This is a genomic window from Crossiella sp. S99.2 (genome assembly GCF_023094165.1).
In the GTDB taxonomy this organism is placed as follows: domain Bacteria; phylum Actinomycetota; class Actinomycetes; order Mycobacteriales; family Pseudonocardiaceae; genus Crossiella.
This window is the reverse complement of record NZ_JALMDK010000007.1, coordinates 289184-404526: the sequence shown is the minus strand read 5'-3', so window position 1 is coordinate 404526 and position 115343 is coordinate 289184. Positions and strand designations below refer to the sequence as shown.

Sequence of the window (115343 nt, the reverse complement as noted above, 5' to 3'; positions counted from 1 at the left end):
CGGCCGGTAGATGTCCAGCCAGGTGGCGACGTCGATGGCGCGGTCGAGGTTCTCCCGCACCACCTCCGGCATGCCCACCGGATCCAGCGCCACCGTCTCCTCCAGCCACTTCCGGTTCATGATCGAGAACACCGGGTGGTTGTCGGCGGCGAGGAACTCCTTGGCCATCCGCTGCAACTCCGCGGCGTAGCGCGGGTCCTGGGTGGCCGGGTACGGGCTCTTGACCCGCTCGGCCACGCTGGCGGGCAGCAGCGGGCCGGTGGCCGCGCGCAGCAGGCTCTTCTCCCGGCCGTCGAAGGTCATCATCTCCCACGGCACGTTGTAGACGTACTCGACCAGCCGGTGGTCGCAGAAGGGCACCCGCACCTCCAGCCCGGTCGCCATGCTGATCCGGTCCTTGCGGTCCAGCAGCAGCGGCAGGAACCGGGTCAGGTGCAGGTACTTGAGCACCCGGGTGGCGTGCTCCTCGTCGGACTCGCCGTCGAGCCGGTCCACCTCGGCGACCGCGACCTGGTACTGGTCCTGGATGTAGGTCTCCATGTCCAGCGCCGCGGAGAGATCGTCGTTGAGGACCTCGTCGACCTCGGCCTCCTCCAGCATCTCCACCAGCGGCACCATCCACGGGAAGATCTCGGCCTCGCGGATGGCGGGCACGTGGAACCACGGGTAGCCGGCGAAGACCTCGTCCGCGCCCTCACCGGAGAGCGCGACCGTGGAGCGTTCCTTGATCGCCTTGAACAGCAGGTACAGCGAGACGTCCACATCGGCGATGCCGATCGGGAAACCGCGGGCGGCCACCACCGAGGAGCGGGTCTCCGGGTCGAGCATGGCGTCCGGGGACAGCACGATGGCCTGGTGCTCGGCGTTGACGTGCTCGGCCACCGCCTGGGCATAGGGCGCGTCCGGGGTGCCGCGCATGGTGTCGGCCTGGAAGTTCTCGGTCAGCCCGGTGAAGTCCACGGTGAAGCTGCGGGCCCGCTCGCCCTGCCCGGCCAGCTCACGCGCGGCCACCGCGGTCAGCGAGCTGGAGTCCAGGCCGCCGGAGAGCAGCACGCACCGCGGCACGTCGGCGACCAGCTGGTCCCTGGTGATCTCGCTGATCAGGTCGTGGATCTCGGCGATGGTGGTCTCGAGGTCGGCGGTGTGCTCGCGCGGGGTGAGCCGCCAGTAGATCCGGTCCCGCTGCCCGTCCCGGTCGAACTCGACCAGCCCGCCCGGCCGGACCTCGTGCATGCCGGTCCACACGCCGTGCCCCGGTGTCTTGCAGGCGCCGAACATCTCCCGCAGGCCCACCAGGTTGAGCACCGCCTCGGCCTCGGGGTGGGCCAGGATCGCCCTGGGCTCGGAGCCGAAGAGCACCCCGTCCTCGGTCGGGTAGAAGTACAGCGGCTTGATGCCCAGCCGGTCGCGGAACAGGACCAGCTTGTCCACCCGGCCGTCCCAGATCGCGAAGGCGTACATGCCGTGCAGCTTCTCGGCGAAGTCGGCGCCCCACTCCAGGTAGCCGCGCAGCACCACCTCGGTGTCGCTGGTGGTGCCGAACTCGTGGCCGAGCGCGCGTAACTCCTCGCGCAGCACGGCGAAGTTGTAGACCTCGCCGCTGTAGGTCAGCGCGATCTCGCCCTCGGGGGTGTCCAGGGTCATCGGCTGCACGCCGCCGGCCAGGTCGATGATCGCCAGCCTGCGATGGCCGAGGGCGATGTGCTCGCGCACCCACACGCCACCGTCATCGGGTCCGCGACACCACATCGTGTCGGTCATCGCGTCCAGGACCGCCCGGTCCTGATTCAGGTCACGGTTGAACGCGAGCCAACCGGTAATTCCGCACATGTGGGGGCCTCCACCACGCTCGAAATCAAGAAAACCATTCAGTTGAAATGGCATCGGCGGTGATTCCGGTTAGGACGGCGGGCCCACACCGGCACAACACCGCTCAATGAGCATCCGGGCGGCGTTCCGGCAGCTCAGAGAGCGCTCACAGCACAGCCCCAACCGGATGCTGGCGGCTGCATCAGCTGCGTTGTTACCCGGACCGAGGTAGGGACTTCACCAGTGTTGGCGTAGTGGTTCTGACCGGAGGAACTGCGTGCCGCGCAAGGCATCCGCCCGGCCGGTGGGTCGGCAGGGCGGTGCGGATCAGACTGATCGACTGCCGGAAACCGCGGCGGGCGGGCGCAGCGCCTCGGCCAGCTGGACCCGGCGCTCGATGCCCAGTTTGCGGTATGAGCTGGTCAAATGCTTCTCCACGGCCCGCCTGCTGATCTCCAGCCGACCGGCGATCTCGTGGTTGCCCAGACCCCGCGCGGCCAGCTCGGCCACGGTGGCCTCGGTGGGGGTCAACCGGGTGGCCGGGGCCGGAACCGACGGGCTGTCAAGGGAAACGGCACTCTGGCCGGTACTCGCCATCATGCCCTCCTCGGCCCCGCCGCGGCCCTCCATCAACTGCTCGGCGAGCTGCCCGGCCTGCGCCAGCACCCGCTCCCCCTCGGCGGGCGAGATTTTCTGAAGGCGCTTTCCCAGCCGCTTCAGCGTCCAGGCCAATTCCGTCTTGTTGCCCGCCTGCCGGAACAATTCCACGGCCTGCCGGAGGTGTTCGAGACCGCGGGCGCCGGGGGTGATGATGCCGAGCAGGTAGCTGCCGCGGGCAATTCCGTTGGGCGATCCCCAGGCCAGTGCCCGGCGCTGGTGTTCCTCGGCCAGCGCGACGGCCTCGGCCTGCTGGCCGACCCGGTGGTGCAGCGCGGCGGCCATGCACTGCCAGGGCAGCACGGCCTGGTTGCGCCAGCCCGCCCGGTCGAGGAGGTTGCCGCCGTCGAGGATCTGGGCCAGCGCGGCCTCGTGGTCCCCGGCGGCTTCGGCCAGCAGCGCGCGCATGGTGCGGCGCAGCGCGTACATCCGCAGGTCGGTCTCGGAGCCGGTGATCTCCAGCGCCCGCCGGGCCAGGTCCACATCGCGGGCCACCATGGCCACCGCGCCCAGCGCCAGCGCGGAGGAGACGATCATCTCCTGGGTGTCCCCGCCGACCAGGTCCACCGCGTGCAGCGCGGCTTCCTTGGCCCTGGCCACCTGGCCGCGGCCGAGCAGGGTCATGCTGCACTGGGCCTGCACCAGGGACTGGAAGGCGGCAGGCGAGGGCTGGCGGGCGTGCGCGAGCACCGCGTCCAGCCAGGAGGCGGCGGCATCGCCCTGGTCGGCGGCCAGCAGCACCGCGGGCAGGATCTGCATGAAGGAGCCGATCTGCACCGAGTTGGCGGGCACCCTGGCCACGATCTGGCGGGCCATCCTGGCCACCTCGGTGCTGGGCACCTCCCCGGTCAGCGTGACCGCCTCCAGCAGCACCACCCGCAGTTCCTGTTCGGCGGGGCAGGCGCGACCGGCGTCGAAACCCAGTTCGCGCAACCGTTCCCCCGCGGTGGCCACCAGTGTGCGGTCGGGCATGCCTGCCTGCCGCCAGCGGGCTTCCAGCCGCAGCGCGATGTCCAGGTCGTGCCCGCTGAGCCCGTCGGTCGGGCCGATCTTGTCCCGGACGTCCTTGAGCAGCGCGGCCAGCTGCGGGTCGTAGCCGGAGACCCGCAGCGGCATCCAGGACAGCGCCTCGGCCCGGCTGCGGTGATCCGGTAGCAGCCGGGCGGCCTGCACCAGATGCTGTTTGGCCGCGGCGGGCCAGGCGTCGAGTTCGGTGGCGGCCAGTTCGACCAGCAGTTCAGCCCGGCGGCCGTCCTCGGGCGGGGAGTCCAGCAGCGCGCGCCGGAAGTAGCGCACCGCGATCTCCGGGGCGCCGCGTCTGCGCGCGGAGACCGCGGCGGCCTTGAGCAGGTCCAGGCCGCGCCGGTCGTGCATGCCGTCGACCTGCACCAGCTGGGCGGCGACCTCCTCCGGTCCGGCCCCGCATTCGGCCAGGTGCTCGGCCGCGGCGCGGTGCAGCCGGGAACTCTCCGCGGAGCCGATGAACTCCGAGACCACCTTGGTCAGCGCCGCGGTGGGCACCACCCGGCCGTCGATCTCGTCCAGCGCGCCGCCGACCCGGCGCAGCACGCTTTTGGCGGTGCGGCATTCGGCCGGGGTCAGTTCGCTGAGCCGGGCCAGCAGCAGCTCGGTGGCCTGTTCGGCCAGGATCACGGTGGCGGTGGCGAAGGCGGAGACCACCCGGTCCCGGCGCAGCAACGCCCGCAACTGCTCCCGCCGCAACGCCCCGGCCAGTTCGCGCACCCGGGGCACCTCGGTGAACTGCCCGCGCAGCCGCTGGTGCACGGCCCGGTCCAGCAGGGCCAGCAACGCCTTGGGCGAACCACCGGTGACCTCGTGGCAGACCTCGGCGAAGGCCGGATCGTTGTCCGGGCCGAACCGTTGTGCCACCAGGTCCGCGGTGGTGCCGGGGGTGAAGGCCGCCGCTTCCAGGCGGTAACCGGTGACGTCCAGGATCTCCTGGATCAGCAGCGCGCGTTCGCTCACCGCGTCCGGGGTGGTCACCGCGATCAGCAGCCGGGCGCCGTGCAGCCGGGAGGCCAGGAAGGCCAGCGCGCGCAGCGAGGCCTCGTCCACCCAGTGCAGGTCGTCGATCACGACCACCACGGTCTGGGTGGCGCTGAGCCGTTTGAGGGTGGCGTGCAGGCCGTGCACGAAACAGCCGAGCGAACCGGGTCCGAACTCGCTGGTCTGGTCCAGGCCGCCGCCTTCCAGGATCGCGGCCAGCATGCCGCGCGGGGTGTCCCGCGCCTCGATCCCGCCGTAGACCAGCGGGGTGACCAGCTGCCGGACCACGCCGATGGGCAGGTCCCGTTCGGACTCCGCACCGCTGGCCCGCAGCACCAGCGCGCCCTCGGCCGCGGCCAGCTCGACCAGTGCCCTGGCCAGTGCGGTCCGCCCGGCGCCTGCCGGGCCGCCGATGTGCAGCAGCGCGCCGCGCCCGGAGGCCACCTCGCGCACTGCCTCGCGCATCTGCCGGAGTTCGGGGCCGCGCTCCCGCAACGTCATTCAGCACCCGCCCGCGGTCGGTCCCACCCTGGCGAGCAGTTCGTCCCGCCCGCGCACACCGAGCTTGCGGTAGACCTTGGTCAGCCGCAGCTCGATCGTTCGCCTGGTGACGCCGAGGCGCGCCGCGGCCTCGCCGTTGGCCGCGCCACCGACCACCAGGCCGACCACCTCGCGTTCCACCGGGGTCAGCGCGGCGAGCAGGTCCAGCGGCAGCCCGATCGGCACCGACACGGCCACCGGCTCGGTCCGGCGCGGCGGCGGCTGGTCCGGCAGGTCGGGGATTTCCACGCCGATGGCCCGGAATCCGGCCAGCGAACGCTCCTCCGGGATGTCCAGTGCTTCCCCGCAGCCCCACCGCTCCAGCACCGCGTCCTCCTCGGCCCGCAGCGCCATCGCGCGCTCGGTGTCGCCGAGCAGCTGGTGGGCCAGGGAGGCGCCGAAACGCCAGGGCAGCAGCACCGGGTTGCGCCAGCCGCGGCTGAGCAGCACCCGCCCGCATTCCTCGAAGAGCACCAGGGCCCGCTCGGGCTGCCCGGCGACCAGGCGGACCTCGGCGCGGGCGTAGAGCAGCAGGCTCCAGCCCACGCCCCGGTCGGCCAGCTGCGCGTCCGGCCGCCCGGCCAGTTTCCGCGCCTCGTCCAGGCGCCCGCCGCGGATCAGCGCCATGATCTCGGCCGAGGCGACCCGGGAGGCCAGCGCCGGATGCCAGGAGGGCAGCGGCAGTTCGCGTTTGGCCGCCTCGATCACCGCGAGGGCCTGTTCGGGGTCGCCGCGGCGCAGGATGATGCCGGACTGGCCGAGCATGGCCTGGGCCGCCGCCGCCCGCGCACCCCGCCTGCGGGCGTCGTGGGCGAGGGTCTCGTAGCCCGCGGCGGACTCCTCCACCGCGTCGGCGCACAGCAGTGCCCGCGCGGCGGCGAAGCGGCACATCAGCGGCGCGCCGTCGCCCTCGGCCAGCACCAGCCGGGCCAGTTCGAGGACCCGCGGCCGGTCCTCGGCCCTGGTGGCCAGCTGCCAGGCCAGCACCGCGGCCTCGGCCGCGTCCACCGGGGTGCGGGCGGGCGAGGGCAGCACGGTGGCCGGGGTCTCCAGGTCCGGGCCTGCCTCGTCCTGGGCCAGCCAGCCGAGTGCGCCCAGCGGGGAGAGTTCGGTGGCGGTGCGGGTGCGCGCGGACTCGCGGTAGGCGTCGGAGACCAGTCGCCGGGTGGTTTCCGCGTCGCCGCGGGAAAGCAGCAGGTCGGCGGCCTCGACCACCGAGTCCCCGGAGTCGGCGCCGTTGTGCAGCACCAGGACCTCGCGCAGCCTGCCGTCACTGGCCTCGGGCTGGTCCACCACTTCCAGGCAGGCCAGCCGGATGAGCAGCCGGGAGCGCACCAGGTCGGTCATCGGCTCGCGCAGGGCCCGGCGCAACGCGGTGATCGCCGCGTCCCGCTTGCCCTCACGCAGCAGACAGGTGGCCGCGGCGGCGAAGACCTCGCCGGCCCACTGCTGCCCGGCGACCGGCACGCCACCGAGCAACTCGGCGACTGTGAGCGCTCCCATTTCGAGTACACGACCAAGTTCGGCCGCCCGCATGCTCAGCGCGGCCCGGTCCGCGGCGTCCCGGCCGGCGAAGGCGTCCACCGCGAAGCCGGGGCAGGCCAGCCGGGGTGCGGTGCTGCCGACCACCAGCCCGGCCTCGGCCAGCGCGCCGAGCGCGGCCAGCTCGCCGGCCCGCTCCAGCGCGGTGACCATGGCCAGGCCGAACCGCCCGCCACCGGCGGCCATGGTGCGCAGCAACGCGGCCGCCTCCAGGGGTAGCGTGCGCACCACCCTGGCGACCCGCTCGGTCCAGTCCGCCCGCGCGACCTCGTACACCTCGGTCAGCTTCGCCGGAATCAGTGGCAGATCAGCGGAGTTGAAGTGCCGGGCCACCGCGGCGAGCACCGCGGGCCTGCCCATGGATGCCTGGGTGGCCGCCCTGGCCACCTCTTCCTCCACCGGCCTGCCGGTCAGCTCCGCCAGCAGCTCCTGGGCTTCCGGCACGGCCAGCGCGCGCAACCGCAGCTGGGTGGGCACGCCGGCGGGGGTGGCCGAGCAGTCCGCGCCCACCACCCGCACCAGCGGGCCGTGCGCGGAGCCCAGCAGCATGATCGGGTGCTCGCGCACCTGCTGGGCCATCTCGGCGAACCAGCGCAACGACCAGCGGTCGGCCCAGTGCAGGTCGTCCACGGCGATCAGCAGTGGCCGCCGGGCCGCCAGCGCGGTGAACTCCCGGCACAGCAACGCGTTGAGGTCGGTCGGATTGGGCGCCTGCTCGCAGGAGACCGCCAGGTCCGCGATCCGTCCCGGGGGGAGCAGATCGGAGAGCAGCCGGGTCACCACCGAGTACGGAATGGCCGATTCGGAGGGGGCGCACGGCGCGAAGGACACGCCGAGGCCCAGCGACTGCGCCCGCGACACGGTGTGCCGCAACACGAACGACCGGCCCGAACCTACCGGGCCGCTGACACCCACGATCTGGGACTGACCCTCACCCAACCCCTCGACCAACTCATCCAGCACACCGACTACCGATGTGTCACGTGCTGACTCGTCCCCGACGACGAGGTGGACAAGGCTCATGACGACCCCTATCCGGGTTCTCCAACCGACAGAAGGCAAGCCCCACCCAGCTCCAGCCACAATTCGTGACCAGCGGCCGACACATCCGCATCCCTTGAACCCGCTGCCCTTACTACGGTTTGGAGTTCGCACTCTCCATCACTGCTCACGGCCAGCAAAGCCCCATATCAAGTATGTTGAAGGGGTTCCTGGGGTTCTGCACAAAATTTGAGCTTAACTTGATCCTGATGACTGGTCGTTTCACGGTCGGCATGCCCGTGTAACCCACTCGAGAACTGAGTTACTGGCCAGTTCTCGCCATCCCCAGGACCATCTTCCCCCGCGACGCACAGCCCGGTGACAACCCGACGCCGGGCTGTGCGTCGCCCAGCGGGAACTGCTCGTTCAAGATCGACAACACCCCATCATCTAGACGTTTCCTTGTGCTGAGCCGGTTTCACTGGGGCGAAGAGCGGGTGAGTCATCCTGTAGTTGGTCCACTCGCGACACCGCACTTGCACCGGCATCAAGGAGACCATGTGCGTAGGCGAGCGCTGATCACTGGAATCACGGGACAGGATGGCTCCTACCTGGCCGAACACCTGCTTGAGCAGGGGTACCAGGTCTGGGGGCTCATCCGCGGGCAAGCCAACCCACGCAAGTCGCGGGTGAGCAGGCTGGTCAAGGATCTGTCCTTTGTGGACGGAGACCTGCTGGATCAGGGCAGTCTGATCTCGGCGGTGGACCTGGTCCAGCCGGACGAGGTCTACAACCTGGGCGCGATCTCCTTCGTGCCGCTGTCCTGGCAGCAGGCGGAACTGACCACCGAGGTCAACGGCATGGGCGTGCTGCGCATGCTGGAGGCCATCCGGCTGGTCTGCGGCCTGGACAAGTCGCGGGCCGGCGGCAACGACACGATCCGCTTCTACCAGGCATCCTCCTCGGAGATGTTCGGCATGGTGGCCGAGACCCCGCAGCGGGAGACCACCATCTTCCACCCGCGCAGCCCCTACGGCGTGGCCAAGACCTACGGCCACTTCATCACCAAGAACTACCGCGAGTCCTTCGGCATGTACGGGGTCTCCGGCATCCTGTTCAACCACGAGTCCCCGCGCCGCGGCGCCGAGTTCGTGACCCGCAAGATCTCCCTCGCGGTCGCCCAGATCAAGCTGGGCCTGCAGAAGGAACTGCGCCTGGGCAACCTGGACGCGGTGCGCGACTGGGGCTTCGCCGGGGACTACGTGCGGGCCATGCACCTGATGCTGCAGCAGGAGGAGCCCACCGACTACGTCATCGGCACCGGCCGGATGCACTCGGTGCGCGATGCCGTGCGGATCGCCTTCGAGGCCGTGGATCTGGACTGGCGGGACTACGTGGTGATCGACCCGGAGCTGGTGCGCCCGGCCGAGGTCGAGACGCTGTGCGCGGACGCGAGCCGGGCCAAGCTGGAGCTGGGCTGGACGCCGAACGTGGACTTCACCGAGCTGATGAACATGATGGTGGAGTCGGACCTGCGCGAGGTCACCCGCACCAACCAGATCGAGGAACTGCTGCCCGCGGGCGGCTGGTAGGCGCTACCCAGACGGCCACGCGCCGGTCCGCGATCCCGCGGCCGGCGCGTTTCCACGTCCGGACCCGCTCGGCGAACGGGCGCACGAAAAGGCCGGTACGACGGGAGGTCGTACCGGCCAGGGGAAGCGCGAGGGTCACTCGGCGATCTTCGTCCGTCCGCACCAGTTGTAAACGGGGAGGTTCTCCTCGCCCACGCTCTGGTTCTGCCCGTGATAGGCGAAGTGCTCGTAGCCGGCGCCAAAGGCGACCTTGATTTTCTGATCGAGCCGGTCCACATTGCGGACCGGTTCGATGAGGGACAGTTCGGCCGGTCCACCGGACAAGAAGATTCGGGTGCTCATCTCGTTTCCTCCTCTGGGCTGGCTCAACTATGCGACCTACATCACCAGGAAAACCGTTGAAGGATCCGGAGCCGGGCTCCGTGGCGACATTCCGCCGCGATCAAACCCTGCCGGAGTCAGACCGTGCTGCGGCTGGCGCCCAGGGCCCGGCTGATCTCCGCCTGCACCGCGGCCTGGTGCTCGGTGAGGAAGAAGTGCCCGCCCGGATACACCTGGATCCGGCATTCGCCGTCGGTGTGCCCGCGCCAGGCCTCGGCCTCGGCGATCGTCGTCTTGGGATCGTTGTCCCCGGTGAGCACTGTGATCGGACAGCTCACCCTGCGCCCGGGTTGTGCCCGGTAGGTCTCGATGGCGCGATAGTCGTTGCGCAGCGCGGGCAGGCTCATCCGGAGGATCTCCTCATCGGCGAGCACGGCGCCGTCAGTGCCGTTCAGGGTGGCCATCTCGGCGATGATCGCGTCGTCCCCGCGCCGGTGGGTGCTCTCCTCGCGAACCGAGGACGGCGCCCGGCGCCCGGAGGCGATCAGTTCGAGCGGGGGTTGCCCGCCGTCCTGCTCCAGCCGCCAGGCGAGTTCGAAGCCGATAGTGGCGCCCATGCTGTGCCCGAACAGCACGGTCGGCTTCGGAGTGAGTGCGGCCAGTTCGGCCGCGATGTGTTCGGCGAGCTTCTCGATATCGGCGATTCCCGGATCACGGAGCCGATCCTGCCTGCCGGGGTACTGAATCGCGACCACATCCACCGCCGGCGCGAGGTTTCGCGAAACCGGGTAGTAGAAGCTGGCCGATCCGCCGGCGTGCGGCAAGCACACCAGCCTGGTGGCGCTCGCCGCCGAGGGATGGAAGCGCCTAATCCACTGCGTTGTCTCGGTGTCGGCTATCGCCACGGGCGTAGTTCCCTTCCTCAGACCCCACCATGACGATGACGTTCCCGGCTGCCCGCCGGGTGTCATCGCCGTACGCATTCATTGCTGAACTACGCAGAGCTGTTAATGCCACGCACACTCGGAGTGACTTGAGTTTTACTTGACATAGGCGGGGAGCACCCGGGGCGGCCACGAGCCGACGCCGAAGAGTCCCATTGAATACGCTTTCGAAACGAGCGCCGGACGGTTCTTCGCCTTCAACCGGCGCAACAGCGTCGTAACGTGGTATTCAACTCCGCCGCGGCTCAGGTGCAGCATCGAAGCCAGCTGCACGGTGGAAACACCGGCCGCGACACCCTCCAGAATCCGGGCGTCCATGTCGGTCAGGAGCTTGCGCCCCGATGACAGCATGTGACCAGTGCGGTCGGTCTGCTCCGGCCGCACGATGACCATGATGCGCTGCACCTTGCCGGCCTCGCCGACCACCGCCACCCCGGTCAGCTCACCGCTGAAGTCCGGCTCGCCACTGCGCAGACCAGCGATTTGGCTGGAAAAGCGCCCCTTCTGCCCGTCCAGGAGCCGGCCCAGCCCCTGCGTGACACTGTCCCGCACGCTGGGGTGAAGCAGCTCCGCGAACGTTCGCCCGCAGGCATCGGCAGCAGACCTGCCGAAGAGCCTAAGAAGCCTCGAATTTGCCTCAGTCACTCGCAGTGACGAATCCAGTGTCGCCACACAGATGCCCGACTGGTCGAAGAGAGATCGAACCAGTTCCTGTGCGTCATCCACCTTCCGTACCACGCTAACCGAATCATGCATTGCCGCCGCTGCTACGTCCACACTCATCGGATGACCAGTCCTCCCGTTTAGAGATTGTGATCGAGCCCCCCCAAGGCACGTTCACCCAGTTGGGTTCCTCAACGGAATTGATCGTCTGGGTATGCCCCAAGACCTGTCAACGCGAGACTAACAGCCTGTCTTAAGACTGTGGTCCTCCGCACCTTCAGGTTCGGACCGTGCGGACCCCCGCGCTGACCGGCGGAAATGCGGCACGGTGACCGCACACTGACACCCGCAACCACCTCATTCAGGCGAAACTGTCACCGTAGGCAATTGGCGATTACTGGGAGTCACCATCAAATCAATCTCAAGTTTGGCAGATGACGGCCATTGTTATACGGAGAACTACATTTCTTGTCATCCAGCCCGAGAGCAGCGCCATCAACACGTGTAGACGAAGCATGGCGTACTCCGATCCGACTAAATCCCGGGGTAGTGCCATGACATCGAGCCTCTTGATTCAACGCTTGCCCGCCGGACTTCGTGGGTAGGTTCGAGGCGATTTCCCGTCGAGACTCCGGGAGCGGTTATGGACCTGCGGAACCACACGGCGAACCCCCTCCGGTGCGCCCACCAGGCAGGTGTCCTCCCTGCGAGCGGCCCGGCTGTCCTCCGGGAGGACTACGCCGCGACGGAGCCTGACCGGGGAGACAGCTCGGCCGCCGCGACGGGTTCTCGTCACGGCGGCCGAGGTCCGGGCTGGTTCAGCGTCCCCGCACCACCACTTCGGCCAGCGACAACGGATCGGTGGCCGAGGCCAGCTGCACTCGCACGTGCTGCCCGGCCCGGCCCGCCAGGCCGATCGCGCTAGGCCGCCCGGCCATCCCGGGCTGGTGCACCGCGAAAACCCCCGGCGTGGCGAGGGCATCGCGCAGCGAATCCGCGGTGATCGGCGCGTCCGAGACCAACACCCAGTAGTCGGCGAGCCGCCGCGCACAGCAATCAGTGCGGTTCCAGATCTCGATGGTCTCGATCGCCACCGGCCGGCCGAGGTCCACCTGCCACCACGCCTGGTTCGACGGTTCGGCGGTGTGCGAGGTGGAGTTGTCCCGGCTGAAGTCGCCGCCGGTGTTGCCGTCCACCGCCCGCTCCGGCACCCCGCCCCAGCCCAGACTGACCTGGCTGGCGGCCTTGCCCCTGGCCTGGTTCGGCAGCACCACCCGCACCTGGCTGGCCAGCTCCAGCTCCCTGGCCACCCCGGTCACCACCGCCCGCACCTCTTCTATGGCAGGTGTGGCGTCCGCGGGCACGGTCACCGGCACCAGCACGGTCCGCGTCTGCCCCGGCGCCAGCCCGGCGAAGGGCACCGCCGCCCCGACCGTCCAGTCGGCAGGGGCCCGCAGCGCGACCGCACCGCTGACCTCCCGGGACCGCAGGTTGGTCACCCGCACCGGGATCTCGACCCGGCTGCCGGTCTCCACCTGCGCGGGCGGTGCAGCCCAACCGACCACCCGGTCGGTAGGCGCGACCAATCCGCTCAACCGCGCCCCCAGCTCCTGGCCCTGGTGCGCGGGTTCGGCCCTGGCGATGGTCACCGGCGTGACCTGGCGCGCCCGCACGGTGAACGGGCCGATCGCGCCGCCGAGCAGCTGGGCCCCGGTCAGCACCCGGCTCTGCTCCCCCACGCTGACCCGGTACCGGGTGTCCGGCTCGGCGCTCCCGCGCAAGGTCAGCGACACCGCGCCGGACCGCTCGCCACTGAGGTAGGCGGTCTGCCGCACGCTCGTCTGCCGGGTGCTGGGGTAACTGCCCTGGTCGGCATAGCTGTTGCCGCGCTCAAAATCGTCCTCGCCCAGCACCCACGCACCGTCCCGGCCCGCGGTCACCGTGTTCGCCGGGATGATCCGCAACTCCCCCGCCAGCTCCACCTTCAGCACCGGCAACACCAGATCCCGCGGCGTGGCGGGCAACCGCACCACCAGATCGGCGCCGTCCTGCCGCCAGTCCAGCCGGCCGGCACCGTCCTCGCCGACCCGGCGCACCCGGGTGGCCAGTCCGGGCAGCCGCAGCTCACCGGTCGTTGGCCACTGCGTGACATGCAGGAACAGCTCGTTCCCGTTGGCGGTGACCTCACCCCACGGCTGCCCGCCGAACCGGGTCGCCGACGCGCCCAGCACCGCCCCCGGATGCCTGCTCAGCCAGGACCCGATGCCGCGCAACACCTCCGCCTCGAACTCCACCACCGAACCGTCCCCGCGCGGACCGATGTTGAGCAGGTAGTTCCCGCCCCTGGCCCGCACGCTGGTCAGCCCGACCACCAGATCGCGGATCTTGCCGGGCAGATCCTCCCGCTTCTGCCAGCTCCGGTAGCCCCAGGTCTCGTGGTAGATCGAGGCCGGCGTCTGCCAGGTGCCATCCAGGGGCACGGTCGGGATCTCGTTGTCCCCCAGCGTGCGGAAGTCCCCGGCGTTGTTCCAGACCCGGCTGTTGATCACCGCCCGCGGCCGCAGTTCCCGCACGATCCCGGCGAACCGCTGGCTCTGCCGCACGGTTGGTGCCGACATGTCGAACCAGACCTCGGCGATCTCGCCGTAGTTGGTCATCAGCTCGCGCAGCTGGGCCTCGATCACCGGCTCCATCGAGGCCGGGATCGGGTTGTTGTTGCCGCCGTCGAAGCTGTGCCCCTGGTGCCAGTCGACCAGCGAGAAGTACACCCCGAACCCGAGTCCCTGGGCCCGGCAGGCATCGCCGAGCAGCTTGAGCGGGTCCTTCTTATAGGGGGTCGCGTCGACCACGTTGTAGCCGGTGTTGGCGGTGCCGAACATGGAGAAGCCGTCATGGTGCTTGCTGGTGATCACCACGTACTTCATGCCCGCCTGCTTGGCGAGTGAGCAGATCGCCGCCGGATCGAACTTCGCCGGCTGGAACCGGGCGGCCACCTCGCGGTACTCGGCCTCGGAGATGTTGGCCCACATCTGGATCTGCTCGCTGTAGCCGCTGGTCACTGGCTGCCCGCGCCACACCCCGCCGAGTTCGGAGTACACGCCCCAGTGGATGAACATGCCGAACTGCAACCGCTGCCAGGCAGCGAGTTCCGGGTCCGGACTCAGCCCCACCACGCCGGGCACACCCCGCACCGGCCGCTGCTGCTCTGCCGCCCCCGCCGCCCCGGTCAGGCTCAGGCCCAGTAACAGGGCGAGCAGCAGGCAGCACGATCTCCGCATCATCGGGTTCTCCTCGTTGAGCACCGACGGAACGTCAATACATCCGACCAAAGCAGTCCGAAAGTTACATCTGAGCCCCCAGTGGTCACAACGGCCGAAGGATTCATTGGATGTCTGTGCTCCGCGCGAACCCGAACCCCGCCAACCGGGTTCCCCGGCATCTCCCTGGTACGCGGTGTCCGCGGCCGCACGCCGTCCCTAGCATCACCGCAGGCGCGGGAGTGGGGCCCGCCGGCGAGGGGGATGCCGTGCACCGGGACGTCCACAACCAGGCGACCAACAGCCAGAACGTGGTCATGGCAGGCGCCATCCACGACGGCGTGCACTTCTACCAGGGTTATCTGGACCGCCGGACCAGCCGGCTGGCGATCGGCGCGCTGGTGCTCGGGCTGTGCGGATTCCTGCCGGTGTTCATCCCGATCGCGTTCACCTTCGCGATCATCGTGCTCACCCGGCTGGCCAGACTGGGCAACAGCACCGGCGACCAGTCCGGAAGCACGGCCTTCAGTCCACCCCACCCGGACACGCAGACACCGACCGCGCCGCACTCCGGCAGCTCGCCGGTCGCCACACCAGGCTCAACGCACCCCGGCGGACCACCGATCGCCGCGCCGGGCGCAACAAACCCCGCCGCACCACCAATCCCCGCACCAGGCACCACCCACCCCGGCGGCCCCGCGACCCCCGTCCACTTCAGCCAACCCACGCCACCCCAACCAAATCCGGCTCCCTCGCCCTTCCCCAGCAGCCCCGCCGCAACCCAGCCGGCGGACCTCTCGGCACCCATCGCCGGGCCGCCCGCCTTTCCCGCGGGAATGCCGGGGCCGGTCACCGGATTCGGCACCGGCGCGACGGCTGCGACCGGCACGGCGGGCGCGGCGGCGGGCCTCGTCGGCATGGTCGCGGCGAGCAAGACCATCGCGCTGGCCATGGCGCTCCTGGGGCTGCTGTTCTCCCTGGTCTGGGGCGGGGTCTGGACCGCGGGCATCATCCAGGTGACCAGCACCGCCGACGGCTGCGTGACCCCACCAGCCGGTCACGCCAACGCCTGCACGCTCACACCGGGCGACTGCCTCATCCGGCCGTCACTCTCGACCGAAGCTGTTGCCGTCCGGCTGACCAGCTGCACCGAACCGCACGACGCCCAGGCGTTCGGCGCGTACAGCGGGGGCTCCGGCCCGTGGCCGGGCTGGAACGGATTCCTCGCGGGCACAAAGGCCAACTGCCCCGCCATCGCGCAGCGGAACGTGAACCTGGCCGCCCTGACCGAATCCGACCAGATCGGCTACCTGGCGCCGAACGAGGCGTCCTGGAACGCGGGCTACCGCAACGTGATCTGCATGGCCTACCACAGCGGCGGGAGCTGGACCAGTTCGATCCTGCAGCCCGGCGCTGACCTGTCCCTGCCGACCAGATGAGGCGACCTACCGGGGCAGCAGCACCTCAGTCACCCTGCGCCCAGGCCGCCACCGGCAGCGACAGGTACACGCCGAAGTCGTCCAGCCCGGTGGCGGCCGCGAGGTCGGCGTGCAGCCGGTCCACCCGCTGCTGGCGGTCGGTGGCCCGGCTCTCGAACCACTTGGACCGCACCTCGATCACCACCGGCAGTCCACCGCGGTCCAGCGGACCCAGCGGCCGGAACCGGATGTCCACATCCCCCGGCTGCAGATCCCCGTCGTAGGGCTCCTCCGGGCAGGCCACGGCCAGCGACACCAGGTGCGGCAGCACCGAGCCGAGTTCCCGCAACTTCGGTTCGCCGATCTCCGGCGCGTAAGTGACTTCCACCAGCGGCACCCGTCCACCCTAGCCGCGACCGTGCCGGCGTCAGATCGCCCACAGCGCGGTGGCAAGCTCCTCGGCCTTCGTCACCGCGATCCCCGGGGTGTCGACCAGCGCCGCGTCGAGCACCGCAGCCAGCCCGGCCGGGATCGTGCGGTCCCGGTCGCGGATCGGCACCACCGGATCGGTCAGCACCACCAGCACCGGGTCCTCGCCCGGTGGGAAGGTGCGCGGGGAGGCGCCGGTCAGCATCCAGTACAGGCTGGCCGCGGCGGCCCACACGTCGACCTCGGGTTTGGCGTACTTGTAGTCGATGATCTGCGGGCGGGGCATGAACGCGACGCTGCCGCCGAGGGCGCCGGTGCGGGTGTGGCCGGACAGCCCGGCCCGGTCGAATGCCTTGGCCAGGCCGAAATCGGCGAGTTTGGCGATCGGGTCGTCGGGTGGTCCGGTGAGGAAGATGTTGTGCGGCTTGACATCCCGGTGCACCAGGCCCACCCCCGGCGCACTGCCGCCGTCGGCGAGGCTGACCCACGGGATGGGCGCCTGGTGCGCGTAGGCCAGGGCGTCCAGCACCTGCAACGTGATCGAGACGGCCTCCGCGACCGGCAGCGGGCCGCGGCGGGCCACCAGTTCGGCCACACTGCCACCCTCGCAGTAGCCGCTGGCCAGCACGAACGCCGAGCCGCCCGCACCGGCGCCGCGGAACTCCAGCACGTTGGGGTGGTTGAGCGCGCGGGTGTTCTCGATCTCGCGCAGGAAGGCGTTGCGGGCCTTGCGGTCCACCGCGTCCTCGCCCCACAGGGTCTTGATCGCGACCAGGGTGCCGTCGGCCAGGTCCTTGGCCAGGTGCACCACACCCTGGCTGCCCTGGCCCAGTTTGCGCACCAGCTCGTAGCCGCTGAGCCCGACCGAGAACCGCAGCACCGTGGCGCCGACGCTGATCTCATCGCCGTGCAGCAGCCGCGTTTCCCCGGTGACCGGCTCGCCGTTGACCCGGGTTCCGTTGCGGCTGCCCAGATCCCGCAGCCGCGCCTCGGGCGGGTCGATCTCCAGCACGCAGTGCCTGCGGGAGACCCGTTTGTCGCCGGTGCCCAGGCGCAGGTCGCAGTCCAGCGAACGGCCGATCACGCAGCTGGCGGGTTCGCGGAAAACCTTGTCCCGCACCAGATCGTCCGCGGAGAGGGTGACGGTGGTGCGCATGTCAGCCGCGGTCCCGGACGTCCTCGTACACCCGGTAGGCCAGGCTGGCCTCCTCGGTGCGGCCCAGTTCCTTCAACGCGTGCGCCCGGTTGTAGTAGTTCTCCGGCACATCCGGGCCGTCGCTGAGCGCGATCTCGATCGCGGCCAGCGCCTCGGCGGGCCGGCCCAGCCGGATCAGCGCCGCGCCGAGCGCGCCGTGGGCGTGCGCGCGCAGGTGTTCGGTGTGGTCGGCGCCCTGCCCGGCCGCGTCCAGCCGGATGGCCTGTTCGCAGCAGGCCAGCGCCGCCTCGGCCTGGTCCAGATCGATCAGCGTGTACGCCTTGTCGACCAGGGCGGCCAGGTAGTGCGGCTGGATCCGCAGCGCGCGGTCGTACCCGCGCACGGCCCGTTCGGGCTGGTTGGACAGCCGGCAGACGTTGGCCTGATCGAACAGGGCCTGCACGTTGTGCGGGTCGAGCCGGGCCACCTGCTCCAGCGCGGCCACCGCATCGCCGTAGCGACCCAGCTCCCGCAGCACCAGTCCACGCTGGAAGTGCGCGTCGAGGTGACCGGAGCGCTGTCCCAGCACCCGGTCGAACACGGCCAGTGCCTCGGCGAACCGCCCGCTCTCGGCCAGGGTCACGCCCTCGGCGTGCAGTTCGGCCACGGCGGCCTTGGGCCTGCTCCAGATCTCCGGCCGCCGCGCGCCGTCGGCGAGCTTGCCGCCGCAGCCGGTGCAGCGCGGTCCGCGGAACAGCCCGCCCCGCCCGGCCAGGCAGCGGTCGCAGTAGTTCTGGTGGCAGTCCTGGCAGATCCGGAAGCTGATCGCGAAGTGCTCGGGGTCGGCGCGGGCCACCGGGTTGCCGCCGGGCGCCTTGGACACCGAGATCATCCGCCGGCAGCCCCAGCCAGAACACACCAGCAGCACAAGCAGTCCCTTCGTTCAGCCCTCCGCGGGAAAGTCATAGTCCCAGTCCAGTTCCCACACCCGCAGCGTTTTCCGCCGACTGGCAGAGATCACGATCCGCCCGTCCGCGCTCACCTGCACCGATCCCACTGGTTCGGGCTGCCCCGCCAGCTCCCACAGGCAACGCCCCGCCACCGGATCCCACACTCGCACAGTGTGATCGGCCGCCACGGAGAACAGGAACCGGCCGTGCGCGAGCAGTCCGGTGATCGCCCCACTGTGCCCATCCAATGACCGGATCCCTCGCTGCGCGGCCACATCCCACACCCACAGCGACCCGTCCTCGGCGCCGGAGTAACCGGCATGTCCGTCCGCGCTGATCGCCAACGCGGTCAACGGAGCCTCGTGCCCGGCCAGCACGCCCAGGTACTCCCCTGTTGGCGGCTCCCACACGAACGCCGTCCGGGTCGGCCCACTCAACAGTCCAATCCGCCCGTCCGCACTCACCGCGACCAGGCTGCTCCGCCCCACCGCACCACCAAGCACCTTGACCAGCCGCCCGGCCGCGTCCCAGATCGACAGCATTCCCTTGCCGTCCTGGGCGAACACCCGGCGTCCGTCCGGACTGAACCGCAGCCGCCCCACGCGGTGGGACTGCCGCCCCAGCACCCGCCCCCGCCGCCACCGGCCCAGCCCCCAGACCCGCAGCGTCAGATCCTCCCCCGCCGACACCACCTGCCGACCGTCCGGACTCACCGCCACCGCGAGCACTTCACCCCGATGCCCGGCAAACTCCCGAATCCGTTCCCCGGTAACGAGATCCCACACCCGGACCTTCCCGTCCGCGCAGCCGGTGACCACACACCGCCCGGCCGGATCCAGCGCGAGCCCCGTCACCGCGTCCCCATGCCCGGCCAGCCGATGCACCCGCTCGCCACTCGCCGGCTCCCACACCTCCACCACGCGCGACACCACGGACACCACCAGCCCACCATCGGCCCGCAACACACTCCGCTCCCCCACGAACTCCCGCACCAGCCGCGCCCCCAGCAACCCAGTCGCCCGGCCCTGCCGCCCCAACCGCGCCCACCGCGTCAGCAGCTCCGGATTCCGTTGGTAGCCAGGCACATCCAGCGCCGCCCGCAACTCCGCCGCCGCGCCCGCCCACCGCTGTTCCCCCACCAGCCGATCCGCCCGCGCCAGCGCCGAGGCGACCACGTCCGCCGCATCGGTCAACGCCACCGCGGGCAACGGCCGCGGATAACTCCACGGTGCCAGAGGCCCACCGGGCGGCAATTCCCAGCGCCGCACCAACCGTTTCGCGCTCCCGGTAAACGCCACCCGCCCGTCCGCGCTCAACACCAGCGCCGAGGTCCATCCCGCGGTGTCCTCGTAGGTCCGCACACACCGCCCACCCACCAGGTCGAACACCCGCAACCCCACCGAATCCGCCACCGCCGCCCGAGCCCCGTCCGCGCTGACCGCAGCCGTCTCGGCCCACCCGACCCCCCGTTCCAGCGTGCGCACCCGCTCCCCGGTTCCCGTCCGCCACACCGAAACGGCACTGCCCCCGACCACCAACGCGATCCGTCCATCCACGCTGAACGACACCTGCCCGCCGCCCACCCCGAATGACCGCACCAATCGCCCACTGTCCAACTCCCACAACCGGATCCGCCGGGTCTGCCGATGCCAGCGCACCACCAGCCCATCCAGGCTGATCACCACCGCCACGCCATAGTGATCACCAGGACTGGCCTGCTCCAGAACGTGCAGCAGCTCCCCGGCGGCCGACCACAGCAGAACCGCCCCATCCACCCCCGCGGTGACCACTCGCCGTCCATCCGGACTCACCGCGATCCCGTTCACCCGCCCCGAATGCGCCGCCCACTGCCAAGACTTCTCCAGTGCCCGGACCAGCACCGACCCGTCAACACCACCCGCCGCCAGCACGCCGCCGTCGGCGCTCAACCCGATCGCCGCAACGCCCCGTGCCAGCCCCGCCAACCGATGCCGCAACGCACCGGTGCGCGCGTCCCACACCCGCACCGACCCGCCGTCCGCGGCCTCCCGTTCCCGCCCACCGGAAGCCAGCACCAGCCCATCCGCGCTCAACGCGACCGCACTGACGTCATCGTCCTGCCCGGCCAGCCCCAGCGGTTCTCCCGACGACGCCAACTTCTCCGCCCGCCCCAGCGCGGCAACCACCTCAGCCGCACCAGGCTGCCGCCGCACCGCCTCGGCCAGCAATTCCCGCGCCCGCCCGGCATCCCCCCGTTCCAGCTGCACCAGCCCCAGCAAATACTCCACCCGATGACTGGCCGCCACCTCCGCCAGCAACCCGCTATCCGTCAGCCGCCCCGCCCGCCACCGGTGCAGCCCCCAGTTGTACACCGCGTGCGGATGCCGCGGATCGGCCCGCAAAGCCTTCTCCCACAACGTCTCCGCCCGCTCAGCCAGCCCAAGGTCCACCATGGACAGCGCCTGGTTGGACAACCCATCCGCCAGCAACGTCGCCGCACTCGGCGTCACCCGCGGATAGACGCCGACCTCATCCCCATAAACCCCAACAAGTTCCTCGGCGATCTCCGCCATCCCAGTCGGCCGGTCACCAGGCTCGACCTGAAAACACCGCCGCAGCAACCGCACCAAACCCGTTGGCATGACCGGAAACTCCGCGGTCCCACCCGCCAGGTAAGCCGCGAACGCCTCCCCCGCCGCCTGCCCGAACCGGGTCGGCGGCCTCCCGGTGAACAGTTCCAGCACGGTCACCGCCCAGGACCACACATCCGTCGCCCCGGTCAGCCGCACCTGCGCACCCGCCGCCGCCCGCGCCTGCTCCGGGGAGCAGTAGGCGGGCGTCAGCCCACCACAACTGACCAGCCCGCTCTCAGCAGCGGCAACCTCTCCCGCCGCCACCCGAGCCTTGGCCAGTCCGAAATCGGTGACCTTGACCGTGCCGTCCAGCCCGAGCAACACGTTGGCGGGCTTGACATCCTGGTGCACCAGACCGGAATCGTGCGCGTGCGCCAACCCCCAGGCCGTCTGGATCGCGATGTCCAGCAACCGCCCCAGCCCGTCCCGGTAGATCGACCGCTCGCGCACCGCGGTGGCCAGATCCCCACCATCCACCCACTCCGCGAACACCCGGGGCACCCCGCCCAGCCGCCGCACGTACACACAGCCCACGGTGTTCGGATGCGCCCCCAGCCCCACCCAGGACTCGGCCTCCGCCTCGAACCCACGCACCCCCGACGCCGAGGCCACCAGCTCCCGCCGCGGCGCCTTCACCGCCAGGTCGACCTCCCAGCCGAGGTGCCGCACCCGGTGGACCAGGCCCATGCCGCCGGTGCGGATCACCGCCAGAACCTCATACAAGTCAAGGACAATCTGCCCCGGCCGCCACAGCTCATCCCCCATGCCGGGGACGCTACACCCGCACCGCCGCCCGGAACCCGGCCGGATCCTCCACACCCAGTTCAATCACCCGCACCAGCCCGCCGCTCCGGCCCAGCCGTGCGGTCGCCGGCTCCGGCAGGTGCAGGGTCAGGTTGGTGAGGCCACGCCCGTTCGGCAGCACCAGCACGTCGTCGGTGATCGCCGCCCGCCCCGGCCGCGTTTCCCGTTCGGCCACCACGGTTCCCGGCCAGGGCACCGTCACCACCACATCATGTCCGGCGCGCAACTCCAGCCGGTCGGGCAGCAGCCGGTGCGGGTGGGTGCGCGGCACCGCCCAGTAACCCACCACGATGACCAGCGAGTACAGCCCGACCAGGTCATGCGCCAGCCGCACCCCCGGCCACGGGATCAGCTGGTGCAGCACCACCAGCTCGACCACGATGACCACCAGCAGCACCGCGAACACCCGGCCCCGCCCCGCGCTGTACCCGCCGATCCCCGGCCGCGGCCGCCGCAGGAGCGTGCCGACCGCGACCAGACTGGCCAGCTCCCTGGTGACCGCCCAGGCCAGTGGCGTGGGCAGCACCTGGTAGTAGGACCGCCGGAACGCGGTCCATCGCGGCTCCCCCGCCCGCCTGCGCCGGATCGCGAGCACCGTGGCGTAGCCCATCGACCCGAGCACCAGCGCGATGTGCGGAATCTCCAGCACTACCAGCAGTAGCAGTGCGTCCCGCCAACTGACCAGCCCGGTCAGCAGTGCCACGGCCTCCCCGCCGAGCACCACCGCCGGGATGATCACCAACAGCCGTCGCCACCCCGTCGACCAGTTCCCGCTCATGCCGCCATGCTCGAACCCGGTCCCTGGGGCAGGGTCAAGCCGCGGTGGTCAGTACGGCCGGTCCCCCGCGATCGCCACCCGCTCGGCCACCCTGGCATGCGGGTGGTAGTCGTTGACCGCGTAGTGCTGGGTCGCCCGGTTGTCCCAGAACGCCACCGAATCCGGCTGCCAGCGGAAGCGGACCTGGTACTCGGGGACGTGCGCCTGGGTGAACAGGTAGTGCAGCAGGCGGTCGCTCTCCGCGCGGGGCAGGCCAACGATGTGGGTGGTGAAGGCCTGGTTGACGAACAGAGTGCGGCGGCCGGTTTCCGGGTGACGGCGGACCACGGGGTGCGTCACCGGCGGGAACTGTTCCTGGTGGCGGGCAAGGAGTTCCGGGTCGGTGAAGCGGTCGAACCCGGGCAGGTAGTCGTGCACGGCCCGCAGTCCCTCGATCCGTTCCCGGACCGACTCGGGCAGGTTGTCGTAGGCGGCGGCCATGTCCGCCCACAGCGTGTCCCCGCCGATCGGCGGCACAGTGAGCAGCCGCAACACCGAACCCAGCGCCGGATTGGGCCGGAAGGTGACGTCGGTGTGCCAGATGTTCTCCAGCCCCGGCATCGCCGCGCTGCGCTCGAACCGGGTCACCTCCGCGGTATCGCCCTGCGGGATGAACGGATTGGTCTCCAGCTCCCCCCAGTGCGCGGCAAAGGCCCGCTGCTGCCCCGGCGTGATCCGCTGCTCCCGGAAGAACAGCACCTTCCACTCCAGCAACGCCCGGTTCACCTCGTCACGCAGCAACGGAGTCAGTGGTTCGGCCAGGTCGACGCCGTGGATCTGGGCGCCGATCACCCGGCCCAGCGGGCGCAGGGTGAACAGTTCGTAGGGTCGCTCCGCAATGCCCTCGGGCAGGCGGCGGAGTTGCCGGGAGCCTTCGAGAATGCCGTCATCGGGGGTGCTGGCGGCGCGCAGGATCGGCACATGTGTGGTCATGACAGGAGTCCTTGGGATCGAGCGGCTGCGGACGCGAGGTGACGCGCTACGCGGGCGGCGATCCCAGCCGGCCATGGCGAACCAGCAGCGCGGCGGTCCGGACGCCACACCAGCGGGACCACGCGCAGGGCGCGCCCACGTTCCGCTCGATTGCCATGCCCTGATGATCCGGCCTGGCCACGGATTGGGCAAGGGCTCCCAGCATCCGGGAGCCGCCGGGCTACCTGTCGATGCCGGCGGCGTACTGCGCCACCCCGTTGCCGAAGGACCAGTCCAGCAGCTCGTTCTCGACCAGGTTCACCAGCACGTTGCGCGGTTCGGTGCCCGCGTACTCCTGGGCCAGCTCGGCGATCCGCCGGTACAGCGCCTGTTTCAACTCCGCCGACCGCCCGGCCCGCAACGTGATCGCGATGAACACGATCCCGTCATCCTTGTGTATACCAAGGAAATTGTCGTACCGCAGCGTGCTGCTGACCCCGTCGTGGCTCACCAGCACCTGGAACCGGTCATCCGGTGGGACACCGATGGTCTCGACCAGGGCGTCCTGCACGGCGTTGCCGAGGGCTTCCAGGCGGGACTGGTCGGCGTGCAGGGCGTCGATGCGAACGAAGGGCATTGTCAGGACTTTCCTTCCGGGTTCTTGGCGGCGGCGAGCAGGGCGAGGATGCCGTCCATGGCGCGGGCGTGGACCTCGGCCGAACCCTCGGCGCGGGCCAGCACGTAGCCGCCCTGCACCACGGCGACCAGCGCGGTGGCGGTGGCGGCCGGGTCCGGGATGCTGAGTTCGCCGCTCTGCACGCCCTCGGCGAGCAGCGTGGTCAGGCGGGTGGTGACCCAGGCGAAGGTCTCCTCCACCGGGCGGCGCAGGTCCGGGTCGGCCATCACCTCCGGGTCCTGGGTGAGGCGGCCGACCGGGCAGCCCTTGAGCACCTCGCGTTCGCGGCGCAGGTAGGCGGTGATGCGGGCGAGCACGGTGCCGCGCGCGGTGAACTCGGCGTCGGCGCGCTCGCGCATCTCCTCGGCGCTGCGGGTGATCGCGGCCAGCGCCAGCTCGGGTTTGCCGGAGAAGTGGTGGTACATACTGCCCTGGCCCGCGCCGGAACGTTCCTGGATGGCCTTGGGGCTGGTGCCGACGTACCCGCGCTCCCACAGCAGTTCGCGCGTGCTCTCGATGAGCTTCTCCCTGGTGTCCACGAGCTGACCATACATACTAGTAGGTACAGACACAAGCTCCGGCGCGCACTCCCGGGCAGCCGGGGCACTGGCGTTGACTTGCCGGAAACTTGCGCTTTACGCTCGAAGAGAGCGCTCTCTCACCGTCTGCGTCCCCCGACCTCAGGTGGATCGATGAGCCCTGCGTCAGCTCTCCGGCTGCGCCGAATCGCCGTGCTCGCCGCGGCCCTCGGCCTGGCCCCCCTGCTCAGTCCGATCGCCGCTCCGGCTGCCAGCGCGGCCGCCTGCGGCACCGAGAACCTCGCGCTGCACCGCCCGGCGACCAGCTCCTCCACCGAGAACGGCGGCACCCAACCCGCCGCGGCGGTGGACGGCGATGCCGGCACCCGCTGGTCCAGCGCGTTCAGCGATCCCCAGTGGCTCCAGCTCGACCTGGGCGGCCCGAAGCAGCTCTGCCGGGTCACCCTGAACTGGGAAACCGCGCACGCCAAGGCATTCCAGGTCCAGGTCTCCGATGACGCGGCCACCTGGCGGAGCGTGCACACCGCCACCGACAGCGCGGGCGGCCTGCAGCAGCTCGACGTGGCCGGGACCGGGCGATACCTGCGGGTGCACGGCACCCAGCGGGCCACCGGGTACGGCTATTCGCTGTGGGAGGTCGGCGCGTACGCGGTGACCGACGGCAGTGATCCGGTGCTGCCGCCGACCGATCCGCGCAACCCGGACTTCGGCCCGAACGTGCTCGTGGTCGACCCGCGTTCGTCCACTGTGGACACCCAGAACCGATTGAACGCCATCGCCAGGGAACAGCGGACCAACCAGTTCGGGCCACAGCGGCACGCGGTGTTGTTCAAGCCGGGCAACTACAACGCCGATGTGGATCTCCGCTTCTACACCCAGGTCGCCGGACTCGGCCTACACCCGGACGATGTGAACATCAACGGGCACGTGCGGGTGGAGGCGGACTGGTTGCAGCAGGGCGAGGACCCGAACAACCTGGGCAACGCCACCCAGAACTTCTGGCGGTCCGCGGAGAACATGTCGGTGACCTTGCCGCCCAACACCATTGAGCGCTGGGCGGTGGCGCAGGCCGCGCCGTACCGGCGGATGCACGTGCGCGGGCAGCTGCACCTGTGGAACGGGCACGACGGCTGGGCCAGCGGCGGCTGGATCTCGGACAGCAAGATCGACGGCGTGGTGGTTTCCGGTTCGCAGCAACAGTTCATGACCCGCAACACCCAACTCGTGGACGGCTGGGCCGGGTCGGTGTGGAACATGGTCTTCGTCGGTTCCACCGGCACTCCACCGCCGAACTTCCCCAACCCCTCGCACACCGTGCTGCCCACCACCCCGGTGATCCGGGAGAAGCCGTTCCTGCACGTGAACGCCGCGGGTGACTACGGCGTGTTCGTGCCCTCGTTGCGGCACAACGCTTCCGGCACCAGCTGGGCCAGTGGCAGCACGGCGGGGTCCTCGATCTCGTTGAGCCAGTTCTACCTGGTCAAGCCGGGCACCCCGGCGGCCACCATCAACGCCGCGCTCAACCAGGGCAGGCACCTGCTGTTCACCCCTGGCGTGCACCGGATCGACGACACCATCCGGGTCACCCGCCCGGACACCGTGGTGCTCGGATTGGGGCTGGCCACCGTCATTCCCACCACCGGCAAGGCGGCCATCTCGGTGTCCGATGTGGACGGTGTGAAGCTGGCCGGGCTGCTGGTGGACGCGGGCCCGGTGAACTCGCCGGTGCTGGTCGAACTCGGTGAGCCCGGATCGAGCCGGGACCACGCGGCCAATCCGGTGTCCGTGCACGACCTGTTCCTGCGGGTCGGCGGCGCGGGCCCTGGGAAGGCGACGGTGAGCCTGCGGGTCAACAGCCACGACACGATCATCGATCACGTCTGGGCCTGGCGCGGCGACCACGGCGACGGCGTGGGCTGGACGGTGAACACCGGCGCGAACGGCGTGGTGGTCAACGGCGCCGACGTCACCGCCTATGGCCTCTTCGCCGAGCACTACCAGCAGCACAACGTGCTGTGGAACGGCGAGAACGGCCGCACCTACATGTTCCAGAACGAACTGCCCTACGACCCGCCGGACCAGGCGTCCTGGATGAACGGCGGCACCCAGGGCTGGGCGGCGTACAAGGTGGCCGATTCGGTGAACCGGCACGAGGGCTGGGGCCTGGGCAGCTACTGCTACAACAACGTCAACCCGAGCGTGGTCACCGCGAACTCCTTCGAGGTACCCCGAAAACCAGGCGTGCGCATGCACAACCTGGCCGCGGTCTCCCTGGGCGGAGTAGGCACAATCAGCAACATCATCAACGGCGTCGGCGGCCCCGCCAACACCACCACCCAGGTCCGCTACCTCACCGAATACCCCTAACCCCCCGCCGTGTTGGCCGTTGTCGTACCCAGTCTTGGCCGAACTGGTACGACTTGGGCCAACTGGTACGCCCACTTTGGCCAACTCGGCGTACCAGTTGGGCCAACTCGGCGTCCAGAACGGCCAACACGGGGCGGGGTGGGTTAGGCGGGGAGGGCGGCTTCGATGGCGGTGATCACCGTGTTGTCCTCGGGGGTGGTGGTTGGGCGGAAGCGGGCCACTACCTTGCCTGCCGGGTCGAGCAGGAACTTCTCGAAGTTCCACTGGATGTCGCCGGCCTCGCCCGCGGCGTCGGCGGTGGTGACCAGCTCGGCGTAGAGCGGGTGCCGGTCCGGCCCGTTGACGTCGATCTTGGCCATCATCGGGAAGGTGACGCCGTAACTGGTCGAGCAGAAGGTCTGGATCTCCGCCGCGCTGCCCGGCTCCTGGCCGCCGAACTGGTTGCACGGGAAGCCGACCACGGCGAACCCGCGTTCGGCGTAGCGCTCGTGGATGGCCTCCAGGCCGAGGTACTGATTGGTCAGGCCGCACTTGGAGGCGACGTTGACGATCAGCACGGCCTTGCCGCTCAGCTCGCCCAGGGTGGTGGGTTCGCCGGTGAGGGTCTGCAGCGGGATGTCGTACAGGGTCACGCACTCACGCTAGCCGCCCGGTCCGCCGCCACCCGGTTCGGGGGTGGCGGACCGGGCGCGCGGGTCACTTACGGCAGTCGGTCAGCTTCTGCTTGGCCTCGGTGAGCGCCTTGGCGGTCTCGTTGGCCTTGGTGCGGCCGGCCTCCGCCTTCTCGCGGGCCTCCATGGCCTCCACGATCAGCCCGGTGGCCTTGGCCATCAGGTCGGCCGACTTGGCCGCGGCCTCCGCGGAGTCGGCGGCCTGCGCGGCGCCGCCCTTCTTGGCCTTCTCGTGCAGTTCCTTGGCCTTCTCGCTGGCCTTGTCGGCCTCGGCGTTGGCCGTGTCCTTGGTCTTGTTGACCTCGGCGAGCTTGCCCTCGGCGGTCTTGGCCGCGGTGTCGGCTTCGGTGTTGGCCTTCTCCGCGGCGGCGACCGCGGACTGCTGCTGATCGCAGTTGGCCGGAGCCGCGGGTGCGCCGCCACCGCAACCGGCGGCGAGCAACGCGCCACCCAGGGTGAGGGCGAGCAGGGCGAGGCGGGTGGAAGACATCATGTTCACTCTGTTTCTGCTTCGGTGCGCGCCGGAACTACTCCCCCAGGGTCAATCGCGCGCCGACCGCCCCTGACCTGCGCACCCTAACCGGGATCAGCGCAGGCCAGGCACCTGATTTTCGAGTTGTGCGGATGTTGTGGAGGTGATGTGTACGGCCCGGTGTGCTCCGTCACTTCGGTAACGGCGCCACGGCGTGCAGCTGGCGGGCGCCGCGGGCGGTGTCCAGGTACTCGCGCACCCGGTGGATCAGTCCATTGTGGACCTCGAAGACCAGGCAGTAGTCGTTGGCGTAGTGGCTGCCGTCGGCCAGGGTGGCGGTCATGGTCTCCTCGACGATCACCGTGTCACCCACGGCGTGGAAGCCGCGGAAGGTGACCCCGATATCGCTGGTGAACAGGCGGGGGAAGTCCACGGCCAGGAAGTGCGCGATCTGCTCGCGGCCCACCATGTGGTTGGTGATGTCCAGGGCGCGGGCGGTGGCATTCCCTGCCGGGGCAAGCCATTCCGCGTCGGGGGTGAAGACGGCGGCGATCCGGTCCCGGTCGCGGGTGCTGAAGGTCTGCCAGGCTTGTCGGACGATCTCGGCGCTCATGCCGCCGAGGTTAGGGATGTCCGACGGGGGCTGGCTGGCGAGATTCCGGCGTGATCACCTGGGCCAGGAGGTCGGTGAGATCGCGCAGGGCGGCGTCGCGGTCCTCGGTCATCCGGACCCCCGCTGTGTTGAGCACGATCTCGTCGACCCCGGCCTCCCGATAGCGTTGCAGCCCAGTCGCGATCTCCCGGGCCGAGCCGGTGAGGACCACGTCCGCGTCGACCAGGGCGCGGGCGCTGAGGCCGGGTTGGGCGGGGTGCACGCGCAGGCCGGCGCGGCGGAGCATGTCGATGTAGTGCGGGGCGGACAGGTGTTCGCGGGCCGCGTTCAGGGCCACCAGGTGTGGATCGCGGCCGTAGCGGCGGATCGCGACGTGCACCACCGCCACGATCCGGGGCACAGGGCGGCCGGCTTTGGCGGCGCCAGCTTCGAGTTCCGGGCGCAGGACGGTGCGGAGGTAGTCCGGCGGGGTCATCCAGGTGATCGCGGCGTCGGCGAGTTCCCCGGCCAGGCGGGCCGCGGCGGGGCGCAGGACGCCGAGGCCGAGTTCGACCGGTGGGTGGTCGAGTGGGGGCAGGGCGCCGTGCATGCGGTACTCGCGGCCCTGGTGGTTGACGACCTCGCCGGCGAGCAGGCCGCGCAGGATGGTGAGGTAGTCGGCGATCGCGGTGAGTGGGCTGGGATAGGGCTTGCCGTGCAAGGATTCCACGAGTTCCGGGGCGCCCGCGCCGATGCCCAGCACCGGGCTGTGGCCGGTGAGCGCGGCCAGGGAGCGGGCGTGCAGGGCGGCCTCGTAGGGGTGGCGCAGCGCGGTCAGGGTGACGCTGGTGCCCACCGGCACGGTCAGGCCAGCGCCGGCCAGGTAGGCGAAGCCCTGGTGGGTTTCCAGGCCGAGGGACTGGCCCTGCCACAGGCGGTGGGCGGCGGTGTCGCGGACCAACTCGGCGTACGGGGTGAGGTCGGCCGGGCTGGCGGGCATCACCGGGACGAAGATCGAGGTTTTCACGTGTGCTCCGGCTGGTATCCGGCGGCCTGCAGGTTGAACAGGTAGGCGTAGTGGCCGCCGAGGCGCATCAGTTCGGCGTGCGTGCCCTGTTCGACCAGTCGGCCGCCCTCGATGACGATGATCTTGTCGGCGATCCGGACGGTGGAGAACCGGTGTGCCACCAGCAGGCTGGTGGAGCGGTCCGCGATGCTGCGGAAGCGTTGGAAGATCTCGGTTTCGGCCTCTGCGTCGATGGAGGCGGTGGGCTCGTCCAGCACCACGATCGGCGCGGCCCGCATGAACGCCCGAGCCAGGGCGACCTTCTGCCACTGGCCGCCGGAGAGCTGGCTGCCGTTCTCGAAGTGGCGGCCCAGCATGGCGTCGTAGCCGTCCGACAGAGTGTCCACAATGGAATCCGCGCCACTGGCCTCGGCGGCGCGGCGGACCCGGGCGGTGTCGGCGCGGTGTTCGATCTGGCCGAAGCCGATGTTGTCCCGCACCGGCAGTTCGTACTTGATGTAGTCCTGGAAGATCACTCCCAGGTTGCGGCGCAGCTCCTCCAGGTCGTATTCCTCGATCGGCACGCCTTCGAGGAGGATCTGGCCGCCGGTGGGTTCGTAGAGCCTGGTGAGCAGTTTGACCAGGGTGGTCTTGCCGGCGCCGTTCTGCCCGACCAGGGCCACGCAGTTCCCTGCGGGCAGGGTGAAGCTGACCCGGTCGAGAACCTGGTCCTCGGTGCCCGGGTAGGTGAAGCTGACCTCCCGGAATTCGATGCCCTGACGCAGTTTCGCCGGGAATTTCCGGTTGCCGCCGCGGATCTGCCGTTCGGGCAGGTCGAACAGCTCGAACAGGTTGCTCACGAACAGCTTGTTCTCGAACAGGTTGGCCACACCCACCAGCAGGCTGTGCCCGGATGCCTGCACGATCCCGATGGCTTGCAGGTACCCGGCCAGCTCGCCGAGCCGACCAGTCTCCATTGTGGACAGCATCGCGAACACCAGTGCACCGGCCGAGATCAGTACGCTGAGCAGACCGAACACGCCGAGCGAGACCGACTGGCGGCGGGTCAGATCGCGGTCCACCTTGAGGAAGCGGCGCACCTGGTCCCGGTAGGCGCCGATAAGATGGTCGCCGAGCTGGAAGAGCCGGACCTCCTTGAACGAGTGGTCCGTGGTGGTCAGGTACTGGAGATAGAACAGCCTGCGGCGATCGGCGGCCCGGCCGTACTCGATCTCGTACATCTTCTTGCCGTACCACATCTGCGCGATGGCGGACGGGATCGGCGAGAGCAGGATCAGCACCGCGACCCAGAAGTTCCAGGAGAACAGCACCGCGGACACGGACAGGATGGTGATCAGTTCGCGGGCGAAGCCGAGGGTGTCGGTGAACAGCTGGTGGATGCGCGATCCGCTGCTCTCCTGGAAGGCCCGCTGCAACTTGTCGTAGGAGTCGGCGCTCTCGTAGTCCTGCAGGTCCATCCGGGTGCCCTTGCGCATCACCTCCTCGCCCACCGCGGTGGACAGGTGCAGCCGCAGCACCGAGTCCAGATAGCCGTGCCACACCCCGAGCAGGTGCGCCATTACGGACACGGCCAGGATCAGCAGGCCCACCGCGAGCACCGCCGAGCCGTGCTCGCCCACGCCGCCGGCGGTGATCGCGTCGGCCACGGTCTGCACCGCGCTGGCGGTGAGTTGCAGCTGCACCGCGGGCACCACCGACACCGCGACGGTGACCAGGATCAGCGCCAGCACCCGCAAGGGACTGAGGTCCCACAGCATCTTGGCGATCCGCAGCCAGTGGTTCTTGGTGGTCATGCCCGTGCCTCCGGTGCGGGTCGGCCGCCGATGGCGCGCAAAGTGTGCCGCCACACGGCGTAGAGGTGCGATTCCCGGCGCAGGTCGATCGGCAGCAGCCGGTTGATCTGCATGTGCGCCAGGCTGCCCAGCACGCTGGACTCGGCGCCCCACAGCACGCCCTCGGCCGCGGCCACCCGCACCGCGTGCGCGGCGGCTTCGACCGATTCCTGTTGCGGGGCCAGGATTTCGCTGATCAGCCGATGGTGGTCGCGGCCCAGTTCGTGCGGCCGGTAGTCCCAGGGCACGAGCAGTTCGGTGAGGTAGGCCCGCTGCTGCTGGAACTCGGTGCGCGCGGCCTCGGCGTCCGCGCCGCCGCTGCCGGGCAGCAACTCCATGCGTTCGCGCGGGGTCAGACCCCATTGCCGGTACAGGGTGTCCACCGCGGCGATGGCGGCGAACTCCGGCCGGATGCCGTCCTTGTCGTTGTGCAGCAACGCGACCAGCTCGGCGGTGACCTCGCTGTTGGCGGCGAAGAGCGGCTCCACGGTGTCGAAGACGGGCGGGCCGCCGTAGCGTTCGATCTCCGGGGTGTAGCCCGCGATGGCGGTGTCGAAGGCCAGGCCCTCCTCGGCCAGCTGTCCACTCCAGATGGTCAGGTACCAGAGAAGTTGCGGCGCCACTTCGAGATCGGCCGCGCGGAAGCGCAGGCGCAGGTGCGGACGCGGGTCCATGTAGCGGATGTAGAACCAGCGGTCGATGAGCCCCTGTTCGCGCAGCATCGCGACCAGTTCGCGCAGCCGGGTGGCGATGACCTCGTCCTGCTGGGTGATGCCCGCGTACAGCTTGAGGAAGGTCCACTGTCCGCCGGGCAGGTGCTGCCGGATGATCTCGGGTGCGTTGCCGGTCGGTGCGGTGAGGGTGACCTCGCTGCGCGCGGTGTCCGCGCTGTTCTTCGCGATCAACGGGACGACGATCTCCTCCAGGTAGGCCGCGCCGTCGGCATCGCGCAGCCACTGCTGGTCGAAGGCGGGCAGCATTTCGTGCAGGGTCACCGGTTCCGGGCCGCGGTTGCATTCGGTGGCCAGCTCGTCCAGGCACATCGGGTGCTCCAGGTCGAGCAGCAGCCGGTTGTCCGCCTCCACCAGGTACACGTGCCGCGGCACCTTCCAGCGGTCCCGCCAGGCCCGCACCTCGGCGGGGAAGTCCTTGCCCGGCAAGGCGTTCAGGGTCCACTGGGCGGGGCGCAGCACGACCTTGCCGCGGGTGACCCTGGGCAGGAACGGCATGGTTTCCAGTGGGCCCCAGCGGAATCCGCAGGGCATGGCGTAGCCGTCGTTGGAGACCTCCAGCACGAACCTGGCCACGTTGGGCGCCACGTGCGGGCTGAGCATGTGGTTCTGCGAGACCACCACCTGCTTGCCCAACCGCTTGGACCACAGGAAAAACCGGTCCTCGTTCGCGCCGACGCATAGGTCGGCCAGGTCGATCACCCGGTCCGGCGGCACCGAGGGCGTGGTGTTCACCGGCACCTCGTACCCGCGCAGCAACGGGCGCAGCGCCACGTTGGCCGCGCGGCCATGGTTGGGCAGGTAGCACAGTTCGGCGTAGACGACCTCGGGGCTCAGCTCCTCCTCGCGCCGGGCGTAGCCGCGCAGCCGGTCCACCGCGTCCTCGCCGAGCAGGTCGAAGAACCGCCCGGAGGTCCGGCCGCCGAAGGCCAGGCCCTCCTGCCGCAGCACCGCCCGCCACGCACCGCTGTCTACCGACCGGTCGGTAGAGATCTGCGCGAAGACGTCCAGGGCCGGGTACAGCGCGAGCGGCGGGGCGTCCTCCAGTGGGGCGAAGCGGTGCAGCCACTCGTCGGTCAGCTCGATCTCGTGCTCGCCCGCGCACCAGGCCTGCACGGCGAACTCGGTGAGCACCCGGTCGAAGTCCTGCTGCCAGGGTTCTTGGACGTTGTGCGGCAACGGATAGCCGCGCGGCGGCTCGGTGTAGGTGGGCGGCGCGTCCAGGCCGTGTTCGGGGCTGAGCAGTTCCAGCACCGGCACCAGGGCGAGCAGCCCGTACCGTTCGGTGAAGGCGTCCCGGTACTGGGCCAGATGATGGTTGTGCCCTGGCAGCGCGGCGGACAGGCGCATCAGGCAGTCCACCGCCTCGGCCACCGCCTCGCCGACCGCGCCGGAGAGCCGGGTGCGCGGCAGGTCCAGGGTGGCGTCGAGCTGGTAGGTCGGGCCGGTGTGCTCGGGAGTCAGGGCACGCTGGGCGGCGGTCAGCTCGGCGAGTGCGGCCGGCTCGGGCTCGGTGGCGGCGCGGTGGGCGAGGTTGATCACCTCGCGCAGGGACTCGGCGATCTCGCCCGCGGCCTCGATCCCGGCGAGTTGCTTGGCCAGCTGGGCTTCGGGCTGGGCCACGGTCAGCGGCGGGCGCAGGTCGCTGGTGAGGAAGTTGAGCGTGCGCAGTTCCTCGACCAGCCCGCTCACTCTGGCCGGGTCGACGCCGGGGAACTCCTCGGCCAGTCCGGCGAGCAGCTGGGCCAGTGGGATCGGGGTGGCGGCCAGCCTGGTCACCGCCAGCGCCGCGGTGGTGGCCCGCACCCGGACCGCGCGATTGTCATTGTGGCCGTAGATATCGGCGTAGGGCAGCACGAGGCGGTCGCCGCTGCGGTGCACGCTGGAGTTGAGCACCACCCGCAGATGCGGGCGCAGCTGCTCATCGGACTCCAGCTGTTTGATCAGGGTGAGCAGCCAGGCCATGTCGGCGCGGATCCGGTTGTCCCGCAACGCTGATTCGCCCAGGCAGGCAGTGGTCTCCGGGCCGAACTCGCCGACGGCCACGCCAGAAAACGCACCGAAGGGGGTGGGCCGGGTGGTCATCCGGATCAGGTAGCGCAGCAGCCGGGAGTGCAGCCGCCGGGTGCGTTTGTCCGTGGTGGCCGAGCTTTCCGCCCGGTCCAGCGCGTCCACCAGGTCGCCGCTGGCCACGGTCAGCGCGCGGCGCACCGCGGGCTGAGCGGCCAAAGCATACAACCGTTGCCTTACCTCGGCGCGTGCCTGGTCCGGGTTGTCGGTGGTGGTGGCGAGCAGGTCCTGGTAGACCCCGGCGGGCAGCGCGGGGGCGCGCAGCAGGAAGAAGTCGGCGGGTTCGTAGCGTGGCCCGGCCATGGTCACCGCACCAGGAAGGCGGTCAGCCAGGACGGCCGGACTGGGCTGACCGCGGCGAGCAGGGTCAGCGCCACCCCGGTCGACCCGGTGAGCAGCGCGGGGCTGTCCACGAACACGCCCGGCTCCTCCTCATCCCGGAACACCAGGGGGTTGGCCGGATCGGCGTGTCCGAGCAGTTCGGTCAGCAGCCGCGGCGTGTGCTCGCGGGCCAAGTCGCTGCCCGCGGTGGCGAATTCGAGGCAGATCGCCAGCAATCCGGCCACGCCGTGGCAGAAGGTCGGCGAGAGCACGGGTTCGGCCACGCTGCGCCGCAGCACGCCCTCGAACGCCTCGATCGCGGCGGTGCGCAGCTGGTCATCGCCCAGCGCGTCGGCCACCGCGAGCAGGGACACGGCCACACCGGCGGTGCCGTAGCACCAGGCGATCTGGTCGTGCGGCTGGTTCGGACGGACCTCCTCGCCGGTGGCGGCCACCGGGATCTCGGTGGCCCACACCGGTCCGTGCGGATCGGCGCGGCGCACCGCCAGCAGCCAGTCGGTCATCCGCCGGATGGCCTCCTCCTGCCCTGGCCTGCGCAGTCCGCGCTGCCAGGCCACGGCCAGCGCGGCGACCGCGCCGGGGATGCCGTGCGCCATGCCGAGGTTGAGGTAGCCGCCGGGGAACTCGCGTGGATCGCGGCCCAGCGGCGCGCACAGTTCGGGGGCGATCAGCCAGCGCCGGGTCAGGGTGAGGTCGCGGGGCGGGGCGCTGAGCCAGATCAGGTAGTCCAGGAGCTTGTCCGCGGCGGGGTGCAGGGCCTGGTCCGGTTCGGCGATCGAGCACAGGTAGGCCAGCGTGCCGGCCGCGCCGCTGATCATGTCGTAGTCGGAGTCGCTGACCGCGCGCTCAACCATCGGCAGGTCCAGATCGGCGATCTGGGCGGCGAACTGGTCGTGCAGCCTGCCCAGACTCGGCGCGAACCGGGGCTCGGCCTCGGCGCAGCCCGCCACGCACAGCGCGAGGCCACCGGTGCCGGAGAACACCCCCGGCGCGAGCAGCGGCTGGGCCTGGGTGCCGGCCACCGCCTCCCGGATGAAGGCAAAACCGGCGCTGAGCGAACGCGCGCTCTCTACCGCATTGGGGGCGGCCGCCGAAGCGTGCACATGGAGTAATGCGATTCCGGCGTGGCCATACCCGAAGCTGGGGAAGTACCATTCCATCGGATGCTTCGTCTGCTCGGTGAATCGCATTACATGATCGATGACGGTGGCGGAATCCGCCGTTCTCCGCGCGACCTCGCAGGCGACTTCCCGGGCTTTGGCGGCAAGCGCGCCCGGAACAACTCCATGCCAGGCGGCGACGGATTCATCGGCCACCAATACCCGGTTGGGAGCGGAACCTCGCTCCGATTCTGCGCGCATGACAACCCCTGTTCGTCGGCTTTCCAACCGCCCGGCGCACGGGCAGGATGCGGTAGGTTGAGCGGCGGGTGCTGCCGGGTCGTCGACACCCGGCAGCACCCGCCTTCAGCCCGTTGAGCTGCGCTTTTTTAGCGCTTGGGGCAACCGGCGGTGCAGGCGCCCTGGGTGCACTGGCAGGTGAACCTCGAGCAGAGCGGGGTCCGGGTGCAGGCCAGTCGGGTGATCACACTGGTAATCGACAGCGGCTGGGCCTGGCCATTGGCCGCGGCCGGAGTGCTGACCCTGGCATCCAGATCAAAGGCATCCATGGGACACTTCACCTTTCCATCAGTTCTCCGGTCAGTCGACCGGATGACATTCCGGCGCGAATGTCTCGCGCTCACTTCGGACCCTAGGTGCGGCCGCGTACACAGCGCTGTCACAGGATTGCGGTGACCCGATGACCACGTCTTACTGTGAGTAGTGCCTTCCCCAGTAGCAGCGCGCTATGGTGTCCTCCTCCTGTGCTAATTGGGGGTTTGACGTGCCCGAACGCGACAACAGGCTGTACTGCGAGGTACTCGGCGCGCTGGCCGCGCGCCGCGGTCCGGTGGACATCGAGCTGGGCTGGTCCCGGCAACAGGCGGTTCTCGCGGTTCTGCTCACCCGGATGAACCAGCCGGTGCCGGTGGAGGCATTGGTGGAGGCGGTGTGGGCGGACTCGCCGCCGCAGGGCGCGCGCAACACGGTGCAGACCAACATCAGCCGGTTGCGCCGCGCGCTGCGGCCGGCCGGCGCCACGCACGACCGGGATTCGGTGGTGCTGCGCACCGACGCGGGTTATCTGTTGCGCGGTGCGCCCGATCAGCTGGACGCGCTGGTCTTCGAGCAGGAACTGGATGCCGCCCAGGAGCATCAGCGGGCCGGGCGGCTGGCCGCGGCCACCGAGTCGGTCAGTTCGGCGCTGGGCCGCTGGCGCGGTGAGCCGTTCAGCGGATTGGACAGCCCCTACCTGCACGCGCATCGGCTGCGATTACGGGAGTCCCGTCTGCTGGCCCAGGAACTGTCCGCGGCGCTGTCGCTGGACCGTGGTGAACACCGCTCGGTGGTGGCCGAGCTGACCGCGCTGGTGACCCGCAACCCGCTGCGGGAACGGTTGCGGGAGTTGCTGATGCTCGCGCTGTACCGCTCGGGCAGGCAGGCCGAGGCCCTGGGGGTGTTCCAGGAGGCCCGCACCGCACTGGCCGACCAGCTCGGCATCGACCCCGGCCCCGCGTTGCGCGGCCTGCACCAGCGCATCCTGACCCGGGATCCGGAACTGTCCGCGCCGCCGCGCCGGGCCTGCCCACCGGTGGTGATCACCCCGGCGGTGGCGGTGGAACAGCTGCCCGCCGATCCGCTCTCCTTCACCGGCCGGGACGCCGAACTGCGGCGACTGACCGGGTCCGCGGCCGCGGCGGAAATCCACGTGCTGGACGGAATGCCCGGGATCGGCAAGACCACCCTGGCCGTACGCGCCGCCCGGCTGCTCGCCCCCGACTACCCGGACGGCACGATCTTCCTGCGGCTCAACGCCTTCGCCGCCGGTCAGGAACCGTTGTCCGCGCACGCCGCGCTGGGCGGCCTGCTGGACGCGGCCGGGTTGCCCGCCGCGGCGATGCCGGACACCGAGCACGGGCGGGCCGCGCTGTGGCGGGAGTCCTTGCGGGACAAGCGAATGCTGCTGGTGCTGGATGACGCGGCCGGGCATGAGCAGGTCCGGCCGCTGTTGCCGGGTCCTGGCCGCTGCCGGGTGCTGATCACCAGCAGGCGGCGGCTGAGCGCGCTGGAGGGGGTGCGGTCGCTGGAGCTGAACCCGCTGCCGCTGGAACAGGCCGCCCGGCTGTTCCAGCACCTGACGGGTCCGCGCGAGCAACCGGCCGATCCGGCCGCGACCCGGCAGCTGGTGTCACTGTGCGGCGGGCTGCCACTGGCGATCACCCTGCTGGCCGGGCGGGTGCGCCACCACCCGCGCTGGACCGACCGCTACCTGGCCGATCTGCTGTCCTCGGCGCGAACCCGGCTCAGCGAGCTGCACGCGGAAAACGTCACGCTCACCGCCGCGTTCGACCGCTCCTACCGCGGCCTGCCCGCCGAAGGACGGCGGCTGTTCCGCTGCCTGGGCCTGTCCGCTGGCGTCGAGGTGGACCTGCCGACCACCTCGGTCCTGGCCGGACTGACCGCGGCGGAAACCCGGCACGGCCTGGAACGCCTGTACGACAACCATTTGCTCACCGAGTCCGCCCCCGGCCGCTACCTACTCCACGACCTGATCAAGGAGTACGCCCGCACCCTCGCCGAACTGGAAGACCCCACCCTCGAAGCCGAATTCCACCGCTCCCCCGGCCTAACCCAACGCGCCGGCTAACCCACCCACCCCGTGTTGGCCGTTCTCGTACGGCGTGTTGGCCGTTCTGGACGTCGAGTTGGCCCAAGTCGTACGTCGAGTTGGCCCAAGTGGGCGTACCACTTGGGCCAACTCGACGGCGGAGGCGGAACTTCAGGCGTCCCGACGTTGGTCCAGGCGCTCGGGCAGCGGCTGAAAGCCCGCTGACCGATAGGTGGCGACCGCGCCGGCGTTGGTGGTCGGGGTGCACACGAGCGCGCTGCTGGAACCCAGTTCCCGGAGCGCGGCCGCCGCGGCGAGGCTGATCGCGGTGCCGTGGCCGTGACCGCGGTGGTCCCGGTGCACCCCCATCGGCTCCAGCACCCCCGGCTTGCCCGGACCGGCTGACCACACGGTCACCGCCGCCACCGCGTTGCCCTGCTCGTCGTGGGCGACCAGGCACCGGGCGTCGGCGTAGGGCAGGCCGGCGGCCATCGCGTGCCAGCGTTCGTCGGTGAACTTCGAGGTGCCGAAGGCGGACCGGAGCACGGCGGCCTGCACGTGCGCCCGCTCCGGTCCGATCACCTCGATCCGCACGCCCGGATCCGGCACCGGCTCGGTGAGGTCGCGGCGCAGCGGCGTCCACGGCTCGTCGGCGCGCCAGCCATCGGCGGCGAGCAGGTCCTTGACCAGTGGGGCGGTTGGCGCTTCGAGGCAGACCGCGCCCGCGGGCAGCACGCCGCGGGCTGGGTCGGTCAGGTCGGCGACCAGTTGCCGGGCCAGCTCCTCGTCCTGTCGCGCCGCGGGTTCGATGGTCAGCCGCAACAGGTCCGGGCCATCGAGGAGTCCGACGGCGAGCAGTCGTCCGGCCCGGCGCCAGGTGCGGACCGCCGCGGCGGTGGCCTCGGCGCCGAGCCGCCAGTACCAGCCCACATCGCCCGGGTGCAGTTGCATGGGCGCGCCGTCGTACTGCCAGTCCTGCAGCGCGTGCACGGCCGCGCTCAGCCCGTCGACGTCCGGTGTGCCCATCACGATCGCCATCACCGGATCAGACACCACCGCGTCGGCTGTCCGCACCCGATTTCCGGTCGGCGGCGTCGGTGCGCGGCCGGGCGCGGGTGGTGCGGTCCAGGTAGGCGATGCCGTCGAACTCCGCGCCCAGCCGCACGGACACGGTCTCCTTCTTCAGCGCGGGCCAGAACCCGATCACCGAGCCGTAGGCGCGCATCCGCTGTTTGCCGTCCAGCCACGCGCGCAGCACCGGATCCGCGCCCGCGGCCCGCAGGTCCAGGAGGTGATCACCCCCGGCCTGGGCGAGCTGCCATTCCAGGGTGCCGGACTCGGCCGGGTCCAGCTCGAACTCAGCCAGCTCGCTGGTGCCCAGTTTCATTGCCTGGAACCCGCCCTGGTTGGTCACCAGCGCGAGCGCGTAGTAGCCGTCGCCGAGCCAGTCCCGCAGTTCGGCGCCGAGCGCGGCCTCCTTGCTGGAGCGGGTGGCGGCGGCCAGATGTCCGTTGTGCGCCCACACCATCGCCCGCGCGCCGGGTTCGGCCAGGATCCGCCGCAACGCCTCGGCCATGGTCCGGTCCCGCAGGTGTCCCCCGGCCTGTCCCAGTGTAGGCAAGGTCCGGATCTCCGCGGCCCGATCCACCGCCCAGGCATGCCATTCGGCCTCCCGCCACCCGTCGTTGTCGGCGGGGTGCGCGGCCAGCCAGGCCACCGTGTCGGCCACCACCGCGCGCGCCGCGAGCACCTCGGACTGGGCCGCGCCCGGCCGCACTCCGGGGATCTTCCGCCAGAGCTGCCGGAACGCTTCGCTGATGATCCGGCCGACGCTGAGTTTGCTGAACTCCGCCCGCAACGCCTTGACCGCGCCCCGGAAGGTGGTGGCCCGCGCACTGTCCACTGTGTCCAGATACCCGGCGATCGCCTCGGTGCCGGCGCGTTCCAGCACCGGGTCGACACCGCGGAAGCGCACGCGTTGGTCGAGGGGCAGGTCCGCGTTGTGCGCACGCAGCCATTCGATCAGCGCGAGGACCTCCTCGGTGTCCCAGGTCCAGTAGCCGAGCTTGGCCAGCACCTCGGCGGCGGATCCGGTGCCGTGCACCACGTAGTCGTCCACGGCCCGGCAGGAGGACCAGCCCGCCTCGATGGCGAAGACGGTGAAGGACAGCCGGGTCACCAGGAATTCGACCAGGCGGTGCTTGAGGGTGAAGAACTCCCTGGTGCCGTGGGTGGCCTCGCCGAGTCCGACGACCCGGACGCCGTCGAGCGCGGCGGTCAGGGGAGTCAGGTCGTCGAGGGCGTGGCCGGGGTTGGTGCTGTGCAAGGGGATGGTGTGGTTGGCCAGGGTGGTGCGGAGCTGGTCGGCCTGGGGCTCACGTGACATTCGGTGACCTCATGACATCGGAGGGTACCGAAGATCAGCAACGCGGTGCGCTCGCCGGAACGGCGCTGGTGGCTGGGGCGGCCTGCGGGACTGCGGTTCAGCCGCTGGGCAATGGGACTGCGCCCGTGACCACCGAGCCGAACAGTCCCAGTACCAGGCAGTGCCCGAACGCTCAGGAGGTCCGGCGGCGACCGGTGCTCGCCAGCCGGCGCCAGAGCGGTTCTGCCCATCTACCGACCGTTCGGTAGATACGCGTGCAGCAGCACCTGCCGACATCACCAAGCCCGCGCTCGCTCCAGCCCCGCCGGGATTCTGCGTGCATCTACCGACCGTTCGGTAGATGCACGCGAAGCATGCCTTGACCCCAGCACCCCAACCGTGCTCACACGTCCCGAGCCGCAGCCAACTCCAACGCCGTGCGGACGAACCGGGCGACCCACGGCGACCGGCTGCCCTCCGGCCAGAGCAGCAGGGTCCGATACGGGGCCGCGTCCAGCACCGGGCGGTAGATCACATCCGGCCGGACGTTGCGCGCCGCCAGCGAGGCCGGCACCAGCGCCACCGCCTGCCCCAGGGCGATCACCTCCAGCAACTGCGCGCTGTCCCGGACCAGCGGGCCGTCGACCGGACGGTCGGGGTTGCCCAGCCAGTAGTCGCGGTCGATGGTGGCCGAGTCACGCCAGCGGGGTGCTGGTTCGGTGGCCAGGTCGGCGGTGGTCAGGGTGGCGCGCTGGGCCAGGGGGTGACTGGCGGGCAGGGCGGCGACGCGGGGTTCGGTGTGCAGGGGTTCGGTGTCCAAACCTCGGGTGTTGACGCAGGAGGCGATCGCCACGTCCGCGCGGCCGTCCCGGATCAGGTCGGCCTGGGCGCCGAACTCGCTGAGCAGGATCTCGATCTCCGGGGCGGCCGGGTCGGCGTGGAACCGGGCCTTGAGCTGGTGCAGCAACTCGGTGGCCACACCCGGGTACACAGTGACCACCAGGCCGCGGCCGGACTGGGCCGCGCGCCGGGTCCGGCGGACCGCGGCGTCCAGGGCGCCGAGCACCACGGTGGCTTCTTTGAGCAGGGTCTCGCCGGCTTCGGTCAGGGTCAGGCGGGGGCCGGTGCGGTCGAAGAGCGCGACGCCGAGCCGGCGTTCCAGTTGGCGCATGGCCCGGGACAGCGGGGGCTGGGCGATGCCGAGTCGGGCGGCGGCGCGGGTGATGTTGCGGTCCTCGGCGACCGCGTGGAAGTAGCGCAGTTCGCGGATTTCCGGGTCGGGCATACCGCCAGGGTATGGCGCGGCACCGGATCGGTCTTGGTCTTCCGGTGACTGGGCGGCTGGAGTGGGCGGTATGCAGGCGAATGACGTAGCGCTGGTGACCGGCGCCAACAAGGGCATCGGCCGGGAGATCGTCCGGCAGCTCGCGCTCCAGGGTTACACCGTGTACCTCGGCGCCCGGGATGCGGAACGCGGGCAGGCTGCGGTGGCGGAACTGGTGGCACAGCAGGGGGAATCGGGCGGGGACATCCGGGTCGTGCGGCTCGATGTGACCGACGCGGACTCGGTCCGGGCGGCCGTGGACCGGATCGAGGACCAGGTGGGGCGGCTGGATGTGCTGGTCAACAATGCCGGGATCGTGGTCGAGTGGGGTGTCCGGACCGAGCAGGTCACGGCCGCGCAGCTGCGCGAGGTGTTCGAGGTCAACGTGTTCGGCGTGGTCACCGTGACCGCGGCCTGCGTGCCGCTGCTGCGCCGCTCCGGCAACCCGCGGATCGTCAACATGTCCAGCGGACTCGGCTCGCTCGGCCTGCTCAGCGACCCGGCGAGCCCGTTCTCCGCCAAGGACCTACTCGCCTACAGCGCCTCCAAGGCCGCGCTCAACGCGCTGACCCTGGGCTACGCCGACGCCCTGCGCGCCGACGGTTTCAAGGTCAACGCGACCAGCCCCGGCCTGGTGCGGACCGACGGCAACGCCGCCGCGACCTTCCCCCGCGGCGACCGCGGTCCGGCCGAGGGCGCCGTTGTCCCGGTTGGGCTCGCCACCCTCCCCGCGGACGGTCCCACCGGCGTCTTCCGCGGCCCGGAAGCCTTGGACCAGACCATCCCGTGGTGAACGCGTCCAGCGTCCAGCGGGCTGACCGGGCTGTTCCTTGACGTGAACCCGCAGCTCATTTATGGTCTAGACCACGTCACACTGAGTGACGCACGGACCCGCCGCCGCCGTCCGTGTCCCGGCAATCGGCCTTGGCCGTCGCCGCGGACGCGAGAGCGGAGCGAGTGGCGTGTGTGTCCGCGTTCCCCGTTCCGCGGTGCCGGTTTGACCGGCGCAGGCACCTGTTGACCGCGCGCGACGGGACACGGCGTTGTGCGCACCGGCGGCCTGATCACCCCTGTAGGTCGGGCCGCGACGCTGGGAGCTGACCCAATGAAGCTCAGACGTTTCCTCGCGATGGCCACGGCCGCCATCGGCATCACCCCGTTCCTGCTCGTGGTCCTGCCCGCGAGTTCGGCCTTCGCGCACGGCTACATCTCCTCCCCGCCGAGCCGGCAGGCCCAGTGCGCGCAGGGCACCGTGCCCTGTGGGCCGATCAAGTACGAACCGCAGAGCGTGGAGGGGCCCAAGGGACTGCGCAGTTGCAGTGGTGGCAACGCGCCGTTCGCCGACCTCGACGATGACGGCAAGGGCTGGAAGGCGACCTCGGTCGGCAACACGGTGAACTTCACCTGGACCTTCACCGCCCGGCACCGCACCCGCGACTACGAGTACTACCTCAACGGCCAGCGGATCGCGCTGGTCGACGGCGGCAACGTACAACCACCGCCGACCGTCTCGCACACGGTGAACCTGGGTGGCGCGACCGGCAGGCAGAAGCTGCTGGCGATCTGGAACATCGGCGACACGCCCATGGCCTTCTACGCCTGTGTCGACCTGCAGATCGGCGGCGGTGGCACGCCCACCACCAGTCCGACCACCAAGACCACCACTCCCACCACGACCGCGACACCGCCGCCCGGCGGGACCTGGGCGGCGAACACCGCCTACCAGGTGGGCAGCCAGGTCACCTACAACGGCTCGACCTACCGCTGCACGCTGGCGCACACCGCGCTGCCCGGCTGGGAACCGCCGAACACCCCTGCCCTGTGGCAACAGGTCTGATCACGGCACGCAGGCTCGCGCCCCAGCCGCCGGGGGCGCGGGCCCGCCAGGAAAGGCAGTCATCGTGAACCGTGCCACGCTCGTCCCGATCCTGTTGGGCGCGTTGGTGTTCGCCGGGTGCGCGAGCCCCGGGCCCGGCCCGACCGCACCGCCGTCGTCGTCGAACCGGGTCGCCGCATCCACCACCGCTGGCGCGGACTTCAACGACGCCGACGTGATGTTCCTGCAGATGATGATCCCGCACCACGGGCAGGCGGTGGAGATCGCGCGGCTGGCCAAGACCAAGGCCACCCGCAAGGAGATCCGGGACCTGGCCGCGGCGGTGGAGGCGACCCAGGTCAGCGAGGCGGAGAGCATGACCGCCTGGCTGCGGGCCTGGGGCAAGCCGACCGAGGCGGACACCGACCCGAACGCGCACGCCCACCACGGCGGCATGCCCGCCACTTCCAAGGACGTCATCAACGCCCTGGCCAAGGGCGGTCCGACCTTCGACCGGGACGCGGTCAACGTGCTGACCGGACATCAGCACGGCGCGGTGGAGATGGCCCGCACCGAGCTCAAGGACGGGCGCAATCCCCAGGCCAAACAACTGGCGGACCGGATCGTGCAGTCCCGCACCGCCCAGATCCAGCAGCTGCTAACCCTGCTCGGCCAGTCCTAACCCCCCGGCGTGTTGGCCGTTGTCGTACCCAGTCTTGGCCGAACTGGTACGCCTGTGCTGGCCCTGGCGTACCAGTTCAGCCAAGACACCGTCCAGAACGGCCAACACACCGTACGACAACGGCCAACACGATGTGCTTAGGTGGAGAGCTTGGCCAGCAAGGAGAAGCCGGGGCGGTCGACTGGGGCTGTGGTTGCTGACAGGAGGACTGCGCCGGTGGACGCGGCTCGGTCGAGGCCGAGCCAGGTGCGGAAGCCGCCGGTGCCGCCGTTGTGCCAGGTGATCTCGCGGCCTTGGTGGAGCTGGGTGAGCCAGGCGGCGCCGATGCGGACCCGGGGGCCGGCCAGGTCGGTCACCGGGTCCAGCGCGGCGATGCCGGGCGCGGAACCGTCCAGCAGCGCGGCGGTCAGCGTTGCCATGTCCTGGATCGAGGCGCGGATGCCGCCGGCGGGGCCGACCGCCTCGCCGGTCCACGGCTCCCGTGGACGACCGGATTTACTGCGGCCCGGCACGGCTCCCGACCGGATCTGGTAGGGCGTCTCGGGCAGGTAGAAGTGGTGCAGGCCAAGGGGTTCGGTGATGCGCTGGCGGAGCAGGTCCGGGTAGCTGGTCCGGGCCGCGCGGGCCAGGGCGTGGCCGAGCAGTTCGTAGCCGAGGTTGGAGTAGCGGAAGCGCGGCTTGCCCGGTTGGACGCGGTCGAGGCAGGTGAGCAGCTCGGCCAGGGTTTCGCCGTAGGGGTTGGCACCGTGCCGCCACAGCGCGATCGTCTTGCGCAGCAGGGAACCGGTGGGCGCCAGCCGGGGCAGGCCGGAGTGGTGCGTGCTGACCGCGGCGAGGGTCAGCGCGGCGGCCGGGGCCTGGCCGAGCGGCAACAGGTCACCGAGGGTGGTGGCGGAGGCGATCTGCTCGCGGGCCAGGGCGTCGGCGTAGAGCAGGCCGGTGACGCCCTTGCTGATCGAGCCGATCTCGAAGTCCGCGGTCAGCTCCGCGCCGACACCGGCCACGCTGATCTCGCCGGATTTGACAGTGGCCACCGCGAAGACTGGGTGTCGCTTGCCCAGTCGCTCCTGCACTCGCTGTGCCAGTTCCCGGTCACCGTTGATCACACGCCTCGACCTCCCCAGGTGCCCCCCAGTCTAGGGCCGGGCGCACTCGAAGCTGCGGGCGGCATCGGGGTCGCCGCCGCGATACCGTGGCCAGGCCGGGGATTCGCACAGCGGGCGGGTGCGCCCGGCGTTGGCCGGATTCTTGTCGCTGACCACCGGATGCCGCGGCGGCCGGTGGCCTTCCACCCAGTTCTCCAGGGCGGTCAGCGAATCCCAGCCCGCCGCGAACGCGGGCGTGACGTTGGCGTGGTTGGCGCCCGGCACCAGGTAGAACCGGGCGAAGCGGCGTACGTCGTGCTCGCCCACGACCCGTTGCACGCGGCTGAAATAGTCCACTGTGGACCGATGGCTGACCAGCTCGTCGGCCGTGCCGTGTACCAGGATCAGCTTGCCGCCGGCGCGGGCGAACGGTCGCAGGTCGGGATTGTTGATGTCCTGCAACGCGGACAGCTCGCTGATCCGGTGCCGCCACGGGCCGGGCTGGCGGGGGTCGATGGCGAGTGGGTTGTGCGCGGGGTCCCTGGTGAGGAAGTGCCGGACCCACTGGTCCCAGAACTGCACGCCGTACCCACTGGTCTTGGGCATCGGGTTGGCCGGGGCCTGACTGCCCAGGCCGAGCAGGGCGGTGGACATGGCCGCGCCGGAGCGGAACGGGAATCCGGGGTAGCCGGTCTCCCCGCTGGCGATCCGGTAGTGCCACCGCAGTGGCGCGGACATCGCCGTCACGGACTGGATCTGCTTGTCGGACAAGCAGAAATCTCCATGATCGGCACCTTCGGGGCAACGCAGCGCACGCGGGTCGAAGTGGCACCCCGCTTCGTTGGACACCACCCCGTCGCGCAGCCCGTCCTCGCCGTCGCAGGCGTTGATCACCGCGCGGTGCAGCAGCGATTGCTTGGCCGGACTGGGAAACGCGCCCGGCTGGGACAGAATGTGGGCCTGGTAACCGAAGAACAGGTCCAGACTGGCGGCGTTCCAGGCCGGGTAGGCCGAGAGCACGCCGTCAAAATCGGCGGGCCAGCGCTGGGCGACGGCCAGGGCCTCGCGGCCGCCGGTGGAGCCGCCGGCGAAGTAGCTGTGCACCGGCCGCGCGCCGGAATAGTGCTGGGCGATAACGGATCTGGCCGCGTCGCGGGTCTTCTTGAGCGCGTCGCCGGCGAAGTTGCGTAGTGCTTCGTCGTTGCGGCCGAAGGAACCGTCCAGGGACCGGGTCGGCTGGAAGTCGGGCGCGGCTTGGTGGCCGGAGTCGCTGGCGAAGGTGGCGTAGCCGCGGGCCAGTGGGCCGGGCTGGTCGGCGGGTCCGAACGGCAGGTTGCCCGCGATGTCGGGGATGGTGCCGTTGTACCCGCCGCCGCCGAACATCATCGCCTTGTGGTTCCACCGGGTCGGCAGGCCGAGCCGGAACTGGATGTCCGGGGCCGCGGGGTCCACCGGGTGGATCGCGGCCTCGACCCGGCAGTACTCGCCGACCGGCCCGGCGGGCGGGATCAGTTGTGCGGCGGTGACTTCGCCGCCCGAGCTGGGCAGGCCGATCGCCCGCGCCGGGATGGTGGTGCCAACCAGTCCGGCACAGTTGGCGGATTGCGCGTGCGCGAGTGGGAATGCGGTCGCGGTCAGTGCCAGGGTCAGCACCGCAACGGCGAGGTTCCTTCGCATGGCCACCCTCCATCAACGCGGGAACCCACGGTAAGCACCCGATCTCCACCGCGCCATGTGGTCGCGCCACACTTCCGGCGCACGCAGGCTGTGCCGCGACCACATCCGCGAAGCCCGAACAGTGTTGTGCCGCACCAGCGACAACCCGGTCCCGGTCTTCCTACCATCACAGCACGCCGCACCGTGGAGGAGTGCCATGTCGAACCGCCGTCCCGTCACCCAGGTGCTCGCGGCACTGGCCGCCATCGCGCTGTTCCTGGTCACCGTGCCCAGCCCGGCTGCTGCGGCAACACTGCCCGAGGTCACCGGATTCGGCAGCAATCCCGGGAATCTACAGATGTTCCGCTACGTGCCCGCAGGGTTGCCGCCGGGCCGTCCGGTGGTGGTGGCACTGCACGGCTGCACCCAGAACGCCGCCGCCTACGCGAACACCGGCTGGCCGCAGCTGGCCGAGCGGGCGAGGTTCACCGTGGTGTTCCCGCAGCAGCGCTCGGCGAACAACCTCAACCTGTGCTTCAACTGGTTCGAGCCGGGTGACACCCGCCGGGACGCCGGGGAAGCCTTGTCCGTCAAGCAAATGGTGGACAAGGCCAAGCAGGACAACGGTTCCAGCACCGCCTACGTCACCGGCCTGTCCGCGGGTGGCGCGATGACCGCGGCCATGCTCGCCAGCTACCCCGAGGTGTTCGCCGGTGGCGGCATCATCGCCGGAATCCCTTACCAGTGCGCCACTTCGGTGCTCACCGCGTTCGGCTGCATGAACCCCGGCCGCGACCTCACCCCGGCGCAGTGGGGTGACAAGGTGCGCGCGACCAGTCCGCACACCGGTCCGCGGCCGAAGGTGTCGATCTGGCAGGGCAGCGCGGACTTCACCGTGGCCCCGCGCAACGCCACCGAGCTGGTGGAGCAATGGACTGATGTCCATGGCACCGACCAGATCCCCGACCGCACCGACACCGTCGCGGGCTACCCGCACCGGGTGTACGGCGAGACCGTGGAGCAGTTCACCATCACCGGCATGGGCCACGGCCAGCCCGTCGACCCGGGCACCGGCCCGGCCCAGTGCGGCACGGCGGGCGCCTACCTCCTGGACGTCAACATCTGCGCCGCCCACCACCTGATCCGCTTCTGGGGCCTCTAGCCGCGCGGCGGTGAGGCGACCGCGTTCAGCAGGTCCAGTGCGATCATTTCCACCGGCACCCAGCCGTTGATGCCCGCGCCTTTCGGCCCGTAGACGGTCAGCCGCACGCCGTCCTCGTGGAAGAAGCGCCGGGCCTGCCAATCGGTGCCCCAGGGCAGGAATCCGTCGGGCGCGTGCACCCCGTCGCGAGCGAAGCGGAACTGGCCGTAGGCCACCTCGCCGTCGTGTTCGAACCTGGCGCGCAGCGCTCGCAGGACGGGCTCCCGGCACTGATCGATGATCAGCCTGGACAGCGCGGCCTGCCTGCGCACGCCGTGGATGACCAGGAAGCCCTCGGCCGGAGCGGCCAGGTGGACCTCGATATAGTCGTGGTAAGTCGTCATGGTGCCGAAACCCTGGCTGGTGGCCACCGGCCGGTGCATCAGGTGCCCGATCGCGGGCCACGGGATGGCGAGCTGATCCTCCGGGGTGCGGATGATCAGTTGCTCGGCGCTGACCTGGTAGCCGCGCCAGCCGCCCTTGGGCGGCACCCAGATGATGAACGCCAGCCTGCCCAGCAGGGCGCCACCAGCGAAGAGGCCACCGGCCCACGGGCCCGCCAGCGCGAAGACCGCGCCGCCCGCGATCCCGAACAGGCCGGCCATGGCCAGGATAAGGGTGGTGAAGTAGTGGCGCTGGTTGCGGAACTGGCGGACCACGCCGGGCGCCAGGGCCCGCGCCGGTCTGCTCCTGGCCGGTGCCGTCCAGCCCACCAACACCCCGACCAGCAGGAACACGAAGCCGATCAGGCCGGGCAGGATCGCCACCGGTCCGCTGTCGGTCAGCACCAGGACCAGCGTGAGCACCAGCAGCACGACGCCGGCCGCGAGGCAGCCGACGACCACCACCCGCAGCCTGCGCGCCGTGTTCACCATCGCCGCTCCCCCACTCCTCGATCCCGGGACCGGCAATTCAGCCACGCCACTTCCGGGACCCCTCCCGAGGCCGAGCAAGCGGCCCTCGTCGCCGTGTTGGCCGAGTTGGCGAATCGGTGTCACGTAACCACTTGGGCCAACTGGTACGCCCGCTTGGGCAAAACCGGCGTACCAGTTGGCCCAACTCGCCGGTGGGGTGCGGCGTGCTCAGAGCCGGAACACCAGGTCCAGGGCGGCTTTGCGTGGGTGCAGGCGGTACTGCGGCAGCACGCCGGGTCCGCAGGAGTTGGTGCCGAGGCCGTGCTGGGCCAGGTCCAGGTTGAGGTGGATCTGGTCGGTGGGCGCCAGATCGGTGGTGTGGCGGGCGGCTTCCAGGGTTTCGGTGGTCCAGCGGCGGGCGGTGAGGTCGAAGGTGGGCGAACCCTCGATGCGCAGGACTTGTCCGTCTACTGTGGACAGTTTGGCCCAGCGGACGTCGATCCGGTTCCCGTTCTCCTGGGGGAAGACGTACGGGGTCTGGAGTTCGTCGACGGTGGCGGTGTGGCGGCCGATGCGGGCGGCCTGGCGGCTGTCGGCGTAGGCCTCGCCGGGGCCGCCGCCGAACCAGGTCACCCGGTCGAACGTGCCGGGGATGGCCAGGCGCAGGCCGAGGCGGGGCAGCGTGCACGGCCATTCGCCGTCGGGGGCCAGGTCGACGCGCAGGCGCAGGGAATCGGCGTCTGCGGTCCAGAGGTAGTCGGCGAGCAGGCCGAAGGCCAGGCCGGGTGGGGCGACCCTGGTGCGGACCAGGAGCTGGGTGTCGCCGGTGTGGATTTCCGCGATGCGGTGCTGGACACGGTGCAGTCCGGCCGCGCGCCAGGCGGTGGCGTCCGGGTGGTGTTCGCCGCGGTCGTTGTCGGTGGTGGCCCGCCACAGGTCGACTCGCGGGCCGGTGACCTGGTGGCCGCCGAGGCTGGTCAGCCTGCCGGTGTGCGGGTCGAAACCGCCGAGGCCCAGGCGTAGTTCCGTTGGCGCGTGCAGGATCCGGACCGCGCCGGTGCGCACGGGCGGACTGGCCGGGGTGATGGGGAGCTGACCCCAGCCGATCAGGTGCCCGGCCTTGGCCCAGCGGGTGTCGGCGGCCAGGGTGGCGTGGACGGTGAGCCAGGTTTCGCCTTGGGTAACCGGGAGTTCGGGCAGGGGCAGGTCGATGGACTGTCCGGAGTGGACGGTGTCGACGGGCAGTTCGCCGTGGGCTACCGGGGCGCCTTCGGTTTCCAGGGTCCAGTGGAAGGACAGGTGGTCCAGGGTGCGGTAGTCGTGGTGGTTCTCGACGCGAATTCCGTTGGCGGTGGCGATGATCCGCACTGGTTCGTAGATTTTGGCGAGTTCGGTCAGGCCGGGTGAAGGGGTGCGGTCGGGGAAGAGCAGGCCGTCGATGACGAAGTTGCCGTCGTGGATGGTTTCGCCGAAGTCGCCGCCGTAGGCGAAGTACTCGCGGCCGTCCGGGGTGTGCTGGCGGATACCGTGGTCGATCCACTCCCAGATGAAGCCGCCCTGGCAGCGCGGGTGCCGCTCGAAGAGTTCGCGGTACTCCAGGAGGCCGCCGGGGCCGTTGCCCATGGCGTGGGCGTATTCGCAGAGCAGGAACGGGAGTTCGCGGTGGCGTGGGTTGTCTGCCTCGCCGCGGCCGATCTTGTCGACCTCCCGGGTGTCGGCGTACATCCGGCTGTACACGTCGACGTAGGCGCAGTCGCGGTCGCCTTCGTAGTGGATCGGACGGCCGGGGTCGCGATCGCGAGTCCACTGGGCCATGCGGGCGAAGTTGGCGCCGGTGTGGCCTTCGTTGCCCAGGGACCACAGGATGATGCTGGGATGGTTCTTGTCGCGTTCCACCATGCGGCGCATGCGATCCAGGTAGGCGTCGCTCCACTGTGGATCGTCGCCGGGGTTGCGGTCCCAGCCGAATCGGTCGAACCCGTGGGTTTCCAGGTCACATTCGTCGATCACCCAGAGGCCGTACTCGTCGCAGAGTTCCAGGAAGGCCGGGTCGGGCGGGTAGTGGCTGGTGCGGACGGCGTTGATGTTGTGCCGCTTCATCAGTTCGATGTCGGCGCGGGCGGTCTCCAGGGGCACGGCGCGGCCGTGGTCGGGGTGGTGCTCGTGCCAGTTGACGCCACGGAAGAACACCCGCCTGCCGTTGACCTTGACCTGACCGTCCGCAATGGACACTGTCCGGAAGCCGATGCGAACCTGGACGCGTTCGGCGTCGGTGGCCAGTTCACCTTGGTACAGGCGGGGTTCCTCAGCACTCCACGGGTCAACGGCGGCGAAGCTGATCGGCTGGGTGGCCGGGTGGTCGTGCAGGCCGAGTTCGGGGATGCTCAGGCGCACGGCCGGATCGGTGTCCACCGACAGCGTGCCGCGGCCGGTGTGGCGGTCGTAGCCGGCGTGGATCCAGTAGTCCGGGATGCCACCAGCCGGGCGGGCCAGCAGGGTGACGGCGCGGAAGATGCCGGAGAGCCACCACATGTCCTGGTCTTCCAGGTAGCTGGCCGCCGACCACTGGTGCACCCGCACGACGAGGAGGTTCTCCCCCGCGCGCAGCAGCGGGCCAACCTCGAACTCGCTGGGCAGCCTGCTGCCCTTGGTGACGCCGAGTTCGTTGCCGTTGAGCCAGATCCGGGCGCAGGAGTCGATGCCGTCGAAGCGCAGCACGGCGGGCTGGGTGAGCCAGTCGCCGTCCAGGGTGAAGCGCCGCCGGTAGTCGCCGGTCGGGTTGTCCGAGGGGACGCGGGGCGGGTCGACCGGGAACGGGTAGTTGACGTTGGTGTAGGCGGGTTTGCCGTGGCCGTGCAGTTGCCAGTGCGCGGGCACCGGCAGGTCGGCCCAGCCGGAGTCGTCGAATTCCGGGTACTCGATGCCCTCGGGAGCCGAGGGGATGTTGGGGGACAACAGGAAACGCCAGTCGCCGACCAGCTCCAGCGAACGCGCGTCCGAGCGGAAGTGCGCGCGCGGACGCAGGCTGCCGTGACCGGGGGCGGGGTCCTCGACGTAGGACGACGACATGGTTTCCTTTCCTGGTATGGGTTTACTCAGCCCTTGAGGGCGCCGGCGGCGATGTTCTTGATGAAGTGCCGGGCGCCGAAGAGAAAGACGATGATCAGCGGCACGATCGCCACCAGGGTGCCCGCCATGACCACGCTGTAGTCCTGCACGTAGACGCCCTTGAGCTGGGACAGCGCCACCTGCAGGGTGACGTTGCCGGCGTCGACGAGGACCACCAGCGGCCACAGGTAGTCGTTCCAGGCGTTGACGAAGGTGAAGATGCCCAGGAAGGCCATGGCCGGGCGCAGCAGTGGCAGTGCGATGGTCCAGTAGATCCGGAAGAACCCGGCGCCGTCCATCCGCGCGGCCTCCAGGAGTTCATCCGGCAGGGCCTGGCGGCAGTACTGGCGCATCCAGAAGATGCCGAAGGCGTTGGCCGCGGCCGGGATGATCAGCGCCTTGAGGTCGCCGACCCAGCCGATCCCGGCCATGATGCTGAACTGCGGGATGGCCGCCAGCTGGGTGGGCACCACGAAGGTGGCCAGCAGCAGTCCAAAAAGGACAGAGCTGCCCGGGAACTGGTACTTGGCGAAGGTGAAGGCGGCCAGCGAGTCGAAGAACAGCACCAGCAGCGTGGTCGCGATGGCCACGATCAGCGTGTTCAGCAGGGAGCCGAAGAAGTCGATCCGGGCGAAGACCTCGCCGATGTTGGCGAACAGCTTGCCGCCGAAGGTCAGCGTGGGCGGGGTGGAGTAGATGTCGCCGGTGCTGTTGGAGGCCATCACGGCCAGCCAGTAGTACGGGAAGACCAGCACCAGCGCGCCGATGGTGAGCGCGAGATAAGTCAGGATCCGGCCGGAGCGGGTCATCGAATGCCTCCCGGGGCGCTCTCCGGGCGCTGGATCAGCCGCCAGTTGATGATCGAGAAGATCACCACGACCAGGAACACGCCCCAGGCGATGGCCGAGCCGTAGCCGAAGTCGCTGTGCACGAACGCCTCGTTGTACAGGTAGAGCACCATGGTCATGCCCGCGCCCTCGGTGCCGCCGCGGTCGCCGAGCAGCACCTGGGACTCGGTGAAGACCTGCATGCCACCGATGGCCGACATCACCACCGAGAACAGCAATACCGGGCGCAGCAACGGAAGCGTCACCGAGAAGAAGGTGCGCAGCCTGCCCGCACCGTCCACTTTGGCCGCTTCCAGCACGTCGTTCGGGATGGCCTGCAGGCCGGCCAGGAAGATGATCGCGTTGTACCCGGTCCAGCGCCAGATGATCATCAGCGAGATGGCCACCCGGATGCCCCACGGGCTGGTCAGCCATTCCACCTGGCCAACGCCGAGCAGGCCGAGCAGCCAGTTGAGGATGCCGAACTCGCTGCTGAAAATCGAGCCGAACACCAGCGACATGGCCACCACCGAGGTGACATTCGGCAGGAAGTAGGCCACCTGGAACATGCCGCGCAGCCGGATCGAGGAGTTCAGGCCGAGCGCGACCAGCAGGGCCAGCGCGGTCATCGGGATCGTGGACATCACCCAGATCAGCAGGGTGTTGTAGATGGAGTGCCAGAAGATGGGGTCGGTGAACAGGAAGGCGAAGTTGTCCAGCCCGACCCACTCCATCGGGCCGACGCCGTTCCAGCGTTGCAGCGCGAGGTAGAAGGAGTAGAGCACCGGGTAGGCGCCGAACACCGCGAAGAGGATGAAGAACGGCGAGATGGCCAGGTAGTAGGGCAGGTAGCGGCGCGCGCGGCGGCTCCTGCTCAGCGTGGCGGCCGGCATCAGAGCGCCCCCTTCCTGCGCAGCAGAGTGTCCACTGTGGACTGTGCGTCGTCCCAGGCTCGTTCCGGGTCCTTGCCGCCGAGTTCGATGTTGGTCAGCTCGTCGGTGTAGATATCGCTGAGCTGGATGTCGTAGGCGCTGAAGTAGGCGGGCTGGACCTCGGTGGCGGCCTTGCCGAACACGCTCATGGTGGCCTGGCCGCCGAAGAACGGCTCGGGTTCCAGCAGCCGCGGATCGGTGTAGGCGGCCAGGCTGGACGGGAACAGCCCGGCCTCCAGGTAGGCGCGCACCTGGTTCTCCGGCGACATCAGCCAGCGCACCACCTCAAATGCCTGCTCCGGTCGCGGGCACTGCCGGGTGATACACAGGTAGGAGCCGCCCTGATTGCCCGCGCCGCCGGGACTGCGGCAGACCCGCCATTTGCCAGCGGTGTTCGGCGCGGACTTCTTCAGGTCGCTGGTCACCCAGGAGGCGTTGACGAAGCTGACCTCCTTGCCGCCGGTCCAGGCGGCGTGCCGGTCCACCGATTTGCCGGGGTCCTGCGAGCCGGAGTACCCGGCGGTCAGGCCACGCCGGAACGCGGTCAGCGCCCGGTCCCAGGCCTGGCGCACCTGCGGCTGGTCACCGACGAAGCGGCCCTGCTTGTCGAAGTACTTCTGCGGCAGCTGGGCCAGGACGTAGGTGAAGACCATCTTGGTGTCGGTGATCAGGTACCGGCCGGGGAGTTTGCGTTGCACGCGTTCGGCGAAGTCGAAGTAGTCCTCCCAGGTGGACACCGCGGCGGCCACCTCCTCCGGTTCGCTGGGCATGCCGGCCTCGGCGAAGACGTCCTGGCGGTAGTAGAGCGCGGCCGGGCCGATGTCGATCGGGAAGCCCAGTTGCCTGCCGCTCGCGGTGGCCCCGGACTGCCACTTCCAGCCCAGGTACTCCGGCTCCACCGCCTGCGCGCCCACGGTGCGCAGGTCGGCGAACTGGTCGGCGTCCGGGAAGTAGGTGGCGATGTCGTCGCCAACCATGGTGATGTCGGGCAGGTATGCCTGCCCGGACAGCGTGGCGAACAGGCGTTGCCGCAGGTCGGTGGTTGGCGAGAGGTTGAGCGCATCCGCGCCGAAGTGCCGCACGGCGTCCGCGAGCACCCCGTCGGCCAGGCCGTTCTTGGTGTAGAGCACGGTCAGCCTGCCCGGACTGGCCGTGGTCGGGCTGGCGCAGGCCGTGGCGCCCAGGGCGAGTGCGGCGGCCAGAAAACTTCTCCGAGTCAGCGTCATCGAGGACCCTTCGAGCCGGGCCGTGAACGTTCACGTGAACGTTCACGGACTGCGCGGAAGTGTCGCTCGGCCACTCCGGGCTGTCAAGCAGCGTCGCAGGTCAGGCCGAGCCGCGCAGCCGCAACTCGCCCCGGACGACCAGGTCTTCGGGGGCGGCGGCGCGCTCACCGGCGAGCAGCCGGGCCACGTCCTCGATGGCGAGGGTGCCCAGGCGGGTGGTGTCGATGGCCACGCTGGTCAGCGGCGGTTCGATCAGCGCGCCGAGTTCCAGGCCGTCGAAGCCGATCAGGGCCAGGTCCGCCGGGATGCGCAGGCCGAGCTGGCGGGCCCGGCGCAGCGCGCCGATGGCGATGATGTCGTTGAAGGTGAGCAGCGCGGTGATCTCCGGGTGGGCGGCATGCAGGGCCTCGAAGGCCAGTGCTCCCCCGTCGATGGACTGGTTGGCGCCGAGGATCCAGCCCGGGTCCAGGACCAGTCCGGCGCTGGTGGCGGCGGCGCGGAACCAGCGTTGCCGGATGCTGGGTTCGGCGCGGCGGTTGTGGTCGAGCATGCCGATCCGGGTGTGCCCGCCCGCGACCAGGTGGTCCACCGCGGCGGCGATGCCGGCTTCGCCGTCGATGCGGATCGAGCTGAACCGGGGGTTGTGGTGCTCGCGGCCGAGGAAGACCACCGGCAGCCCGGCGACGTGCCGTTCGATCTCCTCCTCGGGCTGGCTGAAGTAGCCGACCACGGCGTCCACCTGGGAGCCGATCACCCGCAGGGTGCCGATCTCCTGCTCCGGGCTGTCCGCGGTGTCGTGCACGACCACGTGCCAGTCCCTGGCCCTGGCCGCTTCCAGGGCGCTGGCGGCGATCTCGGTGAAGAAGGGGTTGCGCAGGTCGGGGATGACCAGGCCGATGGTGACGGTGTCCTGCCGCACCAGTCCCCTGGCGAACCGGCTGGGCCGGTAGCCGAGGGTGCGGGCGGCGTCCAGGACGCGTTGTTTGGTGCCGCCGTCGATCTCGCCCTTGTCGTTGAGCGCGCGGGACACGGTCTGCCGGGACACCCCGGCCGACCGCGCCACGTCGTGAATCGTCACCCGCTTCATCGCCGAGGAGTATGCCCGCTCCGGCGCAGCCACCACTCGGCGACGAGCACGCAGGTCAGGAAACTCGCCCAGGTGGTGATGGCGTGCGCCGTCCTGGGTTCCAGCACCTGCAACAGCGGCACGGCGAGCACCCGGTCCAGCATGATCGAGACGGTTAGCGCGAAGCTGCGGATCATCCAGCGCCGGTGCACCCGGAACTGCCGCCGCCGCGCGGCCAGGTAGGCGGTCCAGGTCGTGGCCAGCCAGGCGATCCCGCCGAGCAGGTTGCCCGCCATGGTCAGCGGCCCGCGTTCGCTGAGCGCCCCCACCACCAGCGCGGTCAGTCCCGCCGGCAGCACCCCGCCGAAGACGTAGACCCGCCCCAGCCAGCGGTGCACCGGCAGGGACCAGGCGCGCATCGCGGGCCAGATCTGGAAGCACACGGTCAGCAGCGCGATGGCGCCGAAGATCACGTGCACGGCCAGCAGCGGGAAGTGCCAGTCCACGCCGGGCCGCAGCGGCGTGCGCGACTGGGCGGGGTCGGGTTGCAGGTACGGCGGCAGTGAGACCAGCACGAACAACACCGAGACCGCGAGCAGCGGGACGGTCCAGGGACGCCGCCACCACGGCTTCCGGGTCGCGCGGGCGCGCTCAGTCGTGGTCACGGTGACTTCCCCCCAGTCGGACCGGCCGCGTGCTCGCGGCCTCGGCACCAGGAACCCTGCCGGGATAACTGCCCCCGGACCTCAGTCGATTCGACTGCACCTAAGGTCGGCTGGGTGATCCACGGCAGGCAGGCCGAACGCGCGGCCCTCACCGGACTGCTCCAGGACGCCCGCGAGGGCCGGGCCAGGGCGCTGGTGCTGCGCGGGGAAGCCGGCATCGGCAAGAGCACCCTGCTGCGGGACACCGGATCGGCCGCCGCGGACTTCACCGTGCTGCGCTGCGCCGGGGTGGAAACCGAGGTGCGGCAACCCTTCAGTGGCCTGCACCAGCTCCTGCACCCCGTCTCGCTGCCGCTGTCCGCGCTCTCCCCCGCCGCCGCGACCGCGGTGCGGCACGCGCTGAGCCAGGAGGACGGGCCGCCGGGTTCGGAACTGCTGGTGTGCACCGCGGTGCTCGATCTGCTCGGCGCGCTCGCCGCGGCCCGCCCGTTGCTGGTGCTTGTCGACGACCTGCACTGGCTGGACCGGTCCTCGGCGACCGCGCTGGTCTTCGCCGCGCGCAGGCTCAGCACGGAGAACCTGGCCCTGCTGCTGGCCGTCCGGTCGCCGGATGAGTCCACTGTGGACATCGCGGATCTGGCGGAGCTGCCGCTGTCCGGCCTGTCCGCGGGCGCGGCCGCGGAGCTGCTGGCCGAACTGGACTGGCCCGCGCCGGAGCCAGTGCGGGCGGCGGTGCTCGGCCACACCGGCGGCAACCCGCTGGCCCTGGTCGAACTGGCCGCGCTGGGCAGTCCGGGCGAGGTCGCCGGGGAACTGGCGCTGCACGGCACGGTGCCGGTCGGCGCGCGCATCCGGGCCGCCTTCCAGCGCCGCCTGCACGCCCTGCCCGAACCGTCCCGGTCGGCGCTGCTGCTGGCCGCCGCCGAGGATTCCGGCCACACCGCCGTGGTGCTCGGCGCGTTGCCCCGGCTCGGGCTGCCCGCCGACGCGCTGGACGCGGCCTGCGCGGCCGGACTGGTCGATCTCACCGGGCCGGAGCTGCGGTTCCGGCATCCGCTGGTGCGCTCGGTCGCCTACGCCCAAGCCACCTTCCCGGCACGGGCCGCCGCGCACCGGGCGCTGGCCGAGCAGGCCGCGGCGCGCGGTGACCGGCAGCGCGCGGTGTGGCACCGCGCGGTCGCGGCCACCGAACCGGATGAGGAACTGGCCGGTGAGCTGGAACGGATCGCGGAATCGGTGCGCGGCCGGGGCGGGGAGGCCGCGGTCACCGCGGTGCTGCGGCACGCCGCCCGCCTGAGCAGCACCGCCGAGGGCCGCCGGGACCGGCTGCTGGCCGCCGCGTTCGTCGCGCTGGACTCCGGTCAGCCCGAACTGGCCCGCGAACTGACCGCCGAGATCATGGCCGAGCCCGCGCCGGTCGCGGTGCTGGCCCGGCTCACCGCGACCGTCGAGGCCTACAGCGGCGACCCGGACCTGGCCTGGCGGCAGCTCCAGCGCTGCGCCGACCTGCTCAAGGACCCCCTGGAAGCGGCCTGGACCCTGGTGTTGGCCGCCAACTGCGCCTACCACGCCGACGACGTGTTCGCCGCGCATGACGCCGCCGCCCGGATCGCCGGGCTGGACGTGCCGCCCGCGGTGCGGCGGGCCGGCGAGGCGCTCGCTCAGGCCCCGCACGCCGAATGCGACCTGTGGGGACTGCTCGCCGAGCTGGCCCCGGCCCAGCCCGCCGTGGGCGGCCGGGCCTGGATGTGGGTGCTGGCCATCGGCTGGCTCGGCCCGGACCCCCGGCAGGCACTGGCCGTGGCCGAGGCGGCCCGCACCCAGCTCCGGGCGGTCGGCTCGGCGGCCTCCCTGGTGGAACTGCTGTTCTGGCAGGCCGACCTGGCCTATCGGGCCGGGGACTGGGACGCGGGCGTGGCCGCCGCCGAGGAGGGTCTGCGCCTGACCCACGAGACCGGGCAACGCGGCCAGCAGGCCAACCTGCACGCGCTGCTGGCCCGCTACGCCGCCGCCAGGGGCGAGGCCGCGGCCTGCCGCGAGCACGCCGAACGCGCGCTGGCCCTGGCGGTGCCGATGCGGCAGCGGGCCGCGGCGGCGGTGGCCACGCACGCGCTGGCCTTGCTGGCGCTGGCCGAGGGGGATCCGGCGACGGCGCTGGACCGGCTCATCGAGGTGGTCGCGCCGGACGGGCCGCGGGCGCACCGGCTGATCGCGCTGCACGCGCTGCCGGACCTGGCCGAGGCGGCGAACCGGCTGGATCGCGCGGAACTACTCAACGGCCTGGTCGGGAACCGGGAGTCAGCGGGGGTGGGCGCGGAGCTGCGCCACGTGCCGTGGGTGCGCGCGACCGTGCAGCGCGTGCGCGCGCTGGCCACCGGCGAGGTCGCCGACCACGAGCTGGCGCTGACCTTGGCCGAGTCCGCCGACCGCCCGTTCGAGCTGGCCAGGGCCGCGCTCCAGCTGGGCGCCCGGTTGCGCCGGGACGGTCAGCCGGTGCGCGCCCGGCAACCGCTGAGCACCGCCGTGGACGCCTTCACCCGCCTCGGCGCCCGCCCGTGGGCCGAGGCGGCCGCCGCGGAATTGCGCGCGGCGGGCGCAGGCAGCCCGGCCCGGGGCGCCGCGGGCGAGGTGCTCAGTCCGCAGGAGTTGGCGGTGGCGCGGCTGGCCGCCCGCGGGCTGAGCAACCGGGAGATCGGCGATCGCCTGTTCCTGAGCCCGCGCACGGTCGGCTCGCACCTGTACCGGCTGTTCCCGAAGCTGGGCATCATCAGCCGCGCCCAGCTCCGAGACCTACCGCTCTAACCAAGCCGCCCCGCCACCGTGTTGGCCGTTCTGGACGCCGAGTTGGCCCAACTGGTACGCCGAGTTGGCCCAAGTGGGCGTACCAGTTGGCCCAAGTCGTACCAGTTCGGCCAAGACTGGGTACGACAACGGCCAACACGCCGGCGGGGTGCGGAGCTGGCTAGCTGCGGGTGGCGCGTGGGGTGGTTGGGTCGCCTGCGTTGATGTGCAGGACCAGGTCGGCGCCGTCCAGGGTGGGCTGGTCGAGGGGGAAGTAGCCCTGGCGTGGGTTTGTTTCGGCGCGGCAGCGGGCCGGGTCGACCGTGGTGGCCTTGGTCAGGCCCCAGTCGGCGAACTGGCGTTGCAGCTGGCCCTCGTAGCTCTCCGGTTCGGGTTCGCCCAGCCCGAGCGCGGCGCTGCGGCCGAGGCTGCCCACGATCACGGTGTACCGCTCGCCCAGCAGCGAGCTGACGATGGCGCCCGCGGTCACCCAGCTGAGGTCCATCTCGCCCAGTCGCCAGCTCGCCCGGTTGCGTTGCAGATGCGCGTTGGAGGAGAAGACCAGGGTCGGGCCGCGGGTGGCCTCGATCTCGCGGATGTGCAGCAGGTTGCGGGCCATGTGCGCGTCCCGGTTCTCCAGCAGGGCGGAGACTCGGGCGTTCTGTGCCATCGGTTTGGCGCACTGCCGGTGGTAGCTGAGCAGGGCGAGTCCGGCGGAGAGCTGGGTCCTGGCCCGGTGCCAGCGCGCCTGGGAGGTGGTCGCGATGAGTTCCGGGGCGCGGGAGTAGAGCGCGGTGTGCAGATCGTCGCCGAGCGCGTGCAGCCGGTCGGCGGTGGGGGTGGCGCCGGGGGAACTGGCCGGGTCCAGCACGGCCTCGGTGCGGCTCCACTGCTCGTCCGGACCGGCCAGGCTCGCCAGGTCGAGGTCCAGTCCCAGGTAGTCGCGGGCGTGTTCGAGGTAACCCAGCGGGCTGGGCGCGTTCATCGTCTCGGTCGGGAGATCGAAGCCGTGGAAGGCGATCCGGTCGGCGGGCGCCCGGTCCTGGTTGTACTCGCGCAGCCAGGCGACCAGGTCCCGGTTGGGCGCGAGTTCGCCGAAACTGTGCGAGAAGCCCTCGGACAGCGCCGCGTCCAGGGTGCCGGCGCCGTCCTGGACGTAGTCGTCGACGGCAAGCGCGGCCACCCGGTCGGTCTCCAGTGCGATGGACCGGACGCCGAGGTCGGCCAGCTGGACGAGCAGTTCGTTGCGGATCTGTCCGAAGGCCGGTTCCTGGTGGGTGGGCTCGCCGAAGCCCAGCAGCTCGACGGTGGCGGTGTCGAAGTCGCGAATGTCCTGACTCATGAGGTTCAAGCGTATCGTTGAAAGACCTATTGAGACTTATCCCGCGCTGACCGTTGTATGCTGCGGAAAAGTCTCCAAACGGCGGTAACCCTTGCGACCACATGACCTCGCGCGTGAGCACGGCATCTCGACCCAGGCGGTCCGCAACTACGAGCAGGACGGCTTCCTGCCGCCTGCCGACCGCACCGCCAGCGGCTACCGGGTCTACACCGAGGCGCACGCGGCCGCACTGCGTGCCTTCCTCGCCCTGATCCCGGCCTACGGGCACGCGACCGCGGGCCAGCTGATGAACGCGGTCAACCGGGGCGAGATCGACCAGGTGCTCAAGATCATCGACCGCGGGCACGCCCAGCTGCTCCGCGACCGGGAAACCCTGGCCGCGGTGCGGACCGCGGTGGACCACCTGACCGCCGAGACCGCCCCCGCCGAGTCGGCCGACCCCGAACCACGGACCGTCGGCGAACTCGCGCACCAGCTCCAGGTGACGCCGGCGACCCTGCGCAACTGGGAGGACGCGGGCATCCTGACTCCCGCGCGCGACCCGATGACCGGCTACCGGATCTTCCACGCCAGTGACGTCCGGGATGCCGAACTGGCCCACCTGCTGCGGCGCGGCGGCTATCCGCTGGACCGGATTTCCACTGTGGTGCACCAGATCCGGACCGCGGGTGGCACCGACACGCTGGCCCGCGCGCTGGCGGACTGGCAGCGCAAACTCACCGAGCGCGGCCTGGCCATGCTGCACTCGGCGACTCGACTGAGCCAGTGCCTGGACCTGTGACAGGGAACCCGGCCGCGCGGCCCGACGTTGGGTCCGGTGTGGAGAACGCGATGCTGTGGACCATCCCGGGCGGGGTGCTGCTGATGGTCGCGGTGGGGGTCTACGAGCTGATCCGGCACCGGCGGCGCAGGCGCGGTGGCACGCCGCTGACCGCGACCTATGTCAACGAGCTGACCGCGATGTTCTACGGCACCAAGCGAGACGAACTGGACCACCGGCAGTCCATGTCGATGATGCGCGAGGACCAGGTACAGGGCGCGCCGCCGCCATTGGGCATCGACCTGGACCGGGGCACCGCGGTGCTGCGACCGGAAGATCGCCGCCAGACCTGAGCTGCCCCGTGTTGTCACGCAGCGTTAGCATGTCACCACGGGGAGGGGGCCGGGGTGGACAACGCACCGTCGATCGTGCGGATCCTGGACGCCGAGGGAGCAGTGGCCGGGACCGGGTTCCTGGTCACCAGCGAACTGGCGCTGACCTGCGCGCACGTCCTGGGCGAGCAGGATTCGATCACGCTGGATTTCCCGCTGCTGGACGGCGATTCCACCGTGTCCGCGCGGGTGGTCGCCGCCGTGGCCGAGGCGGATATCGCGGTGCTGCGGCTGGACGTCACGCCGCCGGGTGCGGTGCCCTCCCGGTTGTCGCGCGAGCCGGTGCGCTGGGGCGAGCAGGTCCGGGTGTTCGGGTTCCCGCCGGAACTGGAACACGGGGTGTGGGTGGCTGCGGAGTTGCGCGCGGCCACCGCGGCGGGCTGGGTGCAGATCGAGTCCGCGCCAGGGCGGCGGCGGGTCGGTCCGGGGTTCAGCGGCTCGCCGGTGTACTCCCCCGCGGCCGGCGGCGTAGTCGGCATGGTGGTGGCGGCCGAGCGCGGCGCCGGGACCACCACCGCGTATGTGCTGCCGGTGGCGGCGTTGCTGGCCGCGGATCCCGGAATCGCGGCGCCGGATCCGGCGGAGGTGTGCCCGTACCGGGGTCTGGAGCCTTTTGGCGAGGAGCACGCCGACGGGTTCCGCGGGCGGGCGGAGCTGACCGGTCAGGTGCTGGATGTTGTTGCGGCGCAACCGGTTGTGGTGGTGGCCGGGCCGTCGGGCAGCGGCAAGTCCTCGCTGGTGCGGGCCGGGGTGGTGCCCGGGGTGCGGCGGCGCGGGATGGACGTGGTGCTGTTCCGGGTACTGGCCGGGGATCCGCTGACCGCGTTCGCGCTGGCGTTGCTGGGTCCGGACGCCGGGTTGGCGGCGGCGGAGGAGCTGGGGAAACGGCTCGATTCGCCGGAGAAAGCGTTGCCCTGGTTGCTGGAGCGGGCCGGGCCGGGTGGACTGCTGATCGGGATCGACCAGTTCGAGGAGATCCCGCCGGAGCAGGCCCGCGAGCTGTTTGCCGCGTTGTTCAACCTGGTCAGCGCCGCACCCCGGCAACGGGATGGCTCGCCGACCTTGGTGCTGGTGCTGACCCTGCGCTCGGGCACCCTGGACGAACTGGTCACCAGCCAGAGCGCGGACGCGGTGCGCGACGGCGTGGTGTTCGTGCCGCCGATGACCCGCGCCCAGCTCGCCGAGGCGGTCCGCGCGGACGGTGTGAGCTTCGAAAACGGCCTGGTGGACCGGATCCTGCACGACGCGGGCACCGAACCGGGCACCTTGCCGCTGGTGGAGTTCACCCTGGCCCGGCTGTGGGAACAGCGCGAGGCCGGTCAACTCACCAACAGGGCCTACGGCGAGCTGGACGGGGTGGCGGGCGCGCTCGCCGGGTACGCCGAGGGGCTCTATGGGCGGCTGAGTCCGGAGGAACAGCAGGCGGCGCGACGGTTGCTGACCGGATTGGCCCGCCCGGACGACAGCGGGTTCCAGCGCCGCCAGATGCCACTGTCCGATGTGGACTATGAGCTGCTTCCGGTGCTGGGCAAGCTTTCCACCGGCCGGTTGGTCGTGGTGGACGGCCAGGCCAAGATCGTCGAACTGGCCCACCAGGCTCTGCTGCACCGGTGGCCGCGATTGAAGGGGTGGCTGGCGGAGGAGCGGGAATTCCTGTCCTGGCGGCAACAACTGCGGGACAGCCTGACGCGGTGGCAGCTGGATGGCCGGGAGGAGGACGGGTTGCTGCGCGGGCTGGCGTTGGCCAGAGCCGAGCAGTGGCAACCGAAACTGACCGCCGACGAACGCGAGTACGTTGGGGCGAGCCGAATCCGGGCGCAGCGGAGGCGACGGAGGCGGCGGGTGTTGGTCGGGGTGATCACCGCGCTGGCACTGGTGGCCAGTGGGCTGGCGGTGACGACCTACTGGGCCAACCTGGAGACTCAGGAGCAGTTGCAGACGGCTCAGTCCCGGGCGCTGGCGGCCGAGTCGGACGCGTTGCAGAGCAGCGATCCACGCTCCGCGCTGCAACTGGCCCAGACTGCCTGGCACCTCGCGCCGACCACCGAGGCGTGGGGTGCGCTGTTCAAGCAGTACGTGCGGTACCAGGAGGTGGACAAGCTTTTCCAGGGACTGTGGCCGGGCAAGCTGCGCCAGGTGCTGAGCAGTACCGACGGGGGCACCACGGTACTGGTCAACGAGGAGGGTCAGCCCTCGTGGTGGACTGGGCTCAACGGCGACCACCCGGTCCAGGCCCGCGCCCTGGATCGCCCGCCGACCGACGGGATGTTCCAGCTCAGCCCGTCCGGCAAGGCCCTGGCCTTCACCAGCGCGGACGGCACGGTCCTGTTGTGGCGGCGGGACAGTCCGGACGTGGTCATGCTGCGGGCGAAACTGCCGGTGCCCCCCGGCGTGGGGGTGCGCTCGGTCAGCTTCTCACCTGATGAGGACCGGCTGCTGATCAGCCGAACCGGGAAGCCAGCGGCCTTGGAGCTGTGGGATCTTCCTCAGCGAAAGCAACTACCGATCCCTGACACGCTCAACCCGATCGGGTACGTGGCCTACCTGGGGACCGCGCCGAACACGATGGTGTATCAGGCCGACGGTGCGACCAGCTTCGACCTGAACACCGGTCGGGCGCTCCGGCAGTCGCACGTGGCCAACTCGCTGGGTTTGATTGGGGAGAACGGCGCTGCGCTGGTCGAGTGCGCGGACGACACGAAGCTGCGGGTGCGCGAGATCGCCACCGGCGCGCTGCGCGGCGAGTTCCCGGTGCCCAGCTGCTTTGATCTCACCCTCAAACTGGACAGCACCACGAACTATGCGCTGTTCCCAGGCAACGCCGAGACGGACGAGTCGCATCAGGGTCTCGGGGTCGCCAACCTGCGCACCGGCGCCTACCACCGGCTCACCATCCCGGCACTGAGTCTGTCCAACGACATCGAGGTGATGGAGAGGCTCCTGCACAAGGTCTCGGTGTTCCCCGGTGCGGACGGGCGTCCCACGGTGCTGTTCGGCGCGCGAAACCTGCTGTACCGGCAACCCGGCCAGGATCCGGCGCCCCCCGTGCCCTCGGTGAACACCGTCCGCAGCCACGACGGGGAATTCGCCGTCAGCTACGACCTCTCCGGCCGGGTCTTCCTGCGTGCCCGGACCGGGACCGTCCTCAGCAGCACCGCAGGGTCGGCCAAGCGGGACTTCGCCATCCAGGGCAACTCGATCGAGTTCACCGCCGACAACAAGCGGCTGCTGACCATCGAGGACAACACGCTGGTGATCTACTCGGTACCCACGCTCGCGGTGGAACGGCGGATCGAACTGCCCAAGCCCCCGGACAGTACCCGGCTCCTGCCGTGGGAGAGCAGCCTGCGCGACCTGGGGAACGGGCAGGTTGTCGTCCTGCACGCGGACAAGCTCAGCCGGTGGGTGCTGGCCGACGGCAAACAGGTCGGCGAGCCCATCTCCCCACAGCCCCACCGCACCGAACCGCCACACGCCAATTCCGGGGCGATGCTGGCGGCTCAGCCGGGCAATCCGGCCGAGGTGGCGGTGATCCAACGCAGCGGCGACGTCGAGCTGTGGCACTTGGACCAGCGCAAACGGATCGGCATCCTCGGCCAGACCAGTGCCAGGTCCGAGATGGTCCACTTCACCGCCGATCCGCCAGGGGTGCTAGTGCTCACCGCGGACAACACGATCCGGTCCTGGGAGCTGAATCCGCTACGCGAACGGGGCAGACCGATCGCGGTCGGATCATCGGTCCGCCTGCTCGGCCCGGCCCCCGGCGGCAAGGTGATCACCGCCGGGGGCGGGATCCACGGCCACACCGCCAAGCTCTGGGATGTGGCCACGGCCAAGCTGATGGGCACCTTCACCAGTGACCGCGACAGTGACCCCTGGCTACTGACCGGCGATGAGCTGATCGATCTCACCGCGGCCGGGCGGCGGTCGGTGCGACTGGAGCCGGAGTTGTGGCGAACAGTGTTGTGCGCGCACAACAACAGGGACTTCACCGAGCCTGAACGCGCCATGCTGACCCACCTGAACGTCCCCGCCGAGCGGCCCTGCACCGCCCCCTGAACCGTCCGCAATGGACCGAGTGACCCAGCTGGTCTAGACCTAGGACTTTCGTCCCTGTCCGGGCACCCGCGACCCTGGCAGCGTGGAGGGGATGCCACCGTTCCCGGCCGCCACGGAGCGCTTGATGAGCACGGAGTTCCCGCGTACGTCCGCCCTGCTCAACGCGGTCGAACTGGCCAACAGCGCGCCCTCGCCCGGACGCCGTAGCTGGCAGTGGCGGGTCAGTGATTCCGCCCTGCACCTGCACGCCGAGAGCAACCTGATCGGCTGTGGCGCGGGTCTGCACTACGCGCAGATCTCCCTCGCCGCGCAGGGCTGGGTCACCGTGGTCACCCGGTTCCCGGATCCGTTGGCGCCCAACCGGGTGGCCACCGTCGAGATCCTGGACCAGCGGGAGCCGACCACCGACGCGGTGGTGCTGGCCACGGCTGCGCTGACCCGGCTGGCCGCCAGGGACGGGAGTACACGGGCGATGTCGCCGACGTTGCTGCACACGCTGATCACCATCGCGGGCCGGTATGGGGTGGCGTTGCATTCGTTGACCGACCTCGACGTCGGGCTGGACACGCTGCTGGCGCTGACCACGGTGAACCCGGATCGGCGGGCGGCGCGGCTGGCCACCGGTGAAGCCGTGGCTGCGGTGTTGCTGGCGGCGGAGACCAGTGGGGTGCGGGCCGAACTGCTCGGGTCCGGGCGGATGGTCTGGCGGGCCAGGGCATTGCTGGCGCGGGCGATGGCGCTGGGCGGGGGCACGCCGCAGGCGGTGCTGCGGGCCGCGCACTGAGCCGCTCAGCCGGGCTCGGCCGGGCGGAGGACCACTGTCGGGCAGGGTGCGTGCAGCAGCAGTGATCGGCTGGTGGAGCCGAGCAGCAGTCCGGCGAATCCGCCCAGGCCGCGGGCGCCGACCACCAGCAGTTGCGCGTCCGCGGCTGCCCGCAGCAACGCCCGCACCGGCCGGTCCCGGACCACTACCCGCTGCACCCGCACCTCCGGGTAGCGCTCCGTCCAGTCCGTCAGCCGCTGGCCCAGCAGTGCGTGGTGTTCCTCGGCCAGTCCGGTCCAGTCCGCGGGCATCGGATCCTGGTCCAGCACCGCGTCCGCCCAGGCCAGCACTGCCACCACCGGCGCACCCCGGCGGGCGGCCGCGGCGAAGGCGAAACCGATGGCCCGCTCACCGGGCAGCGAGCCGTCCGCGCCGACCACCACCCGCCCGTGCTCCGGCACGCAGCCGCGGACCACCACCACCGGCGAGCGCGCGTGCGTGCTCAACGCCAGTGCCGTGGATCCCAGCAACAGCCCGGCGAACCCGCCCAGCCCGCGCGAACCCACCACCAGCAGCCGGGCCCGGCCGGACTCCTCGATCAGCGCCGCCGCCGCGCTCTGCTCCCGCACCCGCTGTTCCACCGGCACCTCCGCGGACACCGTCCTGGCCACCTCTGCTGCCTCGGCCAGGCAGTCGGCGGCGTGTCTGCGCAGGCTGGCCCGCACCTCGGCCACTGTGCCGTCGAGTTCCGGCAGACCCCAGTCGGGCAGGTGGAAGGCGAAGACCAGGCGCAGCACCCCGTCCTGGCGCAGGCATTCCCTGGCCGCCCACAGCACCGCGTTGAGCGCGGACTCGGAGCCGTCGATCCCGACGACAATCCGTGCGGCAGGCCCGGACATTTGATCTCCTTCCAGCGGGACGATCCAGCCTGCCGGGCCGGCGGCGGGCTGGGCAGAGTCGAAGGGCCCTCTCCGTTTGGTCTCGGTTCGGGGCCGGGGCTAACCGCCGCCGGCCGGCTGACGACGAGCAGGCGTGGGCAACTCAGGGAAGCCGCGCCGCCGGGTGGCCGGACTGCGCAGACCCGCGCCGCGCGGGTGGCGCCGAGCGGTCGGGATGTTCAGCTGGGACGGGTGGCTGAAGGTGACCGCGCTGCTCACCTCGCTGGCCACGGTGGCGGCGCTGTGGTTCACCGCCGAGTCGTTGCGCGCGACCAGGGGACAACTCGGGCTGATCGAGCAGGGGCAGTACACCGACCGGTTCGGCAAGGCGGTCGAACAGCTCGGCTCGGACAAGCCCGCGATCCGGATGGGCGGCCTCTACGCGCTGGAACGGCTGGCCCGGGATTCGGCGCGGGATCACGCGACGATCGTGGAGGTGCTCTCGGCCTACGTCCGCGAGCACGCCCCGCGCGACACCTGCCGTGGCCCACGGCCCGCCGCCGATGTGCAGACCGCGCTCACCGTGCTCGGCCGCCGGGACGCCGGGCGCGACCAGTACGCCCGGATCGACTGGCGTGGGGCCTGCCTGGCCGGGGCGGAACTGTCCCAGGCCCACCTCGGGCAGGCCCGGCTGGACGGGGTCAACCTGCGCGATGCCGTGCTGCGCGGCGCGAATCTCACCGGTGCCCAGCTGCGGGACGCCGATCTCACCAACGCCTACCTGGTGGGCACGAACCTCCGCGGCGCGGACCTGCACCAGAGCAGGCTGGCCGGGGCCTTCGTCGGCGTCCGGGGCCCGATCGGCAACGCCGACAATACGGTGCGTCTACACGAGATCCGGACCCAGAGTCCGCCGGTCGCCGAGCAGCGCACGGTCGGGCTCGCGGCCCTGCCCACCGAGGACTCGGTGTGGATGGACTACTGGCGGCAGCAACACGACCGCTCCGGCGATCTGAACATGGACCAGACCGGAATCTCCGCCGCGCTGGGGGCGCAATTCGCGGTCATGCCGGGCACCGACCCGCCGGACTGGGAACGCTGCCGGCTCGCCCAGAACTGGGTGACCCGGGTCGAGTTCGCCGAACTGCGGACGGGCAGCAACCTGTGCGCCAGAACCCGCGAGGGCAGGCTCGCCCGGTTGACGGTGGTCAAGGTGCCGCCATCCCCGATCACCGGGGGCACTTTCCTGTTCAGCGGGCTGACCTGGCAGCGGGACTGACCGGCCCGGGACCTTCGACCCTGCTGTGCGGCCCGGGTTGCTGTCAGCCTGTCCGCCCATGACCGCCGCGGCCTTTCACCTCGATGACAACGACCCCAGGCACTCGATCCCGGCCGACCTGGCGCCCTGCCGGGACTGCCTGCGCGAACTGTTCGACCCGGCCGACCGGCGCCACCGCTACCCGTTCATCAGCTGCGCGGACTGCGGGCCACGGGCCGCCATCGCCGAACGGGTGCCCGGCGACCGCGACCACGCCACCACCGCGCGGTTCGTGCTGTGCCCGGCCTGCGCCGGGGAGTACACCGATCCGGACAGTCGCAGGCGCCGCTGTCCCTCGCTCGGCTGCCCGGACTGCGGGCCGCGATTGTCCTGGCATGGCAACGAGACTGGCGATCCGCTGGCCACCGCGGTGCGGGTGCTGCGGCGCGGCGGGATCGTGGCGGTCAAGGGCGTGGCCGGATATCAGCTGCTGTGCGTGGCCGACCGGGAAGAACCGGTGCGCGCGTTGCGGATGGCGAAAGGGCGGCCCGCCAAGCCGTTCGCGGTGCTGGTGGCCGATCTGGCGGCGGCGCGGCGCAGTGCGATCGTGCCGCCGGAGGCCGCGTTGCTGCTGTACTCGCCGCGCCGGCCGACGGTGTTGCTGCGGCGCGGCGCGGAGGACGGGTTCGCCGCGGCCGTGGCGCCGGAGCTGCCGGAGATCGGGCTGACCCTGCCGCAAAGTCCGTTGCAGCACCTGTTGCTGGCCGAGTTGGGGCGGCCGCTGGTGCTCACCGCGGGCCGGCGGGAGGGGCAGGGCGCGATCACCGAGGAGGAGACCGCGGTGCGGGAGCTGGGGCCGCGGTGCGCCGGGGTGCTCAGCCACGACCTGCCGATCGCGCTGGGCCAGGACGATTCGGTGCTGCGGCTGGTGCGGCGGCGGCCAATGCTGTTGCGGCGCGGGCGCGGGCACACCCCGGAGCCGTTGCCACTGCCCTATCTCGCGCCGGAACCGGTGCTCGCGCTCGGCTCGCGCTCCGACCACACCGTGTGCCTGGGGCTGGGCGAGTCGGCGGTGCTCGGCCCGCATCACGGGGCCCTGGAAGCGATGCCGCCGTTCACCGCGCTGCACCGTTCGGCCGAGCTGCTCTGCCACCAGTTCGGCGTGGCGCCCAAGGTGTTCGCGCACGATCTGCACCCCCGGCACCCCTCCACCCTGCACGCCCTGCGCCGCCCGTCTGCCCGCCGGATCGCGGTGCAGCACCACCACGCGCACCTGGCCGCCACCGCCGCCGAACACCGGGTCCGCGCGCCGTTCCTCGGCCTGGCCTACGACGAGCTGGCGCTGGGCGATGACGGCACACTGTGGGGCGGCGAACTGCTGCTGTGCGACTACACCGGCTACCGGCGGCTGGGCCGCTTCGGCCACGCGCCACTGCCCGGCGGGCCCAGCGCGGTGCGCTACCCGGCGCAGATGGCCCTGGGCTACCTCACCGGCAGCGAGGCACTCGGTTCCGCCCGGCCGAGCATGCCGCTGACCAAGAACTTCCTATCCCGGTTCCCGCCCGGACGGCTGGCCGCGGTGCGCCGGATGGTGCGGGAACGACCGGGTCCGGTGACCTCCAGCGTGGCCCGGCTCTTCGACGCGGTGGCCAGCCTGCTCGGCATCCGGGACGAGAACGGCTACCCCGGCGAGGCGATGCTGCACCTGGAACACGCCGCCGCCCGCTACGGCCGGGCCCCCGCCCTGCCCTGGCGGCTGGTCCGCCGGGACGAGCTGCACGTGGTCGATCCGGTGCCGACCCTGCGCGCGGTGCTCGCCCAGGCCCAGCACTGCTCGCCCGGCGAGGTCGCCGCCCGCTTCCACAGCACGATCGCCGAGGTCAGCGCGGCCATGCTGGCCAAGGCCGCCCGCCGCACCGGGGTGTGGCGGATCTGCCTCAGCGGCTCGGTGTTCCAGAACCGGCTGCTCACCGAAACCCTGCTGGACCTGCTCGCCGAGGGTGGCTACCAGGCGTGCGTCGGGTCGCTGGCGCCGGTCAACGACGGCGGGCTCAGCTATGGACAAGCCGTGGTCGCCACGGCCCGGCTGGCCGCCGAATAAGGCCGGATGCCTTGCCGCACCGGGTCTTTCGGCGGTCCGGCCGGGACCTTAGGCCCTGCTGGGCGGGCCGGGGCGCGCCGCAGGCTGGCTGGCGGGGTCGCGCGGCGAGACGAGGTGTGATGTTCGAGGCCAGCAGGCTGTGGGAGCTGTCCGAGCGGGAATGCCTGCACCTGCTGGGTATCGCGCGGATCGGCCGGATCGTGTTCACCGAGCAGGCGCTGCCGGCGATCCTGCCGGTGCGTTTTGTGCTGTGCGACGGCGGAATCATCCTGCGCACCGCCCCGGAAGGCAGGCTGGCCAAGGCGGTGCGGGGTGCGGTGGTGGCCTTCGAGGCCGACCACTTCACCGGCACGCACTGCGCAGGCTGGAGCGTGGTGGCGCTGGGCCGGGTGCGGGTAGTGCGGGATCCGTTGCCCGGCACCGCGGTGACCGCGCTGGACCGGTGCGCGGAACCGTCCGGGGCGCGCCCGCACTACCTGCGGATCGGCATCGAACTGCTCTCCGGCCACCGGCACAGCGCGTGAGTCCTTGGCGGCCAGGGTCTTTCGGCACTGATCCGGCCCGGACGCGGTGGTCACGCTGTACGCCTGCCGACCAGTGGAGGCCCTTGTGAACCCGCCAGAAACAACCCCCCGGATCATGCTCGACCAGGACGGCGGACTCGCGCTGGCCCGGCTGCTGGACGAGACGGTGCGCGCCGAGCCGGGCCTGCCCAAACCACCGCAGGACGCCGCGGTGTTCCCGGTGAGCGCCGGGCCGGTGGCGCTGAGCGTGGACGCCTACGTGGCCGCGCCCCGGTTCTTCCCCGGCGGCGACCTGGGTTCGCTCGCGGTGCACGGCACCATCAACAACCTGGCCATGCGCGGGGCCGAACCCGTCGCGCTGGGCCTGGCCTACGTGGTCGAGGAGGGCCTGCCCGAACCGGAACTGCACCGGGTGAGCGTCTCGGCGGCCAAGGCCGCGCAGGATGCCGGGGTGCCGGTGGTCACCGGCGACACCAAGATCGTGCCCAGGGGCGCGGTGGACGGACTCCAGCTCACCGCGACCGGTCTCGGCGTGACCCTGACCAACGCGCCGCCCACCGCGGGCCGAGGGCTGCCCGGCGATGTGGTGGTGCTGTCCGGGCCGATCGGCCTGCACGGGGCGGCCATGCTGGACGCCCGCGATGAACTGGGCCTGGCCGTCTCCATCCGCTCCGACACCCGTCCCCTGCACCGCCTGGTGGCCGCGATGACCGCGGCCGGCGGCGGCGGGGTGCACGCGCTGCGCGATCCCGCCCGCGGCGGACTCGCCGGCGCGCTCACCGGGCTGGCCGGCGCGGCGGGGGTGGGCATCGAGTTGTTCGAGGCGGCGGTGCCGGTGCCGGTGGAGGTCGTCGCGGCGGGCAAGGTCTTCGAGGCCGACCCGTGGGAACTGCCCTGCGCGGGCTGCCTGGTCGCGTTGCTGCGCCCGGCCGCGGCCGAGCGGGTGCTCGCGGCCATGCGCGCCGAACCCGGCGGCGCCCAGGCCACCGTCATCGGCGAGGTCACCCCCGGCCCGGCGGGGCAGGTCACCGCGTGGACGGTGGGCGGGGTCGCCCGTCAGGTGGAACCCCCGGCGGCGGCCCGGTTCGCCCGGCTGTTCTGACCCGCTCGCGGTGGTAGGTTGCCCGGATTTCACTGGTATAACTGCCGACTGCTGCATGACACCTTGGCAAGTGTCAGCCCCGTAGGAGGCACATCGAGGTCAGAGCCCAGCTCGAACGGGTGACGGCGCAAGTCGCACCGGAATCTGTCTCCCTCCGCCACTACCGTGATCGTTGTGGAACGCGGTAGGCGGGGTAGCTGAATGACTTTGACGGTCATCCATGCCTACCGTTTTGCCCTGGACCCGACTCCGCGTCAGGTCGGTGCGCTGGTACGGCATTGCGGGGCAGCCCGAGTCGCGTTCAACTGGGGCCTCGCGCTGGTCAAGGCCAACCTCGCGCAGCGTGCTGCTGAGCGTTCCTACGCCATCACCGAAGAGGCATTGACGCCGCCGGTGAGCTGGTCGATGTACTCGCTGCGCAAGAGGTGGAACACCGTCAAGGCCGAGGTCGCCCCGTGGTGGGCTGAATGCTCGAAAGAGGCCTACGCGACCGGCTTCGACCAGCTCGCCCACGCGCTGCGGACCTGGTCGGACTCCAAGCGCGGCAAGCGGAGGGGACCACGTGTGGGTTTCCCGCGCTTCAAGTCGAAACGGAAGGCCAATTCGTCGTGCCGGTTCACCACCGGGGCGATCCGGCTGGAACCCGACCGCAAGCACGTCACACTGCCCATGCTTGGCACGATCAAAACCCACGAGTCCACCCGTAAACTGCACCGCCGGATCACCGACGGCACCGCCAGAATCATCTCTGCGAGGGTTCGCCGGGAGGCCGGCCGCTGGTTCTGCTCCTTCACCGTCGAGGTCCAGCGCAGTGTGAGCGCCCCGAGGCGGCCGAAGACGGTGATCGGGGTGGATCTCGGTGTGAAGACCCTCGCGGTGTTCTCCGACGGCCGCGCTCCGGTGGAGAACCCGAGGCACTACGACACCGCTCGACGCAGGCTCGCTCGCCTGTCCCGCACGGTTTCGCGACGTCACGGCCCAGATCGGCGTACCGGGACGCGACCGTCGAAGCGATGGGAGCGAGCGAATCTCCGGCGCAATCGTGTCCACCACCGCATCGGGAATCTGCGCCGGGATGCGATTCACAAGCTCACGACCAGCTTGGCTCGTGAGTACGGCATAGTTGTGGTGGAAGACCTCAACGTGGCGGGAATGGTGGGCAACCGCAGGCTTGCCCGCGCGCTTGCCGATGCCGGGTTTGGTGAGATCCGCCGCCAGCTCGTCTACAAGACGATCTGGCACGGCGGGTGCTTGACTGTGGCGGATCGGTGGTTTCCCAGTTCCAAGACGTGTTCCGGTTGTCAGGCAGTGAAACCCAAACTGCCGCTTCGGGTGCGTACCTACCTCTGTGAGCATTGCGGTCTGGTCCTCGACCGGGATGTCAATGCCGCACGCAACCTCGCCGCGCTGGTGAAGCGGCACGTCGCCGGGAGTGGCCCGGAGACGCGAAACGGATGTGGAGCCGACCGTCAGACCAAGCCTGGCTTGGCAGGTGGCTGTGAAGCGTCCACCCCGCTCCGGGCGGTCCCCGCCTGGGCAAGACGGGGACCTTCGCCCAGCAATGGGCGAATCATGGAAAGTCACTGACACTTCGATGAACGGATCATGCGATGAAGCGGATGTTCGGGGCTTGCTGGCGGCTGCTGCTGGCGCTCACGCTGGTGTTCACCGCGACCGCGGCGACCGCGCCAGGGACGGCACAGGCGGTGGACTACCCCGGTGGCAAGCGGATCTACGCGGTCACCATCGGCGGTATCCACCCGGACAGCACCGGGAAGCAGTCCTTCGCCCGGCTGGCCATGTACTACTTCAACGGCAACGGCACGGTGACCGAGTCGTTCTGGTTCTGGGACTGGGGCACCGGCTACCCGCACGCCAACATCAAGCCGACCTCGGCGGGCTGCGTGGGCAAGGCCTGCGAGATCCACACCTCCGGCGGGTTCCAGGCCGGTGCGCTGACCAAGTCGCTCAACGGCACCTACACCAACGACGGCACCCAGGTGGTGATCACCTGGGATGGCGGGATGACCGAGACCTGGGCGGTGGGCAAGCCGACCGCGAAGCTCAGCTCGATCGGCCTGCGGAGTTCCAGCTACGGCGCCACCGTCGGCCAGGGCTACGGCAGCAACGCCCCGCACGACACCTTTGTGCCGCTGAACAAGGTCCCGCGGCACAAGTACCTGGGCCGGCAGAACTCCATCACCTACGTGGTGAAGACCGGCAAGATCGAGACCGACACCGGCACCTCGATCATGGACCTGACCTCGACGGCCTGGAAGCAGTGCAACGGCGACTGCCTCAGCGCGGGCCTGCCTGTCGGCTCCCCGGAAGCCTGCTCCGCCTGCAAACCCGGTGAGACCAGGGCGATCCGGTACTACCTGGCCTCGGAGGGCGGGCGGAAGAACTACTACGAGCACCACTGCACCTGCCTGCGCGCCACCGGCTCCGACTGCTACGACGGGGGATCGCACGTCAAGCCGCAGTTGCAGATCATCGACGACGACGGGGTGCTGCACGGCTGGGTCGGCGTGGAGGCGTCCAACCGGGAAGCCAAGCGCGGCACCCTGGGCGTGCACTGGCACGCGGACGTCTGAGGGTCAGCGCAGCCGCCGGGTCAGCGCGGTCCCGGCCAGCGCCAGCAGGCCGGTGAGCAGCACCAGGCCCAGGCCGTCCAGGCCGATCCAGGTGAGTCCGACGGCGGTCCGCAGTACCGGGACCGCCGTCAGGGCAAGGGAAACTCCCAGGGTGCCGACCAGCAGCAGCGGGGTGCGGCGGGCGCCGGTCCAGCCGGATTCCAGCGGCCAGCGTTCGCCGCGGCACACCAGGGCCAGGGCGAGCTGACCGGCGAGCAGAGCCAGCACCAGCCGGGTCCGGGCGTCGGCCGGATCGCCGAGAGTCGCGCACAGCAAGGACAACGCTGCCAGCAGGATGGCGTCGGGCAGCGCGGGCAGTAGCCGGAACCGTTGCGGGGCTTGGTACAGCGGGTCGCCGGGCGGGTGGTCCACGGCCAATGCGGTCGCGGGCAGCACCCCGGCGGCCAGGGCCAGCCAGGCCAGGTGCACCGGGTGCACCGGCGGGGCCGGCAGCAGCAGGGTCGCGCCGAGCACGGTGAGCAGCAGGCCGAGTCCGGCGGCGGCCAGGTAGCTCAGGGCGGCGTGCCGGTTGCGGGCCGCCCGGCGGCTGTGCCTGATCGCGGCGGGCAGCGCGCCCGGCCGATCCCCCGGCACCAGCACATTCGCCGCCCGGCCACCGGTGGCGATGCCCAGGTCGGCGGCCAGCAAGGCGCGGGCGAAGGTGAGCCGGTCGCTGACCACGGCGACCACCTCGCCCGCCGCGCGGTGCGTCGCGACAAGATCGACGGCCGCGGACGCTGCGCCGACCGGCACCACCCGCACGCCGCTGCGGCGCAGTTCGGCCGTCGGCCAGGCCGGCCGGGCCGGGTTGGTGATGCCCAGCAGTCCCACCACTTCCAGCCCCGGCGGCGGCCCTTCGCCCTCGATGTCCACTGTGGACTGTGACCTGGCCTGGGCGAGCACCAGCACCCGGTGCCCGCCCTTGGTCAGCTCGGCCACGGCCAGCGCGAACCGCTCGTCCGGGGCACAGTGCGGCAGCATCGCGTCCGGGTCGCCGAGCACGGTGACCACGGTGGCCCGGCCCAGCCGGTGTGCGGCGATCTGCCCGTAGTCCGCCTGCCGCCGGTGCAGCAAGAAGCCCACCGGCGGCAACGTCTGCTCGACCGCACCCGCCGCTGTCCGCAGCACCGCGTGCTCGGCCGGGCCCTCCTCCTCGGCGCCGAGGACGCGCAGCACCGCCAGCCACAGCCCGGTCAGCTCGTGTCCCGGCGCCGGGATCACCGCGGACAACTTGGGCGTGCCGGCGCAGGCCAGGCCGTCGCCGTCCAAGCAGAGCACGGACAACCGGGCCAGGGCGTCCACCGCCAGGGGATCCCGCACCACCGCACCGGCGGTCGCCATCCGCCGGGCCGCCGCGGTCCGGGCCAGCGCGGTCACCGTGGCCGGGCGGACCGCGCACACGGCGGCGAGCAGCACCGCGCCCAGCACCAGCCAGTGCGGCCACTCCCCCGGCGCGCGCAGGCTGAGCAACGCGGTGAGCAGGACCGCGGTCAGCGCGGCAGCCACCGCCAGCAGCCGCAACGCCGCCGGTAACGGGTCCACCAGAGTTTGGCTGGTTGGCAGCGCACGCACCCGTCCCAGCCCCGATCCGGCCAGCACCACCGCCCCGGCCACCGGTCCGCCGTCGAGCACCAGACCTTGATCGTCCACAATGGACAGATCGGCTGACAGGATGTCTCCGGGCGCCAGCACCAGCAAATCCCCGCGTACCAGGTCCTCCACCGCAACCGGTTGCGCCCGGCCGTCCCGCATCGCGGTCGCCTGCCGCGCCGGCGCGGCCAGGGCGTGCGCGGCAACCCCGGCCGACCAGCCGGCCAGCAGCACCGCGGCGGCCAGGGTGAGCAGGCCGCTGCCGGTCTGCCGCCAGCCCAGCAGGTCGAACAGCCCGGACAGCACCAGCATCAGCGCGGGCGGACCACACAGCACCCCCAGGAATCGCGCCACCAGCGACGGTTCCCGCGGCCGGTGCCCGGCCCGCAGCAACGCCACCTCGGCCGAACTGAGCCCGGCCGGTCTCGCCGGATCCGCCATCGCCACCCGCCTCCCGCTGTGCACCGGGCCCCCACGGTGCCGCGCCGGTCGGGCCGCCAACACGGTCCAAGGTCCCTGGTGCTGTCTGTGTCACAAAAGAACGGCACTACGGTTAGGGGTGATCTCCCCGATTCCTCCGCGTGACAAGCCGTGACACTCTGTCAGACTGACCACTGACCGCCACACCGCCACGGAGCCCCCAAGATGCGTCCGCAGCACGGCAATCCACGGCCGGCCGGCAGCACGCCGGTGACCGCGGGCCTACGGCTCGACGAGCTGCTCAGCGAGGTGCAGGACCGGCTCACCGAGATCGTCAAAACCCGGGATCGATTACAGGGCCTGCTGGATGCCGTGATGGCGGTGGGTTCGGGACTGGAACTGGACTCCACGCTGCGCCGCATCGTGCTGGCCGCCACCGAACTGGTCGACGCCCAGTACGGCGCCCTCGGCGTGCTCGGCACCACCGACGAACTCAGCCAGTTCATCTACATCGGCATCGACGAGGACACCCGCGCCGCCATGGGCCACCTGCCCGAAGGCAAGGGTTTGCTCGGCTCGCTCAGCGAGGACCCGCACGTACTGCGCCTGGCCGACCTGACCGCCCACCCCTCCTGCGTGGGTTTTCCGCTCAACCACCCGCCGATGCGCCGGTTCCTGGGCGCGCCGATCCGGGTCCGCGACGAGGTCTTCGGCAACCTGTACCTGACCGAGAAACGCGACGGCGCCGAGTTCACCGCCGAGGACGAGGTGGTGCTGCAGGCCCTAGCCGCGGCGGCGGGCGTGGCGGTGGACAACGCCCGGCTGTTCGAACAGGCCCGCAGGCGGCAGCGCTGGCTGGAGGCCACCAGCGAGATCACCACCGCGCTGCTGTCCGGCTGTTCGGCCCAGGACGCGCTGCGCCTGATCGCCCAGCGCACCCTGGAACTCTCCGCCGCCGACCTGGCCCTGATCCTGCTCACCCCCGACGAGCCCGCCGAGGGCTACGTGGTCGCCGCCGCGATGGGCACCGGCGCCGCGGACATCCTGGACCGGTCCGTGTCCAGCCCGATCGCCCGGTACACCGCCACCACCCCGGTGCTCATCCCCGACCTGTCCGCGGCCACGGATCCAGTGCTGGAAGGCATCGCCCGCACCCACGACCTCACGTCGTCTCTAGCCGTCCCACTGGGCGCCGAGGGCGGGGCCACCGGCCTGTTGCTGGCCGCCCGCCACCGCGAGCGCGCCGCCTTCCTGCCCGACCAGGTCCCGGTCCTGGCCTCCTTCGCCAACCAGGCATCCCTGGCCCTGGAGTTGGCGGAAAAACACCGCACCCAACGCCAGCTGGACATCTTCGCCGACCGCGACCGCATCGCCAGAGACCTGCACGACCACGTCATCCAGCGCCTGTACTCCACCGGGCTGACCCTGCAGGGCACCATGCACCTGGCAGGCGACGACCTGGCCCGCGCCCGCCTGCAGGAAGCGGTCGAACAACTCGACCAGACCGTCCGCGAGATCCGCACCTCCATCTTCGACCTGCACACCCCACCCACCGCCACCCCCACCAGCCTGCGCCGCCGCCTGCTGGACACCGTCGCCGAGGTCACCGGCCAAACCCCCCTCGCCGCCGCCGTCCGCCTCTCCGGCGCCATCGACACCCTGGTCCCACCGGACCTGGCGCCCGAGGTGGACGCGGTGCTGCGCGAGGCGCTGAGCAACACCGTCCGGCACGCGGGCGCGACCGAGGTGCTGGTGCGGGTGGAGGCGGGGGCGGAGCTGGTCGTGGAGGTCACCGACAACGGGGTGGGCATCCCGGCCGACGCGGTGCACAGCGGGCTGGCGAACCTGCGGGAACGAGCCGAATGCCGCGGCGGCACAGTCACACTGACCCACGCCGAACCCCGGGGCACCCGCCTGCATTGGACGGTCCCGCTGGACTAACCAGGTGACCTGAACTGGGGCCGCTTACTCGTTCCGGCCCGCCTCCGCCGTCGAGTTGGCCAAAGTGGTACGCCCACTTGGGCCAACTATGCGTACGACTTTGGCCAACTCGGCGTTGGGGGTTGCTGTGCCCGCCGTGCTACTCCGTCCGGCGCAGCTTGGTCGCGTACACCGCCACCTGTGTCCGCCGCTCCATCCCCAGCTTGGCCAGCAAATGCGACACGTAGTTCTTCACCGTCTTCTCCGCCAGGAACATCCGATCGCCGATCTGCCGATTCGTCAGCCCCTCGCCAATCAACTCCAGCACCGTGCGTTCCTGATGCGTCAGCACCTTCAACGGATCGTCCTGCTCCCGCTCCCGCCGCACCCTGGCCAGCAACGCCGAGGTGGTCCGCGCGTCCAGCAACGACCCGCCGGCCCCCACCGTGCGAATAGCCCCCACCAGGTCATGCCCCAGCACCTGCTTGAGCACAAAACCCGCCGCCCCGGCCAGCACCGCGTCCATCAACGCCTCGTCATCGCCGAACGAGGTCAGCATCAGCACCCGCAACTCCGGCGTGCCCGACCGCAACTCCCGGCACAACTCGATCCCGTTGCCATCCGGCAGCCGCACATCCAGCACCGCCACCGCCGGCCCCACCGCGGGCACCCTGGCCAGCGCCTCGGCACAGGAGGACGCCTCACCGACCACCTCGATATCGGGATGCGCGGCCAGCAGGTGCATCACCCCACGCCGCACGATCTCGTGGTCGTCAACCAGGAACACCCGGGTCACCATGCCGCCAGCCTTACCGCAGTAACGCGAGCCGGGCAATGCTCCTTCGGCCCAACTCGGCGATAACGCCGCTATGTCACTAACGCCGCCCTGTTGCCTGGCTAACGCACCCCCGCCCAGCGCGGTTAGCTGGTCACGAACCCCCACGGATTCCTGCTAAGAACCAACAAATGGGGACGATCACGGACTTACGACTGCTCGGCGAACTGGAGGTGCACTCGACCGCTGGTCCGGTCAATGTCAGCGCCGGGAAGCTCCAGGTGTTGCTGGCCGCCTTGCTGCTGCATGCCAATCAGACCGTGCCGGCCGATCGGTTGGTCGCGGTGTTGTGGGAGCAGCCGACGGTCGGCGCGCGGGCGACGCTGCACGTCTACATCGGACGGTTGCGGCGGGTGCTCGGTGGCGGGGCGGAAGGGCTGCTGCGGACCCGGGCGGACGGGTACTCGCTGGTGATCGAGCCGGAACTGCTTGACCTGTACCGGTTTCGGCGGCTGGTCGAACAGGCGGCGGGCGTGGGAGACGTGCGGCGGGAGAACGAGTTGTTGCGGCGGGCGCTGGAGTTGTGGCGTGGGCCCGCGCTGGCGGGAGTGCCTTCGGTGGCGTTGCGGCGCACCCTGGCCGCGGGGCTGGAGGAAGAGCGGCTGCGGGCCCTGGAACGGCGGATCGAAACCGATCTGGAGTTGGGGCGGCATGGGGATCTGGTCGCGGAGTTGTTCGGGCTGACCAGGGATCAGCCGTTGCGGGAGGCGTTTCACCAGCAGCTGATGCTCGCGTTGTACCGCTCCGGCAGGCAGACCGAGGCGCTGGCCGCCTACCGGGTCGCGCGCGACCTGCTCGTCCGCGAACTCGGGCTGGAGCCGGGGGCGGGGCTGAGCGCGTTGCACCAGGCCATCCTGCGTGGTGATCCGCTGCTCGCCCGGCCGATGGTGGTCGCGGTGCCGGTGCCGAGGGAGTTACCCAGGGACAACGCCGCGCTGTGCGGGCGGGCCGCCGAACTCGCCGAGCTGACCGCAGCTCTACCTACCGATCGGTCGGCTGGGCTGCCGGTGGTGGCGATCACCGGGCCGCCGGGTTGTGGCAAGACCGCGCTGGCTGTGCGGTGGGCGCACCGGGTCGGGCACCGGTTCCCGGACGGGCACCTGTTCCTGGACCTGCACGGCTACAGCCAGGACCCGCCGCTGACCGCCGCCGCGGCGCTGGCCCGGCTGCTGCGGGCGTTCGGGATTCCACTGGACGGGCTGCCCGCGGACGTGGCGGAGCTGGCCGCGCGGTACCGGTCGGTGCTGCACGACCGGCGGGTGTTGCTGGTGCTGGACAACGCCCGCGACGCCGAGCACATCCGGCCGTTGCTGCCCGGCGCGGCCGGCTGCCTGGTGGTGGTGACCAGCCGGGACCGGCTGCGCGGGCTGCCGGTGGCCGACGCGGCGGCGGTGTTGCCGCTCGGGCCGCTGACCGCCGAGGCCGGTCGCGAGCTGCTGGGCGAGGTGCTCGGGGCGGCGCGGCTGGCAGACGAACCGCAGGCGGTGGCCGATCTGGTGGACCTGTGCGGTCAGCTGCCGCTGGCCCTGCGCATCGCCGCGGTGGACCTGGCGGGGCGGCCGGGCAGCCCGATCGGCGCGCACGTGGCCGCGTTGCGCGGCGGGGACCGGCTCGGCGGGCTCGCGCTGGACGGTGATCCGCGGTCCTCGGTGCGCGCCGCCTTCGACCTGTCCTACACCCGGCTCGCGCCCCCGGCGCGCCGCCTGTTCCGGCTGACCGCGATCGCGCCCGTACGCGACCTGACCGCCACCACCGCGGCCGCCATCGCCGGTCTGCCGATCGCGGAAACCCAGCGGCTGCTGGACATCCTGGTCGCCGCGCACCTGGTAGAGCCGGACGGTCCGCACCGCTTTGGCCTGCCCGATCTGCTGCGCGAGTACGCCGCCGGGCGCGCGCTGGCCGAGGACACCGCCGCGCAACGCAAGGCCGCCGCGCACCGGTTGCTCGACTGCCAACTGCACAGTGCCCGGATCGCGGCCCGGCTGCTGTTCCCGGACCGCCCGCACGCCCCGGTGCCCGACCCGCTGCCAGGGGTCAGTCCGGCGGAGCTGACCGGGGCGGCATCGGCCACACGGTGGCTGGCCGCCGAATGTGGCAATCTGGTCACGGCGATCGCCGAGGCGGACGGGCACGGGCTGCCCGAGTACGCCGGACTGCTGGCCGGGGCCCTGCGCGACTGCGATGTCAAGGCGGCTAACGCGGCGCGTTAGCGATATGTCAGCCAAACGACGCCGCGCGGCTGGAAAAACGACCGGGCCGGCCCTAAGGTCTGCCCGGTACAAATCCACGGCGAGCTTTTTTCTGCGCCGGATCCCTGGATTTTCTTGCGAGAGGAAACCGCACGTGTCCCAGCAGCACCCCTACCCGCCGGTCCAGCCGATGCAGGTCGCGCCGCAGCCGAGCAACGGCATTGGCACCACCGGTTTCATCCTCGGCCTGGTAGGGCTGATCATCTCCCTGATCCCGCTTTTCGGCGTGATCGCGTGGCCGCTGGTCATTCTCGGCATCATCTTTTCCGCCATCGGACTGGTGCGGATCAAGAACGGCAAGGCCAACAACAAGGGCCTGACGATCTCCGGTCTGGTCGCCGCGGTGGTCGGCCTCGGCATCTGCATCACCTGGACGGTGCTCGCGGCCATGGCGGTGAACAACGTGCGCAACGAGCTGGACCGGGTGGCCAAGGTGGAGTACGAGGTCACCGGCACCGCCACCGACGTCGAGGTCACCTACGGCGAGGTGCTCAAGCCGCAGGAGGAGAAGGTGGCCAAGCTGCCCTGGACCAAGCAGACCGAGAACAAGGGTGTGCTCAAGGGCGGTTCGCTGGTCGTCACCATCGGGGCCAAGGGCGGCTCGGCGACCTGCAAGATCACCGTGGACGGCAAGGTCGTCTCGACCAAGACCAGCGACGGCGCCTTCAAGGTGCTCTCCTGCACCGGCGTCTGAGCCACGCACGCGGTGAGATGGGGGCGGCGCTTCCGCCCCCATTTTCGCCTCACTCCGCGGCGGCGCGGCGTTGTTCGGCCCGCTGGGCCAGCACGTCCAGCATCCGCCGCCACGACGGTGACTGCTCGGCGATCAGGGTGAACGCCAGCTGCAACGGCCCGTCCCGGCTGGTGTCCCGGTCCCGTGCGATCTCGAAGGCGTCCATCTCGTCGATGAGCTGATCCACCCGCGGATCGTGCGGATCCCAGTCCAGCGCCGCGGTGGCGGTGAGGTAGAGCCGCACCGTGTCCGGGTCCTCGAAACTGGCCGTCTTCTGCCGGAGCCACTCCGGCAACGATTCCGGGGCCAGCGCCCGGAACAGCACCCAGGTGTCGCGTTCCAGCCGCACCGCCCGCTCGCTGACCCCCAGAGCCCGCGCCCGGTCCAGGTTGGCCACCATGTCCGGCGGCAGGTACAACCCCTCGCCGCTGGTCAGCGCGGCGATCCGGCGGCGATCCTCGGCCAGCTGGTCGATCTTGCGCCGCAATTCCGCGTCCAGGTCGGCGATGGCGGCGGCGAACTCGGGTGGCTGGGCGTGCAGCAGCGCGTCGATCCGGGCCAGCGGCACCCCGGCGTCGGCCAGGGTCTTGATCCGGATCAGGTCCACCGCCATCTGCGCGCTGTAGCGCCGGTAACCGGAGCGATCGCGTTCGGGTTCGGGCAGCAGGCCGATGTGGTGGTAGTGGCGCACGGTGCGCACGGTGACGCCCGCGGCCGTCGCGAGCTGGCTGATCGTGAGCACCGGTGTCCCCTCGGTAGGGCTAGGACTTGCGAGCAGTCTTTAACCCTCACGCAGCGTCAAGGTCAAGCCCACGCACCCGCTCAGGGTTTGCGCGCGACCCCCGCGCACAGCCAGTCCCCGTCCGCGGGCGGCGCGGCGTTGAGGTAGGCCTCCGGCCGCCACTCCCAGGTCCGCACCAAGCCGGGTTCGACCAGTTCGAAGTCGCCGAAGAGCTTGCCGATGGCGCCGACATCGCGCACGTACACCGAATCCCGGGTGCCGCGCATCCGCTCGGTGATCTCGCCGGTGGCCGCGCCGACCAGATGGTCGGTGAGGTGGGTGAGCGCGAAGTAGCTGCCCGAGGGCACGGCCGCGCGGTAGCGGGCGGCCACGCCGAACGGGTCCTGTTCCGGGGAGAAGTAGTGGAACAGGGTCATGGCGAGCACGCCGACCGGCTGGCTGAAGTCGAGCAGGCGCTGGGTCGCCTGCGCGTTCAGCACCTTGTCCACATCGGCCGCGTCCGCGTGCACGACCTCGGCGTTGTCGTTGTGCCGCAACAACAACTGGGTGTGCGCGACCGCGACTTCCTCATAGTCGACATAGACCACCCGGCTGCCGGGCGCGGCGGACTGGGCGATCTCGTGCACGTTGCCGCGGGTCGGGATGCCCGAGCCCAGGTCCAGGAACTGCCGCACGCCCTGGCTGACCAGGAAACCAACCGCTCGGTAGAGAAAGGCGCGGTTGAGCTGGGCCAGGTCCCTGGCGCCGGGATGCGCGGCGATGGCGCGTTCGGCGAACTCCCGGTCCACCGCGAAATTGTGCCCGCCGCCGAGCAGGTAGTCATAGATCCGGGCCGCGCTGGGCCGCCCGAGATCCAGTCCACTCGGAATCCAGTCCTCCACCATCGTCCACGAACCGCCGATCGTGATGATCACCGGCGGCCGAGGTTACCGAAGTCGCCGGACCCGGTGCCAACCACCCACTCGGTAGGGCAATAAATCCGTACCACTACGGATAGGTCCTCGGATTGTTCCCGCTCCCCCGTGCTGACCATGCTCACTGCATCCGTTTCCCCTGCGAGACAAACGGAGCACCGCATGCGAAGAACACTCGGAACACTGATCGTCAGCACCGCGCTGGCCTTGGCGGCCGGTCCGGCCGCGCAGGCCGAGGCCACCGGCGTGGTGCTCAACGCGGGCGCGGCGGAGGCCATCCCCGGCCAGTACATCGTGGGCCTGCGCGGGGCCGGGTCCCTGGACGCCTCCGCCGCCACCGCGGTGAGCGCCGAATCCGCCGCACTGACCCAGGTCTACGGCGGCACGATTGGTTTCACATACTCAGCCGCGTTGCGTGGATTCTCGGTGGCGATGTCGCCCCGGCAGGCCGAGCGGCTGGCCGCAGATCCCAAGGTGGACTTCGTGCAGCAGTCGCTGTGGGTCCGCGCGGCCACGGTCAAGGCGCCCGCCGGTGAGCAGCCGAACGCGCCCTGGGGCCTGGACCAGATCGACGGCGCCAACGACGGCACCTACAAGTACCCCAACACCGGCACCGGCGTCACCGTGTACAACACCGACACCGAGCTGAACCTGGACCACGTCTCCTTCGAGGGCCGGGCCAAGTCCGGCTACGACTTCATCGACAACGACACCAACGTCAACGACTGCAAGGGCCAGTTCGACCAGGGCCACGGCACGCACACCGGCGGCACCTCCAGCAGCGAGGCGTACGGGGTGGCCAAGGACGTCACCATCATCGGGGTGAAGGTGCTGGGCTGCGACGGCAACGGCCCGGACGCCGCCTCGATCAAGGGCATCGACTGGGTCACCCAGAACGCGCGCAAGCCCGCGGTGGCCAACGCGAGCTGGACCTCCGGCGGCGCGGGCGCGGACCCCGAGGGCATCAACCGGGCGATGAAGAACTCCATCGCGGCCGGCATCACCTGGGTGGTGGCGGCGGGCAACGAGAACCAGGACGCCTGCAACGTCAGCCCGGCCAAGCTGCCCGAGGCGATCACCGTGGCGGCCACCCAGGACGAGCAGAACACCGAGGCCGGCTACTCCAACCACGGGTCCTGCGTGGACATCTACGCGCCCGGCTCCAACATCAACTCGGCCAGCAACTCCGACAACAACGGCAGCAGGGGCATGCAGGGCACCTCGATGGCCGCCCCGCACGTCACCGGCGGCGCGGCGCTGTACCTGGCCGCCAACACCGGAGCCAGCCCGCAGCAGGTGCGGGACGCGCTGGTGAACAACGCCCAGTCCGGCGTGGTGCGCAACATCGGCCCCGGCTCGCCGAACAAGTTCCTCGACGTCAGCAAGTTCGGCGGCGGCACCCAGCCCGGCAAGCCGTCCGCCGAGTTCACCGGCGACTGCGCCAACTCGCTGACCTGCTCCTTCGACGGCTCCGCGTCCAAGCCCGGCACCGGCGGCAGCTCGATCACCGGCTACAAGTGGGAGTTCGGCGACACCGCCACCGGCGAGGGCGCCAAGCCCTCGCACACCTACGCCAAGGACGGCGAGTACCGGGTCACCCTGACCGTCACCGACGACAAGGGCGCCACCTCCGCTCCGGTCACCAAGTCGGTGCGCGCGGGCAAGCCCCCGGCCGGTCAGCCGCCGACGGCCTCCTTCACCGTGTCCTGCCAGCGCGACAAGTGCTCGTTCAACGGCAGCGGCAGCACCGACCCGGACAACGACATCGACGCCTACGCCTGGGACTTCGGCGACGGCCAGACCGGCACCGGCGCGACCACCAGCCACAGTTACCCGAACAAGCAGGCCAGCTACGCGGTCAAGCTGACCGTGACCGACAAGACCGGCAACAGCAACTCCACCAGCAAGCAGGTCCAGTGCTGGAGCTTCGGCTCCGGGCAGGCGTTCTGCTTCGGCTGAGACTCCTCCGGGCAGGGGGACGGCGGCCCGTGCGCTCCGGCGTACGGGCCGTCGAGCTGCCCCGGTGTGCCCGGCCCGGCTCCGGCGTGCTGTGATCGTGTCCGGCATGGAATGGAGGTGGCCGGTGTGGTTGCCGGGTTGCGGCGAGTGACAGCGCGGACAACACCGCCCTCCGGCACGCCTTCGCCCCGGCGGGACTGGCTGCTGCGGGTACCGGCCGCGATCGGCGCGGGTGTGCTGCTCTATTTCAGTTTCCCGCCACACCAGTTCTGGTGGCTGGCCCCGATCGCGATCGCCAGCTACGGCCTGGTCCTGCACGAGCGGTCCAAACGCGCGGCCGCCGGCTACAGTCTGCTGTTCGCCCTGTCCTTCTTCCTGCTGCACCTGTTGTGGCTCCAGGACTTCCTCGGCCGCGACCTGGGTCCGTGGCCCTGGCTCGGCCTGTCCCTGGTGATGGCGCTCTACCTCACCGCGGCCGGTGCGCTGATGCCGCTGGTCGCCCGGTTGCCCGGCGCGCCGGTGTGGCTGGCGCTGCTGTTCGTGCTCTCCGAGGCGGTGCGCGGCCGGTTTCCCTACGGCGGCTTCCCGTGGGGCAAGCTGGCCTTCGGGCAGGTCGAGGGGCCGCTGCTCGGGCTGGCCGCGATTGGCGGGGTGCCGCTGGTGTCCTTCGCCGTGGCGCTGCTCGGTTTTGGCCTGTCCGCACTGATCCTGCGGGCCCGCGCGACCGTGTCGGCGCGCGGCTGGGTTGGTTTGGCCATCCCAGTGGTGCTGCCGGTGGTCGCCGCGCTGGCCGCCTGGCCGCTGGTCGGCGTGGACGCCCAGACCGGCACCCGCACCATCGCCGTGGTGCAGGGCAACGCCCCCGACGTCGGCATCCGGCTGCTCGGCGAACTGCCCACCATCCGCCGCAACCACCTCCAGACCAGCCGCGAACTGGCCGCCGCCATCCGCGCGGGCACCTCGCCCAAACCCGACCTGGTCGTCTGGCCCGAGTCCACCACCGGCTTCAACGGCCCCGACCCCGCCATCGACGCCGCCGTCGCCGAACTCGGCGTGCCCACCCTGATCGGCGGCCTGTACCGGGTACCCAGTGGCCAGGAGAACGCCTACGTCACCTGGGATCCGGTCACCGGCCAGGGCCCCCGCTACGTCAAGCAGCAGCTGGTCCCGTTCTCCGAGTTCATGCCCCTGCGCGAGGTCGCCCGGCTGTTCTCTCCCTTCGCCGACAGCGCCGACCTGATCGCGGGCACCCGCCCCGGCGTGCTCACCGCCGCGGGCGCCCCGCTCGGCGTGGCCATCTGCTACGAGGTCGCCTACGACTACGTGCTGCGCGAGGACGTGGACAACGGCGCCCAGCTGCTCATCGTGCCCACCAACAACGCCTGGTTCGGCCGCGGCGACATGACCTACCAGCAGCTGGCCATGGCCCGGCTGCGCGCGGTGGAACACGGCCGCGCGGTGGTGGTCGCGGCCACCAGCGGCGTCAGCGCCACCATCCGCCCGGACGGCACCGTGACGCAGTCGCTGAACATGTACACCCCGGGCACCCTCACCGAGACCCTGCCGCTGCGCACCGCCACCACCATCGCCGACCGGCTCGGGAGGTGGACCGAGATCGGCATGATCGTGCTGGCCCTGCTGGCGGTGGCGGCCGGGATCCGGCGCGGGGTAAGGGAACGGCGCTCAGCCCAGGACTGATCCTGACCGGGTCCGGCCACCCGCGCGCACCGGTCTCGCGGTCCCAGCCGTCCTATGGTCATGTGGCCACGCCGTTTCCGAAGCCGCGCGGAGCCGCCTGATGCCCGACCCCTGCCTGCTCGCCGTCGCCGCCGAACTCCCGCCCTCCCGCTACACCACGGACGAGCTGCTGGCCGCCGCGGACGGCAGGCTCAGCGACCGGCTGACCGGAATGCTGGCCGGACTGGGCGCGCGGGCGGTGCGCAGTCGCCTGGCCAAGGCCGAGGTGGACCCAGCCTCGATCGGCCTGGTGCTCGGGGTGACCAGCAGTCCGGGGCGGCTGCTGCCGAGTCTGGTGTGCGACCTGTTCGCGCTGCTGCCGGAGATCCCGCGCGAAGCGGTGGCGCTGAGCCTGGAGTACCTGGGTTGCTCCGTCATTGCCAAGGTGGTGGACACCGCGCGCTGGTTCCTCACCGCCGAACCCGGCAAGCACGTCCTGGTCTGCTTCCTGGACGCGATCACCCCGCTCTCGCCCCCGCTGCCCGGGGAGTACGCGCACTTCAGCGAGGTGACCGCGGACCGGCGCCAGGACACCGTGAACGCGATGCACGGTTTCCTTTTCGGCGACGCCTCGGTCGCGATGCTGCTGGGCGCGGACGGCGACGGGCCGGTGTTCGGGCCGGTGACGCACCTGACCAACGAACTGCCCGCGGACGCCGAACTGGGCACCGTGCCCGATGGCGGCTCAGACCTGCCGGTGGTGCACGGGCGGCGGCTCTACACCCTCAGCGCGGAGGTCACCCCGCACGGCACGCACTACGCCACCAGCACCGTGCGTTCCCTGCTGGCCACCGGGACCAGCGGGCTGGACAAGCCGTCCGAAGCCAACCCGGTGCTGTTGCACACCGGCAGCAACCGGATCCTGGACGGGCTGTGCGAGGAGTTCGGCATCGACCCGGACGGCGCGGCGGTCACCTCCTCCTACCGGGTGCTGCGCGAGTACGGCAACACCCTGGGCTGCTCGGTGCCGCTGATGTTCGCCGACCCGGTGCACCGCGCGCCCGGCGTGGGCCTGGTCGTCGCGGCGACACCGTCGACGTCCCGATGCGGGCTGTCTACGGTCTCGACGCGGCGGACCGGATCACGCGGTTGTCCGTGGTCTTCACCGGCCCGCCCGCACCGGGCCGGATCGGCTGAGGGTCAGGCCGGGCAGGGCGGCTGATAGTCCAGTCCCGGCAGGTATTTCTCCCACTGCTGCTCGGTGATCCGCGGATAGGCCATCGCGCAGATCCGCGCCGCCGCGCGCTCGGTGTCGATGTCCCAGATCCGCAGCGTGCGGTCGGCGCTCACGCTGGCCACCCGCTTGCCGTCCGGGCTGAACTGGGCCTGGTAGACGGTGTTGCCGTGGCCGCTGAGGGTGGCGAACTCGCTCGGCTTGGCCGGATCGGCGAGGTTGTGCAGGCGGATGACCCCCTCGTTGTCGGCCACCGCCAGGGTGTTCCCGTCCGGGCTGAAGGCCACCGACTGCACGGTCGAGCCGCTGTCGCCGATCTCGGCCAGCACCGCGGCGCGGGCCGGTTCGCTGATATCCCAGATCTGCAGCCGGTGATCGTTGCCGAAGGTCACCAGGTTCCGGCTGTTCGGGCTGAACACCGCCCCGGTGGCGCCGCCGGGATGATCGCGCAGCGAGGCGACCTCCCTGGGCGCGGTGCGGTCGGTGAGATCCCACAGGCGGACCGTGCCGTCCAGTCCGGCCGAGGCCAGCAGCTTGCCGTCCGGGCTGAAGCCGACATCCAGCACGTCCCCGTTGTGCTCGACCAGCATGATCGGCTTGCCCGGCTTGGCCGGATCCCGCAGGTCCCACAGGCCGATCCGGTTGTCCCAGCTGGAGGTGGCGACCAGGGTGCCGTCGGGGTGCACGGCCACCGTGTCCACCGCGTTCTCATGCCCGGCCAGGGTGGAGAGCAGCTTCGGGCGCGCCGGATCGGCCAGGTCCCAGACCCGGACCAGGCGGTCCAGGCTCGCGGTGAACAGATGCCTGCCGTCCTTGCTGATCACCACGCTGTCCACCGGGCCGCCGTGCTCGGGCAGCCTGGCCACCGGCTCCACCAGGTTGTCGTCGGTGACCTGCCAGATACTGGGCACCCGGTCCGAGCCGCTGGTCACCACCAGTTTGCCGTTCGAGCTGTAGGCCATCGCGCTGATCGAGTCGGCGTGCTGCGGCAGGCCCTGGCGGCGCAGATCGGCCAGCTTCACCGTGCGGTCGTCGCTGCTGGTGGCCAGGGTGATGCCGTCAGGGCTGAACGAGGCGCGCCACACCGCGTCGGTGTGCCCACGCACCACGGCCAGCTCTCGCGGCCGCCGCGGATCGGTGATGTCCCACAGCCGGGTGGAGGCATCGGCGCTGGTGCTGGCCAGCGCGGTGCCGCCGGGGGCGAAGGTGACCGCGTGCACCGCCTGGGTGTGCCCGGTCATGGTGGACAGTTCCACCGGGCGGGCCGGATCCCTGATGTCCCACAGCTTGATCAGCCGGTCGGTGCCCGAGGTGGCCAGCAGCTTGCCGTCCGCGCTGAACACCGCGTCCTGCACCCCGTCGGCATGCTTGCCGGGGAAGGGAATCTCCCGTGGCCGCCGCGGCTCGCTGACGTCCCAGAGCTTGACCAGCCCGTCCCAGCCCGCGGTGGCCAGCAGCGGGCGGACCGGGCTGAACCCGACCGCGTGGATCAGGTCGGCGTGCGCCTCGGTCACGCTGAGCAGCTGCGGCCGGTCCGGGTTGGCGATGTCCCACATCCGCAGCGTCTTGTCCACCGCGACGGTGACCAGCAGCTTCCCGTCGGCGCTGAAGTCGACGTCCTCGACGTTGCCGCTGTGCCCGGTGAGCAGGCCGAGTGCCCGCGGCCGGCTCGGATCGGTGAGGTCCCACAGCCGGGCCGTGCGATCCAGCGCCGCGGTGGCCAGCAGCTTGCCGTCCTTGCTCCACGCGGCGTTGTGCAGTCCCGCGTGATGTCCGTCCATAGTGGACAGAAGCTTGGGCCGGTGCCGGTCGCGGACATCCCACAGCCGCACCACCCGGTCGTCATCGGCGCCACCGATCACCAGCAGCGGCTCGGTGGGGTGGAACAGGGTGGCCGAGGTGGCCCGGGAATGCGGGCCGATGATGGTGGTGAAGGGTTCCGCCGAGGTGCTGAGCACGCTGTCCGCGGACTCGCGCACCGGATCGGCGCGGTAGGCGGCCAGCCGGAGCTGCCAGGACAGCGCCGGGTTGGTCGCCCGCAACGCCTCGGCCTGCACCACCGCCTTCTGCACCAGCGCGCTGGTGCGCTGCGCCGCGGTGCGCTGCTCGGCCCACACCGCGAATCCGGTGGCGGTGCCGGTCAGCAGCAGCAACGTGGTCAGCAACGCGACCAGCTGACGCAGCCGCCGGTCCCGGTGCCGCCGGACCCGCTCCTCCTTGTGCTCGGCGGCGGTGCTGGCGGTCAGGAAGTCCTGCTCACCGCGGTTGAGCACCCGGTCGGGTCCGCGCCGGGCCCAGTCGGTGGCCAGCGCCAGCTGCGCGCCGCGGTAGAGCGCGCCCGGATCGCGGTCCAGCCGCACCCACTCCTCGGCGGCCTCGCCCAGCCGGCGCGCGGTGCGCAGGCCGTCCCGGTCCTCGGTCAGCCATTCCCGCAGTCTGGGCCAGCAACGGATGATCGCCTCGTGCGCGAGGTCGGCGTGATCCTGGTTGAGGGTGAGCAACCTGGCCTGCGCCAAGCGTTCCAGCACCACGGTCAGCTCGGGTTCGCCGGTGTCCAGCTCGGTCCTGGCGACCCGGCGCTTGGTGTCCTCGGTGCCCTCGCCGAGTTCGATCAGCCGCAGGAACACCTGCCGGGCCAGGTCCTGCTGGGTGTCGGTGAAGCTGTCGTAGACGCTCTCCGCGGTCTGCCCGATCGCGCCCTCGATCCCGCCGCTGGCCTCGTAACCGGCCAGGGTGAGGGTGTTGCCGCGGCGGCGGCGCCAGGTCTCCACCAGCGCGTGCGAGAGCAGCGGCAGCACTCCCGGCTGCCCGGCCGCCTCGCTGACCAGCCGGGTGACCAGCGCGGTCTCCACCGCGTTGCCCGCGTTGACCGCGGGCCGGGTGATCGCCTGCCGGAGCTGTTCCACCGTCATCGGCGCGGCCAGGATCTGCCCGTCCTGCAGGGCCTCGGCCAGTTCGGGGTAGCGGGCGCAGTGCGCGTAGAAGTCCGCGCGCAGGCCGATGACCACCTTGACCCGGCCGTCGGTGGTGGCCGCGGCCGAGGTCAGCGCGGTGACGAAACGCTGCCGCTCGGCCGGGTCGTGGCAGCGGGTGAACAACTCCTCGAACTGGTCCACCACCAGCACCAGCTCGGCCTCGGCCGGCCGGGATCCGTCGAGCAGGAACCCGACCTCGTCCATCGGGTGCGGGCCAGGGGTGAGCAGCACGCCGTGCTCCAGCCGCGGCAGCACCCCGGCGCGCAGCACCGAGGACTTGCCCGAGCCGGAAGCGCCCACGACCACCACCAGCGCCCGCACCGCGAGCAGCTCCAGCACCTGGTTGACCAGGCTTTCCCGGCCGAAGAAGCGATCGGCGTCACCCGGACCGTAGGCGGTGAGCCCGACGTAGGGCGCGTTCAGCTCCTCGGCGGCCAGCCCGGCGAGCGCGTCCTGGTCGATCTCCTTGGCCAGGTCCCGCCAGCGGGCCTCCCACTCGGCCTCCTCGCCGCCACAGGCGCGCACATAGGCCAGGGTCACCGCCAGACTGGGCAGTTTGCGCCCGCGCGCTGCCTCGGAGAGCGTGCTCACCGAGTAGTGCACCAGCCTGGCGAGGTCCCGATAGGACGGATTCCCCGCCTTCTCCCGCAACCGCCGCAGTTCGAAGGCGAACCGCTGCAATTCTCCTGCGTCCGGATCCACTGGCAGCTCTGGCCGCGGCACCTACCGTCCTTCCTGTGACCCCTCAGCAATCGCCCATCCTAGGGGCCGATTGCCGCCACACCTGTCCGACTGGTCAGGGGAGGATGGGATCACTGCCCCGGAGCCTGTTCCAGGGGCAGCTCGGGTGAGCAGGCCGACGCCCCGATCACGCTGGCCCAGCGCTGTTCCGGGCAGTCCCCACGGGCCAGGCGCGTGCGTGTGCGGTGAGATCCGGCACCCGGACTGGATCAGGATTGTCGATGCCCGCCAGCGCTGTCACGCGATCCAGCTCACGTCGCGGCTCCACTGTGGACCGGCGGCGCCATCGTCAGCCCCGGCGAGCGCGCCGCACCTTGCGATCGATCAGGTACCGGATCAACGGCGGGCACACCGCGGCCAGGTAGGTCAGCAGCCCGGCCTGCCGATCCGGCACGATCGTGACCGACCGCCGCTGGATCCCGCGCACGATCGCGCCGGCCACCGCCTCGGCGGTCATCGGCCGTACCGTGCCGCTGATCGCGTGCGTCTCGGCGGGCTTGAACTGGTTCTCATACGCCAGTTGCGGTGTGTCCACATCCGGCGGATACACACACCCCACGTGCACCCCGTGCGGCCGCAACTCGGTGCCCAGCGTCTCCAGCAGTCCACGCACCGCGAACTTGGCCGGGGCGTAGGCGGTGTAGCCGAAAATCCCGATCATCCCCAGCATCGAGGACACCCCGACGATCGATCCCGAACCCCGCCGCACCATCTCCGGCGCCACCGCCCGGATCGGCCAGAGCGTGCCGAAGTAGTCGACCTCCACGGTCTCCCGGAAAACCTGATCCGCCAGCTCGCCGAAGTGCCCCGGCCGGGCAATCCCGGCACAGGTGATCAAGACATCGCACGGCCCGAATTCGGCCCCCGCCAGCCTGATCGCCGCCTGCACCGCCACCTGATCGGTGACATCAACCGGCACCGCCAGCGCCCGCGCGCCCAGCTCCCGCAGCTCCGCGACCGCCGCGTCCAACCGCTCCGGCGTCCGCGCCAGCAAGGACAACCGCGCGCCCCGGGCGGCCAGCAGCCGGGCGGTGGCCAGTCCGATCCCGCTGGACCCGCCGGTGATCACCACATGCCTGCCCTCGAACGACCGCGCGCCGCCAGCCCTACCCACGACCACATCCCCTCCAGGTCAGCGAAGGCCCAGCCATGGGACGACGCCAGGACAGCCCGGCCGAGTGAACTAGGTCCCCGCCCCGCTGACAACGTCCGAGAAGGCAGACCTGATCGTCACGAGCCGCTGAGGGGGTCAAGTGCACTTGTCGGCCCGCGCCGGAATACTGCGAAGCGTGTTCGTGCCAGAACTGCTCGGTCGCACCGAAGCCATCGCCACCCTGCGCGCCGCCGTGGGCCGTGGTGGCTTCGTGCTGGTCACCGGCGAGGCCGGGATCGGCAAGACCAGCCTGGTCACCGCCGTGTCCGCGCAGACTGACGCCCTGGTGCTCACCGGAGCCTGCTGGGGCGACGCCGGCGTGCCCGATCGCTGGCCGTGGGTGCAGATCACCCGGGCCCTGCGCGCCGCCGCCACCCCCGCCGAATGGGCAGCCGCGGCCCCCACCCTGGAAGCCCTGCTCGGCGAACGCGAACCAGCTGAATTCCCGCTGGCCGACGCCCTCACCGAACTCCTGACCACGCTAGCCGCCCGCCACCCGGTACTGCTGGTCCTGGAAGACCTGCACTGGGCCGACACGGCCTCGATCACCCTGCTCGAATTCGTGGTCCAGCACACCCGCCACAGCACCTTGGTCATCGTCGCCACCTATCGCGACGGCGAGGTCAACGACCCCGGGCATCCCCTGGCCGCCACCCTGCCCGCCCTGTCCGCCAAGGCAATCCAGCTCCCCCTCGGCGGCCTGGACGAACAGGCGGTCGGCGAACTCATCCTCCGCACCACCGGCGTGACCCCCGACGCGGACCTGGTGACCCACATCCACCACCGCACCGCCGGAAACCCCTTCTTCGTAGAACAAACCGCCCGCCTCTGGCAGGGCGGCAGCCCCCTGGACACCCTGGACCCAGGCATCAGCGCCCTGCTGCACCGCAGACTTTCCCGCCTCCCGGACCAGGTCGTGGACCTGCTCGGCACCGTGGCGATCCTGGGCCACACCGCCCACCGGGACCTGCTGACCGCCCTGCACCCCACCGCACCCGTACCCCGCCTGCTCGACCAGGCTCAGGCAGCTCGCCTGATCCGCCACGACGGCAACCACATCCGCTTCCAGCACGACCTGCTCCGCGACACAGTCCGAAATGGACTGTCCACTCCCGCCACCCGCCACGCGGCCGTGGTCAACGCCGCCACCAACCCGGCCCTGGCAGCACTGTTGCTCCCCGCCGAACTGGCCCACCACGCCCATCACGGCGCCACAGCCCTGCCCGCGGCGGAAGTCCTGCGCCACCAACTCACCGCCGCCGAAGAAGCCACCGCCCGCTTCGCCTTCGACGAAGCCGCCCGCCACTACCGCAACGCCCTGCACCACCTCCCCAACCCCGCCCCGGCTGACACCGCCCCACCCCACCCCGCCCCAGACCACACAGCCCCGCCTCACCCCGCTCGGACCCACCCCCGCGGCCAGCTCCACCGGGCTCGCATCCAGCTGCATCTCGGCGAGTCCGCCCACCTGGCGGGCGACCGGGCCACCGCCCGTGCCGCCTTCACCGCCGCCATGACCACCGCCCGCGACCTGAACGACCCCGAACTCCTGGCCCGCACCGCCCTGACCCTGTTCTGGCTGAGCCGCCAGGACCGCGCCGACCCCGAGCACCTGGTCTTCATCCGGGCCGTGCACAACCGGCTGGTCCCGGACGCCCCGGCCGATCACGAGCAAACCGGCAACGACCTCAGCCGCCACGCCGCCAACCTGGCCCGCCAGGTCGGCGATGACAGCTCGCTGCGCTTCGCGCTGCTGGCCCGCCTGGGCTCGCTCTGGGCCATGGACACCGCCCAGGCCCGCGCCGACCTGACCGTCGAACTCCTGGACCTGGCCCACCGCACCCAGGACGCCAACCTGACCTTCGAGGCCACCGCCTGGCGCGCCAGCACCCTGCTGGAACTGGGCGATCCCGCCCATCAGGCCGCCCACCAGGCAGTCCAGGTCATGGCCGCCCGCACCAACCTCCCGGTCCACCGCCACGAGGCCGAAGTCAGCGGCGCCCTGCTGGCCACCCTGCGCGGCGAGTTCGCCGCCGCCCGCACCCAGGCCGACCGGGCCAGGGACACCGGCGACCAGCCCTACTTCAACGCCCACGACCTCTGGACCCTGCAACGCACTGCCATCGCCCTGCGCCAGGGCCGCCCCGAGGAACTGCTCCGCATCCTGTCCCACCGCGACCCCCACTTCCTGCCGCTGCTGGACGCGGTACTCGCCACCCACCACGGCGACCTGGACACCGCCACCCGCCTCCTGGCCGAGGAAGGCACCCCGTCCCGCTGGTTCAAGGCCCTCTGGCTCCGCCTACGCACCGAGGTCGCCATCCTGTCCGCCAACCCGGCCCAGATCGCCGCCATCCGCGCCGACCTGCTCCCCTACGCCGACCAGTGGGCACTCACCGGCACAGTGGTGGTCGAAGGCCCTGTCCGCGGCTGGCTGGCCGCCCTGGACGCCGCCGAGGGCAACTGGCCGGCCGCCATCACCGGCTACACCGCCGTGATCGAAGCCGCCACCCGTCTGAACGCCCACCCCTGGATCGCGGAGGCCCGCGCCAACCTCGCGCGGGTTCTGCTGGCCAGGGACGCCGATGACGAGACGGGCCGGGCGCTGCTCGCGGTCGCGGAGGAGGAGGCCGCGCGGCTGGAGATGGCGCTGCCGGGGCAGGCGATGTTGCCCGCCCGGGAAATGCTTCCAGGGCAGGCAGCGCTTCCAGGGCAGGCCGCACTTCCCGTGCAGGCAGCACTTCCCGTGCAGGCAGTGCCGCCCATGCAGGCGACGGCGGCCACGCGGGCCAGCACAGCCACGCGGGCCAGCACGGCCGACCGCGATGGGCCACCCGCGGGGTCCGGCGCCGCACAGGTGTCGCCGCCGCCCGCGACCGAGAACGGGCCAACCACGCCGGCAGCCCCATCTCCGGACAGTGGCTCAGCCACCCCGGTCATGTTGCCAGGCAGCAGCCCAGCCACTCCCGCAACACCTCCGGGTGGCCACCCCGTCGCACCGCACGCTGTCGGCCTTGGGCCGCCGGCTTCGCCAGTCGCGCCCCGCGCCGACCAGACCGCTCCACCTGCCACGTCCCCTGCCGACCAGACCGCTCCGCCTGCCACGTCCCCTGCCGACCAGACCTCTCCCGCTGCCACTTCCCCTGCCGCGCCGGGCGAACAACCCGTCGGCACGCCGGCCGAGCCTTCCGCCGTCGCCTCGCTGGGGGAGAACGTGTTCCGGTCCGAGGACGGGGTGTGGACGCTCAGCTTCGGTGGCCGAACCATCCACCTCGCGGACACCAAGGGGCTTCGGGATCTGCACTTCCTGCTGGGTGCGCCGGATGGGGAGGCATCGGCGGTGCGACTGCTGGCGCCGGAGGGTGGCGAGGTGGTGGCCGCGGCTCGCGGTTTTGGCGGGGATGACCTGCTTGATGACGCGGCCAAGGCAGCCTATCGGCGGCGGCTGGTGGCGTTGGAGGAGGAGATCGAGGATGCCGTGGACGATCGACGGGCCATGGCGCTGGATCGGGAACGACAGGCGTTGATCGACGAGCTGCGCGCGGCCACCGGTCTGCTGGGACGGTCCCGCCGCCTGGGCGATGAGGCGGAACGCGCACGCAAGGCCGTGACCAACCGCATCCGGGACACGTTGCGCCGCTTGGACACCCGGCATCCGGAGCTGGCCCGGCATCTCCGGGAGGCCGTGTTCACCGGCGCCACCTGCCGGTATCGGCCAGTGACGCCGGTGAAGTGGCGACTGTGACATGGCGGCGGTGACTGTCCGCCCTGGCCACGCCCGGATTACGGCCGGGGCAGGCCGCGGAAGAAGTCGCGCACATCCGCGGTGAACAGCTCCGGCGCTTCCATGGCGAAGAAGTGACCGCCACGGTCGTACTCGGTCCAGCGGACGATGTTGTGGTCTCGTTCGGCGAACCGGCGGATGGTGACATCCATGGGCCCCACCAGCACCCCGGTCGACACCCCACTGGATGTGGTGCTGTCCCCGGAGTCCTCCTCGGACCAGGCGGCCGCGGTGATGCTCTCGTAGTAGATCTGGGACGCCGATCCCGCGGTGCCGGTCAGCCAGTAGAGGCTGATATCGGTCAGCATCCGGTCCCAGGGGATGGCCTCCTCTGGCAGTCCTTTCTCCGGGAAGGTCAGCTCCTTGAACTTCTCCATGATCCAGGCCAGCTGCCCCACCGGTGAGTCGTGCAGGGCATAGGCCAGGGTCTGCGGACGCTGGGACTGGACCTGGAGGTAGCCGTCGTTGAAGTTCTGCATCCTCGCCCAGCGGTCCGCGTCGGGCTCGCTCAGCTCGTCCAGTTCGCCTTCGGCCCCGATCGGGAAGGACATCAGGGCATTCACGTGCACGCCGACGACTCGGTCCGGGACCAGCCGCCCGATGTCCGGCCCGACCCAGGAACCCGTGTCGCCACCCTGCACCCCGTATCGCGCATAGCCCAGCCGGGCCATCAGCTCGACCATCGCGGCCGCCATCCTCTTGCTGTTCCAGCCGGGTTCGGCCAGCGGCGAGGAGAAGGCGAAGCCGGGCAGGGACGGGATCACCAGGTGGAAGGCGTCAGCCGGGTCGCCGCCGTGGGCGACCGGATCGGTCAGCGGACCGATGACGTCCTGGAACTCCACGAACGAGCCTGGCCAGCCGTGTAAGAGGATCAGCGGAGTCGCCCCGGGCTCGGCGGAGGTGACGTGCAGGAAATGCACGGTCTGCCCGTCGATCTCCGTGGTGAACTGCGGGAACTCGTTGAGCGCTGCCTCCTGCGCGCGCCAGTCGTAGGTGGTACGCCAGTACTCGACCAGCGCACGCAGGTAGTCCGGCGGCACTCCACGGCTCCAGCCGACGCCGGGTAACGCGTCCGGCCAGCGGGTGGCCGCCAGCCGGACGCGCAGGTCGACCAGATCCACCTCGGGGATGGCGATCCGGAACGGGGAGATCGTCACTGACTTCCCTTGTCGGGCCGGAACAGGTCGGCGTTCTCGGTGGCCCACTGGGCGAAGGTCAGCGCGGGCCGCCCGACGACCTCGCCGACGGTGGGCACCGGGTGCTTGCCGATGTCCGGCGGGTTGGCCCCCAGCTCGACCGCGAAGTCGATGTAGTCGGAGTCCATGCCCGCCGCGGCCATCCCGGCCCGCAGCTCCTCCTCGGTCTGCTGCACGACCTTGATCTCGTGCCCGGTCGCCGCGGACAGTAAGGCGATCCGCTCCGCCGCGGTGAGCGCCTCGGGCCCGGTCAGCAGGTAGCTCTGGCCCGCGTGCCCGTCCTGGGTGAGGGCGGCCACCGCCACGGCGGCGATGTCGGCCTCGTGCACGGCCGCGCTCGGCGCGTTGCCGAACACCCGGACCAGGCCCTCGGTGCGGATCTCCTCGGCCCACTCGGTGGCATTGGCCATGAACTCCACCGGCCGCAGCCAGGTCCACCCCAGTTCGCTGGCGGAGAGCGCCTGCTCGACGCTGGTCTCCTCCCAGCCACCGAGCACGCTGACCCGCTGGACACCGGCCCGCGCCGCCAGCGCCACCAGCTCGTGTCCAGTGTCCACCGTCCCGTGCCCGGCCACCGTGATCATGTGCAGACCGGTGACACCCTCCAGCGCGGGCTCCACGCTCGCCGGGTTGCTCAGATCGCCACGGGCCAGCTCGACCTCGGCGGGCAGCCCAGCCTGCTCCGGGTTCCGCGTCAGCGCCCGCACCCGGTGCCCCCCGGCCAGCAGCTGCCGCACCACCTCTCGGCCCACCGTGCCAGTCGCCCCAGCCACCAGGATCGTCATTCTTCGCCACCTCTTCGCATCACCACGCCGTCGGTCGACGCTCACCCCGAAGGCGCCAGGCCAGTTCTAGCGATCGCTAGGCGCGCACTGCTGGAGCGGTAGTCGGGGTCTGGCGGGCATGGGCTGGGTGGCAGTCGCGATCTGGCGTTGATCACCACTGGTGGTGCGTCGGCACGAGCTGACCGGCGAATGGCCGACCCGATGACGTGCGCAACCCACCCCGGAATCGCCTATCTGACCTGCCAAAACTGCCCGGCGGCGGCCTGCCCGCGGTCTTGGACGCCGTCCGGGGCCAAGCCCGGCGGCAAATGCCAGATGCGACCTGGCAGGTGCTAGATGGGACCTGGCGCCTTCGGGTTGAGGCGTGGTGGCCGGTGATCGGACAGAACGGTTTCGAGCAGAACGGAATTGGAGTGAACATGAAGACGTAGCGTGAAGGCATGGACCTCGCAAAGGTGTTCGTTGACGTACCCCGGCCCGGCCCGGTCAACGGCTGGACCTTTTGCTACCACGATGACGAGCTAGAACTGCTCGGTGGCGACCCCGCGCTGGTACCTGACGACCTGGCGCGACAGTTCGCCTACTTCGTCTCGTTGCGGGCCAAGGCCGTCGACAACACCGGTGATTCGATCGAGCAGACGAACGTCCGGGCCTATCGCCTGGGCTGAGCACTGAACGCGGATGTGGCCGGTCGCTCCGGCCACACCCGTTCAGGCCGCGCAGGTCACCTCACGGGCAAGAGCGAGCGGGTTCAGGTTGCTGCTGTAGGAAATCCAGAAATGGTGCGTCCGGCGAGGAGCTTCCCCCTTCTTCTGCCAGACGGTTGTCTTGCTGTAGGCCCACTGAAAAAGGACCGGCAAACTGGGACTCGGGTTTGCACACCGGGGGCGGGATGTCAGGCGGCGGAGCAATGTTGATATTGACGCCTGCCGACGCCTTCGTATAGGTCACCATCCCACTCACTGCCATCAAGGCCGCGACAAACGCGAATCTTGGCAACCATCGACGAAAATGTCCCGCTGTTGATCCCATGGCCACACCGATAAGCCTGACCGCGGATCGACTTCGACAACAGTCGAGTCACTCATGCCTCAGCCGTGAATTTGTCACGACTCCACCACGGCGGACAGCCCGATGAGCTGGTTGGTCAGGCCCTGGACGAGGCTGGTCCGGAACATCTCCGCGGCCGGTGGCACCCGCATCTCGGCCATCACCTGGGCGATCTGCTCGGTCGGGTTGGCATAGGGCCACAGGCCGCCGGTGATGACGAACACCGCTGCCGCGAAGTGCGTGGCCGCGGCCGCGTCGAGCTGGGGCAGGGCGGCGCGGACCTGGGCGGCCAGGCGGAGGGTGTGCTGGGTGGCCTCGCGTTTGAAGGTGCGGGCGAACTCCACGGTGATGTTGCGTTCCAGCACCGCGGCCATGCCGCTGATCAGTTCGCACAGCCGGGGGCGGGCGATCAGGCTGCGCGCGATCTCCCCCGCCACCGCGGCCTCCACGCCGAACCGACCCGTGGCGGCCTGGGCGACTCGCGGCAGCTCCTGGTCCAGCTCGTCCAGCCAGCCGGCCCACTGGCGGTCCAGGATTTCCAGGTAGATGGCCTCGCGGCTGTCGAAGTAGCGCAGCACGTTGGACTTGGCCAGCCCGACCCGGTCGCTCAGTTCGCGCAGGCTGATCTCGGCCAGCGGGCGTTCGGCGAGCATGGTCATGGCGGCGTCCAGGATCGCGGCGCGGCGGGCCTGGACCTGTTCAGGCCGCCGCGCGCGCTGGAAGTCACCGGGCGTGGTCATACCTTCCAGGATATCAGCCCGGCGGTCTGATAGTGGCGGGGGCGGGCAGGGTCACGAGTTCGGCGGGCAGGTCGAAGGCCATGGCCTGGCGGTCGGCCAGGGTGTAGCCGGGCCAGCCGGGATCACCGGTGCGGACGAAGCCGATCCACGCGGTCTGCGCCGCCTCGACCAGTTCCGCCTGCTGGTCCGGGGTGCCCCCGAGCAGTGGCGAACCGGCGAACGCGGCCAGGGTGCCGAAGACGTAAGGCAATTCGGCGCAGTGGTACACGCCGTCGTCATCCGGCCAGCGCCACCAGAAGAACGGGACCGGCCTGCCGACCTCGGCCCGATGTTCGGCCAGGCGGAAGCTGCCGGTGACGAAGTGCGCGGCGAAGGCGTCCGGCGGGATGTGCGGCGGCAGGCCGTCAATTCGCTCCCCCGCGGTGCAGCCGATCATCAGGTCCAGGTGGTCCAGGCCGCCCGCGATGGCCGCCGCACCCGGCGCCGTGGTCAGCACCTGGCCGTCGACGTAGGGGATGAATGTCGGGCTGCCGGGTGCGATCGTGCGCCATTCCCGCGCGGCTTCGAGTTGCGCGGCCAGGACCTGTTCGATGGAGAGCGCGCGCAGTGCGGCCAGGTCGCCGTCCGGGATGCCCGCGGCGGTGCGGAACAGGTCGGCGGTGAGGATGGCGCGATCCTCGTGGCCGCTGTCCACGTCGAACGGGGTGCTCTGCAGGATCACCCGCCGGAACAGGCCCCTCGCCCGGGGCAGGGTGGCCAGGGCGAGGATCGAGTAGGCGCCCGCGGACTGGCCGGCCACGGTGACCTGGTCCGGGTCGCCGCCGAAAGCGCCGATGTTGTCCCGGACCCACTCCAGCGCGGCCAGCTGGTCCTGGAGGCCGAAGTTGCCCTCACCCTCGGGCGTGCGCAGGTAGCCGAGCGCGCCGAGGCGGTAGTTCACGCCGACCACAACAACCCCGCGGTGGGCCAGGTGCTCGCCGGAGTAACAGGCGGCCGAGGCCGAGCCGAGCTGGAACAGGCCGCCGTGCAGCCAGACCAGCACCGGCAAGCCCTCGGCCTGCTCCGGGGCCCAGACGTTGACGGTGAGGCAGTCCTCGCCGAAGCCGGGCACCGCCTTGGGCACCAGCCTGCTCGGCGCCGGGTCCTGCACCGCGGCCAGACCGGGGGCGGTGGCGTCCCTGACTCCGGCCCACGGCAGCACCGGCGCGGGCGCGGCGAAGCGCAGGTCGCCGAGTGGCGGGGCGGCGTACGGGACGCCGAGATGGGCGCGGACGCCGCTGCTCAGGACGCCGCGCAGGGCGCCGCTGGTGATCGACACCGTGGTCATGGCCGCATTCTCGCGCATCCCGGGCACCGCGTCCGCGCATTTACCGCCGTTGTGTCGTTTGGGTCCAAACGATATAACGGGGGTATGCAGGGATTCCTCTACCCGCGGACGCCGAGCGGCCGGGCCGCGCTGGTGCCGCCGCCGCCGTGGCACTACTCCGGCGATCTGCTCACCGTGGAGTACCGCACCGATCCGGCCAAGGTCGCCGCCCTGCTCCCGCCCCCGCTGAACCCGGCGCCGGTGGATCCCGGGGCGGTGGCGGTGATCTGGGCGGACTGGCAGTCCTGTTCGGACGGTCGGGCCGAGCTGCTGGACCCGGTGCGCAGCCAGTACAAGGAATGTTTCGTAGTGGTGCGCTGCGAGTTCGGCGGGCGGATCTACTCGCGGTGCGTTTACATCTGGGTGGACAAGGACTTCGCCATCGCCCGCGGCCTGCACCAGGGCTATCCGAAGAAACTGGGCAGCATCCACCAGACCCGCCCGCACCCGCACGGCCCGGCGCCGCGGATCGAGGCCGGGGCCCGCTTCGGCGCGACCCTGGCCGCGGCGGACCGGCGACTGGCCGAGGCCGTGGTGGAACTGGTGGAACCCGCTGAGCGCAACGGTTTTGTCAACGGCCACTCGATGGCACACCACCGCTGGCTGCCCGGCATCGAACGCGGCACCCCGGACGCGCTGGCCCAACTGGTCGCCTCCGGGGCCGCCTCGGGCGAGGCCGGGCAGCCCTGGCGGGGCACCGCCGAGTTGCGGTTGTTCGAGGCCCCGACCGAGGAACTGGCCGAGTTGACCGTCGAGGAGCCGATCGGCGCCTACTACAACCAGCTCGGCGCGACCTGGGACGGCGGCAGCGTGCTGGCCGACCGAGTCTGACAGGCCGCGGCGAACTCGGCGAAGAGCCGCTGCTGGGCCGGATCGGTGTGCGCGGTGTCCTCCGGATGCCATTGCACGCCAAGGAACCAGCCGCGCGCCGACACCGCGCGCACCGCCTCGATGGTGCGGTCCTTGGCGAAGGCGATCGGCGAGAGCCCACGGCCCAGGGTGGCGATCCGCTGGTGGTGGAAGCAGGACACCGTCATCGGGCCCTCGCAGGTGGTGATGCCGTGCACCAGGTGGCGGTGCGCGCCGGGTCCCATGTCCTGTTCCAGGGTGCCGCCCAGGGCCACGTTGACCACGTGCAGGCCGCGGCAGACCGCGAACAGCGGCCGTCCGCTGGCCAGCGCCCACTCGGCCACGGCCAGGTCGAACAGGTCCTGTTCGGCGTCCACGTCGTACACGGTGTCGCTGGCCACCCGCTGCCCGTAACACCCCGGGTCCAGGTCACCGCCGCCGGGCAGCAGCACCCCGTCGGCGAACCCGAACCGCTGCTCCAGGTCATCCGGCGAATCCGGGTGCACGGCAAGGGGCTCCGCGCCGGCCCGGAGCACCGCGGCGGACAGCGCGCGGGCGGTGACCAGGGCGGCGTAGCGCAGCGCCGAGGCGCTCGCGGCGAAACGAGCGGGGATGATCACGCGCGGTCGGTTCATGGGATCGCGATCCAGGTCGTGGTCAGGTCGGTGAACTTGTCCAGGGCGTGGCGGGATTTGTCGCGGCCGTGCCCGGAAAGTCCTATCCCACCGAACGGCACACTTTCGTCCCCTTCCTCATAACAGTTCACCCATACCGTGCCCGCGCGCAGCCGCCGGGACACCCGGTGCGCCACGCCGAGATCGGCGGTCCAGACCGCGGCGGCCAGGCCGTAGCCGGTGTCGTTGGCCAGTTCGACGGCCTGTTCCTCGGTGTCGAAGGTGAGCACGGACAGCACCGGGCCGAAGACCTCCTCGCGCACGATCCGCTGGTCCGGGCGGAGGCCGGTGAGCACGGTCGGCGGGAAGCGCAGGCCGTCCGGGGTGCCGCCCAGCGCGAGTTCCGCGCCCTCGGCGACGGCCTGGTCGACGTGGGCCCGGACCGCGTCCCGCTGCTTCGCACTGACCAGTGGGCCCATCCGGGTCGCCGGGTCCAGGGGGTCGCCGGGGGTGTAGTCGGCGGCGCGTTCGGCGATGCGGGTCAGGACCTCCTCGGCAATCGGGCGGTGCAGCAGCAGCCGGGAGCCCGCGGTGCACATCTGGCCGGCGTTGAAGAAGATCGCCCAGGCGGCGGTGTCCGCGGCGGCGGCCAGGTCGGGGGCGTCGGCGAAGATCAGGTTGGGCGATTTGCCGCCGAGTTCCAGCCAGACCCGTTTGAGGTTGGAGTCGGCGGCGTAGCGCAGGAACTCCCGGCCGACCGCGGTGGAGCCGGTGAAGGTGAGCACGTCGACGCCGGGGTGGCGGCCCAGGGCGGCGCCGGTGACCGGGCCGGGGCCGTTGAGGATGCTGACCACGCCGTCCGGGAAACCGGCCTCGGCGATCAGGGCGGCCAGGTGCAGGGCGGAGAGCGGGGACTGTTCGGCGGGTTTGAGCAGCACCGTGTTGCCCGCGGCCAGGGCGGGGGCCAGTTTCCAGGCGGCCATGGTCAGCGGGAAGTTCCACGGGGTCACCGCGGCCACCACCCCGGCCGGGCGGCGGGTGACCAGGGCCAGCGCACTCGGATCCGTGTCGGCGACCTCGCCCGGTTCCTTGCCGGCCAGTTCGGCGTACCAGCGGAAAGTCCGGGCCACCGCCGGGATCTCGATACTCAGCGCCTCCCGGATCGGCTTGCCCATTTCCAGGGAGATCAGCAGGGCCAGTGACTCGGCGTCCCGCTCGATGAGTTCCGCCAGGCGGAACAGGTAGGCTGCGCGCACCCTGGGCCCCGATCGGGACCAGCGCTCGAAGGCCGCGCGTGCCGCCAGCACGGCTCTGTCCACTTGGGACGCTCCTGCCGCGCCGACCTCGGCCACCAGCCCGTTCGCCCGCGGCGAGAACACCGGCAGCGACTCCTCAGCCTGGACGAACTCGCCGCCGAGGAACACCCCCGCCGAATGCCGCACCCCGCTGGCCCGTTCGATCCACCGATCCCGTGTCAGCACCGCGTCCTCCCACTCTTGACCGGTCCGGCCGCACTCCGTACCGTTTGGACCCAAACGATATTCCGGGAGGCAGCGAAATGCCACAGCAGACCGGGCTCGCGGTGGACCCGGGACACTGGATCGGCGGCCGCAGACAGCGCTCCGCGGCGAGGTTCACCGACCACTCCCCCATCGACGGCACGCTGATCGGCGAGTTCGACCGGGGCGGGGCCGAGCAGGTCGACGCGGCGGTCCAGGCCGCCCAGCGGGCTTTCCCCGGCTGGGCGAAGACGCCGAGGGCCGAACGGGCCCGGCTGCTGCACGCCATCGCCGACGGCATCGAGGCCCGCCTGGACGAGCTGGCCGCGGCCGAGACCCTGGACAACGGCGCGCTGCTGCGCTCGCACCTGCGCGGGGTGATCCCCCGGGCCGCGCACAACTTCCGTTTCTTCGCCGACTGGCTCACCGACGGCCTGCACCGGGACGATCTGGACACCCGCGGCCACCGCAACCGGATCAGCTGGGACCCGGCCGGGGTGTGCGCGCTGATCACCCCGTGGAACGCGCCGCTGATGCTGGCCACCTGGAAGATCGCGCCCGCGCTGGCCGCCGGGAACACCGTGGTGCACAAGCCAGCCGAGTGGTCCCCGGTCACCGCCTCGCTGCTGGCCGACATCACCGCCGCGGCCGGACTGCCCGCCGGCGTGTTCAACGTGGTGCAGGGCCTGGGCGCGGAGGCCGGTGACGCGCTGACCCGGCATCCGGGCGTGCGGCGGATCAGCTTCACCGGCTCGGTGCCCACCGCGCGCACCATCGCGGCCAACGCGGCCGCCACGCTGACGCCGGTATCGCTGGAGCTGGGCGGGAAATCGCCGCTGCTGGTCTTCGCCGACGCCGACCTGGACCTGGCCGTGGACCTCGCCGTCGGCCAGTACGACAACGCCGGTCAGGTGTGCCTGTCCGCGGTCCGGCTGCTGGTCGCCGAGGAGGTGCACGACGAGTTCCTGCACCGGTTCCTGGCCAAGGCGGGTCAGCTCAAGCAGGGCGATCCGCGGTTGCCGGAGACCGATCTCGGCCCGCAGATCCACCGGCGGCAGTTCGACCGGATCGACGGCTTCGTGCAGCGCGCGCTGGCCGAGGGCGCGACCGCGTTGCACGGCGGCGGCCCCAACACCGACCTCGGCGGCCTCTACTACCAGCCCACGCTGCTCACCGGCGCGGCGCCCGGCAGCGAGATCCTCACCGAGGAGGTGTTCGGTCCCGTCCTGACGCTGCAACGGTTCCGCACCGAGGCGGAGGCGGTGGCGCTGGCCAACAACACCCGGTTCGGGCTGGCCGCGGCCGTGGTCACCGGTGATCCGGAACGCGCCGAACGGGTCACGCACGACCTGGTGGCCGGGACGGTGTGGGTGAACTGCTTCTTCGTGCGCGATCTGCGCGCGCCCTTCGGTGGCAGTCGCGAGTCCGGGATCGGGCGCGAGGGCGGCGACTGGAGCTTCGACTTCTTCTGCGATGTCAAGAACACCGTGTTCGCGCCGACCGGCTGGGGGAACCGTGGGTGAGGTGGTGGGCGCTGGCCTGCTCTCGCACGTGCCGACGATCATGCTGGATGAGAGCATCCGGCGGGAGTTGAACAACGGCAAGGACACCACGCTGGTCGCCGGGTTACACCGGCTGCGCACCGAGGTCTTCGACGTGCTCGACTACGACACCGTGGTGGTGCTGGACTCGCACTGGGCGACCACGGTGGAGTTCGTGGTCACCGCGCAGGACCACCGCGCCGGGCTGTTCACCTCCGAGGAACTGCCCCGCGGCATGTGCCGGATCCCGTACGACTTTCCCGGCGATCCCGAACTGGCGCAGGCGATCGCGGCGCACGGCGAGTACAGGGGCACCTGGATCACCCCGATCGCCGACCACTACCTGCCGATCTACTACGCCACCGTCAACCTGTGGCATTACCTTGGCGCGCCAGGGAAACGCTGGATCTCCATCGGGGTCTGCCAGACCGCCGAGGAGGAGGACAACCTGCGGCTGGGCCGGGCGCTGGCCGACGGCATCGCGGCCACCGACCGCAAGGTGCTGCTACTGGCCTCCGGCGCGCTCTCACACCGGTTCTGGCCACTGCGGCAACTCCGCGATCATGAGGCTTCCGGGATCGAGCACATCTTCACCCCCGAGGCGGCCAAGGCCGATCTGGAGCGCATCGACTGGTTTGGCGCGGGTGATCACGCCCGGGTGCTGGACACCATGGCCGAGTTCCAGAAGTTCAAGCCGGAGGCGGGTTTCGCGCACTACCTGATGCTGGCCGGGGCACTCGGCGAGCACCGGTGGACCGCGCCCGGCAGGCTGTTCTCCGCCTACGAGAACGCCATCGGCACCGGACAGGCGCACATCTGGTTCGACCGGCCCGCCAGTGGCTGGACCGGCGACGGGCAGGAAGGGTGAGCACCGTGGAGTACCGCCGCATTCTGCTCGACGGCGTGGTCACCGAAGTGCACCGGATCGGCGACCGGCTGGTGTCCAGGGACGGCCGCGCGATCAGCGTCACCGAGGCCGCGCACCTGGCCCCGGTGCAGCCCAGCAAAATCGTCGCGGTGCACCTCAACTACCGCAGCCGGGTCGACGAGTTCGGCACCCGATTGCCTGATGCGCCAACATATTTCCACAAGCCGGTGTCCGCGCTCAACGCGCACGGCGGCGATGTGGTGCGCCCGGCTGGCTGCAAGTTCCTCAACTACGAGGGCGAGATCGCGGTGGTGATCGGCCGCACCTGCCGCAACATCGCACCGGCCGACGCCGGGCACTACATCGCCGGGTACACCGTGGCGAATGACTATGGGCTGCACGACTTCCGGGACACCGACGCCGGATCCATGTTGCGGGTCAAGGGATCCGACACCCTGGCCCCGATCGGACCGGGCGTGGTGCCGGACTGGGACTTCCGCGGCAAGCGGATCCGCACCCTGGTCAACGACGAGGTGGTGCAGGACGGGAACACCGACGAGATGCAGTGGGACATGCACTACCTGGTCGCCGACATCGCCCGCACCATCACCCTGGTACCCGGCGATGTGCTGCTCACCGGCACCCCGGCCAACTCCCGCCCGGTCGAACCGGGAGACGTGGTGGAGGTCGAGGTGGAGGGGCTCGGCGTGCTGCGGAACCGGATCGTCACCGGGCCGGAGCCGGTGCGCGCCGACGTGGGCGCGCAGCCGACCGAGTCCGAGGAAGTGCGCTCGACCGCGCTGGGCGGGGACTGGGAATTCCGGGGGATTCGCCCGCCGGCGCGGTAGGTTGGCCTGATGTTGCTGGAACGCAAGCAGGCAGTCATCTACGGTGCCGCGGGCCAGATCGGCAGCGCGGTGGCCGCCGAATTCGCCCGCCAGGGCGCCACCGTGCACCTCACCGGCCGCACCCAGTCCCGGCTGGACGCGCTCGCGGAAACCATCCGCGCCGAGGGCGGCCGGGCGGAGACCGCCGTGCTCGACGCCCTGGACGAGCCCGCGGTGGACGCGCACGCCGCCGAGGTCGCGGACCGCTTCGGCACCCTGGACATTTCCTTCAACCTCATCACCCACGGCGACGTCCAGGGCATCCCCCTGGATCAAATGTCCACAATGGACGTCATGACGGTGGTGGACACCGCGGTACGCACCACCTTCATCACCTCCCGCGCCGCCGCCCGCCACATGATCCGGCAACGCTCCGGCGTGATCCTCACCTTCGGCGGCAAGGGCGACCCGGTGCCCGGCTACCACCTGGGCGGGCTGCAGGTCGCCTTCGACGCGGTGGACTCGCTGCGCCGGGCAATGGCCAACGAGTGGGGCAAGCACGGCATCCGCGCGGTCACCCTGCTGACCTCGGGGATCATCGACTCGGTCCCGGCGGGCGACCCGGCGATGGCGGAGATCCTGCAGGGCATGGTGGACGGGACGATGCTGAAGCGGGCGGCCACCCGGGAGGATGTGGGGCGGGTGGCGGCGTTCGCGGCCTCGGAGCACGCGCGCACGATCACCGGATCGCCGATCAACATCAGCTGCGGCGCGATCGTGGACTGAGCGGGAATCCCGGCCAGCGGCGGAAAAGCAGGCGGCCACCACGGGTGACGGGCGTGTGGGGTGGCCGCCCACAAACGCCACCCTAGTCCCGGCGAACCCGGCCCCAGGCCCGCGGCGGCCGGGGCTGTCCGAACGGTCACGCGCCCCTACCCGAACGGTCCGTCCGGATGGCCGTTCCCGGTCAAGCGCCCCCACCGACCACCCGGACGGGCTAGGCGAACCCGGCCGCGCACCAGAGGTCCGGCCCCGGCCGTCGACCTCCTCCAGGTCGGCGGGCGGGGCCGGGGTTCGGGTGGGTCGCAATGCCCTAGGCGGATAGCGACTCGAAGGGCACGGCCAGTTCGGGATCCGCGCCGTAGGGGTGGTCGATGACGAACTTCCAGGTGCCGTCGGGTTGTTGGCGGACCACCTCGATGCCGTGGTGGGTCAGTTCGACGGGGGCGCCGTCCGCGCCGGTGCCGGTGATCCGCCACTGCGAGCGCAGCACCGCGATGTCCCCGCTACGGGTCACGTGGTGCACGACCAGGTCCATGTGCGGGCGCAGGCCGACGTAGCCGGCCATGACCTCGCGGATCCCGGTGTCGCCGGTGGCCACCTCGCCGCCGAGGTGGGCCAGGCGGCGCACGCTGGCGGCGGGCTCGTACAGCTCGACCGCGGCGGCCAGGTCCTGTTCGTTGAACGCCTTGGCCAGCAGGTGGTCGCAGTCCTGTGGTTCCCATGCGGGCATGGCTGTCTCCCTGAAGTTCGGGTGCGGGGGTCAGAAGCGGGCGGCCAGCGACGCGGCCTGGGCGTGCGCCTGGGCGCGGTCGGGTTCGGCGCTGGTGGTGACCAGGTTGGGGCGGAAGGAAATCTCGGCGATGTCGGTGATGCCTGCCCAGCGCAGCCAGTCGGTGAGGTAGGGCTGCTGGAAGTCGGCGCCGAAGCGGGGGCCACGATCCGGCGCGTACACCGCGCTGGTGTAGATCACCGCGGCCTTCTTGCCGGTGAGCAGCCCTCGATAGCCCTGCTCGGGGTCGAAGCCGAAGACCTTGCCTGGCTGGCTGATCACGTCGATGAACTGCTTGAGGATGTACGGGATGCCCGCGTTCCACATCGGCACGCTGAACAGGTAGCGGTCCGCGGCGTCGAAGCGCTCGAAGGTCCGTTCCGCCGCCCGCCACGCCTGGGCGGCCGCGCCGGTGGGCTGCTGCCCGGCGAAGATCGCCATCTTGGCCTCGGCGGCGGCCGGGCCGAACTCCGGCAGCGTGCCGTCCCACAGGTCGAAGGTCCCTACCGATCGGTCGGGATGGATGTCGAGGTAGGTCTTCAAGAACGTGCCGGCAATGGCCAGTGACTCGGAGGCGGCCCCGCGGGGCGAGGCGGAGATGTGCAACAGGGTGCTCATGCGGTACTCCCCAGACAGTCAAACGGACCGGAGTCCTCTTACCGTTCTCACGGTAGCGGACTCCGGTCCGCTTAGCTCGGGTTGTGCCCGCCGTCACACCGTTCCGTCGAGCACCGCCCGTACCAACCGCTCGCCGCCGGCGAGCACCCGCTTCAGATCGAACTCGGCCTTGGTCGCCTGGCGCAGGTCGGCGGCCAGCGGCGCGAGCAGGGCGTGCGCGAGGTAGTCGGCGTCCAACGTAGGCCGGGCGTCGGTCAGCAGGATGACGACGTGCCGGTGCCAGAACCGGTAGGCGCCAACCCGGTAGCGCGCGCCCGGACTGGCCGTCTCGGACAGGTGCACCAGGTCCAGGTTGATCTCCAGGAACTCGGCGTAGGCGCGATGGAAGGCGAGCAGTCGATCACCCGCCGCCGCACCCGGCCCCAGCGGTGGCGGGCCGCTGATGATCGCGCCCTGGAGGTCGCGTTCCCTGGCGTCCAGCAGCGCCGCAGCCATCCCGGCCTTGTCGCCGAAGCGGCGGAACAGGGTGCCCTTGCCGACCTTGGCGGCCGCGGCGATCTGGTCCATGGACACCCCGTCCACGCCGTGCCGCTCGAACAACTCGGCCGCGGCCGCCAGGATCTTCAGCCGGTTCCGGGCGGCGTCGGCGCGCTCCTTGGGCGGACTCTGGCCGATCTGCAGCAGTTCGGTTTCCGGTTGCTCTCCCATAGCAAGGGGACCTTAGTCCGAATCCCCGCCAGGGCGCGGACGCCTCAGCCGCGTGCGCTCGTCACGGGCAGGCCGGCCCGCACCCAGTCCTGGATGCCCTCGCGGTACTTGCGCACGTTGGTGTAGCCCAGGGCGGTCAGCCGGTCGGCGACCTGGCCGCTGTTCGGACAGGTCGGACCGGTGCAGTAGGTGACGATCGCCGCGTCCCGGTCCGGCAGCAGCCCGGCCGCCTTCGCCTCGACGTCGGCCAGTACCAGTTCGAGCGCGCCCGGCAGGTGCTGCTGGGCGTAGTACTCGCCGCCCAGGGTGTCCAGCACGAGCACGGCCTGCTGCTCGATCGCGAGCTTCAGCTCGTCCCGGGTGATCACTGCGGTCATGGTGCACTCCCTCAGATATTCGGACCGTGGTCCGCTTGAACCTGAAGGTAATGGACCGCAGTCCGGTTCTGCAAGCTCGGGAGTTGCCTGCGCGCTCAGCCCAGGAAGCGGGTCAGCATCGGCAGCACCAGGTCCACCCGGCGCACCACCTCCATGTGCGTGGTCCGCGGCAGCACCGCCAGCTGCGCGTTGGGCAGGTGCCGGTGGAACTCGACCGCGTGCTCCAGCCGCATGAAGTCGTTGTCCCCCACGATAAGCAGCGACTCCGCGGTGATCCGGCCGAGCTGCTCCGGCGTCCAGCCCGCCCAGCCGTGCACGGTGACCTGGAGCTTCTCCAGGAACTTGTCGAAGTGGTCCGGGTCCGGGGCGACCGCTCGGTAGGCGGTGACCATCGCGGCGAAGTCCGCCTCGGTGGGCAGCAGGTCGGAGGTCTGCGCCGGGTCGGTGATCTCCGGCTTGTAGCCATCCGGGTGGAAGTGGGTGGCGGCCAGCGCCAGCTTGCCCACCCGCGCCGGGTAGTCCAGGCCGATCTGGGCGGCGACCAGGCCGCCGAGGCTGTAACCGAACAGGTCTACCTGCTCGACGCCCAGGTGGTCCAGCACGCCGATCACGTCGGCAGCGAAACCGGCGATACTGCCCGGGGCCTCCCGGTCGGCGGTGTGGCCGTGGCCCTGCAGCTCGATCGCGATCACCTGGTGCCGCTGCGCGAGAGCGCCCACCAGCGACCCGAAGGACAGGTCGATGGTGAGCGCCCCGCCGTGCAGCAGGACCAGCGGGCTACCCGCGCCGTGGATCTCGTAGTACACGGCCAGGTCGGACAGCGGGGCGTAGCCAGTGGTGCCGGTCATGGTCCATCTCCTTGTTCGACGCCTTCACCAGCATGGACGGGTTTCGGGCGACGAACTCATCGGACACACGTTGTGAACCAGGTCACATCAACAGTAGGCGGCGGTGAGCACCCCCTGCAGCGCGGGCGTGGGGTTGGCCAGCTGCTGGTTGACGTTGAGCCCGATCACCTTGCCGCCGGTGGCGTCACTGGCGGCCCAGCTGTTGAAGCCGGGGATGGAACCGCCGTGGCCCCACACCGAGATGCCGCAACTGAGGTCGGTGCGCATCAGCCCGAGCCCGTAACCGCCCTGGCGTCCGGTCATCGGCACCGCGGTGGTCATCTCCCTGAGCTGCGCGGCGGGCAGCAACCGACCGCTCAGTAGGGCGCGGAAGAACCTGCCGAGGTCGTCCGCGGTGGAGATCAGCTCGCCCGCGGCGTCGGCCATGGTCGGGCTGATCCTGGTGACCTCGACCCGGCGCTGGGGGTTCGCCGGGTCGGCGGTGTAGCCGCTGAGGTGCGGGCCGCTGATGGTGGTCTTGCGGTAGGGCAGTTCGGTGTCGCGCAGGCCGAGTGGGCGCAGGATCCGGTCGGTCACCGCCTGCCGCCAGTCCCGGCCGGTGACCTTGCCGATCACCATGCCCGCCAGCAGGTAGCCGGTGTTGGAGTAGGACCAGCCCTGGCCGGGCGGGAAGGTCGGCTGGTCGTTGACGATGAGCTTGAGCAGCTGGTCCGGGGTGTACTCGGTGAGCACGGCGCCGGGGCTGAAGTCCAGGTGCGGCACGAAGTCCGGCAGCCCGGAGGTGTGTTGCAACAGCTGCCGCAGGGTGATGTTCTCGCCGTTCTTCACCGCCCCTGGCAACCACTTGGCGACCTTGTCATCCAGGGACAGCTTGCCGTCGCCGACGAGTTGCAGCAGCGCGGTGGCCACGAACGGCTTGGTGACGCTGCCGATCCGGAACCGGTCGGTGGCGCGGGGCGCGCGGCCGCTGGTGAGGTCGGCCTGGCCGGCGACGTAGGTCTGCCTGCCGGTGCGGCGGTCGTTGACCACGGTGAGCCCGCCCGGCGCGCCCGCGTCCAGGGCTGCCTGGAGTGCCTGCTGAACCTTGCCGGTGCCGGTCGGCTGCGCGAGCGCGACGCCACCGGAGAGCACCAGCGCCACGGTGAGCGCCGGTGAGATCAAC

General features: G+C 70.9%; 87 protein-coding genes (2 of these 87 running past the window's edge). 32 read left to right on the top strand and 55 right to left on the bottom strand.

Going from position 1 to position 115343, the window contains the following annotated elements:
* From asnB to MZC64_RS28300, 3 genes are all read right to left on the bottom strand, one after another.
* Positions 1-1830: the 5' portion of an asparagine synthase (glutamine-hydrolyzing) gene (gene asnB / locus MZC64_RS28310; RefSeq protein WP_247761715.1), read on the bottom strand. Its footprint begins 18 nt before the window's first position; only the first 1830 of its 1848 coding nucleotides appear in the window; the start codon lies at positions 1828-1830; the stop codon falls past the left edge of the window.
* A 306-nt stretch (positions 1831-2136) separates the two neighbouring features.
* Positions 2137-4974, bottom strand: a complete 2838-nt coding sequence (locus tag MZC64_RS28305) for an AAA family ATPase (RefSeq protein ID WP_247761716.1) — start codon at positions 4972-4974, stop codon at positions 2137-2139.
* The gene (locus MZC64_RS28300; protein WP_247797756.1) at positions 4975-7518 is read right to left on the bottom strand and encodes an AAA family ATPase; all 2544 of its coding nucleotides are present in this window, start codon (positions 7516-7518) and stop codon (positions 4975-4977) included.
* Between the two features lie 578 nt (positions 7519-8096).
* Here MZC64_RS28300 and MZC64_RS28295 point away from each other — a divergent pair.
* On the top strand, positions 8097-9128 hold the full coding sequence (locus MZC64_RS28295) for a GDP-mannose 4,6-dehydratase (protein ID WP_247761718.1): 1032 nt from the start codon (positions 8097-8099) through the stop codon (positions 9126-9128).
* A 135-nt stretch (positions 9129-9263) separates the two neighbouring features.
* Here MZC64_RS28295 and MZC64_RS28290 read toward each other — a convergent pair whose 3' ends face one another.
* The 4 genes from MZC64_RS28290 to MZC64_RS28275 form a co-directional block, all read right to left on the bottom strand.
* Positions 9264-9470 carry a DUF5988 family protein gene (locus tag MZC64_RS28290; protein WP_185005861.1) on the bottom strand — a complete coding sequence of 69 codons (207 nt, stop codon included), beginning with the start codon at positions 9468-9470 and terminating at the stop codon, positions 9264-9266.
* Positions 9471-9586: 116 nt separating this feature from the next.
* Positions 9587-10279, bottom strand: a complete 693-nt coding sequence (locus tag MZC64_RS28285; RefSeq protein ID WP_308301083.1) for an alpha/beta fold hydrolase — start codon at positions 10277-10279, stop codon at positions 9587-9589.
* Positions 10280-10489: 210 nt separating this feature from the next.
* A complete protein-coding gene (locus tag MZC64_RS28280; RefSeq protein ID WP_247761719.1) occupies positions 10490-11119 on the bottom strand; it encodes a helix-turn-helix transcriptional regulator in 630 nt (209 codons plus the stop codon).
* A gap of 755 nt (positions 11120-11874) precedes the next feature.
* Positions 11875-14337 carry an alpha-L-fucosidase gene (locus MZC64_RS28275; protein ID WP_247761720.1) on the bottom strand — a complete coding sequence of 821 codons (2463 nt, stop codon included), beginning with the start codon at positions 14335-14337 and terminating at the stop codon, positions 11875-11877.
* A gap of 245 nt (positions 14338-14582) precedes the next feature.
* Between MZC64_RS28275 and MZC64_RS48845 the strand changes: the two genes are divergently transcribed.
* Positions 14583-15752, top strand: coding sequence for a septum formation family protein (locus MZC64_RS48845; protein ID WP_308301080.1), 1170 nt, complete (start codon positions 14583-14585; stop codon positions 15750-15752).
* Positions 15753-15777: 25 nt separating this feature from the next.
* Here MZC64_RS48845 and MZC64_RS28265 read toward each other — a convergent pair whose 3' ends face one another.
* The 8 genes from MZC64_RS28265 to MZC64_RS28225 form a co-directional block, all read right to left on the bottom strand.
* Positions 15778-16128 (bottom strand): hypothetical protein, encoded by a 351-nt coding sequence (locus MZC64_RS28265; RefSeq protein WP_247761721.1) that lies wholly within the window; start codon positions 16126-16128, stop codon positions 15778-15780.
* A gap of 30 nt (positions 16129-16158) precedes the next feature.
* The gene (locus tag MZC64_RS28260; RefSeq protein WP_247761722.1) at positions 16159-17316 is read right to left on the bottom strand and encodes an FHA domain-containing serine/threonine-protein kinase; all 1158 of its coding nucleotides are present in this window, start codon (positions 17314-17316) and stop codon (positions 16159-16161) included.
* Between the two features lies 1 nt (position 17317).
* Positions 17318-18187 carry a tetratricopeptide repeat protein gene (locus tag MZC64_RS28255; RefSeq protein ID WP_247761723.1) on the bottom strand — a complete coding sequence of 290 codons (870 nt, stop codon included), beginning with the start codon at positions 18185-18187 and terminating at the stop codon, positions 17318-17320.
* Positions 18188-18238: 51 nt separating this feature from the next.
* Positions 18239-21622: a protein kinase gene (locus tag MZC64_RS28250; protein WP_282105986.1), complete on the bottom strand. Its 3384-nt coding sequence runs from the start codon at positions 21620-21622 to the stop codon at positions 18239-18241.
* Between the two features lie 10 nt (positions 21623-21632).
* Positions 21633-22439 (bottom strand): hypothetical protein, encoded by an 807-nt coding sequence (locus MZC64_RS28240; protein WP_247761724.1) that lies wholly within the window; start codon positions 22437-22439, stop codon positions 21633-21635.
* A 48-nt stretch (positions 22440-22487) separates the two neighbouring features.
* Entirely contained in the window at positions 22488-23411 is a 924-nt protein-coding gene (locus tag MZC64_RS28235) for a TauD/TfdA family dioxygenase (protein WP_247761725.1), read from the bottom strand.
* A 220-nt stretch (positions 23412-23631) separates the two neighbouring features.
* Positions 23632-24027 carry a tautomerase family protein gene (locus tag MZC64_RS28230; RefSeq protein ID WP_247761726.1) on the bottom strand — a complete coding sequence of 132 codons (396 nt, stop codon included), beginning with the start codon at positions 24025-24027 and terminating at the stop codon, positions 23632-23634.
* Between the two features lie 2 nt (positions 24028-24029).
* On the bottom strand, positions 24030-24605 hold the full coding sequence (locus tag MZC64_RS28225; RefSeq protein WP_247761727.1) for a TetR/AcrR family transcriptional regulator: 576 nt from the start codon (positions 24603-24605) through the stop codon (positions 24030-24032).
* A gap of 153 nt (positions 24606-24758) precedes the next feature.
* On the opposite strand from MZC64_RS28225, the gene MZC64_RS28220 reads away from it, so the two are divergent.
* Positions 24759-26972, top strand: a complete 2214-nt coding sequence (locus MZC64_RS28220) for a discoidin domain-containing protein (RefSeq protein ID WP_247761728.1) — start codon at positions 24759-24761, stop codon at positions 26970-26972.
* 143 nt (positions 26973-27115) lie between these two features.
* Here the strand turns inward: MZC64_RS28220 and MZC64_RS28215 are convergent, their stop codons facing one another.
* The 8 genes from MZC64_RS28215 to MZC64_RS28180 form a co-directional block, all read right to left on the bottom strand.
* Positions 27116-27604: a glutathione peroxidase gene (locus MZC64_RS28215; protein ID WP_247761729.1), complete on the bottom strand. Its 489-nt coding sequence runs from the start codon at positions 27602-27604 to the stop codon at positions 27116-27118.
* Between the two features lie 64 nt (positions 27605-27668).
* Positions 27669-28133 (bottom strand): hypothetical protein, encoded by a 465-nt coding sequence (locus MZC64_RS28210; RefSeq protein WP_247761730.1) that lies wholly within the window; start codon positions 28131-28133, stop codon positions 27669-27671.
* 172 nt (positions 28134-28305) lie between these two features.
* On the bottom strand, positions 28306-28728 hold the full coding sequence (locus MZC64_RS28205) for a nuclear transport factor 2 family protein (protein WP_247761731.1): 423 nt from the start codon (positions 28726-28728) through the stop codon (positions 28306-28308).
* 10 nt (positions 28729-28738) lie between these two features.
* A complete protein-coding gene (locus MZC64_RS28200) occupies positions 28739-29734 on the bottom strand; it encodes an LLM class flavin-dependent oxidoreductase (protein WP_247761732.1) in 996 nt (331 codons plus the stop codon).
* Positions 29731-31527 carry an ABC transporter ATP-binding protein gene (locus MZC64_RS28195; RefSeq protein ID WP_247761733.1) on the bottom strand — a complete coding sequence of 599 codons (1797 nt, stop codon included), beginning with the start codon at positions 31525-31527 and terminating at the stop codon, positions 29731-29733. Before MZC64_RS28195 ends, MZC64_RS28200 begins: the two co-directional genes overlap by 4 nt.
* The gene (locus tag MZC64_RS28190; protein ID WP_247761734.1) at positions 31524-34670 is read right to left on the bottom strand and encodes a lantibiotic dehydratase; all 3147 of its coding nucleotides are present in this window, start codon (positions 34668-34670) and stop codon (positions 31524-31526) included. Before MZC64_RS28190 ends, MZC64_RS28195 begins: the two co-directional genes overlap by 4 nt.
* Positions 34671-34672: 2 nt before the next feature.
* Positions 34673-35869 carry a lanthionine synthetase C family protein gene (locus MZC64_RS28185; protein ID WP_282105984.1) on the bottom strand — a complete coding sequence of 399 codons (1197 nt, stop codon included), beginning with the start codon at positions 35867-35869 and terminating at the stop codon, positions 34673-34675.
* A gap of 329 nt (positions 35870-36198) precedes the next feature.
* Positions 36199-36378 (bottom strand): FDLD family class I lanthipeptide, encoded by a 180-nt coding sequence (locus MZC64_RS28180; RefSeq protein WP_221490130.1) that lies wholly within the window; start codon positions 36376-36378, stop codon positions 36199-36201.
* Positions 36379-36593: 215 nt separating this feature from the next.
* Between MZC64_RS28180 and MZC64_RS28175 the strand changes: the two genes are divergently transcribed.
* Positions 36594-38456, top strand: a complete 1863-nt coding sequence (locus tag MZC64_RS28175) for an AfsR/SARP family transcriptional regulator (protein ID WP_247761736.1) — start codon at positions 36594-36596, stop codon at positions 38454-38456.
* A gap of 132 nt (positions 38457-38588) precedes the next feature.
* On the opposite strand, the gene MZC64_RS28170 is transcribed toward MZC64_RS28175, so the two are convergent.
* The 3 genes from MZC64_RS28170 to MZC64_RS28160 all read right to left on the bottom strand — a co-directional run bounded on the left by MZC64_RS28170 (position 38589) and on the right by MZC64_RS28160 (position 42067).
* Positions 38589-39455 carry an N-acetyltransferase gene (locus MZC64_RS28170; protein WP_247761737.1) on the bottom strand — a complete coding sequence of 289 codons (867 nt, stop codon included), beginning with the start codon at positions 39453-39455 and terminating at the stop codon, positions 38589-38591.
* A gap of 7 nt (positions 39456-39462) precedes the next feature.
* Positions 39463-40803 (bottom strand): erythromycin esterase family protein, encoded by a 1341-nt coding sequence (locus MZC64_RS28165; RefSeq protein WP_247761738.1) that lies wholly within the window; start codon positions 40801-40803, stop codon positions 39463-39465.
* A gap of 382 nt (positions 40804-41185) precedes the next feature.
* The gene (locus MZC64_RS28160; RefSeq protein WP_247761739.1) at positions 41186-42067 is read right to left on the bottom strand and encodes a LysR family transcriptional regulator; all 882 of its coding nucleotides are present in this window, start codon (positions 42065-42067) and stop codon (positions 41186-41188) included.
* 70 nt (positions 42068-42137) lie between these two features.
* Here MZC64_RS28160 and MZC64_RS28155 point away from each other — a divergent pair, with 70 nt between their 5' ends.
* From MZC64_RS28155 to MZC64_RS28145, 3 genes are all read left to right on the top strand, one after another.
* Positions 42138-42899, top strand: coding sequence for an SDR family NAD(P)-dependent oxidoreductase (locus tag MZC64_RS28155; RefSeq protein WP_247761740.1), 762 nt, complete (start codon positions 42138-42140; stop codon positions 42897-42899).
* Between the two features lie 312 nt (positions 42900-43211).
* On the top strand, positions 43212-43943 hold the full coding sequence (locus MZC64_RS28150; protein ID WP_247761741.1) for a lytic polysaccharide monooxygenase: 732 nt from the start codon (positions 43212-43214) through the stop codon (positions 43941-43943).
* A 64-nt stretch (positions 43944-44007) separates the two neighbouring features.
* The gene (locus MZC64_RS28145; protein ID WP_247761742.1) at positions 44008-44604 is read left to right on the top strand and encodes a DUF305 domain-containing protein; all 597 of its coding nucleotides are present in this window, start codon (positions 44008-44010) and stop codon (positions 44602-44604) included.
* A 137-nt stretch (positions 44605-44741) separates the two neighbouring features.
* Here the strand turns inward: MZC64_RS28145 and MZC64_RS28140 are convergent, their stop codons facing one another.
* The gene (locus MZC64_RS28140; RefSeq protein WP_247761743.1) at positions 44742-45710 is read right to left on the bottom strand and encodes a serine hydrolase domain-containing protein; all 969 of its coding nucleotides are present in this window, start codon (positions 45708-45710) and stop codon (positions 44742-44744) included.
* A gap of 30 nt (positions 45711-45740) precedes the next feature.
* Complete coding sequence (locus MZC64_RS28135; protein ID WP_247761744.1) at positions 45741-47366, bottom strand: tannase/feruloyl esterase family alpha/beta hydrolase; 1626 nt, start codon at positions 47364-47366, stop codon at positions 45741-45743.
* 196 nt (positions 47367-47562) lie between these two features.
* Here MZC64_RS28135 and MZC64_RS28130 point away from each other — a divergent pair, with 196 nt between their 5' ends.
* Positions 47563-48507 carry a PHB depolymerase family esterase gene (locus tag MZC64_RS28130; RefSeq protein ID WP_247761745.1) on the top strand — a complete coding sequence of 315 codons (945 nt, stop codon included), beginning with the start codon at positions 47563-47565 and terminating at the stop codon, positions 48505-48507.
* Here MZC64_RS28130 and MZC64_RS28125 read toward each other — a convergent pair.
* The 7 genes from MZC64_RS28125 to MZC64_RS28095 form a co-directional block, all read right to left on the bottom strand.
* Complete coding sequence (locus MZC64_RS28125; RefSeq protein WP_247761746.1) at positions 48504-49421, bottom strand: hypothetical protein; 918 nt, start codon at positions 49419-49421, stop codon at positions 48504-48506. The two genes, MZC64_RS28130 and MZC64_RS28125, sit on opposite strands and share 4 nt — an antisense overlap.
* Positions 49422-49628: 207 nt before the next feature.
* Positions 49629-52469, bottom strand: coding sequence for a glycoside hydrolase family 2 TIM barrel-domain containing protein (locus MZC64_RS28120; RefSeq protein WP_247761747.1), 2841 nt, complete (start codon positions 52467-52469; stop codon positions 49629-49631).
* 26 nt (positions 52470-52495) lie between these two features.
* Entirely contained in the window at positions 52496-53317 is an 822-nt protein-coding gene (locus MZC64_RS28115; RefSeq protein ID WP_247761748.1) for a carbohydrate ABC transporter permease, read from the bottom strand.
* Entirely contained in the window at positions 53314-54228 is a 915-nt protein-coding gene (locus MZC64_RS28110) for a carbohydrate ABC transporter permease (RefSeq protein ID WP_247761749.1), read from the bottom strand. Before MZC64_RS28110 ends, MZC64_RS28115 begins: the two co-directional genes overlap by 4 nt.
* A complete protein-coding gene (locus MZC64_RS28105) occupies positions 54228-55493 on the bottom strand; it encodes an ABC transporter substrate-binding protein (protein WP_247761750.1) in 1266 nt (421 codons plus the stop codon). The genes MZC64_RS28110 and MZC64_RS28105 overlap by 1 nt, the downstream gene beginning before the upstream one ends.
* A 100-nt stretch (positions 55494-55593) precedes the next feature.
* Positions 55594-56580 carry a LacI family DNA-binding transcriptional regulator gene (locus MZC64_RS28100; protein WP_247761751.1) on the bottom strand — a complete coding sequence of 329 codons (987 nt, stop codon included), beginning with the start codon at positions 56578-56580 and terminating at the stop codon, positions 55594-55596.
* Entirely contained in the window at positions 56577-57224 is a 648-nt protein-coding gene (locus tag MZC64_RS28095) for a DUF2306 domain-containing protein (protein WP_247761752.1), read from the bottom strand. The genes MZC64_RS28100 and MZC64_RS28095 overlap by 4 nt, the downstream gene beginning before the upstream one ends.
* 114 nt (positions 57225-57338) lie before the next feature.
* On the opposite strand from MZC64_RS28095, the gene MZC64_RS48840 reads away from it, so the two are divergent.
* The gene (locus MZC64_RS48840) at positions 57339-60026 is read left to right on the top strand and encodes an AAA family ATPase (RefSeq protein WP_247761753.1); all 2688 of its coding nucleotides are present in this window, start codon (positions 57339-57341) and stop codon (positions 60024-60026) included.
* Positions 60027-60186: 160 nt separating this feature from the next.
* On the opposite strand, the gene MZC64_RS28085 is transcribed toward MZC64_RS48840, so the two are convergent.
* On the bottom strand, positions 60187-61347 hold the full coding sequence (locus MZC64_RS28085; RefSeq protein ID WP_247761754.1) for an erythromycin esterase family protein: 1161 nt from the start codon (positions 61345-61347) through the stop codon (positions 60187-60189).
* Between the two features lie 91 nt (positions 61348-61438).
* Between MZC64_RS28085 and MZC64_RS28080 the strand changes: the two genes are divergently transcribed.
* The 4 genes from MZC64_RS28080 (at position 61439) to MZC64_RS28065 (ending at position 67342) form a co-directional block, all read left to right on the top strand.
* On the top strand, positions 61439-62128 hold the full coding sequence (locus MZC64_RS28080) for a TioE family transcriptional regulator (protein ID WP_247761755.1): 690 nt from the start codon (positions 61439-61441) through the stop codon (positions 62126-62128).
* A gap of 50 nt (positions 62129-62178) precedes the next feature.
* Positions 62179-62460, top strand: coding sequence for a DUF6191 domain-containing protein (locus tag MZC64_RS28075; protein WP_185005898.1), 282 nt, complete (start codon positions 62179-62181; stop codon positions 62458-62460).
* 54 nt (positions 62461-62514) lie between these two features.
* On the top strand, positions 62515-66558 hold the full coding sequence (locus tag MZC64_RS28070) for a trypsin-like peptidase domain-containing protein (protein ID WP_247761756.1): 4044 nt from the start codon (positions 62515-62517) through the stop codon (positions 66556-66558).
* Positions 66559-66682: 124 nt separating this feature from the next.
* The gene (locus MZC64_RS28065) at positions 66683-67342 is read left to right on the top strand and encodes a hypothetical protein (RefSeq protein WP_247761757.1); all 660 of its coding nucleotides are present in this window, start codon (positions 66683-66685) and stop codon (positions 67340-67342) included.
* A 5-nt stretch (positions 67343-67347) separates the two neighbouring features.
* Here MZC64_RS28065 and MZC64_RS28060 read toward each other — a convergent pair whose 3' ends face one another.
* Positions 67348-68220 (bottom strand): universal stress protein, encoded by an 873-nt coding sequence (locus MZC64_RS28060; RefSeq protein WP_247761758.1) that lies wholly within the window; start codon positions 68218-68220, stop codon positions 67348-67350.
* Between the two features lie 133 nt (positions 68221-68353).
* Here MZC64_RS28060 and MZC64_RS28055 point away from each other — a divergent pair, with 133 nt between their 5' ends.
* The 6 genes from MZC64_RS28055 (at position 68354) to MZC64_RS28030 (ending at position 75778) form a co-directional block, all read left to right on the top strand.
* Positions 68354-69478 carry a pentapeptide repeat-containing protein gene (locus MZC64_RS28055; protein ID WP_247761759.1) on the top strand — a complete coding sequence of 375 codons (1125 nt, stop codon included), beginning with the start codon at positions 68354-68356 and terminating at the stop codon, positions 69476-69478.
* 58 nt (positions 69479-69536) lie between these two features.
* Positions 69537-71558: a carbamoyltransferase HypF gene (hypF, locus tag MZC64_RS28050; protein ID WP_247761760.1), complete on the top strand. Its 2022-nt coding sequence runs from the start codon at positions 69537-69539 to the stop codon at positions 71556-71558.
* A gap of 119 nt (positions 71559-71677) precedes the next feature.
* On the top strand, positions 71678-72082 hold the full coding sequence (locus tag MZC64_RS28045) for a pyridoxamine 5'-phosphate oxidase family protein (protein WP_247761761.1): 405 nt from the start codon (positions 71678-71680) through the stop codon (positions 72080-72082).
* A gap of 85 nt (positions 72083-72167) precedes the next feature.
* A complete protein-coding gene (gene hypE / locus MZC64_RS28040; protein WP_247761762.1) occupies positions 72168-73184 on the top strand; it encodes a hydrogenase expression/formation protein HypE in 1017 nt (338 codons plus the stop codon).
* A gap of 201 nt (positions 73185-73385) precedes the next feature.
* On the top strand, positions 73386-74771 hold the full coding sequence (tnpB, locus tag MZC64_RS28035; RefSeq protein ID WP_247761763.1) for an IS607 family element RNA-guided endonuclease TnpB: 1386 nt from the start codon (positions 73386-73388) through the stop codon (positions 74769-74771).
* A gap of 23 nt (positions 74772-74794) precedes the next feature.
* The gene (locus MZC64_RS28030; protein WP_247761764.1) at positions 74795-75778 is read left to right on the top strand and encodes a hypothetical protein; all 984 of its coding nucleotides are present in this window, start codon (positions 74795-74797) and stop codon (positions 75776-75778) included.
* Between the two features lie 3 nt (positions 75779-75781).
* On the opposite strand, the gene MZC64_RS28025 is transcribed toward MZC64_RS28030, so the two are convergent.
* On the bottom strand, positions 75782-77848 hold the full coding sequence (locus MZC64_RS28025; RefSeq protein ID WP_247761765.1) for a cation transporting ATPase C-terminal domain-containing protein: 2067 nt from the start codon (positions 77846-77848) through the stop codon (positions 75782-75784).
* 204 nt (positions 77849-78052) lie between these two features.
* Here MZC64_RS28025 and MZC64_RS28020 point away from each other — a divergent pair, with 204 nt between their 5' ends.
* Positions 78053-79768 (top strand): GAF domain-containing sensor histidine kinase, encoded by a 1716-nt coding sequence (locus MZC64_RS28020; RefSeq protein WP_247761766.1) that lies wholly within the window; start codon positions 78053-78055, stop codon positions 79766-79768.
* Between the two features lie 139 nt (positions 79769-79907).
* On the opposite strand, the gene MZC64_RS28015 is transcribed toward MZC64_RS28020, so the two are convergent.
* Complete coding sequence (locus MZC64_RS28015; protein ID WP_282105980.1) at positions 79908-80546, bottom strand: response regulator transcription factor; 639 nt, start codon at positions 80544-80546, stop codon at positions 79908-79910.
* 167 nt (positions 80547-80713) lie between these two features.
* Here MZC64_RS28015 and MZC64_RS28010 point away from each other — a divergent pair, with 167 nt between their 5' ends.
* Together MZC64_RS28010 and MZC64_RS28005 are read left to right on the top strand one after the other, a co-directional pair.
* Positions 80714-82792 carry an AfsR/SARP family transcriptional regulator gene (locus tag MZC64_RS28010; protein ID WP_247761767.1) on the top strand — a complete coding sequence of 693 codons (2079 nt, stop codon included), beginning with the start codon at positions 80714-80716 and terminating at the stop codon, positions 82790-82792.
* A 133-nt stretch (positions 82793-82925) separates the two neighbouring features.
* The gene (locus tag MZC64_RS28005; RefSeq protein WP_247761768.1) at positions 82926-83525 is read left to right on the top strand and encodes an MmpS family transport accessory protein; all 600 of its coding nucleotides are present in this window, start codon (positions 82926-82928) and stop codon (positions 83523-83525) included.
* 49 nt (positions 83526-83574) lie between these two features.
* On the opposite strand, the gene MZC64_RS28000 is transcribed toward MZC64_RS28005, so the two are convergent.
* Together MZC64_RS28000 and MZC64_RS27995 are read right to left on the bottom strand one after the other, a co-directional pair.
* Positions 83575-84306 carry a MerR family transcriptional regulator gene (locus MZC64_RS28000; protein ID WP_247761769.1) on the bottom strand — a complete coding sequence of 244 codons (732 nt, stop codon included), beginning with the start codon at positions 84304-84306 and terminating at the stop codon, positions 83575-83577.
* An 80-nt stretch (positions 84307-84386) separates the two neighbouring features.
* Positions 84387-85220, bottom strand: a complete 834-nt coding sequence (locus MZC64_RS27995; RefSeq protein WP_247761770.1) for an SAM-dependent methyltransferase — start codon at positions 85218-85220, stop codon at positions 84387-84389.
* Positions 85221-85382: 162 nt separating this feature from the next.
* Between MZC64_RS27995 and MZC64_RS27990 the strand changes: the two genes are divergently transcribed.
* The 3 genes from MZC64_RS27990 (at position 85383) to MZC64_RS27980 (ending at position 90078) form a co-directional block, all read left to right on the top strand.
* Positions 85383-87179 carry a PKD domain-containing protein gene (locus MZC64_RS27990; RefSeq protein ID WP_247761771.1) on the top strand — a complete coding sequence of 599 codons (1797 nt, stop codon included), beginning with the start codon at positions 85383-85385 and terminating at the stop codon, positions 87177-87179.
* Positions 87180-87326: 147 nt separating this feature from the next.
* Positions 87327-88877 (top strand): apolipoprotein N-acyltransferase, encoded by a 1551-nt coding sequence (gene lnt / locus MZC64_RS27985; protein ID WP_247761772.1) that lies wholly within the window; start codon positions 87327-87329, stop codon positions 88875-88877.
* A gap of 100 nt (positions 88878-88977) precedes the next feature.
* Positions 88978-90078 carry a 3-oxoacyl-ACP synthase gene (locus MZC64_RS27980; RefSeq protein ID WP_247761773.1) on the top strand — a complete coding sequence of 367 codons (1101 nt, stop codon included), beginning with the start codon at positions 88978-88980 and terminating at the stop codon, positions 90076-90078.
* Here MZC64_RS27980 and MZC64_RS27975 read toward each other — a convergent pair.
* A complete protein-coding gene (locus tag MZC64_RS27975) occupies positions 90057-93788 on the bottom strand; it encodes a helix-turn-helix domain-containing protein (protein WP_247761774.1) in 3732 nt (1243 codons plus the stop codon). The genes MZC64_RS27980 and MZC64_RS27975 overlap by 22 nt on opposite strands.
* Before the next feature lie 307 nt (positions 93789-94095).
* Positions 94096-94920: an SDR family oxidoreductase gene (locus MZC64_RS27970; RefSeq protein ID WP_247761775.1), complete on the bottom strand. Its 825-nt coding sequence runs from the start codon at positions 94918-94920 to the stop codon at positions 94096-94098.
* A 175-nt stretch (positions 94921-95095) separates the two neighbouring features.
* On the opposite strand from MZC64_RS27970, the gene MZC64_RS27965 reads away from it, so the two are divergent.
* Positions 95096-98704 (top strand): AAA family ATPase, encoded by a 3609-nt coding sequence (locus MZC64_RS27965; protein WP_247761776.1) that lies wholly within the window; start codon positions 95096-95098, stop codon positions 98702-98704.
* Positions 98705-98742: 38 nt separating this feature from the next.
* Here the strand turns inward: MZC64_RS27965 and MZC64_RS27960 are convergent, their stop codons facing one another.
* Entirely contained in the window at positions 98743-99900 is a 1158-nt protein-coding gene (locus MZC64_RS27960) for an epoxide hydrolase family protein (RefSeq protein ID WP_247761777.1), read from the bottom strand.
* Entirely contained in the window at positions 99897-100724 is an 828-nt protein-coding gene (locus MZC64_RS27955; protein ID WP_247761778.1) for an NAD(P)H-binding protein, read from the bottom strand. The genes MZC64_RS27960 and MZC64_RS27955 overlap by 4 nt, the downstream gene beginning before the upstream one ends.
* A gap of 440 nt (positions 100725-101164) precedes the next feature.
* Here MZC64_RS27955 and MZC64_RS27950 point away from each other — a divergent pair, with 440 nt between their 5' ends.
* Entirely contained in the window at positions 101165-101392 is a 228-nt protein-coding gene (locus tag MZC64_RS27950; protein ID WP_247761779.1) for a hypothetical protein, read from the top strand.
* A 438-nt stretch (positions 101393-101830) separates the two neighbouring features.
* On the opposite strand, the gene MZC64_RS27945 is transcribed toward MZC64_RS27950, so the two are convergent.
* Together MZC64_RS27945 and MZC64_RS27940 are read right to left on the bottom strand one after the other, a co-directional pair.
* Positions 101831-102514 carry a TetR/AcrR family transcriptional regulator gene (locus MZC64_RS27945; RefSeq protein WP_247761780.1) on the bottom strand — a complete coding sequence of 228 codons (684 nt, stop codon included), beginning with the start codon at positions 102512-102514 and terminating at the stop codon, positions 101831-101833.
* A gap of 13 nt (positions 102515-102527) precedes the next feature.
* The gene (locus MZC64_RS27940; RefSeq protein WP_247797755.1) at positions 102528-103841 is read right to left on the bottom strand and encodes a carboxylesterase/lipase family protein; all 1314 of its coding nucleotides are present in this window, start codon (positions 103839-103841) and stop codon (positions 102528-102530) included.
* An 84-nt stretch (positions 103842-103925) separates the two neighbouring features.
* Here MZC64_RS27940 and MZC64_RS27935 point away from each other — a divergent pair, with 84 nt between their 5' ends.
* Positions 103926-104711, top strand: coding sequence for an acetoacetate decarboxylase family protein (locus MZC64_RS27935; RefSeq protein ID WP_247761782.1), 786 nt, complete (start codon positions 103926-103928; stop codon positions 104709-104711).
* Here MZC64_RS27935 and MZC64_RS27930 read toward each other — a convergent pair.
* The gene (locus tag MZC64_RS27930) at positions 104654-105364 is read right to left on the bottom strand and encodes a gamma-glutamyl-gamma-aminobutyrate hydrolase family protein (protein WP_247761783.1); all 711 of its coding nucleotides are present in this window, start codon (positions 105362-105364) and stop codon (positions 104654-104656) included. The two genes, MZC64_RS27935 and MZC64_RS27930, sit on opposite strands and share 58 nt — an antisense overlap.
* Positions 105361-106824, bottom strand: a complete 1464-nt coding sequence (locus MZC64_RS27925) for an aldehyde dehydrogenase family protein (protein WP_247761784.1) — start codon at positions 106822-106824, stop codon at positions 105361-105363. The genes MZC64_RS27930 and MZC64_RS27925 overlap by 4 nt, the downstream gene beginning before the upstream one ends.
* A 77-nt stretch (positions 106825-106901) precedes the next feature.
* Here MZC64_RS27925 and MZC64_RS27920 point away from each other — a divergent pair, with 77 nt between their 5' ends.
* The 4 genes from MZC64_RS27920 to MZC64_RS27905 are packed head-to-tail and all read left to right on the top strand — an operon-like array spanning position 106902 to position 110864.
* Positions 106902-108365, top strand: coding sequence for an aldehyde dehydrogenase (locus MZC64_RS27920; RefSeq protein ID WP_247761785.1), 1464 nt, complete (start codon positions 106902-106904; stop codon positions 108363-108365).
* A complete protein-coding gene (locus tag MZC64_RS27915) occupies positions 108358-109251 on the top strand; it encodes a catechol 1,2-dioxygenase (protein WP_247761786.1) in 894 nt (297 codons plus the stop codon). Before MZC64_RS27920 ends, MZC64_RS27915 begins: the two co-directional genes overlap by 8 nt.
* Positions 109248-110099 carry a fumarylacetoacetate hydrolase family protein gene (locus MZC64_RS27910; RefSeq protein ID WP_247761787.1) on the top strand — a complete coding sequence of 284 codons (852 nt, stop codon included), beginning with the start codon at positions 109248-109250 and terminating at the stop codon, positions 110097-110099. The genes MZC64_RS27915 and MZC64_RS27910 overlap by 4 nt, the downstream gene beginning before the upstream one ends.
* A 9-nt stretch (positions 110100-110108) precedes the next feature.
* A complete protein-coding gene (locus MZC64_RS27905; RefSeq protein WP_247761788.1) occupies positions 110109-110864 on the top strand; it encodes an SDR family NAD(P)-dependent oxidoreductase in 756 nt (251 codons plus the stop codon).
* A gap of 307 nt (positions 110865-111171) precedes the next feature.
* Here the strand turns inward: MZC64_RS27905 and MZC64_RS27900 are convergent, their stop codons facing one another.
* From MZC64_RS27900 to MZC64_RS27875, 6 genes are all read right to left on the bottom strand, one after another.
* Positions 111172-111591: a nuclear transport factor 2 family protein gene (locus MZC64_RS27900; protein ID WP_247761789.1), complete on the bottom strand. Its 420-nt coding sequence runs from the start codon at positions 111589-111591 to the stop codon at positions 111172-111174.
* A 30-nt stretch (positions 111592-111621) separates the two neighbouring features.
* The gene (locus MZC64_RS27895; protein WP_247761790.1) at positions 111622-112248 is read right to left on the bottom strand and encodes an FMN-dependent NADH-azoreductase; all 627 of its coding nucleotides are present in this window, start codon (positions 112246-112248) and stop codon (positions 111622-111624) included.
* A 93-nt stretch (positions 112249-112341) separates the two neighbouring features.
* A complete protein-coding gene (locus MZC64_RS27890; protein WP_247761791.1) occupies positions 112342-112956 on the bottom strand; it encodes a TetR/AcrR family transcriptional regulator in 615 nt (204 codons plus the stop codon).
* Between the two features lie 44 nt (positions 112957-113000).
* Positions 113001-113333, bottom strand: coding sequence for a rhodanese-like domain-containing protein (locus tag MZC64_RS27885; protein ID WP_247761792.1), 333 nt, complete (start codon positions 113331-113333; stop codon positions 113001-113003).
* Between the two features lie 95 nt (positions 113334-113428).
* On the bottom strand, positions 113429-114181 hold the full coding sequence (locus MZC64_RS27880; RefSeq protein WP_247761793.1) for an alpha/beta fold hydrolase: 753 nt from the start codon (positions 114179-114181) through the stop codon (positions 113429-113431).
* Between the two features lie 87 nt (positions 114182-114268).
* Positions 114269-115343, bottom strand: the 3' portion of a protein-coding gene (locus MZC64_RS27875; protein WP_247761794.1) for a serine hydrolase domain-containing protein. Its footprint extends 11 nt past the window's final position; 1075 of the gene's 1086 nt are visible here — the last part of the coding sequence; its start codon lies beyond the right edge, outside the window; the stop codon is at positions 114269-114271.

What these genes read in the sequence shown, in the direction of transcription:
- MZC64_RS28305 (WP_247761716.1), bottom strand. Translation starts at nt 4,974, where the DNA reads ATGACGTTGCGGGAGCGCGGCCCCGAACTCCGGCAGATGCGCGAGGCA.
- MZC64_RS28290 (WP_185005861.1), bottom strand. Translation starts at nt 9,470, where the DNA reads ATGAGCACCCGAATCTTCTTGTCCGGTGGACCGGCCGAACTGTCCCTC.
- MZC64_RS28275 (WP_247761720.1), bottom strand. Translation starts at nt 14,337, where the DNA reads ATGATGCGGAGATCGTGCTGCCTGCTGCTCGCCCTGTTACTGGGCCTG.
- MZC64_RS28260 (WP_247761722.1), bottom strand. Translation starts at nt 17,316, where the DNA reads ATGCGCACCACCGTCACCCTCTCCGCGGACGATCTGGTGCGGGACAAG.
- MZC64_RS28255 (WP_247761723.1), bottom strand. Translation starts at nt 18,187, where the DNA reads ATGATCTCGGTGTCCAAGGCGCCCGGCGGCAACCCGGTGGCCCGCGCC.
- MZC64_RS28250 (WP_282105986.1), bottom strand. Translation starts at nt 21,622, where the DNA reads ATGGGGGATGAGCTGTGGCGGCCGGGGCAGATTGTCCTTGACTTGTAT.
- MZC64_RS28240 (WP_247761724.1), bottom strand. Translation starts at nt 22,439, where the DNA reads ATGAGCGGGAACTGGTCGACGGGGTGGCGACGGCTGTTGGTGATCATC.
- MZC64_RS28235 (WP_247761725.1), bottom strand. Translation starts at nt 23,411, where the DNA reads ATGACCACACATGTGCCGATCCTGCGCGCCGCCAGCACCCCCGATGAC.
- MZC64_RS28230 (WP_247761726.1), bottom strand. Translation starts at nt 24,027, where the DNA reads ATGCCCTTCGTTCGCATCGACGCCCTGCACGCCGACCAGTCCCGCCTG.
- MZC64_RS28220 (WP_247761728.1), top strand. Translation starts at nt 24,759, where the DNA reads ATGAGCCCTGCGTCAGCTCTCCGGCTGCGCCGAATCGCCGTGCTCGCC.
- MZC64_RS28210 (WP_247761730.1), bottom strand. Translation starts at nt 28,133, where the DNA reads ATGTCTTCCACCCGCCTCGCCCTGCTCGCCCTCACCCTGGGTGGCGCG.
- MZC64_RS28205 (WP_247761731.1), bottom strand. Translation starts at nt 28,728, where the DNA reads ATGAGCGCCGAGATCGTCCGACAAGCCTGGCAGACCTTCAGCACCCGC.
- MZC64_RS28195 (WP_247761733.1), bottom strand. Translation starts at nt 31,527, where the DNA reads ATGACCACCAAGAACCACTGGCTGCGGATCGCCAAGATGCTGTGGGAC.
- MZC64_RS28190 (WP_247761734.1), bottom strand. Translation starts at nt 34,670, where the DNA reads ATGGCCGGGCCACGCTACGAACCCGCCGACTTCTTCCTGCTGCGCGCC.
- MZC64_RS28185 (WP_282105984.1), bottom strand. Translation starts at nt 35,869, where the DNA reads ATGGAATGGTACTTCCCCAGCTTCGGGTATGGCCACGCCGGAATCGCA.
- MZC64_RS28180 (WP_221490130.1), bottom strand. Translation starts at nt 36,378, where the DNA reads ATGGATGCCTTTGATCTGGATGCCAGGGTCAGCACTCCGGCCGCGGCC.
- MZC64_RS28170 (WP_247761737.1), bottom strand. Translation starts at nt 39,455, where the DNA reads ATGGCGATCGTGATGGGCACACCGGACGTCGACGGGCTGAGCGCGGCC.
- MZC64_RS28165 (WP_247761738.1), bottom strand. Translation starts at nt 40,803, where the DNA reads ATGTCACGTGAGCCCCAGGCCGACCAGCTCCGCACCACCCTGGCCAAC.
- MZC64_RS28160 (WP_247761739.1), bottom strand. Translation starts at nt 42,067, where the DNA reads ATGCCCGACCCGGAAATCCGCGAACTGCGCTACTTCCACGCGGTCGCC.
- MZC64_RS28155 (WP_247761740.1), top strand. Translation starts at nt 42,138, where the DNA reads ATGCAGGCGAATGACGTAGCGCTGGTGACCGGCGCCAACAAGGGCATC.
- MZC64_RS28150 (WP_247761741.1), top strand. Translation starts at nt 43,212, where the DNA reads ATGAAGCTCAGACGTTTCCTCGCGATGGCCACGGCCGCCATCGGCATC.
- MZC64_RS28135 (WP_247761744.1), bottom strand. Translation starts at nt 47,366, where the DNA reads ATGCGAAGGAACCTCGCCGTTGCGGTGCTGACCCTGGCACTGACCGCG.
- MZC64_RS28130 (WP_247761745.1), top strand. Translation starts at nt 47,563, where the DNA reads ATGTCGAACCGCCGTCCCGTCACCCAGGTGCTCGCGGCACTGGCCGCC.
- MZC64_RS28125 (WP_247761746.1), bottom strand. Translation starts at nt 49,421, where the DNA reads ATGGTGAACACGGCGCGCAGGCTGCGGGTGGTGGTCGTCGGCTGCCTC.
- MZC64_RS28120 (WP_247761747.1), bottom strand. Translation starts at nt 52,469, where the DNA reads ATGTCGTCGTCCTACGTCGAGGACCCCGCCCCCGGTCACGGCAGCCTG.
- MZC64_RS28115 (WP_247761748.1), bottom strand. Translation starts at nt 53,317, where the DNA reads ATGACCCGCTCCGGCCGGATCCTGACTTATCTCGCGCTCACCATCGGC.
- MZC64_RS28110 (WP_247761749.1), bottom strand. Translation starts at nt 54,228, where the DNA reads ATGCCGGCCGCCACGCTGAGCAGGAGCCGCCGCGCGCGCCGCTACCTG.
- MZC64_RS28105 (WP_247761750.1), bottom strand. Translation starts at nt 55,493, where the DNA reads ATGACGCTGACTCGGAGAAGTTTTCTGGCCGCCGCACTCGCCCTGGGC.
- MZC64_RS28100 (WP_247761751.1), bottom strand. Translation starts at nt 56,580, where the DNA reads ATGAAGCGGGTGACGATTCACGACGTGGCGCGGTCGGCCGGGGTGTCC.
- MZC64_RS28085 (WP_247761754.1), bottom strand. Translation starts at nt 61,347, where the DNA reads ATGAGTCAGGACATTCGCGACTTCGACACCGCCACCGTCGAGCTGCTG.
- MZC64_RS28075 (WP_185005898.1), top strand. Translation starts at nt 62,179, where the DNA reads ATGCTGTGGACCATCCCGGGCGGGGTGCTGCTGATGGTCGCGGTGGGG.
- MZC64_RS28065 (WP_247761757.1), top strand. Translation starts at nt 66,683, where the DNA reads ATGAGCACGGAGTTCCCGCGTACGTCCGCCCTGCTCAACGCGGTCGAA.
- MZC64_RS28060 (WP_247761758.1), bottom strand. Translation starts at nt 68,220, where the DNA reads ATGTCCGGGCCTGCCGCACGGATTGTCGTCGGGATCGACGGCTCCGAG.
- hypF (WP_247761760.1), top strand. Translation starts at nt 69,537, where the DNA reads ATGACCGCCGCGGCCTTTCACCTCGATGACAACGACCCCAGGCACTCG.
- MZC64_RS28045 (WP_247761761.1), top strand. Translation starts at nt 71,678, where the DNA reads ATGTTCGAGGCCAGCAGGCTGTGGGAGCTGTCCGAGCGGGAATGCCTG.
- tnpB (WP_247761763.1), top strand. Translation starts at nt 73,386, where the DNA reads ATGACTTTGACGGTCATCCATGCCTACCGTTTTGCCCTGGACCCGACT.
- MZC64_RS28030 (WP_247761764.1), top strand. Translation starts at nt 74,795, where the DNA reads ATGAAGCGGATGTTCGGGGCTTGCTGGCGGCTGCTGCTGGCGCTCACG.
- MZC64_RS28025 (WP_247761765.1), bottom strand. Translation starts at nt 77,848, where the DNA reads ATGGCGGATCCGGCGAGACCGGCCGGGCTCAGTTCGGCCGAGGTGGCG.
- MZC64_RS28020 (WP_247761766.1), top strand. Translation starts at nt 78,053, where the DNA reads ATGCGTCCGCAGCACGGCAATCCACGGCCGGCCGGCAGCACGCCGGTG.
- MZC64_RS28015 (WP_282105980.1), bottom strand. Translation starts at nt 80,546, where the DNA reads ATGGTGACCCGGGTGTTCCTGGTTGACGACCACGAGATCGTGCGGCGT.
- MZC64_RS28010 (WP_247761767.1), top strand. Translation starts at nt 80,714, where the DNA reads ATGGGGACGATCACGGACTTACGACTGCTCGGCGAACTGGAGGTGCAC.
- MZC64_RS27990 (WP_247761771.1), top strand. Translation starts at nt 85,383, where the DNA reads ATGCGAAGAACACTCGGAACACTGATCGTCAGCACCGCGCTGGCCTTG.
- MZC64_RS27980 (WP_247761773.1), top strand. Translation starts at nt 88,978, where the DNA reads ATGCCCGACCCCTGCCTGCTCGCCGTCGCCGCCGAACTCCCGCCCTCC.
- MZC64_RS27955 (WP_247761778.1), bottom strand. Translation starts at nt 100,724, where the DNA reads ATGACGATCCTGGTGGCTGGGGCGACTGGCACGGTGGGCCGAGAGGTG.
- MZC64_RS27950 (WP_247761779.1), top strand. Translation starts at nt 101,165, where the DNA reads ATGGACCTCGCAAAGGTGTTCGTTGACGTACCCCGGCCCGGCCCGGTC.
- MZC64_RS27945 (WP_247761780.1), bottom strand. Translation starts at nt 102,514, where the DNA reads ATGACCACGCCCGGTGACTTCCAGCGCGCGCGGCGGCCTGAACAGGTC.
- MZC64_RS27940 (WP_247797755.1), bottom strand. Translation starts at nt 103,841, where the DNA reads ATGACCACGGTGTCGATCACCAGCGGCGCCCTGCGCGGCGTCCTGAGC.
- MZC64_RS27935 (WP_247761782.1), top strand. Translation starts at nt 103,926, where the DNA reads ATGCAGGGATTCCTCTACCCGCGGACGCCGAGCGGCCGGGCCGCGCTG.
- MZC64_RS27930 (WP_247761783.1), bottom strand. Translation starts at nt 105,364, where the DNA reads ATGAACCGACCGCGCGTGATCATCCCCGCTCGTTTCGCCGCGAGCGCC.
- MZC64_RS27920 (WP_247761785.1), top strand. Translation starts at nt 106,902, where the DNA reads ATGCCACAGCAGACCGGGCTCGCGGTGGACCCGGGACACTGGATCGGC.
- MZC64_RS27905 (WP_247761788.1), top strand. Translation starts at nt 110,109, where the DNA reads ATGTTGCTGGAACGCAAGCAGGCAGTCATCTACGGTGCCGCGGGCCAG.
- MZC64_RS27900 (WP_247761789.1), bottom strand. Translation starts at nt 111,591, where the DNA reads ATGCCCGCATGGGAACCACAGGACTGCGACCACCTGCTGGCCAAGGCG.
- MZC64_RS27895 (WP_247761790.1), bottom strand. Translation starts at nt 112,248, where the DNA reads ATGAGCACCCTGTTGCACATCTCCGCCTCGCCCCGCGGGGCCGCCTCC.
- MZC64_RS27890 (WP_247761791.1), bottom strand. Translation starts at nt 112,956, where the DNA reads ATGGGAGAGCAACCGGAAACCGAACTGCTGCAGATCGGCCAGAGTCCG.
- MZC64_RS27885 (WP_247761792.1), bottom strand. Translation starts at nt 113,333, where the DNA reads ATGACCGCAGTGATCACCCGGGACGAGCTGAAGCTCGCGATCGAGCAG.
- MZC64_RS27880 (WP_247761793.1), bottom strand. Translation starts at nt 114,181, where the DNA reads ATGACCGGCACCACTGGCTACGCCCCGCTGTCCGACCTGGCCGTGTAC.